80 protein-coding genes, 1 pseudogene and 1 riboswitch (2 of these 82 running past the window's edge) are annotated in these 115,343 nt (G+C 43.5%); of the genes and pseudogenes, 50 read left to right on the top strand and 31 right to left on the bottom strand.

Annotated elements, in window-relative coordinates:
• From RB622_RS02605 to RB622_RS02575, 7 genes are all read right to left on the bottom strand, one after another.
• On the bottom strand, positions 1-124 hold the 5' portion of the coding sequence (locus tag RB622_RS02605) for a glucosamine-6-phosphate deaminase (protein WP_308044937.1). The gene continues 653 nt to the left of window position 1, outside the view; only the first 124 of its 777 coding nucleotides appear in the window; its start codon is at positions 122-124; its stop codon lies off the left edge, out of view.
• A 147-nt stretch (positions 125-271) separates the two neighbouring features.
• Entirely contained in the window at positions 272-1,594 is a 1,323-nt protein-coding gene (locus RB622_RS02600) for a sugar MFS transporter (RefSeq protein WP_308044936.1), read from the bottom strand.
• Positions 1,595-1,649: 55 nt separating this feature from the next.
• Positions 1,650-3,038 carry a Gfo/Idh/MocA family oxidoreductase gene (locus RB622_RS02595; RefSeq protein ID WP_308044935.1) on the bottom strand — a complete coding sequence of 463 codons (1,389 nt, stop codon included), beginning with the start codon at positions 3,036-3,038 and terminating at the stop codon, positions 1,650-1,652.
• A gap of 29 nt (positions 3,039-3,067) precedes the next feature.
• The gene (locus tag RB622_RS02590; RefSeq protein ID WP_308044934.1) at positions 3,068-5,407 is read right to left on the bottom strand and encodes an alpha/beta fold hydrolase; all 2,340 of its coding nucleotides are present in this window, start codon (positions 5,405-5,407) and stop codon (positions 3,068-3,070) included.
• 39 nt (positions 5,408-5,446) lie between these two features.
• Complete coding sequence (locus tag RB622_RS02585; protein WP_308044933.1) at positions 5,447-6,967, bottom strand: RagB/SusD family nutrient uptake outer membrane protein; 1,521 nt, start codon at positions 6,965-6,967, stop codon at positions 5,447-5,449.
• Positions 6,968-6,991: 24 nt separating this feature from the next.
• A complete protein-coding gene (locus tag RB622_RS02580; protein ID WP_308044932.1) occupies positions 6,992-10,087 on the bottom strand; it encodes a TonB-dependent receptor in 3,096 nt (1,031 codons plus the stop codon).
• Positions 10,088-10,296: 209 nt separating this feature from the next.
• A complete protein-coding gene (locus tag RB622_RS02575) occupies positions 10,297-11,301 on the bottom strand; it encodes a Gfo/Idh/MocA family oxidoreductase (protein WP_308044931.1) in 1,005 nt (334 codons plus the stop codon).
• A 540-nt stretch (positions 11,302-11,841) separates the two neighbouring features.
• Between RB622_RS02575 and RB622_RS02570 the strand changes: the two genes are divergently transcribed.
• Genes RB622_RS02570 through RB622_RS02560 form a run of 3 tightly spaced genes read left to right on the top strand, consistent with a single transcriptional unit; the run spans position 11,842 to position 14,645 of the window.
• Positions 11,842-12,246: a nucleotide-binding domain containing protein gene (locus tag RB622_RS02570; protein ID WP_308044982.1), complete on the top strand. Its 405-nt coding sequence runs from the start codon at positions 11,842-11,844 to the stop codon at positions 12,244-12,246.
• A gap of 34 nt (positions 12,247-12,280) precedes the next feature.
• Positions 12,281-13,600, top strand: coding sequence for a Gfo/Idh/MocA family oxidoreductase (locus RB622_RS02565; protein WP_308044930.1), 1,320 nt, complete (start codon positions 12,281-12,283; stop codon positions 13,598-13,600).
• 37 nt (positions 13,601-13,637) lie between these two features.
• A complete protein-coding gene (locus RB622_RS02560; protein WP_308044929.1) occupies positions 13,638-14,645 on the top strand; it encodes a DUF6807 family protein in 1,008 nt (335 codons plus the stop codon).
• Between the two features lie 320 nt (positions 14,646-14,965).
• Here the strand turns inward: RB622_RS02560 and RB622_RS02555 are convergent, their stop codons facing one another.
• Complete coding sequence (locus tag RB622_RS02555; protein WP_308044928.1) at positions 14,966-16,018, bottom strand: DUF5694 domain-containing protein; 1,053 nt, start codon at positions 16,016-16,018, stop codon at positions 14,966-14,968.
• A gap of 453 nt (positions 16,019-16,471) precedes the next feature.
• Here RB622_RS02555 and RB622_RS02550 point away from each other — a divergent pair, with 453 nt between their 5' ends.
• The 6 genes from RB622_RS02550 (at position 16,472) to RB622_RS02525 (ending at position 27,259) form a co-directional block, all read left to right on the top strand.
• Positions 16,472-17,062 (top strand): sigma-70 family RNA polymerase sigma factor, encoded by a 591-nt coding sequence (locus tag RB622_RS02550; protein WP_308044927.1) that lies wholly within the window; start codon positions 16,472-16,474, stop codon positions 17,060-17,062.
• A gap of 36 nt (positions 17,063-17,098) precedes the next feature.
• On the top strand, positions 17,099-18,190 hold the full coding sequence (locus tag RB622_RS02545) for a FecR family protein (RefSeq protein WP_308044926.1): 1,092 nt from the start codon (positions 17,099-17,101) through the stop codon (positions 18,188-18,190).
• Positions 18,191-18,362: 172 nt separating this feature from the next.
• On the top strand, positions 18,363-21,782 hold the full coding sequence (locus RB622_RS02540) for a TonB-dependent receptor (RefSeq protein WP_308044925.1): 3,420 nt from the start codon (positions 18,363-18,365) through the stop codon (positions 21,780-21,782).
• Positions 21,783-21,797: 15 nt separating this feature from the next.
• Positions 21,798-23,339 carry a RagB/SusD family nutrient uptake outer membrane protein gene (locus RB622_RS02535; RefSeq protein ID WP_308044924.1) on the top strand — a complete coding sequence of 514 codons (1,542 nt, stop codon included), beginning with the start codon at positions 21,798-21,800 and terminating at the stop codon, positions 23,337-23,339.
• A 168-nt stretch (positions 23,340-23,507) separates the two neighbouring features.
• Complete coding sequence (locus tag RB622_RS02530; RefSeq protein WP_308044923.1) at positions 23,508-25,796, top strand: PSD1 and planctomycete cytochrome C domain-containing protein; 2,289 nt, start codon at positions 23,508-23,510, stop codon at positions 25,794-25,796.
• A 5-nt stretch (positions 25,797-25,801) separates the two neighbouring features.
• On the top strand, positions 25,802-27,259 hold the full coding sequence (locus tag RB622_RS02525) for a DUF1501 domain-containing protein (protein ID WP_308044922.1): 1,458 nt from the start codon (positions 25,802-25,804) through the stop codon (positions 27,257-27,259).
• A 270-nt stretch (positions 27,260-27,529) separates the two neighbouring features.
• On the opposite strand, the gene RB622_RS02520 is transcribed toward RB622_RS02525, so the two are convergent.
• From RB622_RS02520 to RB622_RS02505, 4 genes are read right to left on the bottom strand one after another with little or no spacing between them, the layout of a single operon-like run.
• Positions 27,530-29,071, bottom strand: a complete 1,542-nt coding sequence (locus RB622_RS02520) for an alkaline phosphatase family protein (RefSeq protein ID WP_308044921.1) — start codon at positions 29,069-29,071, stop codon at positions 27,530-27,532.
• 31 nt (positions 29,072-29,102) lie between these two features.
• Positions 29,103-29,966: a glycerophosphodiester phosphodiesterase family protein gene (locus tag RB622_RS02515; RefSeq protein ID WP_308044920.1), complete on the bottom strand. Its 864-nt coding sequence runs from the start codon at positions 29,964-29,966 to the stop codon at positions 29,103-29,105.
• 40 nt (positions 29,967-30,006) lie between these two features.
• Positions 30,007-31,485, bottom strand: coding sequence for a SusD/RagB family nutrient-binding outer membrane lipoprotein (locus tag RB622_RS02510; protein ID WP_308044919.1), 1,479 nt, complete (start codon positions 31,483-31,485; stop codon positions 30,007-30,009).
• An 11-nt stretch (positions 31,486-31,496) separates the two neighbouring features.
• The gene (locus RB622_RS02505; RefSeq protein ID WP_308044918.1) at positions 31,497-34,652 is read right to left on the bottom strand and encodes a SusC/RagA family TonB-linked outer membrane protein; all 3,156 of its coding nucleotides are present in this window, start codon (positions 34,650-34,652) and stop codon (positions 31,497-31,499) included.
• Between the two features lie 381 nt (positions 34,653-35,033).
• Here RB622_RS02505 and RB622_RS30290 point away from each other — a divergent pair, with 381 nt between their 5' ends.
• The 3 genes from RB622_RS30290 (at position 35,034) to RB622_RS02495 (ending at position 37,258) form a co-directional block, all read left to right on the top strand.
• Positions 35,034-35,198, top strand: a complete 165-nt coding sequence (locus RB622_RS30290) for an IS1096 element passenger TnpR family protein (protein WP_409021414.1) — start codon at positions 35,034-35,036, stop codon at positions 35,196-35,198.
• A 355-nt stretch (positions 35,199-35,553) separates the two neighbouring features.
• On the top strand, positions 35,554-36,408 hold the full coding sequence (locus RB622_RS02500; RefSeq protein WP_308044917.1) for a TraB/GumN family protein: 855 nt from the start codon (positions 35,554-35,556) through the stop codon (positions 36,406-36,408).
• 382 nt (positions 36,409-36,790) lie between these two features.
• On the top strand, positions 36,791-37,258 hold the full coding sequence (locus RB622_RS02495) for a hypothetical protein (protein WP_308044916.1): 468 nt from the start codon (positions 36,791-36,793) through the stop codon (positions 37,256-37,258).
• A gap of 151 nt (positions 37,259-37,409) precedes the next feature.
• Here the strand turns inward: RB622_RS02495 and RB622_RS02490 are convergent, their stop codons facing one another.
• The 5 genes from RB622_RS02490 to RB622_RS02470 form a co-directional block, all read right to left on the bottom strand.
• Entirely contained in the window at positions 37,410-38,810 is a 1,401-nt protein-coding gene (locus RB622_RS02490; protein WP_308044915.1) for a TolC family protein, read from the bottom strand.
• 1 nt (position 38,811) lies between these two features.
• On the bottom strand, positions 38,812-39,969 hold the full coding sequence (locus RB622_RS02485) for a biotin/lipoyl-binding protein (RefSeq protein ID WP_308044914.1): 1,158 nt from the start codon (positions 39,967-39,969) through the stop codon (positions 38,812-38,814).
• 6 nt (positions 39,970-39,975) lie between these two features.
• Positions 39,976-40,380, bottom strand: coding sequence for a DUF3302 domain-containing protein (locus RB622_RS02480; protein ID WP_308044913.1), 405 nt, complete (start codon positions 40,378-40,380; stop codon positions 39,976-39,978).
• A gap of 76 nt (positions 40,381-40,456) precedes the next feature.
• On the bottom strand, positions 40,457-41,101 hold the full coding sequence (locus RB622_RS02475) for a hypothetical protein (protein ID WP_308044912.1): 645 nt from the start codon (positions 41,099-41,101) through the stop codon (positions 40,457-40,459).
• Between the two features lie 105 nt (positions 41,102-41,206).
• Positions 41,207-41,815 (bottom strand): Crp/Fnr family transcriptional regulator, encoded by a 609-nt coding sequence (locus RB622_RS02470; protein ID WP_308044911.1) that lies wholly within the window; start codon positions 41,813-41,815, stop codon positions 41,207-41,209.
• Between the two features lie 394 nt (positions 41,816-42,209).
• Here RB622_RS02470 and RB622_RS02465 point away from each other — a divergent pair, with 394 nt between their 5' ends.
• The 4 genes from RB622_RS02465 (at position 42,210) to RB622_RS02450 (ending at position 50,906) form a co-directional block, all read left to right on the top strand.
• A complete protein-coding gene (locus RB622_RS02465; protein ID WP_308044910.1) occupies positions 42,210-46,247 on the top strand; it encodes an ATP-binding protein in 4,038 nt (1,345 codons plus the stop codon).
• A 178-nt stretch (positions 46,248-46,425) separates the two neighbouring features.
• On the top strand, positions 46,426-48,057 hold the full coding sequence (locus RB622_RS02460; RefSeq protein ID WP_308044909.1) for a T9SS type A sorting domain-containing protein: 1,632 nt from the start codon (positions 46,426-46,428) through the stop codon (positions 48,055-48,057).
• Positions 48,058-48,110: 53 nt separating this feature from the next.
• Positions 48,111-49,586, top strand: coding sequence for a T9SS type A sorting domain-containing protein (locus tag RB622_RS02455; protein ID WP_308044908.1), 1,476 nt, complete (start codon positions 48,111-48,113; stop codon positions 49,584-49,586).
• Between the two features lie 360 nt (positions 49,587-49,946).
• Complete coding sequence (locus RB622_RS02450) at positions 49,947-50,906, top strand: hypothetical protein (protein ID WP_308044907.1); 960 nt, start codon at positions 49,947-49,949, stop codon at positions 50,904-50,906.
• Positions 50,907-50,915: 9 nt separating this feature from the next.
• On the opposite strand, the gene RB622_RS02445 is transcribed toward RB622_RS02450, so the two are convergent.
• Positions 50,916-51,614: an aspartyl/asparaginyl beta-hydroxylase domain-containing protein gene (locus RB622_RS02445; protein WP_308044906.1), complete on the bottom strand. Its 699-nt coding sequence runs from the start codon at positions 51,612-51,614 to the stop codon at positions 50,916-50,918.
• A gap of 109 nt (positions 51,615-51,723) precedes the next feature.
• Here RB622_RS02445 and RB622_RS02440 point away from each other — a divergent pair, with 109 nt between their 5' ends.
• The 4 genes from RB622_RS02440 (at position 51,724) to RB622_RS02425 (ending at position 58,004) form a co-directional block, all read left to right on the top strand.
• On the top strand, positions 51,724-52,257 hold the full coding sequence (locus tag RB622_RS02440; RefSeq protein WP_308044905.1) for a hypothetical protein: 534 nt from the start codon (positions 51,724-51,726) through the stop codon (positions 52,255-52,257).
• 37 nt (positions 52,258-52,294) lie between these two features.
• The gene (locus RB622_RS02435; RefSeq protein ID WP_308044904.1) at positions 52,295-53,254 is read left to right on the top strand and encodes a formyltransferase family protein; all 960 of its coding nucleotides are present in this window, start codon (positions 52,295-52,297) and stop codon (positions 53,252-53,254) included.
• 64 nt (positions 53,255-53,318) lie between these two features.
• Complete coding sequence (locus tag RB622_RS02430) at positions 53,319-53,903, top strand: tail fiber protein (protein ID WP_308044903.1); 585 nt, start codon at positions 53,319-53,321, stop codon at positions 53,901-53,903.
• Positions 53,904-54,239: 336 nt separating this feature from the next.
• Entirely contained in the window at positions 54,240-58,004 is a 3,765-nt protein-coding gene (locus RB622_RS02425; RefSeq protein WP_308044902.1) for a DUF4347 domain-containing protein, read from the top strand.
• Positions 58,005-58,571: 567 nt separating this feature from the next.
• Here RB622_RS02425 and RB622_RS02420 read toward each other — a convergent pair.
• Positions 58,572-58,727, bottom strand: a complete 156-nt coding sequence (locus tag RB622_RS02420; RefSeq protein WP_308044901.1) for a hypothetical protein — start codon at positions 58,725-58,727, stop codon at positions 58,572-58,574.
• 221 nt (positions 58,728-58,948) lie between these two features.
• Between RB622_RS02420 and RB622_RS02415 the strand changes: the two genes are divergently transcribed.
• The 5 genes from RB622_RS02415 (at position 58,949) to RB622_RS02400 (ending at position 62,990) form a co-directional block, all read left to right on the top strand.
• A complete protein-coding gene (locus tag RB622_RS02415) occupies positions 58,949-59,245 on the top strand; it encodes a hypothetical protein (RefSeq protein WP_308044900.1) in 297 nt (98 codons plus the stop codon).
• A 213-nt stretch (positions 59,246-59,458) separates the two neighbouring features.
• Positions 59,459-59,605, top strand: coding sequence for a glycogen debranching N-terminal domain-containing protein (locus tag RB622_RS30285; protein ID WP_409021413.1), 147 nt, complete (start codon positions 59,459-59,461; stop codon positions 59,603-59,605).
• Between the two features lie 347 nt (positions 59,606-59,952).
• Positions 59,953-60,063: riboswitch (TPP riboswitch) on the bottom strand.
• Between the two features lie 307 nt (positions 60,064-60,370).
• A complete protein-coding gene (locus RB622_RS02410; protein WP_308044899.1) occupies positions 60,371-61,207 on the top strand; it encodes a universal stress protein in 837 nt (278 codons plus the stop codon).
• A 305-nt stretch (positions 61,208-61,512) separates the two neighbouring features.
• Positions 61,513-62,190 (top strand): phosphoribosyltransferase family protein, encoded by a 678-nt coding sequence (locus RB622_RS02405; protein WP_308044898.1) that lies wholly within the window; start codon positions 61,513-61,515, stop codon positions 62,188-62,190.
• Positions 62,191-62,576: 386 nt separating this feature from the next.
• Positions 62,577-62,990, top strand: a complete 414-nt coding sequence (locus RB622_RS02400; RefSeq protein ID WP_308044897.1) for a DoxX family protein — start codon at positions 62,577-62,579, stop codon at positions 62,988-62,990.
• A gap of 286 nt (positions 62,991-63,276) precedes the next feature.
• Here the strand turns inward: RB622_RS02400 and RB622_RS02395 are convergent, their stop codons facing one another.
• The 4 genes from RB622_RS02395 to RB622_RS02380 all read right to left on the bottom strand — a co-directional run bounded on the left by RB622_RS02395 (position 63,277) and on the right by RB622_RS02380 (position 66,029).
• The gene (locus RB622_RS02395; RefSeq protein WP_308044896.1) at positions 63,277-64,032 is read right to left on the bottom strand and encodes a LytTR family DNA-binding domain-containing protein; all 756 of its coding nucleotides are present in this window, start codon (positions 64,030-64,032) and stop codon (positions 63,277-63,279) included.
• The gene (locus tag RB622_RS02390) at positions 64,029-65,165 is read right to left on the bottom strand and encodes a histidine kinase (protein WP_308044894.1); all 1,137 of its coding nucleotides are present in this window, start codon (positions 65,163-65,165) and stop codon (positions 64,029-64,031) included. Before RB622_RS02390 ends, RB622_RS02395 begins: the two co-directional genes overlap by 4 nt.
• The gene (locus RB622_RS02385; protein WP_308044893.1) at positions 65,162-65,413 is read right to left on the bottom strand and encodes a hypothetical protein; all 252 of its coding nucleotides are present in this window, start codon (positions 65,411-65,413) and stop codon (positions 65,162-65,164) included. Before RB622_RS02385 ends, RB622_RS02390 begins: the two co-directional genes overlap by 4 nt.
• A gap of 70 nt (positions 65,414-65,483) precedes the next feature.
• A complete protein-coding gene (locus RB622_RS02380; RefSeq protein WP_308044892.1) occupies positions 65,484-66,029 on the bottom strand; it encodes a universal stress protein in 546 nt (181 codons plus the stop codon).
• A 414-nt stretch (positions 66,030-66,443) separates the two neighbouring features.
• On the opposite strand from RB622_RS02380, the gene RB622_RS02375 reads away from it, so the two are divergent.
• The 17 genes and pseudogenes from RB622_RS02375 to RB622_RS02300 all read left to right on the top strand — a co-directional run bounded on the left by RB622_RS02375 (position 66,444) and on the right by RB622_RS02300 (position 94,624).
• Positions 66,444-67,586, top strand: coding sequence for an efflux RND transporter periplasmic adaptor subunit (locus tag RB622_RS02375; protein ID WP_308044891.1), 1,143 nt, complete (start codon positions 66,444-66,446; stop codon positions 67,584-67,586).
• An 18-nt stretch (positions 67,587-67,604) separates the two neighbouring features.
• Positions 67,605-70,766, top strand: coding sequence for an efflux RND transporter permease subunit (locus RB622_RS02370; RefSeq protein ID WP_308044890.1), 3,162 nt, complete (start codon positions 67,605-67,607; stop codon positions 70,764-70,766).
• 5 nt (positions 70,767-70,771) lie between these two features.
• Positions 70,772-72,175, top strand: a complete 1,404-nt coding sequence (locus RB622_RS02365) for a TolC family protein (protein ID WP_308044889.1) — start codon at positions 70,772-70,774, stop codon at positions 72,173-72,175.
• 133 nt (positions 72,176-72,308) lie between these two features.
• Positions 72,309-72,566 (top strand): pentapeptide repeat-containing protein, encoded by a 258-nt coding sequence (locus RB622_RS30280; RefSeq protein WP_409021410.1) that lies wholly within the window; start codon positions 72,309-72,311, stop codon positions 72,564-72,566.
• Between the two features lie 17 nt (positions 72,567-72,583).
• Positions 72,584-73,113 (top strand): annotated as a pseudogene (locus RB622_RS02360) (DUF4833 domain-containing protein).
• A 27-nt stretch (positions 73,114-73,140) separates the two neighbouring features.
• Entirely contained in the window at positions 73,141-73,545 is a 405-nt protein-coding gene (locus tag RB622_RS02355) for a hypothetical protein (protein WP_308044887.1), read from the top strand.
• 739 nt (positions 73,546-74,284) lie between these two features.
• Positions 74,285-75,076, top strand: a complete 792-nt coding sequence (locus RB622_RS02350) for an alpha/beta hydrolase (protein WP_308044886.1) — start codon at positions 74,285-74,287, stop codon at positions 75,074-75,076.
• 282 nt (positions 75,077-75,358) lie between these two features.
• Positions 75,359-75,976 carry a sigma-70 family RNA polymerase sigma factor gene (locus tag RB622_RS02345; RefSeq protein WP_308044885.1) on the top strand — a complete coding sequence of 206 codons (618 nt, stop codon included), beginning with the start codon at positions 75,359-75,361 and terminating at the stop codon, positions 75,974-75,976.
• A gap of 86 nt (positions 75,977-76,062) precedes the next feature.
• On the top strand, positions 76,063-77,148 hold the full coding sequence (locus RB622_RS02340; RefSeq protein WP_308044884.1) for a FecR domain-containing protein: 1,086 nt from the start codon (positions 76,063-76,065) through the stop codon (positions 77,146-77,148).
• A 213-nt stretch (positions 77,149-77,361) separates the two neighbouring features.
• Positions 77,362-80,880: a TonB-dependent receptor gene (locus RB622_RS02335; RefSeq protein ID WP_308044883.1), complete on the top strand. Its 3,519-nt coding sequence runs from the start codon at positions 77,362-77,364 to the stop codon at positions 80,878-80,880.
• Between the two features lie 12 nt (positions 80,881-80,892).
• Entirely contained in the window at positions 80,893-82,791 is a 1,899-nt protein-coding gene (locus RB622_RS02330; RefSeq protein ID WP_308044882.1) for a RagB/SusD family nutrient uptake outer membrane protein, read from the top strand.
• Between the two features lie 78 nt (positions 82,792-82,869).
• Positions 82,870-85,944, top strand: a complete 3,075-nt coding sequence (locus tag RB622_RS02325; RefSeq protein ID WP_308044881.1) for a SusC/RagA family TonB-linked outer membrane protein — start codon at positions 82,870-82,872, stop codon at positions 85,942-85,944.
• A gap of 35 nt (positions 85,945-85,979) precedes the next feature.
• Positions 85,980-87,749, top strand: coding sequence for a RagB/SusD family nutrient uptake outer membrane protein (locus RB622_RS02320; protein WP_308044880.1), 1,770 nt, complete (start codon positions 85,980-85,982; stop codon positions 87,747-87,749).
• 120 nt (positions 87,750-87,869) lie between these two features.
• Positions 87,870-89,615: a hypothetical protein gene (locus RB622_RS02315; protein WP_308044879.1), complete on the top strand. Its 1,746-nt coding sequence runs from the start codon at positions 87,870-87,872 to the stop codon at positions 89,613-89,615.
• Between the two features lie 51 nt (positions 89,616-89,666).
• Positions 89,667-91,463 (top strand): hypothetical protein, encoded by a 1,797-nt coding sequence (locus RB622_RS02310; RefSeq protein WP_308044878.1) that lies wholly within the window; start codon positions 89,667-89,669, stop codon positions 91,461-91,463.
• Between the two features lie 416 nt (positions 91,464-91,879).
• Positions 91,880-92,335 (top strand): 2Fe-2S iron-sulfur cluster-binding protein, encoded by a 456-nt coding sequence (locus RB622_RS02305; RefSeq protein ID WP_308044877.1) that lies wholly within the window; start codon positions 91,880-91,882, stop codon positions 92,333-92,335.
• A gap of 33 nt (positions 92,336-92,368) precedes the next feature.
• Positions 92,369-94,624: a molybdopterin cofactor-binding domain-containing protein gene (locus RB622_RS02300; RefSeq protein ID WP_308044875.1), complete on the top strand. Its 2,256-nt coding sequence runs from the start codon at positions 92,369-92,371 to the stop codon at positions 94,622-94,624.
• 258 nt (positions 94,625-94,882) lie between these two features.
• Here the strand turns inward: RB622_RS02300 and RB622_RS02295 are convergent, their stop codons facing one another.
• The 6 genes from RB622_RS02295 to RB622_RS02270 form a co-directional block, all read right to left on the bottom strand.
• Entirely contained in the window at positions 94,883-96,370 is a 1,488-nt protein-coding gene (locus RB622_RS02295; RefSeq protein ID WP_308044874.1) for a tryptophan 7-halogenase, read from the bottom strand.
• A gap of 5 nt (positions 96,371-96,375) precedes the next feature.
• Positions 96,376-97,761 carry a radical SAM/SPASM domain-containing protein gene (locus tag RB622_RS02290; RefSeq protein WP_308044873.1) on the bottom strand — a complete coding sequence of 462 codons (1,386 nt, stop codon included), beginning with the start codon at positions 97,759-97,761 and terminating at the stop codon, positions 96,376-96,378.
• Positions 97,758-100,061, bottom strand: a complete 2,304-nt coding sequence (locus RB622_RS02285) for a hypothetical protein (RefSeq protein WP_308044872.1) — start codon at positions 100,059-100,061, stop codon at positions 97,758-97,760. The genes RB622_RS02290 and RB622_RS02285 overlap by 4 nt, the downstream gene beginning before the upstream one ends.
• A gap of 44 nt (positions 100,062-100,105) precedes the next feature.
• Entirely contained in the window at positions 100,106-101,599 is a 1,494-nt protein-coding gene (locus RB622_RS02280) for a ferritin-like protein (RefSeq protein ID WP_308044871.1), read from the bottom strand.
• A gap of 116 nt (positions 101,600-101,715) precedes the next feature.
• On the bottom strand, positions 101,716-103,269 hold the full coding sequence (locus RB622_RS02275) for a peroxidase, FMP-type (RefSeq protein WP_308044870.1): 1,554 nt from the start codon (positions 103,267-103,269) through the stop codon (positions 101,716-101,718).
• 456 nt (positions 103,270-103,725) lie between these two features.
• Complete coding sequence (locus RB622_RS02270; protein WP_308044869.1) at positions 103,726-103,851, bottom strand: hypothetical protein; 126 nt, start codon at positions 103,849-103,851, stop codon at positions 103,726-103,728.
• Positions 103,852-104,270: 419 nt separating this feature from the next.
• On the opposite strand from RB622_RS02270, the gene RB622_RS02265 reads away from it, so the two are divergent.
• The 4 genes from RB622_RS02265 to RB622_RS02250 all read left to right on the top strand — a co-directional run bounded on the left by RB622_RS02265 (position 104,271) and on the right by RB622_RS02250 (position 107,896).
• On the top strand, positions 104,271-105,959 hold the full coding sequence (locus RB622_RS02265; protein WP_308044868.1) for a sensor histidine kinase: 1,689 nt from the start codon (positions 104,271-104,273) through the stop codon (positions 105,957-105,959).
• An 8-nt stretch (positions 105,960-105,967) separates the two neighbouring features.
• Positions 105,968-106,660: a response regulator transcription factor gene (locus RB622_RS02260; RefSeq protein ID WP_308044867.1), complete on the top strand. Its 693-nt coding sequence runs from the start codon at positions 105,968-105,970 to the stop codon at positions 106,658-106,660.
• A gap of 165 nt (positions 106,661-106,825) precedes the next feature.
• Positions 106,826-107,404 carry a hypothetical protein gene (locus RB622_RS02255; protein ID WP_308044866.1) on the top strand — a complete coding sequence of 193 codons (579 nt, stop codon included), beginning with the start codon at positions 106,826-106,828 and terminating at the stop codon, positions 107,402-107,404.
• A 90-nt stretch (positions 107,405-107,494) separates the two neighbouring features.
• Complete coding sequence (locus RB622_RS02250; protein ID WP_308044865.1) at positions 107,495-107,896, top strand: hypothetical protein; 402 nt, start codon at positions 107,495-107,497, stop codon at positions 107,894-107,896.
• 141 nt (positions 107,897-108,037) lie between these two features.
• Here RB622_RS02250 and RB622_RS30275 read toward each other — a convergent pair whose 3' ends face one another.
• Positions 108,038-108,304, bottom strand: coding sequence for a T9SS type A sorting domain-containing protein (locus RB622_RS30275; RefSeq protein WP_409021409.1), 267 nt, complete (start codon positions 108,302-108,304; stop codon positions 108,038-108,040).
• Positions 108,282-108,437 carry a hypothetical protein gene (locus tag RB622_RS02245; protein ID WP_308044864.1) on the bottom strand — a complete coding sequence of 52 codons (156 nt, stop codon included), beginning with the start codon at positions 108,435-108,437 and terminating at the stop codon, positions 108,282-108,284. Before RB622_RS02245 ends, RB622_RS30275 begins: the two co-directional genes overlap by 23 nt.
• A 709-nt stretch (positions 108,438-109,146) precedes the next feature.
• Here RB622_RS02245 and RB622_RS02240 point away from each other — a divergent pair.
• From RB622_RS02240 to RB622_RS02225, 4 genes are all read left to right on the top strand, one after another.
• Positions 109,147-109,812: an RNA polymerase sigma-70 factor gene (locus tag RB622_RS02240; RefSeq protein ID WP_308044863.1), complete on the top strand. Its 666-nt coding sequence runs from the start codon at positions 109,147-109,149 to the stop codon at positions 109,810-109,812.
• A 71-nt stretch (positions 109,813-109,883) separates the two neighbouring features.
• The gene (locus tag RB622_RS02235) at positions 109,884-110,903 is read left to right on the top strand and encodes a FecR domain-containing protein (RefSeq protein WP_308044862.1); all 1,020 of its coding nucleotides are present in this window, start codon (positions 109,884-109,886) and stop codon (positions 110,901-110,903) included.
• Positions 110,904-110,955: 52 nt separating this feature from the next.
• The gene (locus RB622_RS02230) at positions 110,956-114,489 is read left to right on the top strand and encodes a TonB-dependent receptor (protein WP_308044860.1); all 3,534 of its coding nucleotides are present in this window, start codon (positions 110,956-110,958) and stop codon (positions 114,487-114,489) included.
• A gap of 27 nt (positions 114,490-114,516) precedes the next feature.
• Positions 114,517-115,343, top strand: the 5' portion of a protein-coding gene (locus RB622_RS02225; protein ID WP_308044859.1) for a RagB/SusD family nutrient uptake outer membrane protein. The gene runs 796 nt beyond the window's last position; the window shows 827 of its 1,623 coding nt (coding positions 1-827); it begins with the start codon at positions 114,517-114,519; its stop codon lies beyond the right edge, outside the window.

Raw genomic sequence — 115,343 nt, 5'->3', positions numbered from 1 at the left:
TGATATTGATGTATTCTTTTGTTTCCTGCATTTCACGGATTTTGTCAGCTACCATTTTCGCTGCGTTTTCACCCATTTCCTTTCTTGTTTCAAAAATTTCTATTTTCAAATTATCGACTTTCATTTTTTGTGTTGTTTTTGAATTTGTATTTAAATGATAACGTTGGTTTTTTTAGATTGAGATCTACGGTCTGAGGTTAACAAAACCTGGTGCTATATATCTCCCGATGCTTTGACAGTCGCACCGGGGAAATCCAGATTTCTTGCCGCATTAAAATCCCCATTTTCGTAGTTTATGTCCTTTTACAGCATAGAAGACTAGATATAGGTAACAGGGAAGTAATACCCAGTAGGCCTGGCGCAAATCGTAAACATCGGCGAAGTGACCATAAAAGAGCGGCATGATCGCGTTTCCGCAAAGCCCCATGATCATGATCGACGCACCCAGTTTGGTGAAGCGCCCGAGGTCGTCCAGTGCCAGTGGCCATATACCCGCCCAAACCAACGAATTGGCAAGACCAAGTAACACGACAAACCAGATTGAAACATCAGTTTCGTGTCCGATGAAGTTAAAATCCCCTTTTGCGAAAATAATAAGCAGAGTGAAAATGGTTCCGAGAACCGTGCAGATCCGGAGTGCATTAACCTGACTGATAAATTTTGGAATTAGGGTAATCCCAATCAGGTAACCACAAATGGTGCAGAACAGGGTGTAAGATGGAAATACTTTGGCTTCAAGTAAATCGATCCCCATTGAACCTGCATAACCAATAATGGTGTCAATCGCGATCACCTGTGTTCCTACGTGCAGGAAAATAGCGAGCGCGCCAAGTATCAGATGAGGAAATTGGAAAATACTGGTTTTGCCCGCATTGACCGTTGCCAGATTGTCATCTTCATGTTCTGTATCGATTTCAGGCAGGGGAGAGCGGTAAACGAGAATTCCGAGGATAAACAGGAAACACCCTAATCCAATATAGGGATTGATAACGCGGCGAATTAATTCATCCAGCGCAGCATTTCGCTGCATATCCGTCATGGAGCTGAGCTGGGTAAAAAGGTCCGTGTCCGTTGGTCTGAGAATTACCGCAGCAAAAACGATCGGAGATAAAATACCCGCCGCTTTGTTACAGATTCCCATGATACTGATCCGCTGGGCAGCACGGTTTTTAGGGCCTAGAATCGTGATGTATGGGTTGGCAGCCGTTTGCAGAATAGCAAGACCGATCCCTATCGTAAAAAGACCAAGTAAAAAGAGCTCATAGGTCCGTGACATCGCCGCCGGTACGAAGATAAATGCGCCCAGCGCCATTGCCCAGAAACCAAGCATCATTCCTTTTTTAAATCCGACGGCCCGGAGCAGATAGGAGGAAGGTACGGACATGACAAAGTAGGCAATGTAAAATGCGAAGGCTACCAGATAGGCCTGAAAACTGGTTAGTTCGCAGGCAATTTTAAAGTAGGGGATCAGAATGGAATTTACCCAGGAGACAAAGCCGAATATGAAAAACATTAATCCGATCAGGGAAATGGATAGCATCGTCTGGTGCTTTGTAAGGTTTTCAACCCTGACCGCTGTGGTTGCAATTTTCATTTAAAATGGGGGTTAAGATTTGGAAAATCCCGGACTGAGTCCGGGAGCAGTATTGTCAGACAGTTGGTTCCCAGCCTTTCTGATAATCACGTTTCCAAAGTTTTGCTGCTGCCTTGTTATTTTTGATATGACCATTTTTAGGGTCAATTTCAAGCATTCCGCCTGTGCGTACAGCGATGTTCCCAAGCTGACAGAGCAATGTACTTTGGTGACCGCCAACGATTTCCGCGTTGACTGCTGACCCGTTTTTAATACCGTCAAAAAAGTTCCGGATATGGATAGCATCCAGACCCTGCGAAGGATTCATTTTGTTTCTTGGGTCAATGACAAAATCATTTTTCACATGTTTTACCAACTTGTTATCCAGATCGTAAACCTTGTATTCATTTCCGCCATCGATCTGAAGAGAACCTTTTTCTCCATAAAACATCAGTCCGACACTGCTGCCTTCGATGGTGCGTCCATTGCAACTTCTGCCTTCCCAGGTCATGCCTGTGTTATTGGCGAAATTCCAGTTAATAACCTGTGTATCCGGCGTTTCCCAGTCGTCCTGAAAGCGGAACCGGCCTCCTGATGAGGTAACATGCGTCGGATATTCAACGCCCAGTCCCCAGCGCATCAGATCCACCATGTGCGTACCATTGTTCAATGCTTCTCCTGTTCCCCAGTTCCACATCCAGTGCCAGTTGTAATGCAGCAGATTGTCTTTGTACGCGGTGCGTGGTGCCGGACCCTGCCATAAATCGTAGTCCAGCCAGGCAGGAACGGCCGTTTCTTTTCCTACACCAATGGAAGCGCGGTTGTTGGTATACCATCCTTTTGCAAAATAGGTACGACCGATAATGCCATTCTGAATTTCCTTGATTGCAGCAGCAACATTTGGCCATGAACGGCGCTGGTTGCCCATTTGGATTACATTTTTGTATTTTTTTGCTGCTTCAATCAGTAATTCCCCTTCGTTAGGATTGTGACTGCATGGTTTTTCAAGATATACATGTTTTCCGGCCTTTGAAGCCAGAATGGCAGCCGGTGCGTGCCAGTGATCCGGTGCAGCGATAACGAGTGCATCCATATCCTTGTTTTCAAGTGCTTTCCTGAAATCCGGGGTGTTGACAGGTTTACTTTTCTGAATACCTTCAACCGTAGCTATACATTTTTGTGCAGCCCGGGAGTCCACATCGGAAATGGATACAACCTGACAATTCGGTTGCAAAGCGTAATTACTGGCCAATGCCAGCCCCCGGCTGTTAACACCCATTACGCCAACACGAACTTTTTCATTAGCTCCAACGATGTTTGCGTAGCTCTTGGGGCTAAAACCGGGAAGTATTCCTCCAAAGGACAGGAGTGCCGTGCCCGCGAGGGTTTTTTTGATAAAATCCCTGCGGGAATCGCTATTGTCGGTGGAGTCGCTTGTCGAAAGATTTTTATCGCTTGTCATCATGAGCATTTCGTTAAAGGTTGGATAAATGTCTATTTTGTTTTTGTTAAAATACTGGAAAAGAAACCGGATATCCGGGCGTACATAGGTTCGGTAATCCGGTTAATTTCTTTTGGATAATAAGCCTGTAAATTATTTGATTCTCCATGCAACCGGTAAATCTTACCTGCGTCAGAAAGTCCTTTTTTTATTGCTTCGGCATTGCTGTATCGATCCAGTTCGGGCGCAATGATTAATACGGGTCTGGGTGCGATGCAGGAGATCATTTCAGGATAGTCGACAGGGGTTTTCTCTGGCTTGTCAGCATACCATCCCAGCCTGGGGATGAGGCCATGCCAATGGGATAAGGTGCGGATGCTTTCGACTGTACTGTCAGCAGAACGTAAAGGCGAAAAGGCAGCAACGGTGGCTACACCTGCCACGCGTGTATCGGTGGTGGCGGTAAAAAGTGCAACCTGACCTCCAAGGGTATTTCCTAATAGAAATATTTTAGAGGAATCGATATCCTCAAAAGTTTGAAGCGCATCGATACAAGCTTTTGTATCACCTACCATTTTACCCATTTTAGACCAATCGGGAAAGCAGTCATAAAAGGATTGCGCTTCTTCCAGACGTGTTCCGAATCCAAACAGATCGAAGGCCAAAACAGCGAAACCCTGGTCAGTCAGCGACTGAAAAAGCCGTGCATTACCCTGTCTTTCTGCGCTGTATCCGTGTGCGAAACCATGTGCGTACGCATACTCATGAAGATATATGATGACAGGTATCTTTCCGTTGGCTTGTGTCCTTTTTTTGCCGGAAGCATCAACCGGGTAATAAATGGTCGCGCCCAAGTGATCACCAATGGCAGTGTATGGCCCAATATGTTCAGCTTTTGCTCCTTTGACAACGGGGCGTCCGGTAATTTTATCTATCCAGTCTACCCGGGAAGGGTCCGTAACAGCTACGGTATCCGGCTTTGCTCCTGAAGGTTGTTTTCCCAAAAGCCAGTTTACATTTTGCAGGATCTCTTTTTTTTGTCCCTGCCATTGTTCCTTTGTTTGGTCTGACTGAAGAAACACCGGTTTTCTGTCCGCAGCGCTGGCTTTTTCCGATTGATGATCTGATGCCCATTTGTCAAAATTGTAATCAAAATACAGCGTGGTTTGCCAGTTCAGATTTTTGAGGCCGAAACGAATGTCCAGAAAATCGATACACTTTTGTACATCCCGTGCAGCAACGGCGTGTTCGCCCATCCGTGGTGCCAGCGCAATGTTATCCGGTACTCCTAAAAATGAGAATACCTTTTTTGCCGAGTGATACGATTGTTCGCTGGCCCAGGGATTAAGCTGCTGTTCAACGGTAGAATATTGAAAGAGTATATTTCTCGGAGCAACAAGTGAGATAAGCAGATTTTGATCGACGGGCAATTTGTCTTCCCGCCCAAAGAAAAAGCGGAGCCGGGGATGAAACCAGTGTGCAGCGTTGGAGGTTATGTCATCCAGCGTCTGATTTACATACTGCGGATCGCTCATCCGCCAGGGGGTGATCCCCCCCGTGCCGCAGCTACTTGAAACAACGGCTGAAATACGATCATCGAAAGCACCCGCCCATAGCGCCTGTTTGCCATTACGGGAATGACCGGAAATAGCAATTTGCTTTGTATTAACCTCTTTTCTCGTGACCAGATAATCAATTACCCGCGAAGCTCCCCATGCGCGGCGCATCAGCGCTGTAAAATCATATTCAGGATAAATTGCCTGATAGGCCTGGGTATCATCTTTTGAATCGGCACCGGCATACACGCAGGCAATGTAACCGCGGCGAAGTGCGAGTTGCGCCCAGTTGCGGTGCGTCCATGGCGTCATGTAAACGGGAAATGGCCCGCTTCCCTCGGGAATCAGCAATTCAAAAGTCATTTTTGCCTGATAACCCGGGCCAAATGACAATGCTATGCGCTGGATTTTAGTCCCGTCCTCAACTTTATCAGAGAGGATTTTTACTTTGAAATCTTTTGGGGCAGGAGGCACGGTTCCCGAGACCCAGTGCTGAAATTGTTCTTTGATATATTCCCGCCGACTATTCCATTCCGCTTGTGTTTTAACCGGATATGATTTTCCTTTTTTTTGCATGATCAGCGGTTCAGGCAAAAAGGGGATGGATGGCATCTGATCAAAATCCGGAGGAAGTTCTCCGGTTCGCTGCTGCCATTCCATCCAGGTACTGTCCAATACCGTCACCCGGCGGCTAATCGGATGACGGTGGTCTTTTGACTGGTTAATTTTTAAAATTTCATCCAGATATTGCTTTCGCCGTTCCATGCCGGATTGTGCAGATGCAGCAAGGCAGCATAGCGTCAGCGGAAGCAATAAAAAATGGTTTAATTTAATCATGATAAGGGTTTAGCAAATCCTTCGATCAATTGATAATAATTAAAAGGTATAGTGCGGGTTTTGAACCAGCGCCTTATTCTTGTCCCAGGCTTCGCGTGGTATCGGGAACAAAATAGGGACTGTTGCAAGCCAGGGTTTTTTATCGATTTCAAGCGTAGCAGCATTCGGACGGTTTTCTTTTACAAAGGAAATAAATCGTCCGCGGCGGTTCAGATCCGAAAATGAGCCTGCCGGTTCCCAGATAAATTCCATACGTCTCTCATAAAAAATAGCATCCAGCACTGCATCTTTTGCCAGGCCTGATGGTTTGGGAGTTAGGCCTGCCCGGGTTCTGATTCTGTTGACCTGTTTCATGGCTTCTTCTGGTTTGCCGGTTTCGTTAAGCGCCTCGGCATAGTTTAAAAGTACTTCTGCAAACCGAAGCACGGGCGTGTTCACACCCGCATTGGTAAGCGCCGGTGCTTCCCAGTATTTGGTTACGATAAAACCTGTTTTGGACCAACCCGCAGGTACACTCGCCGGCATTACAAATGCTTTAATATCCTGGTGTGCTTCTCCCGGACCGATAATGACATCCCAATAACGGCTGTCCTTAATTTTCCCAGCGGCGTCTTTTTCAAAAGAATCAACCCAGTGTTTTTGGGGAACGAAATTACTCCACGCAGCACTTCCGGTATAAACAGACGGAGCCCCCCGAGGTGCAGTCCTTTTTACAAGGTTGTTGCCTTCTGCATCAACAGATGTCCGGAATTGGGTGGAGAACAGGATCTCTTTGTTATTCTCGTTTGTTTCCCTGAAAACGTCCCGGAATTTTGGCAAAAGATCGTGTACGTTTGCAGCAATAATTTCTTCACTGTATTTTACTGCATCAGTATATTTTGCCTGCCATAATGCCGCTTTCACCAGATAACCCAATGCCGCTGTTTTTGTAACACGTCCGATATTTGCACCTGTCCATGTTGCCGGTAAAACTGCAGCCGCTTCTTTCATATCGGCTTCGATGAGCGCCCAAACCTCAGACGCGGGAGCCCGTGAAATTTCCAGATTGGAGGAGGCATTCAGTTCTTCAGTAATCAACGGGACGCCGCCCCAATAATTTACCAGACGGAAATAAAATAAACTTCTCAGAAATTTGGCTTGTGCAATAATACTGGCTTTTGCAGTCGCACCGATTTTTTCCATCTTGGAAACTCTGCCAATCACCGTATTGGCCCGTCCGATTCCCTGATATGCACCCTGATAGACATCCCTTAAGATGGTGTTGTTGGCGGGAAGACTCAGGGAGTGCAGTTCAATACGGTTTGCACTCCCGTCCATTTCATACATATCTCCTGCCATAGCCCACTCAATATCAGCCGCATCGCGCACGTTGCTGAAAGTTTCCTCACGCTGTAAAATAGCGTATATGCCTGTTAGTGATGCCTGGGCATCGGATTCTGTTACAAAGAAATTAGCATCAGTGAGTATATCCTGAGGTTTCAGAGTCAGGAAACTGTCGCCGCAGGAGACCATTGCCAGTGAGGCAACGAATATGCCGATATGTTTTATGTATTTTTTCATCTTGATATACGAATGAAAGGTGATTTAAAAACCAAAATTAATACCTGCCATAAATGTCCTTGGCTGAGGATAAACGCCATTGTCGACACCGGACTGCAATGGATTGGTGCTGCCGACCTCCGGATCGAAACCTGAGTATTTTGTAAAGGTGAACAGGTTTTGAGCGCTCACATAAAAGCGTGCACTTTGGAACATACGTGTTTTAGTGATAAGCGTCTGAGGTATTCTGTATCCCAGTGTAATGTTACGGATACGCATATAGTCACCGTCTTCAACATAGAATGAGGAACTGTTGGCATAGTTACCGTTCGCATCCACATAGGCAAGGCGCGGGATTTCGTTGCGTCCGCTACCTGGTGTCCATCTGTTCAAAACGTCCTTTGAACCATTGACAACTCCTGAACCTCCAAAATATTTGAGCGGCGTAGTGGCAAATTTATTCGAGTGGAAGATCTGATTTCCTGCAACACCCTGCAACATGACATTCAGATCGAACCCTTTATAACCAAGATCCAGATTCATTCCATAAGTCATGGTTGGCCAAGGACTTCCCAGTTTTACCCGGTCAGCATCGGTAAGCCGGTTATCACCATTTACATCACGATATCTGAAATCTCCTGCTACTGCGTTAGGCTGTAAAGTCTTGTTTACTTCTGAATTTTCTTGATAGATACCATCGACGATGTAGCCGCGGAAATATCCGATCGACTGCCCCACTTCGGTATAGGAAGGACTGATACTTGTAAAACCCAGTGTAGGCCCGTTAATTGGTTGCCCTACACCAAGGCTCAATACTTCGTTCCGGAGTGTTGCTGCGTTTCCGCTTACATCATACGTAAATGCGCCGATCTCTCCGCGATAACCCAAAAGTAATTCTATACCGCTGTTTCTTACCTTGCCACCATTTACAGAAGGGGCTGCCTGAAAACCAGCTTCAAATGATACGGGCAAGCTTACCAGCATGTCCTTTGTTGTTTTGATGTAATAATCCGCAGTTAGGTACAAACGGTTATTCAACAAGCTGGCATCAATACCGAAGTTGGTTTGTTCGCTGGTTTCCCATTTCAGATTGGGGTTGCCCGGGCGAGACATGGAAGCTCCGATTTCAAGTGCCTGATTGGGCCCCAGAACGTAGTTGTCGTTTACCGTTCCAAGCCGAATGCTACTCAGGTATCCAAAAGAACCGATTGCATCGTTTCCAAGTTGCCCCCAGCTTGCACGAAGTTTTAGCGAATTAACAGGTGTAACATTTTTCATAAATGTTTCCTGTGCAATGTTCCAGCCGGCAGACACGGAAGGGAAATTTCCCCATTTATGACTTGGTCCAAAGTTGGAGGAACCGTCACGTCTGATGCTGGCAGAAAGCATGTATCGGTCTTTAAAAGCGTAATTTACCCTTGCCAGATACGAAGCTAGAGTATACTGTGATCCTGTACCGGAGGCTCTGCGCTCGGTATCCTTGCTTCCGTTAACAACGTGAAGTTGTTCATTCTGGAAGTCTCTGGCGGTAACGCCAATCCAGTTGTTTTTATTTTTTTGTGCGGTTTGCCCTACAACGGCAGATAAGCTGTGCCCTCCGAAAGTAGTGGAATAAGCCAAAGTGTTTTCAACAAGCCAATTCAGTCCCTGAGAGTAGGTTTCTCCCAAGGTCGCCTGCAGGTTTCTGTAGTGTCCTCTTTCTGCCTTAGGTTCCCAGGTGGAATTGCGGTTGTTATCGGTATCGATACCTACATTGGTTTTCCATTTCAAACCCCGAATGATTTCAAGTTCACCAAAAATATTTCCGAATACACGCATATTTTTCAACTGATTGTCAATCGATTTTGCACGTAGTAAGGGGTTATCCCCCTGTGTCGTGTAATAAGCAGAAGAGCCGTTAACAACATCATCCGGCCCAAGTGTAGGATAAAACTGCTGGGCGAGATTGAAAATACCGATGCGCATTTCCTGATTTTGCTGCCCCTTGGCTCTTGATAGTGCGAACGCAAGTGAGCTTCCAAAACGTAGTTTATCGCTTACCTTTAGATCACTGGTGATACGCCCTGTAAAGCGTTTGTACCAGGTTTCAATCAGTGTTCCCTGCTGATCGCGATAACCCAGGGATAGTGCACCGGTCATTTTTTTGCTTCCGCCTGAAATCCTCAAATCGTAGTTCTGAACAGGCGCATTGCCGAATACCTGATTGATCCAGTTCGTTCCTTTTCCAAAGGAAGCAGGATTGGCCCATTCGGGATTTGGTGTCATACCAGAATTGGTATATAATTCGTTGGCGAGCGTAGTAAATTCCGTAGCATTCAGGAATTCTGGTTTTCTCCATAACTGCTGTATTCCTGTGTAGGCGTCCAGATTAACCCTTGTCGTACCGTCTTTTCCACGTTTGGTTGTAATCAGGATTACACCGTTAGCAGCACGCGCTCCATAAATAGAAGCAGCTGCGGCATCTTTTAGTACCTCGATTGATTCAATGTCATTGGGATTGATGATTGACATGCCGTCGATGCGGTCTGAACTTCCTGAGATATCCATTCCTCCACCACCCAGAGGAAATCCGTCAACAACGTAAAGCGGTTGGTTGCCTCCCGTTGTACCCACACCCCTGATTCGGACAGAAGAAGCGCCACCTGGCGCACCGCTTGTCTGGTTGATAAAAACACCTGGGATTTTTCCCTGTAAAGCACTGGTAAAGCTATTGGACGCTACCTTTTGTATGTCATCAGCTTTAATGGAAGTGACAGCACCCGTAAGCTCACTTCTTTTCTGAGTACCGTAACCAATAACGACGAGCTCATCCAGGACGGTCATACTTGGATGTAGCAATACGTTGATCTGGGACTTTGTACCAACAGAAATTTCCTGTTTTTCATAGCCTATGAAAGACAGGACCAATGTTTCATTGCTGGAAGCATTGATACTGAATTTGCCATCAACATCAGTTGCGCCTCCACGCGTGGTGCCTTTTACCGAAATATTAACACCGGGTAAAGAGGTTCGGGAAGCACTGTCGAGAACGGTGACCTTGATTTCCCTGCTGTCCTGAGCAACTGACACCGTAGTGCCGGTCAAATAGAAAGTGAAGGCCAGTAGGGTTACCAACCTGAGATAAAGGTATTTGAAATTCATAGATATGGGGTTTTAGAGTTATTATTAGGAATATAGTTTTCTCCGATTTGATCTTCGGTTACGCACCCGTAAATTCTGTAAAATGTGAATGAACAGATTTGTAAAACAGTTGCTAGTTGTTTATGCCTTACGGGTACGTACCCGTAAGGCATAAACAAAATAATATCACTTAAATCGTATGTTTAAATGCGTTAATACAGAATATAATTTCATTTATTTTTGACTTTCGATAGCACACTTTCCAGTGTAATCTGCTTTCCGCCCTGGCGTTTACTTTCGTCGGCAGCTTCCATAAATGTGAATATTTCGATTGTCTCCTCAGGTGTTACAGGAACTTGTCCGGTTTGGAAGTATTTAATAATATCCGCCAAAAGGGGCTCATACCCACCATAAGGCCCGAGTGTTTTGTTGCCGTTTTGTGTGAAAACGGTTCCACCGTAGTCATGTTTTCCGGTTCGTGTTCCACGGAAAGTGCCCGTGCGTCCATCTGCCCAAATGCCGACAACGATATCGGTATCAGGCGTGTTGATGCGGGTCACGGTTTTACATCCCATACCCATCACGGTGTAAAGCGTTTCTACGCCATGAATCCCGTACCAGAATAAATCCGGATGCGTTTTTTCCAGTGCGGCAGGGCTAAATGTATCGGCCCCAACAACCTTTCCTTTATCTATTGCTTCAATGCCTTTGATGTAACGCAGGGAAGAAGCGGAAAAAATCGGTGTGTTATATTTTTTCGCCAGATCGTAAATAGCAATTGCGTCGGATAAGGAAGCCGAAACGGGCTTATCAATAAACATTTTTTTTCCTGACTTAAGCACTTCCGTTGCCTGTTCCAGGTGAAGGCGGCCATCATTGGTTTCCAGCATGATCACATCTACTTTTGTAAGCAGTTCCTTAATGGAGCCCGCTATTTCGACACCCAGTTTTTTTACCTGGTCGATGTAATCCGGAATCCGCTTAACGCTGGTCTCAATGTCTTTGCTGCCATAAGGGTAGGCTGCTACGACCCGATAGCCGTCATAGGCGGGATTAGGTTCTGCGGCATTCAAAACCTTGGTGAATGCGATACTGTGGGAAGTGTCCAGGCCAATGATTCCAATTCTTTTACCATCGGCTTTGCCTGCATGAGACGGGAGTATGTCCATCAAACTCAAAGCTGCACCGCTGGCCACGGCTGAACCTATAAATTTTCTTCTGCTAAGGTTATTCATTCAAAATGAAAGGAAAAGAGGTTAGGAATAGTTAAGATCAAATGAGCTTCGGGTACGTACCCGTAAAATTACAATTATTATGCATATATCATCGATTTATGGAAAAAAATTTGCATTTTATTTTGTGAAGCAGTGATTTCGAAGTTTTATTTTAACTCAATTTGTCAGAATAACCAATTTTTAATTGTTATATATAAATCGAGTAAACCGACCTGTTTTTGATATGATCACTGCAAATTGATCTTCTGATTTACATCAAATGGGTCTAAAAAGACAGCATATTAATTTTGATAAAATGCCTGGTTTTCCTGGGTGATGATATCGATTGGTATAAAATGTACTTTTTCAACGGAGGCTCCGATCACCATCAGTCATTTCCAGGAATGAGGAGTTGCGGGAAAGATTCGGGAAAGAGAACTTTAACCAGGTGCATTTGGGAGGAAAAATCTTGTATGTGTGCGGGAGCGCGTTCGTGAACAGCAGATCGCTGGTGAAGGCCTCTAAGGAAGCAGGACAGGAGGTTCTTTACATGTCAGAAAAATTATTTTGTTCAATCGAGCAGGGCAAAAGCTCATTGCCGGATGGACAGCAGAAATTATTGATAGCCTGGAAAGGAAAAACAAAGTAATTATAGCGACAAACCATCTGGATTGCCATGATGTTTTAGGTCTTCCGGCCAGGATCAGGGAGTCCATTGCGGAAGTGGTTGAAAATGTGATGAGCCCGGCAAAAGTCGAAGAATTGATCATTGAAGGTGGTTCAACGTCTTTCTCGATCATTCAAAGGTTGAATTACACGCGTTTTTATCCAACCCACGAATTTGGTCCGGGATTGATCAGAGTGCGGATCGAGGAGCAGAAAGGCATTTTTCTGACTTTGAAACCGGGGAGTTATGTCTGGGCAGAGTCAATTTGGGACTATCCGACGGACCATCAGATGAAATGAATATCTAGTATTAATACGTGCTAAATCCGATAAAATGAAAAACAATGCAGACAAGACAACGCTCCGGGAGTTAACCCGGCGCAATTTTATCAAATCAGCGGGAATCGGCGTGATCGCAGCGCCGTATATAGCGAAGAGTGCATGGTCGCAAACACCACCAAGTGACCAGATCAGGCATGCGGTCATCGGAACGGGCAGCATGGGCCGAAACCATGTCAAAACTTTTGCCAACACCAAAGGCTGCGACCTCGTGGCGCTTTGCGATGTGGATCCTCAGCAACTTGGAAAAGCGGTAAAAGATTTGCCTAATGCGGATAAGATCAGGAAATATGGCGATTTTAGGGAACTACTAAAAGACAAATCTATTGATTCTGTGTCGATTGCTTCACCGGACCACTGGCACACCCCGATTGCATTATGGGCATTGATGGCCGGAAAGCATGTCTATGTTGAAAAACCCTGCAGTCATAACATTAAGGAGACCAATTTGCTGGTTAAAGCTTCAAAACATTTCAATAAATGCGTTCAGCACGGTACCCAACGCCGGAGTAATGGTGCGCATATGGAAGGTATGAAGCAGCTTCAAAACGGCATTATTGGTAAAGTACACACGATCAAGGCCATTGACCATCAGTATCGTGAGGCGATCGGGCGGGCGCAGGCTGAGCCGGTTCCGGAAGGAGTGAATTATGATCTTTGGCTCGGAGCGGCCCCGAAAGTGTCATTTACCAAAAACCGCTGGCATTACAACTGGAGATGGTTTTGGGAATATGGCAATGGCGACGCCGCTAATGACGGAGTTCACCAGATCGACGTGGCTGTGTGGGCTTTGGGAGACCGCTATCCCAAACGGGTCGTGTCCTCCGGAGGCCAGTATTTTTACGATGACGACCACCAGACGCCTGACACGCAAACCACGATTTTCGAATACGATGACACGCAGATTATCTGGGAGATGCGCCTTTGGACACCTTATAATCTCGAAGGCCACGACAATGGCAACGTGGCTTATGGCACGGATGGTAAAATGGAGTTTGGTCGTGCAGGTGTAGTGGTGACAAAAGGGAAAGAGCAGATCAAAATCGAGTCGCCGGATGTTGTAGAGCCAATCATGCCTAATTTCCTGACTGCGGTGAGGGAAAATAATCCTTCAAAACTACATTCTCCGATAGAAAAGGGTGCTATTGCGACTAACATGGCACTTTTGGCCAACATTGCGACGCGCATCGGGGCTTCGTCACTGGAATATGACCCTTTAAAAGTTACAATAAAATCACCGGGATTCGACGCCAAGGCCAATGCATTGTTGGGCCGTGAATATAGAAAAGGCTACGAACTTCCCTGGAAAGGTTAAACCAAACTTTTGCTATAACTAAATTTAAACCTTTTGAATGATGAATGAAAATCCAACCTTAACCGCTTTTTTAAAACAGTTTACAAGCATATTGTGTGTAATGATTTGTACAACGTTGCTTGTTCATGACAAAGCCATAGCACAAAAAGCAAAGAAAACTTCCAGCCAGCCAGTGGTTGCTTTTCAGCAAAAACCTGGGGAATTGACGATCACAATCGGCGGGAAGCCTTTTGCCAGCTATGTATACGAAGATCCCAAGATCAGCCGCCCGTATTTTGCGCATGTGAAATCCTCTTGTGGCGTTCAGGTTACCCGTAATTATCCGCCCCAGGAAGGTGATCCGAAAGATCACGCCACATTTCACCCTGGAATATGGCTCAGTTTTGGCGACATTAACGGCAACGATTATTGGCGCCTAAAATCAAAAGTGGAGCACGAAATGTTTGTTGAACAGCCCAAAGGTGGCGCGGGATCCGGTTCATTTACCGTTAGAAATTACTATATGAGTGCGGATGGGAAAGACAGGGTTTTAGCCGAGCTGGTGAAATATACCATTTTGATCAGGCCTTCGGGCACATTGTTGCTGACCAACAGCAATTTTTCGTCTGAGTCAACAGATCTGGCCTTTGGGGATCAGGAAGAAATGGGGCTTGGTGTGCGCGTCAATACGAAGTTTACCGTGCAATACGGAAAAGGGCATTTGACCAATGCAGAAGGCTTGAAAGAAGGCGAGGGAACTTGGGGGAAAGCTTCCAAATGGGTGGATTACAGCGGCATTGTTGATGATAAAACGGTGGGCGTGACCATTATGCCGGATCCGGGAAATTTCCGTCCGAGCTGGTTTCATACGCGTGATTATGGTTTGATGGTGGCCAATGCTTTCGGCAGGGAGGCCATGAAACAGGGCGAGAAAAGCTCCATTGCTGTAAAAAAAGGCGAGAAATTTGAGCTTGGTTATGGCGTTTTGATCTATTGTAAACCAAAAGGTGCAAAAGCCGACATCGAGGGCGCATATCAGGACTATTTACAAGTTCTGAAAGACTAGGATTTTCTACATTAAGCTTCTTTACCGGACATTTTGCTTTGCCCTGCGTACACTTTTATCCGTCTGGAAGAAAAGTGTACGCAGGGATTTTTACTGACAAATATCCAGCCGAAACGGCCTGTTTTTAATTTTCGCAGTGGCTCCGAATTCTCCAACATGGGTTCGTCGGATGGATACAACCATACATTTAGTGCAAATGCAGCAGGAAATGCTGGAAAAATCGAAGGTTGTAATATTAGTAGAATGCGCGCGGCAGAGTATTGTTGGGCTATGAATTTAGGCCATCTGTTCTAAATAGGTCTGCTTAAACCGGGTTCAAGTTATTTAAATTCACTGATATTTCTTACCCTTACATTGGGCATAGTTTTGAAAATATCTTGCATGTATTGTTTATGATTGGCCCCGACAATAACGACCACTTTTTTCGCTTCTGCTACTCTCGCTCTATTGACAACATTGTCACACATTCCCTTATTCCTCATGATCCACCAATGTATTTTTGAAAGCATTTCTTCTTTTGGAAAGTTCTTCATCTCATACATCTCTGGCAAATAAAAATCTCCTGTGGCAGAAATGGCAGATGCCTCGTCCGTGTTTAACCATTCGGTTATGGTTTTTGAAGATTTTTCGATACTTTGATATTTTTCAAAACCATTATTGATAGTAGCCAAATTTGATTTCAGTTCTTTCGTAAAGGACGTAGTGGTATCTTTTTTTACCAAATTGAATTTTGAATCGAATGCTGCCCAGGATGCTCCCCAATTCAAATCATAATCCTGGCAATCCATAGGCAGCAATTCCTGGATTCCCATTTCCTGCATCATTGGAAATGCTATCAGTGCATATTCGGAAGTTTTCAATCTTCTCATGCTTCGCCCTGTTGTATCCAATTGAGGACTAAGTAATTTATTGACGTAGTTTTCCAGTTCAGCATCGGGTCTTTTCTGAAGTTTATTGAAAACTTGCCAGAATTGATAGTGGCCATTTGCGACATCCTGATCAAGATAATAAGCATGGGCTAAATCAGTTTTTACCTGATAGTCTTCCGGTTTTGATAAGGATATTTTTTTTAAACTGTCAATGGTTTTAGATAGCGATGCTATTGCTATACTTCGATTGTTGGTCAGTATGTTTAGCCGTTTGATATTGTCCTGCTTACACCAATAATCCATCACAAGCCGCTCATCTTCCTTACTGAGGAACTCGCCAAAAAAAGCATCAGGTTCGAATTTTTTGATCTTATTATAAATGCCGGAAAAATCCTGTTTAGGGTACTTACTATAGTTATGGGAAACGCCTATCAGCATAATGTCTACTGATTGCGCAAAGGTGTTAACCGATATGAAAAAAATAAGAAAGATGAAGTGCCTCATATTTCTGTCGTCTGTTTAAGGTTTTTGCCAGCGCTATTCATTGCGACCAATGACGACAGTTTGGCGATGGGGCTTCATCGTCATCTGTCTGTTGCTAAATTAATAAATAAAAATTCATTGTTTGCCCAAAGGGGATATTTCGGTGCCTGTGACCAGTTAAAAAGTGAATAAAGATCACAAAATCGGACATTTTAATTGAAGACAAATGATTGATTTGCTGTCCTCCCTGGTTGGGACTAACAAACCTGCCAGGAAATTGGATGGACAAGGCGCTTGAATTCTCCAAGTATGCCTCAATGGGTGAGGGACGCCCTCTTTTTTTACAAGCAATTCATACTAATAAAATTTAGTAAACAGGTTTATATTTAATTATTTTATTATTTTTTATAAATAAATCACCAAACAATGGGTTAGGTTTTGCCTGAAGAGCACTCTTTAAATAAAGAGCCCATTATGAGGAAACGTCTTACCGTAATTGAAGGAAAGCAACTTTGGGAAGAATATCAGCGCGGCAATATCCAGTCGCTCGGTAAACTTATGCAGGGTTATTATCCGGATCTTTTTCACTGGGGCATGCGACTTCATAACGAACGGGAACTGGTAAAAGATTGTATCCAGGAGGTGTTTCTAAACTTGTGGAGGCTGCATGAGTCCATTCCGGCTGTCGAAAATGTACGGGCATATTTGCTGATGGTTTTGAAAAGCCACATGCTGCGCGATCTCACCAACAAGCACGTGATGCTGCAATCCAGCATCCAGGAGGATTATTCGTTTTCTGTGGAGTTTTCGGCAGACATGCGGATGATCGAAGAAGAGCATGAGATTTATCAGATAAGGAAGCTTGAAGCTGCGATGAATCATTTGCCAAAGCGGCAGAAAGAACTTATTTATCTTCGTTTTCACCAGAATCTCAGCTTTGAAGAGATCGCAGATGTCATGAATTTGGGCAGGCAATCGGCATATAACCTGTTTCAAAAATCGCTTAATAATTTGAGAAAGCACTGGCCTGTTTTGACGCTTTTCACTGCTATATGGATTTTCTAAATGTAACACCTTAATGAAAAGAAACATCAGATGGCCATGAAAAATTATACCGCTTATACAATGGAGGACTTCGTCGGTGACGAAGATTTCAGGAACTGGGTCCAGGGGAGGGGCGATAGCGAAGAATTCTGGAAGGCCTTTATGGAGACGCATCCTGACAAGAAGGAGATGTTAAAAAATGCCCAACAGATCATCCTGGTCACAAATGTTGACGACGAGCACATTATTGAGGCCGAAATTGAAGAAGAAGTTGACAAATTTCTAAGAGCTGCTGGAAAGATTAATGGATTTTCATCACGATCTTATCCGGGGGACAAAATTTTGAAAATATGGCCTGTATGGCTGAAATTTTCGGGCATCGCGGCGTTGCTGATTTTAGGAATTTTCCTGGGAGCGTACTTTTTTTACGCAGATAAATCTCCACTTTTATCTGCGCTGGTAATCAACCAGATGGCGGAAACGACAAACGATTCCGACAACCCTTTACGGTTGATTTTGAGTGATCATTCGGTTGTTATTTTGAGTCCCAATAGCAGACTCCGGTATCCTTCGCAGTTTACCGGGAATTCGCGAAAGGTCTACCTGACCGGAGAGGCCAATTTTTCCGTCACCCATACTTCTCAGCCTTTTATGGTGTATGCCGGTGAAATGGTTACCAAGGTGCTGGGTACAAGGTTTGTGGTCCGTGCCTTTGAAAAAGACAAAAAGATCAGTGTTCAGGTTTTATCAGGAAAAGTATCAGTATACTCCGAAAAACCCTCAGGAACCGTCAATAGCAGAGAATTGAATGGCCTAATACTGACGGTAAACCAGGCGGCAATATTTGAAAAAGGAGTTCGACAACTTTCCAAAACACTGGTATCCAATCCGATCGTGATAGCGAAGGAAAATAAGGTTGTCAACTACTTCTATGATGAAGTTCCTTTGCCTGTGATTTTTAAAGAGCTGGAAAAAGGCTATGGGATTCCGATACAGTTTGATGAACAAAACTTTGAAAAATGCCATATTACGGCAACACTCGCCAACGAAACGCTTTACGAAAAGCTCGATCTGCTTTGCAAAACAGTATCGGCAAGTTATGAGATCGTCGACGGCCAGATCGCCATTTCTGGTAGTGGGTGTGATTGAAATTCTTAGACAAAAATCTCTAATTCCTAACCCTTAATCTTATGACCTGAAAGCAAAAAAATCGGCAATGGCCAGCCATTGCCGAAAGGTTAAAACACTGAATCTCCGCTCGCCAAAGTATCAATTCAGTGAAAAAAGTCCCGTAAGAGAACCTGAAACCTTTAACAAAACTATGAAAAAATATGCTATCCGACAATTCGGAATTAAACTGATGAAATTCTCTTTGACGCAAGGGTTGGCCATGGTGATGATGATGGGCGTATCTTACGCGCATAACTCCAATGCACAGCAGTATCTGGACAGGCGGCTGACGCTTGACGCCCAAAACAAACAGATAAAAAAGGTGTTTGAAGATATCGAGAAGGCCACAGAAGTGCGATTTATATACAGTTCGCAGGTGATCGGTTCGACTCAGCGTGTTTCAATTCACGAGAACAATACGACACTTTCACAAGTCCTAAACCAGCTTCTTACTCCGTTGAAAGTTAAGTACGAGCTTGTTGGGAGCAAGGTGGTGTTATCAACGGAGCTGATCACTGGAAAACTGAATAAGAAAGATGTGGGTTTAACCGAAAACAACGAGGTAGTTTTTGTAGAAAAAATAATGACCGGAAAGATTACGGACGAAAAAGGTGTCGCGCTGCCCGGTGTTAATGTTATTTTGAAAGGAACACAAAAAGGAAGCACGACCGATGCAGAAGGCAAATACGCAATTGAAGTACCTGATGACAATGCCGCGTTGATTTTCAGTTTTGTAGGCTATAAAAGTAAAGAAATTGTTGTCGGCGTGCGAAGTGAAATCTCTGCCTCACTTGTGCCGGAGGACAAAGCCCTGGAAGAAATTATTGTAGTCGGTTACGGAACGCAAAAGCAACGGGAAGTAACGGGCTCGATCGCAACCATTCAGGCCGCGCAGCTTGAAGATCAGCCTGTCGGGCAGTTCGCTCAAAAATTACAGGGCAGGGTTGCCGGTGTTCAGATCAATCAGTCGACAGGCGTACCGGGCGGCGGTATTTCGATCCGGATCCGTGGTGCGGCGTCTATCAATGCGGGTAATAACCCGCTTTATGTTGTCGACGGTTTCCCAATTGTTGGTGGTATTAACAACATCAATCCGAATGAAATTGAAAGTTTTTCAATCCTGAAAGGTGCTTCCGCTGCGGCTTTGTACGGCTCGCGGGCGGCCAACGGCGTAGTTTTGATCACAACAAAACAGGCCAAACCAGGCAAAACTTCAATACAGTTCAGTGCAACTTATGGCGTGGCCAAAGTGCCGCAAAGAGGTCGTGCAAAGCTGATGAACGCAAAGGAGTTTTTACAGGATAGAAAATCGATTTTTGAAGACAAGATCAAATACGAAGGTTACACAGGCAACATTCCTGAACTCTATCAAAATCCTGATGCGTATACGGGTAAAAGTACAGATTGGTATGAGGAGCTTTTACGTCCTGCGGGCCAGAATAGTTACAATCTTTCCCTGCTTTCCAATAAGGATAATTTCAGCACGGCGACCACGCTTGGCTATTATAAAGAAAAAGGCTCGATCATCAATTCGGATTTTCAGCGTTTTTCTTTACGATCAAATAATGAATACAAAATTAACAAAGCCTTGAAAGTCGGAGTGAATATTGCGCCAACATATCAGACAGGCAATAATCCGACTTCTCAGGCGCTGGATAATCCCACGGGCGACGGATTTTACAGTCTGATTTACTCTGCCATCATTACACCGCCGATCTTTTCTCCTGATGACACCAATCCGGATGGCACAAGGAAAGTGAGTTTTACCGGTCCCGGTTTATTTACATTTCCAAACTGGAAGCGATCCTTGGAAGAAGCTACAAACCGGACAAGCTCCACCAGGCTCTTGAGCAGTGCTTACGTACAGGCGGACTTTTTAACTGACTTCCGGTTTAAAAGTTCTGTTTCCATCGATCTGGAAAATAAAAAACAGCGGATTTTCAGTCCTTCAACGGTGGGGACGATCTTCGCCAATGCACCCAAACTGGCCACAGGTGCCTATGCCACGACCCAATACACATCCTGGCTGACGGAAAATACGCTGAATTACAACAAAACGATTGCCCGGGATCATTTCGTAGAAGTGCTTCTCGGTTATTCTGCCCAGTTGTTCAGGCAGGAGTATAATGCACTGACCGGAACGAGTTTTCCCGATGACGCCGTAAGCTGGATCGATGCAGCGGCGCTTAAAAGTGGAAGTAATAACTCGACAGAATGGTCGTTGCTTTCCATGTACAGTAGATTAAACTATAATTTCAAGGGCAAATATTTATTGGCCGCTTCCATTCGTCGCGACGGTTCCTCACGTTTTGGGTCTGACAACCGGTGGGGTACTTTTCCATCCATTTCCGCCGGCTGGATCATCTCTGACGAGGCGTTCGCACAACGCTGGCAAAAGCTGAGTTACCTGAAACTGAGGACGGAATTTGGTGACGCCGGTAACTTCAACATCGGAAATTACAGCCAGTTCGGAAACATCGCTTCGACAAACTATGTTTTGGGTGGTGGGCTGGTACAGGGGCGCAGTCCTTCCTCGATCGGCAACACAAAACTAACCTGGGAAACGACCCGTGGTATGGATGTCGGCCTGGATATCGGGTTGTTTAACGATCGCATCTCACTAACGCTCGATTATTATAACAAGAGTACTAAAAACATGCTTTATCAGGTTGATATTCCAAATGGAGCCGGTTTTTCCAACATACAGGACAACATCGGAGAATTCCATTTCTGGGGATATGAATTCGGCGCTACAACCAAGAATTTCGTGGGCGACCTGAAATGGAGCACCGACTTTAATGTGTCAGTCAACAGAAACAAAGTGATGAAGCTAGGCACCAATAACACGCCGATCGGTGGTATCGGTGAATATTCATCGGATATCTGGAAAACGGAAGTTGGACATCCCATGGGTCAGTTTTTTGGTTATGTTTTTGATGGCATTTATAGAAATCAGTCCGAATTTGATTCACAGCCCAAACACAGTACTTCCCAGGTTGGGACAATGCGTATGAAGGATCTGAATGGTGACGGCGTCATCAATACGCTGGATAGAACATACATCGGAAACCCAAGTCCCAAATTTTTGTTTGGGATCAACAACAGCCTGACTTATAAAAATTTTGATCTGAACCTCGTTTTCTCTGGCGCCTATGGCAACAAAATGTACTACTCGCTTGCAGAATGGTCTGAAACACTGGAAGGTATTTTCAATGTCGAAAAGTACATGAAAGACCGGTGGCGTTCACCTGAAAACCCGGGCGCCGGAATTGTCGGCCGTTCCTTGTCAGGTACTACCTCATTTCCGCGAAGCAATCAGGATCGGCTGGTGCTGGACGCCTCTTACGTGACGCTGAAAAACGTCACGCTAGGTTACACACTGCCCAAAATCAGGAGCGTTGCGAAAGCGCGCGTTTTCATAAGCATGCAACAGGCCTTTATTTTAACGAAATACAAGGGAGCCAATCCTGAAGCAAGTCTGAATGGTTTGAGTGGGTTGAAAGAAGGTGTCGACGTGAGTCCTTATCCGATTCCAAGGACGGTGGCGCTGGGTCTTAATTTCAATTTTTAATCTCAAAAATCTGACATGATGCAAAAGACAATATACATTCTCGCCTTTACCGCATTTTTTCTTGGGTCCTGTTCGGATGAATTCTTGAACCGCGTACCTGAAAGTTCGGTCACATCAGGTAATTTTTACGAAACCGAAGCTCAGTTCGATCAGGCGCTGGTGGGTGCATATGCGGCTGTTCGGGCGGCAAAAGGCTCAATAGCCTCATGGACAATGGGTGAGATGCGTTCGGATAACACCCATTTGGAATTCAATAACACAAACCGTGGCGGTCAGTATATTGAACGGGAGGATGCTGATTTTTTCATCGACCGCAGTGTAAGCGGCCTCGTTGCAGACAAATATAACAGCGCTTACGTGGGCATTGCGCGGGCAAACAACATCCTGGATTACGTGGTTCCGGCAGGTTTGAGCCAGCAGGCGGCCAACAGGTTAACGGGGCAGGCGAAGTTTTTACGTGCGCTTTTTTACTTTGATCTGGTCAGATATTTTGGCGGTGTGCCCTTGTATCTGAAAGCCGTTCAGGGTTCTGCTGACGCTTATGTACAACGTTCTTCTGTCGATGAGGTTTACAAGGTAATCGTTGATGACCTGAAAGATGCGATCAGCAAGTTGCCTGCGCCCACTTTTCCACAAACCGGAAGAGCGACGCAAGGGGCGGCCAGGATGCTGCTGGCTGATGTTTATTTAACTCAAAAGAATTTTGCCGGTGCAGAAACGGAGCTCAAAAGTGTCCTACAGATGGGTTATGCTTTACTGCCGGATTATGCTTCTGTTTTTGCTTTGGGAAATAAAAACAGCGCTGAATCGATTTTTGAAATACAATATCAGCAAGGGAACCAGGGCCAGAACAGTGATTTTCTTTACCCTTTTCTGCCACTTTCGTCAGATGTGAAGATCATTACCGGTATCACTTCGCAGAACCGTCAAGGCGGAGGATGGAATACACCTACGTTCGAGATGATCGGAACCTATGAACCAGGCGACAAGCGTCTGGAAGCTTCCATCGCTGTCGCAGAAGGAACCGGCGTTGTTGGTGACATGGTGATCGAGGTGGTAAAAAGCCCGATCGGCTATAAAGTGCCTGCCGGAAAACGTGCTTATCCGTTTATAAAAAAATATCTGCATCCGCACGCATTGGAACAAAACACGGACGATAATTTTCCAATCTATCGTTATGCAGACGCTTTGCTTGCCATGGCCGAAGCGTTGAATGAACAGAATAAATCCTCGGAGGCCCTTCCTTATTTGAATCAAATTCGTTCAAGAGCAGGTTTACCAGCAGCTACGACTTCCAATCAGGCTTCTTTGCGCGATATCATTTTGCATGAGCGACGCGTTGAACTTGCATTTGAGAATAAGAGATGGCTTGATCTTGTCAGGACCGGAAAGGCGATTGAAGTAATGACGAAAAATGGTGAATATATAAAATCGGCTCATGCTGGTGAGTCATATATCCCGGCCACCAGCTATGTGGTAAGCGAACAGAAATTGAATTTTCCGATCCCAAACCGTGAAATACTCATCGGTAACCTTCAACAGAATCCAGGTTATTGAGTTGATATTCAGACAGGAGAAATCAGCGCGTGCAGGAAATCTGCACGCATTTGACGAGTAAAAAAATGTGTTATTATGCTTTACTTTAATACTGAAAGGGTTTGTAGGATAAATACTATGGGGCTGATATTGAGCAAAGTTTTTTGGTTTCTTGCCATATTGCTTTGTATGACCTTGTTTTTCGGTTGTGGAAGCAATTCCGGCGATTCTGCGACAGGGCATATTCCGGACAAAGTCAGCTACAATTTCGACATCCGCCCAATCCTCTCGGACAAATGTATGACCTGTCATGGTCCCGATGCTAATAAAAGGGAAGCTGGTTTACGGCTGGACATTGCAGAAAATGCCTACAAAGCGCTGGCCGAGCATCCTTCTGCGCATGCGCTTGTCCCGGGAAAACCACAATTATCCGAAGTTTTTCTCCGCATTGCTACACAGGATACAAACAAGATAATGCCACCGAAATCCTCGAATTTGCGTCTTACGGAACGGGAGATCAGTTTGATTGAAAAATGGATAAAACAAGGTGCGAAATACGAGAAACACTGGGCTTTTGTCACACCGGAAAAGCAGACCGTGCCAGACGTGAAAGAAAAGGAATGGCCAAAAAACGAAATCGATCATTTTATCCTGGCTAAACAGGAGCAGCTCGGATTGAAGCCAAATGTAGAGGCAGACAAGGAAAGACTTTTGAAGAGAGTTAGTCTTGATTTAACTGGCCTGCCGCCAACCTTGGAAATGATGGATTCTTTTCTGGCAGATAAAAGTCCGGATGCTTATGAAAAATTAGTGGATCGGTTGCTGAAGATGCCCCAATATGGTGAACGGATGGCGTTGCCATGGCTTGATGTGGCCCGCTATTCTGATTCGTATGGTTATCAGATGGATAACTTTCGCACGCAGTGGCCGTGGCGCGATTGGGTGATTAATGCTTTCAATAAAAATATCTCTTACAAAGATTTTATCACCTGGCAGCTCGCTGGCGATTTGATTCCGAATGCGACCAAGGAACAACTGCTTGCGACTGGCTTCAACCGAAATCACAAAATAACCGAAGAAGGAGCCGTCGATGAGGAAGAATACCGCATCACTTACGTAACAGACCGCAGCGATACATTTGGCAAAGCCATGCTCGGTGTTACGATGGAATGTGCGCATTGCCATGACCATAAATACGATCCGTTTTCGCAGAAGGAATACTATCAGTTGTTTTCGTTTTTCAATAATGTGAATGAAATGCGACCGACTTATACCGCCATTGATCCGTCGGTCGGCAAGCCTGAGGCTTACGCCAAAAAACCGATGATGGAAATCAGCAATGAAGATGTGAAGAGCATTCTTAGTTTTGTTAACAAGCAGGATACCAGTAGATTGATTGTCTCGGTGATGGGTGACCTTGATTCGGTCAGGAAAACTTATATTCTGCAACGGGGTATTTTCAACTCCTATGGAGCCGAAGTACAGGCCGGAACGCCGAAATCTATTTTACCATTCAGCGCGAAATTTCCCAAAAATAGGCTTGGTCTTGCGCAATGGCTTTTTGATAAACAAAATCCGCTGACCGCACGTGTTTTTGTGAACAGGATCTGGCAGGAATTTTTTGGTCGAGGCATTGTAAAAACGGCCGGGGATTTTGGCATGCAGGGCGAGCTTCCCACACATCCGGAACTGCTGGACTGGCTTTCAGTTGACTTTATGGAACACAGTTGGGACATAAAGCGACTTGTCAGACAAATCGTTACATCGGCAACTTACCGGCAATCAGTCGTGGTGAGCAAAGAAAAACGGAATGCGGATCCTGAAAATATTTATTTGGCCCGGGCCCCGCGTTACCGCATCCAGGCCGAATTTGTGAAAGATATGGTCTTATCGAGCAGTGGACTACTCATTAAAACCATTGGCGGTCCAAGCGTAAAGCCATACCAGCCCGAGGGCTTATGGGAAGGCGCAACGGCTGGCGGCGATGGGCTTTTGTCAGTTTACCAGCAGGACCACGGCCAAAGTCTTTATCGCAGAGGAATGTATACTTTCGTAAAACGAACGGTGCCTCCGCCCTCGATGAGTATTTTTGATGCAAGCAACCGTGATCTTTGTGAAGTAAACCGGTTAAAGACCAACACACCATTGCAAGCGCTTGTGATGCTGAACGATCCAACTGTTTTGGAGGCATCCAGAGTATTAAGTGACAGACTTTTACATGAAAAAACGGAGGCAAAGGAAAAACTAATCAAAGCCTTTCGGCTGATCGTTTGCCGCAAACCGACAGACAAAGAGATTGCGGTGCTTACAACTTATTATATGGAAGAACTTAAAACAATGACCGGCCAAAATGCGAACCGACTGCTTTCGGTGGGGGAATATCCTGTATCCTCGAAAGTGGACCGTAAAATGCTGGCGGTAATGATGCGGGTTGTATCTACGATTTATAATTTGGAAGAAGCCATTACAAAATCCTGAGCGTTATGGAAAAAGAGATACTTGAACATTATCTGAGCTTCAACAGAAGAAGATTTTTGTCGAAACTAAGCCTGGGAATCGGAAGTGTGGCTTTGGGCTCGTTGCTTATTCCGGATCTCTTCAAAGATGGGGGAACGACGGATGAAACTGGTTTTACGCCTGGAATTCCCAGCTTTGCACCGAAAGCAAAAAGGGTTATTTATCTATTTCAAAACGGTGCACCCTCGCAACTCGAATCATTTGATTATAAACCCAAACTCCGAGAAATGGCAGGGCAGAATTTGCCGCCTTCCGTTCGCGGCGGGCAGCGTCTGACTGGTTTTACTGCGCTGCAGGCCAATTTACCGCTGGTCGGGTCCTTCACCAATTTTCAACAATATGGCGAATCGCGTGCTTGGATAAGCGACCTGTTTCCGCACACGGCCAAAATTGTGGATGATCTTTGCATCATCCGATCAATGCATACGGAAGCGATCAATCATGATCCGGCGATCACTTTTTTTCAAACCGGGTCGCAACAAGGAAACCGACCGAGTATGGGAGCGTGGCTGAGTTATGGCCTGGGTAGTGAAAACAAAAATCTGCCTGCATTCACCGTGCTGATTTCCAGAGGGAGAGGCAACGCGCAAGGGGTTTACTCAAAACTCTGGTCCAATGGTTTTCTGGATTCCATTCACCAGGGTGTTCAATTCAGTAAAGGCGAGGATCCGGTTTTGTATCTCAAAGATCCTGACGGAATGAACAAAGCGGACCGTCGTAAAATGCTTGATAAACTTTCGACACTCAACGAGCTGGCGTACGAAGAACTCGGCGATCCTGAGATCAACAGCAAAATCAGACAGTATGAAATGGCTTACCGCATGCAGACTGCCGTTCCTGAAACGCTGAATATTTCGGAAGAGCCAGATGATATCATCAAGCTCTATGGTACGGAATGTATGGTTCCCGGTACTTTTGCCGCTAATTGTTTACTTGCCCGAAAATTGTCTGAGAACGGTGTGCGTTTTGTACAGTTGTATCATCAGGGCTGGGATCAGCATGCCGACTTGCCGCGGGATATTTCCTGGCAGGCAAAAGACGTGGATCAAGCTTCCGCTGCACTGGTCACAGATTTGAAACAGAGAGGTTTGCTGGATGAAACGCTGGTGATCTGGGGTGGTGAATTTGGCCGTACCAATTTTAGCCAGGGACCAGTCACAAAAGATAATTACGGAAGAGATCATCATCCGCGTTGTTTTAGTATATGGATGGCTGGCGGCGGTATCAAGCCAGGGATTGTTTATGGAGAAACCGATGAGTTCGGATATAATATCATCAGGAATCCTGTTCACGTTCATGACTTTCATGCCACAGTTTTGAACCAATTGGGTCTGGACCATGAGAAATTAATTTTTAAACATTTGGGCAGAAGATTCCGGCTTACAGACGTTGCCGGAAAAGTGGTAAGAGATATTATCAGCTGAACCGCCGGAAAATAAATGGAGTGCTTTAATTATTGAAGTTGTTTAGGATTTATTTTTCATTTGAATTTTAAGCAAAAGCCGAACTGAAAAGGCTAGTTGAATCAAAGTGATCGTTTCAACCGCTGGTGTTTTGATGCTAACTTGAAATTCATTAGAATATTTCAAGTTAGCATGTCCATGAAAAGGTAAATTTGAATTAATCCGGTTTTATCCAGCGAGAAGAAAGAGTTTCCTGACCGGCTTAGCGGACAGGAAACTAAAAACTAACCACTATTGGATCCTTTCCACCTTACTGAAATTGAAATACCGGTATTGATCCAAAATTGACATATCCAATGAAAGTTTATACGTGCCCCATGGATATTTTACTTCTGTCACAATCGTTTCCTTCCTGGATTTCCTTGCCGGCTCTGATGTCTTTTTTAAGAATTCAGACATAATTCTGCCATCCATTTGCGTGGGAACAGGTAAGCCATAGATCCCAAGAAGGGTAGGCGTGATATCAACATTCGAGGTTGGCAAGGTATCATGGTAACCGCTTTTGAAATCAGGGCCTGAGACCATTAAAGCAATGTTGATCTCGTAAGGACTGGATCCGCCGTGCCCCGCTACCCCTCTTGAAAAATCCGTTCCTGGGTATTCTTTGTCGTTGATCTCATCGTTCCAGTTTGGCGCTACAAGAATGTCTCCCGACCGCCTGGGATGATTATAATGAATGGCCTCAAATGAAAGCGTTCCATACACCCAACCCTGCATACTACCTTTTTTCTTGGGTTTGGTAAAGACTGCGCCGACCCAGTTTTCTTTATGCAATGCAGAAACAATTTTTTTAATATTTTCTGCATTGTGGTCTTTGACATACACAGCACCCTCAGCAATGACCACATCATCAGAATCTTTGTCTTTTTTCAGGCCTTGGCTGATCAAAAAATCGGTCAGGTTTTGTTTGCCTGTATGGGTAACAAAACCATGGTCGGTTGAGATGATAATATTAAAAACAGTGGTTAGTCCCCTGGTCTGCAAAGAATCCAGCACCCGACCAAACTGCTGATCCACAAATGCTAAAGCTGAAATCGCTTGTTTTGATCCGATGCCATACCGGTGAGCAGAACCGTCGGGATCGGAAAGCCAGACTGCACTTACCAGCGGACCATCATTTTTTAAACCATATTTTAGCAGCGCATCAATAACCCATTTGTGTTTGCCATAGCCATTCTCCCCTTTTTGAGGAACATCACCAATTTCCGTTAGCACCTGCGACTTGAAAGATTCCGGAAGTATAAGTTCGGGGTTGACAATAGCTCCGTTTCCTACTTTATGGTTTTGTAAAAATGCCTGTCCAGTAGTTCCCGAACTAAAAACCATCATTTTTTCACCTGCTGATTGTAAAACTTCTCCCAATGAGACAGCAGTAAGCAGCTGGTTGGATTCCGATTCCTGCACTTTCATCAAATCCTCATAAGTTGTTCCGATCGCCTTGGATTTATTCACAGCCGGAAAATAAATCGCGTTGCCTAGCAGTCCGTGTGTGCCAGGGTAAGAACCCGTTGCATACGATGCTGAATTGACCCTTGTTACCGTAGGGAAAACACTGTGATGATGCATGCCAACCGAAGCTTTTTGTTTAAAAGCATACAAGTTTGGCATCAGTTCGGCCGTGATGTAGTCTGGTCTCAGGCCGTCAAAAAAGAATATCAGCGTTTTATTTTTAGCTGACTTATTTGTCTGCCCGTACGCGTCAGGGTATACCAATGCTAAGGCGACAAGAATTGAGCAAAAGTTTGCCAGTGATTTAAAAAAGTATTTTTTCATTTCAATATTTCGTCTAAATGTGAACCTTCTATCACCTATTTCTATAAGTAGGTTTCCAGGTTTTTATACCAAGTTTTTCAGTTTCCGGAAGAAGTGCACCCACATTGTTAACCAATACAAAATCCACACCCTGATCGAATAATCCCGCAAGTTCCTCAGCTGTTTCGGCAAAGAAAAAATTGATTTTGATCTTATTGTCCTTCAATGACGCTATTAACGGTTTACGGTCTTCCACAGATTCCGGGCGTAGCAGCTGGATAAATTCCGCCTTCATCTTGATCGTTTCTGCCACATATTTAACTGTATTTCGGCGGTAACTGTTTTCACCATTGCAGATCAGAATTTCCGGCACTTGTTTTTTTGCAGCTACGGCAGCTTTTTCGGAACAAGTCAGAAAAGCCTGGTGTAATCGCCCCGACTTTTTAAGCATAAGCGCAGCAGCTTTACCAACCGCTTCGTCGCCTTTTAGATGACAGTTAAGCCAGACATTCTGAGGCATTACCTCCAGCACCTCTTCAAAGGTCGGGATTAGCGTACCCTTGAATTTTTCAGACTTTTTAATACCGGCATCCAATGAACGTACATATTCATATGTAAGATCGGAAACATTTCCTTTTCCATTGGTTGTACGATCAACATGATCGTCGTGCATGACGATCATCACACTATTTTTGGTGAGTTGAATGTCAAACTCGATCATTTGCGCTCCCAGTGTTACGGCTTCCTGCAAAGCCGGCAATGTGTTTTCCGGATGCGTTTCCATCGCGCCACGATGTGCACATAAACCACGCTGTGGCATGATGATTTTGGACTTTTGTGCATACGCGTTACTTACCATGGATACACACAGAAATAAAATTCCTAAGTACCAATGCGCTACTATATTATTTTTCATTTCCCATTTTTAAATTTTCCTTCAATCAATTTCCAAATATTTACTTCTCCCACCAAACTTTAATGTTACTATTATCGCCTCCCATGGAGGCAATAGCAGTTTTCAATGCCTCAGGATTAAGTGATTGAAGATAAGTAGGATATGGAACGCGTGACGGAAAAATATTCTCTACCGGAATTCCTGATCCACGCGGCAAAACGGGAAAGCCAGTTCGTCTCTTTTCAAACCAGGACTGGTAATCGACAAAGAAATAGGCGTAGTACTTTTGAAGCATAATTTGTTCCAATTGTTTTTCTTCCGTTGCATTTGCGTCAAACAGTAGGCCTGGTTGCTTTGCAAAACCAGCTGGTACGTTTGCTCCCCATTGCGTCATCGATGCCGCAATGCCCGATTCGTAATGCTGCCCCGGTGTCGAGCCGGTGTTGAATCCTTTCAAAGCCAGCTCTGCCTTGATAAATTCAACCTCTGCCAAAGTCATCATTACGCCAAGCTGAGGCAATGTTTTCAGTCCGTCAGCATAACTTGAATTGGCGCCCACTGCATATTCAAGTGTTGTTGGATAACCACTTTCAATGCCTCTGTATATAGCTTCGGTGTCAGATTTGACCTGCGTACTCCAGACTGCTCTTCTTGGATCATTGGTCAGATTCATCTTATCCATAAAGAATTTGGTAAAATAATTTCCATCGCGCCAGTCTACTTGTCTTGCATTGTAAAATGGATTAAAAAACGGAAAGGTACCCGGATATCTGAAAATGGCTTCGTCGCTGTTTATCGTAAAAACCGGATTGTTGGTTGGGTCTGCTAAAATGGAAGTGATTTGTTCCTTCACATTTATTTCACCTTCTTTTTTTGATAAGCGGAGCAATAACCTTAAACGCAAAGAATTACAAAACTTTTTCCACTTCAAAATGCCATGGTTTTTCGCGCCTGAAAGTGCATTGGCATGATACAACATGTCTCCACCGTAAGTCAATGCTTTGGTATCATCCAGCAGGTTATTTGCCGTTTGAAGATCTTTCAGGATTTGAATGTAAATATCCTTTTGCTTGTCAAAAGTTGGTTTAAAGTTTCCTTCCAATGCTTTTGTTGCCTGAGAATAAGGTACATCGCCGTAAAGATCTGTAAGAATTGAGTAACTCCAGCTTTTATAGATCAATGAAATAGCCTTGTAATTATTTTCATTCAGCTTGTCTGCAATGACATAAATATCTTGAATGTCACTTAGATAAGTATAAAAATTAGTCCAGACACCTGTACCTGGATTGACAAGGTAACGGTGTAATCCACCACCACCGGCACTGGCCCTGGGTGCATCTACCTGCATGAGCTCATGCGTAAAATTGCGGCTGGCGTTAACGGTGCTGTTAATGATTTTATATTGTAATTGCCCCAGCATAACACCCGGGGTAATTTCTTTCGGACGGTTTGGATCCGTATTGAGTTCTTCAAAACCATCGTTGCATGAAATTAGCAGACCTGCTAAAAACAAAAGAGGAAAATATATTTTTCTTAACATGTTTCTGATCGTTAAAATTTAAGGGTAAGATTCATACCCATTGTTCTCGTGGATGGAAACTGCGCAAGTTCAACGCCTGGCGTCAGTGTTCCGTTGTTCAGGTTTCCGCCTTCGGGATCAAAACCTGGGAATTTGGTGAAGTTGAAAAGGTCCCTTCCGAAAAGAGCAAGGCTGGTTTGACGTACGCCAATCCTGTTTAACAATGCAGCTGGCAGATTAAACTCAACGCGCGCTTCTCTGATTTTTAAAAATGAAGCGTCGAAAATGTTAGTTTCCGCATTGGAAATCTGGTAGTAATTGTCGTAGTATGAACTGGCAGCTACTTTCACTGTATTCGGAGTAAAACTTCCATCAGCCTGTTTTACGACACCCTGACCGATAATCCCACCATCGCGGCCAGGCAAAGTAACCTTTGTTTTTCCCAGCGTGTTATTTTTGTGGTTGGTTTGTGAAAACATATTTCCACCTTTCTGCCCATCAAGAAGAATACTTACACGTACATTTTTGATCGTAAATTCATTGGATATACTTGCCTTCCAATCGGCAAAAGCATTCCCCCATTTTTTGGCGGTCGGATCTATTGCTGCCGGTAATCCCACAGAAGAATAAATGATTTGTCCATCTGGGGCGCGCTGAAAGCCACGACCATACATATCACCCATCAGTCCTCCAACTCTGGCTTCCACCGAAACGTTGGCATCATGCGCATAAATTACCTGGTTGGTAATACCTGATGCAAGCTCCCGCACGTAACTTCTGTTTCTGGACCAGAGCAGTGTAGTGTTCCAGCTAAAATTCTTTTTGGTTACAGGTTTAGCAGTAAGTTTTACTTCCACGCCACGGCTGTTGATCAAACCTGCATTGATCAGTGCATTCGCATATCCGGAAACAGGATCCAATGGAATGGCAAGAATCTGGTTACGGCTGTTGTTGTTATAATATGCAACATCCAACCCGACTAAATTTTTCAAAAGACGTACGTCAAGACCGAATTCATAACTTGCCGTTATTTCAGGTTTTAAGTCTGCATTGAACAGGGTTGAGGAATTGGTGAAGCTGTTACCATAAACCCGGTCATAATATCTGGCTGTTTGGTAAGGTCGGGTATCATTTCCAACCTGCGCCCATGAAGCTCTTACTTTTGCAAACGAGATGGCACGTGGAAGCTTAAAGATTTCATTCAATAAAAAACTCGAACTTACTGATGGATAAAAAAAAGAATTGTTTCCATAGGGCAGCGTGCTCGACCAGTCATTGCGGCCTGTTACATCCAAAAATATCTTTTCATCATAAGAAAACTGAGTGGCCGCGTACATACTGTTGATTGCCTTCTTCGTTTTCAGCGGATCTGCAACCGCCTGATCCAGACTATTGGATATTTGGTAAATACCCGGCTGAGCCAGCTGATCTGCATAAAGTCCTGCAAAATCATAAGACAGGCGCATGGCATTGGCACCAACCGAAGCGGTCACGTCAATCGTGTTGGCAATCTTGTCTTTATAATTGATAAGAAAGTCAGTATTGGATTCATAATTAAAAACATTTTGCTCCCGGTACATGCCTCTTGGGTAACGCGTCATGCTGAAAGGCCGCTGCTGAGAACGAAATTCATAAGCCATATCCAAACCTGTACGTACCAGGAAATCCAGTTTGTCTGAAATTTGGTAGGCCGCCGAAATATTACCGATCACGCCATGTTTATTCATTTTGTTAAGCATTTCATACATCCCCAGATATGGGTTATCCGGCGTTGGATTGAAAGGGCTTCTTTGCTGAATATTCTCTTTGCCCGGCACCCAGTATGGTTTGAACCATTCAGGTTTTAAGTTTGGCGCAGTTCCTAAAATAAGGAAATACATCAACGATTGATTGTTGTAACCGGCCATGGGAAGGTTGTCACTTTTCTTGTTGGTGTAATTAACTTTCCCATTGATTTTCAGGCGGTCCGATACTTTTTGGCTAACAGAAAGTGCCACATTCAGTCGCTCAAAACCGGTATTGGGAATGATCCATTTATTTTTCATATGAGTTAGAGACAGCCGTGCTGAGCCTTTATCCGTACCACCCTCCAATGAAATACTGTTTGAGAAAGTAGTACCTGTTTGGAAAAAACCTGAGATATAATCTTTACTGGCAACCCAGGGCGTGCGTACTATCGGTTTTCCGTCAGCTGCATCAGGATTGTACTGGAAATAAGACTGCCCGTCAAATTTAGGTCCCCAGGCCCTTCCGGCGCCTACCGTTGTTGCTGTGTTGGGGCCGTCCGCATTGTCGAGATAGGAGTAATAAGCGCTTGTCCGGCCTTCTCCGTATTGAAACTGATAATCAGGATATCGGTTGATTTGCTCGACACTAAAATTGGAATTGACTGTCACGCCAATGCCTTTGTCTTTACGAATGCCCGATTTTGTTGTAATAATAATGGCGCCGCCTGCGGCACGGCTTCCGTAAAGCGCCGTCGCACCCGGTCCTTTTAAAACGGTAACCTTCTCAATATCATCCGGATTAATGTCCGATAAACTGGATCCGTAATCAACCGGACTGTCCGCAGAAAGGTGGGAATTGAATCCCGTTCCTGTAATTTTACTGCTTACCGGTACGCCGTCGACCACGATCAAAGCCTGATTATTGTCCAGGTTAAGTGAAGATTCCCCCCGCAAAGTGATACGGGCTGATCCCATTGGCCCGGCACCAGCCCCCTGTATGTTTAGCCCTGCTACCTTTCCCGAAAGCGTATTGACCCAGTTATTGGATTTTGCATCTTTCACCGCGTTTTCATTGATTGTCTGTGCGGCAAACCCTAATGATTTTTCTTCTCTTTTGATGCCTAAGGCGGTAACAACAACCTCGTTAAGGATCTTTGTATCCTCAGCGAGAACGATGTCGATTACGCTTTGTGTTCCGATTATTTTTTCCTGTGGAATGAATCCAATTGCAGAAAATATTAATACTGATCCGGAGGAGGAAGTTTTCAAAACATACTCACCCAAAGCGTTTGTGGTGGTTCCGGAGCTGGTTCCTTTTAACAAAACATTTACACCCGGAAGTGGGTCTCCCGTGTGAGCGGTTACCTTACCGGTGATGTTAATAAGCTGCGCTTTTGACGGAAAAGGCAAACAGAAGCCCAACAGCAAGGCAAAAATTGCCAGCAGTAATAGTTTTTTCATATGATTGTTAGTGGTTATTTACATTTAACAGGAAAGACCGGACTGTTAAATCACATTTGTAATAAGTGACCAAAGGTACTGTGTCAATGAAAAGGCTTTGTCACCCTAGTGTTAAGGAATTATTATGTAAATGGGCGTGCATCAAAGTGTGTGAGCAATTGACTCTTTGATAATTTGAGAGGGATTTGAAAGCGTTGATGGCCCCACTTTGTCATGAAAATAAAAAATATTGTTCAGTCCGCGATTACTGGCCCTCGAACCGCGGTTTATCATTTGAAGGTACACATCCTGAATATTTCTCCAATGATTTACGGACACGTTATCATTGACGGCCTGGGAGAGCCAGCATTTTTATCGGGGATTTAGATCTGAGAGCTAGCGATATATGTTAAATATGTTTATGATTTTGGCGACTACTGGAAACACGAAATCCGTGTAGAGAAGGTTGAAAATACCAGGCCCGGATACCAGCATCCAATTTCAAGAGACAGACCGGTATTTATAAATTTAGTTGTTTCCACAAATTTATACCATATAGAACTTTGACCTCAATCCGGTTTTTCCTGTATTCTTTAAATGCTGTTGGGTCTTCAAGACTTAGCTTCATACCATTACAATAATGCTGATGTATGTTTGTGGAACTGAAAAGTGAATTTTGGACCTCCATAACATACTGCTCGTTATATTTGTACAAAACAATCCCATCGAGTTCCGGCCCCCCAATAAAATTTTTGAATTCGTCATTGAGCCATTTTAAATCGTTCACGGGATCTGCAACGCCACATGCACCATTCTTTTCTACCTCTTCAACCGGATGCCGCTGCCGTACTAACTTTTAATTTAACCCAGAGTTGGTTTTCATTCTCAATATCACTTACTTGACATAGATAAAAGCTAAAAAATGAACAAACTTTTTATAGCAGGCTATTTTGCTATTTTACTTCTTCCAATAGTCGTTTTTGGTCAAAAAAATGAGTCCGTAGTATGGGAAGTCTCAGGCAATGGATTATCTAAAAGTTCTTATTTATTCGGTACTGTCCATATTGCTTCGTCACAATTGCTACAACGCTTTCCAACGGTTATGAATATTGCTAAATCGTCCGATTTTGGATTGTTCGAAAAAGGTGGAAACGCGATCGGCAATGTTCAGGATACGGATATTTATTCGCCGCCGCTGGATTCCATTTTTACAAAAAGTGAGTATGCCCTTGTCGACAGTTTTTTCACAGCTTCGTCGTATGGAAGTATCAAACTGCACAACAATAGTGCATCCTTACAAGGTATGGCACAGGCGGTAATGATGATCAAAAAAGGAGAGACGAAGGATCAGGATATGACATTCGATGACTTTCTGCACTTTGAAATGCAGCGTTTAAATAAACCAACTTTTCAACTTGATGAAACGGGGCAAATGGCGCGCCATGAAGCAAAAGCAGATCATCGAAAAGTAGCCCAAGTGATTGTCATTTTGATCAAAAATAATCTCACAGAGGAAGAAATCACCACTCCTGATCTATATGATCCGAAAAGTTATCACGATTCGTTGCGAAATGATATGATGCTCGATCTGGAAGCGAGCGCGTACATCAAAGATAATACCATTGAAAGGCATGCATTGTGGCTACCTGAAATTTTGGCGAAAATGAGTGAAGGTTCATGTTTAGTCACAGTCGGACTGGCACATTTAAAATTTAAAACCGGATTAATTCAGTTACTTCGGGAAAAAGGGTTTATGGTCAGGGAGGTTAAGTTGTAGTATATTAAAAAAGTCTAATACAGGGCTTCTTTTATCTGACCAGTGCATGCATAACAAAACCCATATTTTGTTCATGTTGTTTTTATAGCCATTTTTATGTTAAGTGATTAAACACAGAACAAGGGGATGAGAGGTCTTTTGTGAAAGTTCTTGGTTTTGTACAAGGAGAGCGCACTTTTCCCACTTTGTTCTGGAGCCGCCGCCGCATCAAGTAAGGCCGGTCAATTCGTGCATGCATAAAAACGGCTTCTATGCGGCATTTGATTAATAAATTTTTATTGATATATTTATAAGGCATAGTAATTTTATTTGATGCCACTCTTCAGGTAGTGTATATCAAATCAAAAGATCAAAACTCTGTATTTAACCATATTACCTTCTTATGAACAAATTTATTATAAAGACAAATCACTTCCATAAGCCTCATATATGGATTTTACGATCAATACAGGCTATTCTAGCTTTGCTCATTTTATATGTTATAGACTTGCAAAATTTAGGAAACGATTTTCTTTGGATTGGTTATTCTCTTGCTATTCTGCTGGTACTTGCATTTTTCACACTTCCTATCGATGAACTTACTCTAGATACGGACCATCTTTACTTTGAAAAAAAATCGATAGTACCCTTTTTTAACAAGACAGTAAAATACCAAGTTTCTGAAATACAACAGGTTGGAGTTGGTGGGAATTTTGAAAGAATTGGAACATATGCACTTCTTGATCCCAGAATTCGTAGAAGCAGAATGGAAATAACTTTTAAAGATAATTCCTCAAAAATTTACGATTTATCTCTTTCAAAAAAAGAGTCAAAAGAAATAGCAAGTATGATAAGACAATTACTAAGCTAATTATCTACATCCCAAATAACCTCGGTTTTCTGGGACCAGCGCTGGCCGAGGTTTGACTGCCTAAAACAGCTCGAAAAGTGTATCAATTTCTTATCTCAGAGACTGTAAACCAAACTGTGTCACCTAACCTGATTATCCAAACTGATTTCCCTCAAAATTGATCCAAACCATTTGCGCCCAAGGCCATATAAAGATTAATTCTCTCAATTCGTTGTTGCAGGTCGAGATCAATGTTGTTCATTTCTTTTTTGATGAGGTCTCTTTGTTTTTGAAGTAATGCAAAACTATTGTTGCTTCCCACTTGAATTTGCTTTTTCGTGAGATCTATATTCTTTTGGAGCGCTGATATTGCATCTTTTTGAAAACCATTTTGCTTCTCTATTGAGCTTAGATTAGCTAAGGCCGATTCTACCTCGCTAAAAGCTACAAGAACGGATTTTGCATATTCTTCTATCACCTGTCTTTGTTCGGAGGTTTCTATTTCCACATTTTTTTTGAGTTTTCCGCCGTTTAAAATAGGTGTTGTCAGCCCACCGCCTATTTTTATCAAAGGGTTAGAGAAAAGATTGCTAATGCCTGCCACGTTGGTTCCCGCAACACCAAAACCTCTGGTAATATTGAGAGCGGGCAATCTTGCCGTTTTGGTTTCCTTCACTTCATAAAAGCTACTTTCTATCTGAAATTGCTGCGCCATAATATCAGATCTTTTTTCTAAAAGACGTAATGGAAATTGTGAAGGTAGCTCCTGTTTTAAAGCTGAAAACGCTGCATTTATCTTTAACAAACCTTCTGGGTACCGTCCGCAAAGCATCTCTAAACTTCTGCGAGATTGAGAATTGCCATTTTTGATTTTTTCTAAGTAAGCATTTAGTAATATAATTTCACTTTCTATATTGGATATATCCAGCGCATTACCCGTTCCTACTTTATTTTGTACCGAATATATTTTTTTAAGATTCTCTGTGGCGGTAATGTATTGGTTAACCTTTTGTTCTTGATATTGTCCGGCGATATTCAGAAAGTAAGTCTTGGCAATCATGGCTGCTATGGATTGCTTCAACATCTTTTGCCGAAATGCCGCTGAATAATATTGGTTTGCCATCGACATTTGTGATGATTTATTTTTACCCCAAAGATCCACTTCCCAATTAGCCTTCAGTTGTAAATTTCCAATATGACTGCCACTTACAAGATTATTGCTTGTATTTGCCAACGCGTTCACGCTTGGATAAAGGTTGCTTGCGGCAATATCCATTGACAATTCTATTTGATTAAGTTTCTCCTTGGAAACGATTATATCTGCATTGTGCGCAAGCCCTTCGTTTATTAAAGCTTCTAATTCTGAATTCAATAGCTCGTTCATCCATTGGTAAGAAAAGCCAAGGGTGTCTTGTCCTTTGTCTTGAATCCATTTGTCAGGAATTTCGGTATTTGCTTTTATCTCGCTCGTATTTTTTAAAACAGCTATGTTATCAGGTGTAGCATTTTTATAACCAATACAAGAGGTCATACTCAAAATAATAGCGCCGGTGATACCTATTTTCTTTAACATTTTAATGAAGTTTTAGAATTAAGTAGTTGAGTTTGCTATTTACGCGGACCATCACTTTCCGGATAAGGTGCAGCGGTTTTAGGTTATCAGAATAAATGACTGCGGTACCTCGTGCACCGACCGTTAAAGTCTGTTCTGTTTCGTCCAAAACAAATTTTGCGATCAGTTTTCCGTCAGTTTCTGGTAATTCTCGTGCCGTATTTGGAATTCCGGCAGTCGACCCGTTGCCCCCAATCATTCCTCCTGCATTGTTCATGATTCCCTGACTGGTGGCGTCTACGACATATTCTAATTTAGCTTTCACGACCTTTCCCGGGGTAGTTTTTAGCGCCAACTCAACTTCGTTACCACGCTTGACGGCTTCCAATTCATTTTGAGAATAGAATGCGATAATCGATTGTTGTTTTTGGATTAAAACAAAGGCCGACTTAAAGGGAGCCATCATAGCACCTTCATTCAATTGTACATTGGGAATGAATCCATCGGTGGGTGCCAAAACAACGGTTTGCAAGAGATTCCATTGGGCCTGTTCCAATTTTGCTTTTAGCACTGCAATCGATGCATTTTCTCCGTTATGTGTTGCATAGTATTTGGTTTCCAAAGACGATTGTTGCGCACGCGCCGCACTAATTCTCGAATCCAAATCTTGTGAAGTGGCCATTGCCTGTTCCAAATCAAACCGGTTGGCCGCTCCCGAATCTACCAACTCTTGATATTGTTTTATTCTTTTGTTACTTAAATCAAGCTGAGTTTGTAGGCCGGAAATATTTTTTCGCGATGCATCTATGTCCGAATTGTAGGACGAAACCATCGATTTCATATTGCTAATCTGTGCTTCAATGGATTTTACTTCTTGCTGAAAAGGCACTGGATCGAGTGTGAATAGTGTATCTCCTTTCTTAACTTCCTGATTAGTCTTTACATATACTTTTTTTACTTTTCCCAATGTTTGCGTGGTAATGTCTACACTTCGATTACCCACTTTTACATCGGAAGTGATGGGACAAAAGTAGTTAAGGCTTAATATGAGTGCTATGGACCCAAAAATTGGCAGGGAAAATACAACGACCTGTGTGTTGAAATTCCAGGGAATTAATTTCAGTTTTTTAATTAGAAGCCAACAAATGCCGGCATATATTCCGATTAGTAATTCTAACATGATTTCTTATACTTGGGGATTTTGTGATTTTTCTAATGATACTTGGTTTTCTTCAACTTCCTCTCCGGTTACGGAAGTAGAAGCATCATCTCCTTGATTGGAGGCGGAAGGACTTTCCTTTTTGTAATCGTAGTTAGCCCAAATCAAAGCAACAGGCCAAAGGAGGCCTCCAAAAATCAATGAAAGCAGGCACATAATTTTGATGGCATTCAATTGTGGATGGTTTTTCTGCTCCGCAATTTTTTCCGGATAAATATGAGCTTTCCAAAAAAGAATTATGCCGACAAAAGGTAGAATGAGCAAGATAATCCAAGACGCTCCGTCCGCAATTTTATCCTCAATTGCTCCTGTTGAAGCATGCGAAGTGCTGAAACATAAGAATACGAACAGTGATGTGAGTAACCTTTTCATAGTGAATAAGTTTTGATGATCGTATCGACATTGTCAAGAATGGCAATACCGCGAATCATGATTACGTGATGAATAATTAGTCGTTGATCCCATATTCCTCACGCAAAGATCTACGCAAAACTTCGACATTTTCATGGTAGATTTTACGCTGTTTTGGGCTGAGAATTTGGTCGAAATCTTTGTCAGTTTTCTTGAAAGCCTTTTGTAGTTTGCGTTCTGCACTCTTTTTTTTATTTTTATTAGAGGCAAAAAAATAGGCATCCAGATCTTTCCTTACATTTTCAACCACATTTTGATTGATATAGAAAACTGGCATTCGTTGATCTTCCGTTAAATCAAGCATATGTGCCATAACAAACGTTCTAAAAGCTGCCGCTCTCAATATTTTATTTTCTTGAAAATTTTGGAACTGTGCAGGCGTAAGAATTCCCTTTAAAGCAAGGCTTCTCTCTTTTAGAATTTTAGCAAAATCGTTAATGTTTTCTGATTGTGTGGAATTCAGAGAAATGCTTTTCTCCTCTAATTTTCCCACCGCATTAACTGCTTGTAGATTAATTTGATAGACTTGTTCTGCTTGTAAAGGTGTCATGTTCAGAAATGACATTTCCTGAGTCAAGTAGACGCCCATTTTTTCCGCATCCGGAGATTGGGCCTCTACCTTGTTACCTGCGAACATCAAGAATAAGCTCAGTAGGCCTATTCCTAAAAAATTTTTGGTCATTGTTTTTTCGTTTTATATCTTACGTACCCGAACTCAAATTGCTGTTTTACAGCTCATTGTAGGTGCAAAATTAGAGCGAAGAAACTCCGAAAAAGTATTCCTAAGTTATTTTTTTTGGTGCGTTTTCTTGTGTAGGCGTGCAGTCAATCGGGAAAGTGAATTGGGTGTGATACCTAAAAAATTGGCGATATGTTTGCGGCTTGCATTTCTTGTAATGAAAGAGCGATTTTTTAAAAAGGTTTCGTAGCGGGTGTTGGGCGATTGGCTGCAAAGCTGTTCTGTTCGATTACGCAGCGCATCGATTGTGATTTTTAGAGATTTAATATAAAACTGATAAATTCCTCGATACTGAAAAGCTAATTCCTCGAAGGCGTCTTTTTGAAACAATAGTAACTGTGTATCCATCACCGCTTCTATGTTGTACTTTGTCTTCCGCTGTTCATCATAAAATTCAGGAATACCAATGATGATCGCGTGTTCTTTTTCGGATGTTAGAAAAATATTGTTTTCGGTACCTTCATCTGAATCAAAATACCACCGAAGCAAACCTGAGGTCATCACAAAAACATGATCGAACATCTCCCCGGATTCTACAAGCCTGGACTTTTTGGGTAGAAACAATAGTCTGCATATTGCAGATAACGCCACATGCTCCTCATCACTAAGGTGGCGAAAAAGTTCTAAATCTTTTAATAATTCTGGCTGTGCTGCCATTTTTTTGGAATCTCTATTCAAAGTGAAAATCTATTTTAATTGGTTGAATTTGGAATGACATCAAATTTAAATTAATGACAAATCAATTTAGTAAAAAGTGATGAAGAATTAATTGCCTAGATACATAGGTAGAATATGCACCCGTTGTGCGGTTGGGGAGCAGTCATATTGCTTGCGGAATACTCAATACTAGAAAAACAGCATACCATTTCCAGGTCCTTTCATCTGATGTATGCAGGAGTAGGAAAATTCTGACTTTTGATTTACTTTGGTTTTTGCACTCCGCTACTCGGAGTAGCTATATTGTACATTTTCCAGTTGGTGACCAAAGTTCGGTATATTGCCAGCAATATCTTCTTATAGGGGTAGTTAATTGTTATTGTTTTGAACGTTTATGCCTTTTATTGCCCGACTTGTCATTAGTTTATCGTGCTTTATTTGTTTTTCGTTTCAATGCGTTGGACAGTCGAATGCATGGCAATCGCTTACCATTTCCGATGGATTGTCCCAAGGAATGGTCAACGACATGATACAGGATCGGCAAGGTTTTATGTGGTTTGCTACCAAAGACGGCTTAAACCGATACGACGGCTATAATTTTAAAATATTTACACGCGACGCCGATAACCCTTACAGCATTTCGGGAAACTTTTGTACGGCACTTTTAGAAGACACGAAGGGACGTATCTGGATTGGCACGGAAAAGGATGGATTGAATCTTTATGATCCAAAAACACACCGATTTACTCATATCGCGGTTTTCGATACGCAAAAAAAAAGAGAAGGGAATTATGGAATTGATTACTTAAAAGAAGATGCAAAGGGCAGGGTTTGGATTATTACCAGACAGCCGGGAACCTACTTTGTTATTTCTCAGGCTGGGGCGCGTGCGATTGAGGAGGGGAAAGGGAGTGAAATGGAGCGTGTAACGATTACTGGGATTGGCGAAATGCCTGATTTTGTTTCCGATCGGCATGCGCTGGAAGTGGGACATGCCCGTAGTATGTATCGTTTTGACGCGGCGTTTTATGCCCAGGAAAAGATGCTATCCGAATTGACCTTTGTGATGAAGGATCGGGAAGGATACTATTGGGGGACAGGTTTGGGTGAGATTTTGTGTTGGAGAGGAAATACTTTCAAAAAAGTAGCTGTTCCCCGGCAGTTCGTTCCTAGGTTAGGCATTCTGCGCGATGGGAGTGTGTGGGTTTGTTACGGAGGGAATGTATGGCTGTTCAAAAATATGTCGGAATTAACTTCATCTGCATTGCTTCCAGGTAAGGCTGTAAATGGATTTTTGGCTTCTGATAATCCAGCGAGTGTGTACGGTCCCGTGAATAATTTGTATTTGGATCGGGAACGAAATATTTGGGCAAGTAATCAGGGATATGGCTTGATTAAGGCAAATCGTTATACACGTTTTTTCCGTTCTTACTTACCCTTGGTTTCTCCCGGTTTACTCTACCAAAGCCGGGAAGGGAAGGTGTTTTTTCATGGTAATTACAGACCTACCTACCATTTCTTTGCGCTCAATAAAAGTGAAAATATGCTGGAACGTTTACCTAATTTGCTTTATGGGAAAAACCGTCAGCATGAAGCACTCGTCCAAGATAAGAATCGAGATTTTTGGCTTATCATTTGGAACGGACAGCAGCTGGTATTGGAAAGATATTCGCCCGAATGGCAATTGATTCAAAAAATTCCACTGCCTGATTTGGGTATGCGGCATCAACGCAATGCCAGATTGATGGAGGACAGCAGGGGAAATTTATGGATTGGACTCGTGAACGGTACGCTTCTTAAATTGAATCGTCAAACGGGGCAGTTTGTTGCTTTTGATTTTAACTCCCTTTTACCCCAGACTGGAGGGCGGGTGGAGACCCTGGCACTTTACGAGGATACTGCAAACAGCCTTTGGGTTGGGACACAGGCCGGTTTGATCAAAGCGAAGGATTTAGACAGCATTCCTTCATTTTCGCGGTACTGTAACGTAAACAAGGATCAGGAAAGTTTAAGCGAAAACGTCGTTTCCGGGATGGTGGATGACCCATTGCAGCCTCATCGATATCTTTGGGTGAGTACAAAAGGGGGTGGACTGGAAAGGCTGGATAAGCAGTCTGGCAGTTTTGAGCACTTTAATGAAAGTCGTGGTTTACCCAATCGGGTTGTTTATGGGGTTTTGGCAGGGCAGGATGGCAATCTTTGGATGAGTACCAACAGGGGTATTGCCCGACTGAATCCGAAATCGTTGGCATTTACCAATTTTGATAAATCGGATGGTTTGCAGGACGATGAGTTTAATACGGCCTCGTATTTTAACGCAGATACGGGGGAACTCCTTTTCGGGGGAGTCAAAGGGATTACCGTTTTTTACCCTTCCGATATGAAAGAAGAACAAAAAGAGCCGGTTGTAAAAATAATGGGATTGAAAATTAACAATCATACCATTACACCGGGTAAAGAAAGCAAGGTATTAAAAGAATCAATAGAATATGTATCGGAACTTGACCTGGAATTTGATCAGAATCAGGTTTCCATCGAATTTGCCCTGATGGACTTTACCAATCCTGCCAAAAATCGTTTTCGATATCAAATGCAAGGGATAGATCGGGAGTGGGTGGAGGTAGGTACCGACCATCTGGCCAATTTTGCACAAATACCCTACGGTCAATATACCTTTCGGGTACAAGGTACAGCTAATGGAGAAGTGTGGAGTAAGCCAGTGATCCTAAAGATCCGGATCCATCCCCCACTTTATCTTCGCTGGTGGGCATATCTGTTTTATATCCTATTGGGTGGGTATGGATTCTACCGCTTTTATCGGAATCAAATGAAAAGGGCTCTTCTTGAAAAACAAATACGGTTTAAAGAAAGGGAAACAGCCCGATTGGCTGAACTGGACGAACTGAAAACGAATTTTTTTACCAGTATATCCCATGAGTTTAGAACTCCTTTGACCCTCATTGCAGGTCCTGTGGATGATCTTCGTAAGAAATATCCCCAGGAATCAGTCCTGCCGGTTATTCAGCGGAACACGACTCGCTTGCTCACCTTGATCAATCAATTATTGGATTTGGGTAAGCTGGAAGCGAGGGAGATGCAACTTGATCCGCAGCCTGGTGATCTCGCGACATTCCTTCGGTATTTAGGTGGTTCGTTTCAATCTTATGCGGAAAGTTTGTCTATTTATTTTTCTTTCGATCAAAACCGGCAACATTACCCGACCGTATTTGATGCGGATAAAATAGAAAAAATCTTCACGAACCTGCTTTCAAATGCTTTTAAATTTACAGGAAGCCAGGGCCGTGTTGATTTGCGGGTTTCTTATAGCACCTCAGGCGTAGATGTAGTTTTGAGCGATACTGGTGTGGGCATAGCACCGGAAAAGCTTTCCAAAATCTTTGAGCGTTTTTATCAGGTAGATAACTCTGTCAAACGAAGTTATGAGGGTACTGGCATTGGGTTGGCGTTAGTCAAGGAATTAGTGGATTTGTTACAAGGTACCATTCGGGTGGAGAGTCAAGAGGGTGTTGGAACTGTATTTTGCTTATACTTACCCCTTCGTGAACAGGAGGGACTGGGTTTAGAGAGCGAGTCTGGTGGCGAATATGCGTTGGAACCGTGGCTGCCTGGGGAAGGGGAGGCGCCAACAGGGGTTGAAGAAAGAAAAAGTTATGCAGATCAAAATGACAACATTCTTTTGGTTGTGGATGATAACCGCGATTTACGAACTTATCTGCGGAGTATTTTTGAAAAGACTTATCAAGTTTTGGAAGCTTCCAACGGCCAGGAAGGGTTAGATCTGGCTTTGAAAGTGATACCGGATGTGGTTATTAGTGATTTAATGATGCCGATCATGGATGGTTTCGAATTTTGTCACGCGCTTAAAACAAATCAGAGAACCAGTCACATACCGATGGTATTGCTAACCGCAAAGGCTACATTGGAGGATCGTATGGAAGGGTTGGAGACAGGTGCGGATGATTACCTTGTGAAACCTTTCAATGCGATGGAGGTTACCACCAGGGTCCGGAACTTAATTGCAAGCCGGGAGCAGTTGAAAAAGTTCTATACCCAGTCGATGCTGACCAGTCAACCGATATCCTCAGAATTATCTACTTTGGAGGCGCCGTTTATAAAAAATGTAAAACAAATCGTGGAGAGAGCCTATAACAATAGCCGTTTTGATGTGGAACAGTTAGCCAAAGAAATGAATATGAGCTCCTCTCAGTTATTACGAAAACTCAAAGCATTGACCAATCTGACCACCGTGGAGTTTATTCGGGAATACCGTCTTCAAAAGGCCGCTGAGCTGCTTACACAAAAATCAATGAGCGTTTCCGAGGTGGCGTATCAAACCGGATTTGAAAGCCTTTCCTATTTCACCAAAGTATTTCAGCAGAAGTATGATCGTTTACCTTCTGATTACCCATAAGGACAGATTGAATGGTAAAAAATGCTCCAATAGCCGAATTTGGGGCATTTTTTTTACGCAATGCTGGAAATGAGCAAGAGGATGCCGGATATGTGTTAACGCCATTTTGGGAGAAAAGTCGAATTTTGTAGATATCATTCTATTCTCGACGATGAAATATTTCTGTCTCTTTCTTTTCATGCTGCTGTTAGATTTCCAAGCATCGGCTGTGTCTAAAAACTGGACGGGGGCTACCAGTTTAGATTGGAACACGGCCTCCAATTGGTCTCCATCCGGCGTTCCCGGCCCTGGTGACGATGTTACTCTTTTTAATGTGACGAATGCACCTCGGATCATCAATGGGACCACGGTTACCATCAATGATTTGGAAATGAAGAATGGATCCACATTAACCGTAGATCAGGGAGCCTCGTTGAATGTGATCAGGACTTCGGCGAATACGAAGCGTTATTCTTTATTGGAAATGGCTACCATTTATAATCATGGGACCATCGTGATGCGAAAAACCAAAATAGGTTCGGAAATTAGGCCTGGAGGCTTTTCCTTTTTTGGGCAGGTCCAGATTCATAATCATGCCTCTATGGATATCCAGGTGCCCGGAGAGGCCATTGTTTACTTCATGCCCAGTACGGGAATTTTTACCAACTATGGAACCGGAAGGGTCACCTTGGATTCGGAAATTGATATACAGTATTACGATCAGGGTCAGTTTATTAACCGGGGGATGCTTATTTCGAAAGGGAGATATGGGGCTTATATAACAACCTCTTCCGGTAGTTTTACGAATTATGGGGTTGTGCAAATGTCGGGCGAATTTATGAGTGGCGGAACTGTACTCAATCAACCCTGTGGGATCATGGTGGTTGGTTCTGTTTCCGCCACGCTCGGTTCGTTTACGAATTCAGGGTTTGTCTATATGGCGGGACCATTGAATGCCCAGTCTACCCGATTTACCAACAATGGGTTGGCAAAATATGGATCTTTAAATGGCGCGTATACCAACAATCATGTAGGTATAACCGATCATGCGGACCCCATTTTTTCCTTGGGCCCTCAGGTGAACGAAATCATTGAAGGTATTTACCTCGATCAGGATGTAACCGAACGCGCAGGGACCTATACCCAGTCTACCAATACCTTTGCCCCCAATCCAGATTTACCCCCTGGCCCGATAACCCTTTATGTGCAGGTGGAACCCACCGTTGGGGGGTGCTCCCATACAATTCCATTCGGGTATACGGTTAAGCCACTGCCGGTCAGACTGATTTCCTTCTCCGGAAAAAAAGGATTGGAGGATCAAAATCAATTGAAATGGGTGACCTCCGATGAAAAGGACTTCGACCGCTTTGACGTGGAGCGATCCGTAGATGCGAAGTTTTTTGAAACTATTGGATCTGTTCGGGGTGCCGTCAAGGGTGGTGCCCTTCAAACCTATTCGTTTGACGATACCTACGCCAAAGGGGACGCTTATTACCGATTAAAAATGATGGATACGGACAGAACCTTCACCTATTCCAGCATCATTTATGTGGGTAGCGGCATGCATGACGCGGATCAATCGGCTATCCTGGGGCCATTCTACCCTAATCCAGCGCTTGGGGGGGCTACTGCGGTGGATCTGTTTACTACGGAGGCTGGGCGTTGGACCGTTTCCGTTCTAGACCCTTCGGGTAAAGTCATGCGAAGAGAAAGTAAGGTGATGCAAAAAGGAATGAATAAAATAGGAGTGGATCAATTGCCAGAGGGGCTCCATCTGGTCCGTTTTGAAAATGAAAAGAAGACCATGATACGGAAACTTGTTTCACAGTGAAAGTGACTGTGCAACAGCATCATTCTTATTGTTTACAATTTATTTCTATTCTTATGAAAAAGCTTCAGTTGCTACTCGTCTTATGGCTTGTCTCTTTATATGGATGGGCGCAATGCCCCACAGGCAATGTTACCCTGGTGTCACAGCAAGACGTGACCAACTTTGTAACGGCTTATCCAAGTTGTACTACAATTACGGGTAATTTGACGATTGGAGACCCTTCTACACCTGCTTTGTCAAATATTACCAGTTTGCAAGGTCTTTCAGGTATCACTTCCATTCAAGGAGAGCTCACCGTTTCAGGTAATAGGCTTTTAACCACCTTAGCCGGTTTGGGGACTTTGGCTACGCTGGGTTCTTTGGATATCAGTTACAATACGTTGTTAAATTCGATAACCGCCCTTTCTAATATGCATCCATTGAATAGCAGTACGTTTGATGTGAACATTACACACAATGATGTACTTGCCTCCATTAAGGGGTTAGAAGGGATTTCACAAGCCCGAATGATCGTAATTCACAATTCCACTACGCTGCAAAATTTAGAAGGTCTCAACAACCTTGCGTCGGCCTCCATGGGTTTATCGTTGTTTGGGAACGGATTGAACAGTTTGCAAGGACTTGAAAGCCTGACAAGCCTGGGAGGTTTGGTTTTAAGTACGAATCCGAATTTGGTTAGTTTGCAGGGGCTTCACAATTTAACGCGTATGGACCAGGGAATGTTTCAGGGGAATAATGCTTTATCGAATTTCAAGGGGTTAGAAAATTTAAGTACTGTGCAGAGTCTTAGCATCGGTTTGCATACTTCATTAACTTCATTGGAAGGTTTAGGTAATTTTCCAGCTTTGAATCAATTCGTGTTGATTCAAAATCCTTTACTGACTTCCTGTGCAGTAAAACCAATTTGTCAGACCCTGGGAAACACAGCCGCAATGACTCAGGTGCAGAATAATGGATTGGGCTGCAATAGCATTGCCCAAATCGAAGCAGCTTGTTTAGTCCTGCCCGTCACCTTGGCCGATTTCAAAGTGAAGGCGGAGGGGAATACCGCTCAGTTGACCTGGACGACCACAGCGGAAGCGAATTCCGATTATTTTGAAATTCAGGTTAGCAACGATGCGCGTAAGTGGCTTACGCTGGGGAATTTATCGTCTCATGGAGACAGTGGGCAAACAAACCATTATTCGTTTACCCATCAGAAACCTCTCCAATCGATTCAATACTACCGCCTTCGTATGGTAGATCGGGATGGTTCCGCCGCTTTTTCACAAATTCGTAGTCTTACTTTTACTTCCTTACCCATGGTTCTGTATCCCAATCCGACCACTGACCGGGTACAATTGGTAAACGAAGATTGGCAGGACATAGAACGATTGCAGGTGGTGGATGTGCACGGCAAAGTGGTATTGGAACAAAAAGGAGATTTTGAAAAAGGTATTTCTTTAAATCAACAACCTGCCGGACTGTACGTGCTTAACCTATATAGTCTTCAGGGGGTGAAATCTACGTTTAAGGTGTTAAAAAAGTGAGGATGCGGAAACTTGGTTTTTCCGTTTAGAAAATAACCGAAACAATAGGGGCGCAATTTTCTTAGTATATTTCATTGTTAATAAGTTATTTGATTTTGATTGCACGATTCTCTATGATCTCGATTTTTGTATTTTAAAGATAAGTAGTAGTGAAAAATTAGTTTATATTATTGATTTTTATAATAAGCTATTAATCATTCGGTTACTGTGCTAATCGCATATTGCTAATTGCCAGCAGCTACTTAACAAAATTTCCATGTAGATAACTAATGAATAATAGAGCTGAAAACGGCTCGCCTGATATTGGTGATTGTCAAAGTATATTTTTAGAAATTAAGCTTTATTAAAATTTACACAACCTTGATTTTGATTAACGCTTCGCTTCGTAATCATATTCCTTACCGGCTGATCTCCAAGGGTGATGAAACAGAAGTATTGTGGCTTCATACCTTGGGTGTGGCTTATGACGCCCCATTTTTTGATGAAACGGTCCTTCAGTGCCTGACTGTAAATCCCGGTATGGCAAGTTTCAAATGCGTTTCTTCGGTTGAAACGATGATTGAGGCTGCAAATGATGTAGATTTTGTACCGGTTACTGCATTTATATTCCATGTCTCGCGATGTGGTTCAACGCTGCTTTCGCAAACACTGGTTCTTTCCGATGAACATATTGTTTTATCGGAGGTGCCCTTTTTTGATGCACTGTTACGGCATGATTTTCAGGATTTAAATCTAAAAAAACAAGCGTTGGAAGCTGCTGTGAGGTTGTACGGGCAAAAAAGGAAGGATTCCAGTAATCAGTTATATATTAAACTGGACAGTTGGTCTGTGTACTACTGGAAATTTCTGCGGGAGCTTTGGCCGGATACTCCGTTTCTTCTTTTGTACCGAAATCCGCTGGACGTCTGGCAGTCTCATCAAAAGCTGGCTGGCATGCACGCCGTTCCTGGTTTGCTTGAACCCTGGTTGTTTGAATTAGCCTCTGAAAATGTTAATGAAATGCATCGGGATACATATCTGGCAAAGGTATTGGCGTATTATGCCCGGCAATTTGAAAACATAGTTTTGACCGATAAAAACAGCTGTCTGATGAATTATCACGATGGTATCGAAAATATGATTCGGGTCTTGTTTGGACAAACCGGCATGTTGTTGAACAGCAGCTTTTTAACCAAATCAGCCGAACGTTCAAAATTTCATTCAAAAGACCGGACTAAGATTTTTTCAGAGTTATTACCGGACCGCCCCATCCCCGATATACTGAGGGATGCTTATCTGGGGTTTGAGAAGCTCGAAAAGCTAAAAAAGCGGAATTTTTAATTCTGTTTTTTAACGGGCGATGTTCCGCGCATTTAATTGATCTTCCATTTCTTTGGCCAGTCGCAATGACGTTTCGGATCCCAGAAGATATAGTGATTCGATAATCGAACGTGCAAGTGCTGGATCTGTTTCTTCGTCTTTTGAACTGATCTTTACGGGATCAGCGAATAGCTCGGTTAACCATGGATTGACTTCACAGTCGATAACCAAATGGATCCGGTCGGTTTCTCCACTGTTTTGAACGGAATGATACAGATTGGCATTAATGTACCAGCATTCGCCGATCTGCATCGGAAGTCTTTCATCGTCCAGTATGAACTTTACGTCACTATTGGTTTGCAGTGGTATATGGAGGCGCGCCTCTCCGTGTTCAAAGGAAAGCTCTACGTCGCGGTGCCTAAGAATGCTGGCTCCTGCGTGCAGTTTCATCAGCCTTACCGAATGTAGTGGGCACTTGAAATGACTTAAAATTTTACCGATCTCGGGAGTCTGGTCCAGTAGGGGCGTCGGCAGAAACTTTTCCTTGTTCAGTGCGTCCGGGTATGGAATATTCTTACCTCCGGGTGCGATCAGCGACAAAATATTCCAATCACCCTGATAGTGAGCGGTGTTCATGTGAAGATTCCAGTCCACACTGTTCAGGTTATGCAGGTCGGCTGACAGGTTGTTAAGGTTGGCTGGGAAATTAAGTTGGCAATAACGAATCATTTTTGTAGAAGAAGTTTTACCGTTGCCTAAAAATAATATTGTTTTTTAAATATTAAATAATATTTTTAGTTTTTGTAAAACGACTATACCCTCACAACGATTTATCGAAATGAGCATCATTAGTAACCCCCTTGCTTTTAAGTTGTATGAGATTGGAAAGTCAATCGGCGATTTTCGTATCGTGCGCTGCGGCCTAAACCACGAGAAGTTAGTTTCGGACAAAACAAGTGGTTTGCCTGTATTTTATGATCTTGATGGGCAGAAAGTATTTTCAACAATTGGCTTTTGTCAAAGGGAGGACCGCAGCGAATTTTTGCAGTGTGCTCATTCCACGGCCTGGTATCGCTTCGTCCACTGCCTGAACGAATTGAAATCAACGGATTATGGAAATGACCTGTATTTGCCCATAGAAGAGGTGAAGGAAACAATGCTTCGTATTTTCGAATTGGATCATGTTAAAAGTGCTCTTGAAAAAAGAAAGGCAGTTTTACTTTATGAGCAAGGTGACGAAACAATTGACGAGATGGATCAGAAATTGGCGCAGTGTTTGGAACACCATTCCCGGTATGTCGGTACACTTGAAATACAAAAAGAAATGATTTTGGAAAGTATTAATTCTGTGATACAATGTATTCAGGAATAACTACTGTTTAATACCAGAAAGATATCTCCACGTTGCGATGAAAATTATACTTTTTGCCAATTCTTTTTACCCGGTTACGCTTATTGACAGTCTGTTAAAAAGAGACATGGTTGCTGGCGTGATTGCTGCCCAGGAGCTTAATCCTTATAACGTACGGCTGGAAGAGTCGGTAAAGATGATGGGAATTCCATTCCGGAGATTTAGCAGGTCAGAACTTTCATCAACGGCTATGCAGTGGATTGAAAACATAAGGCCTGATATGATTCTGGTTTTTACTTTCGGCTATAAGATTCCCGGAGTAGTGCTCGGGATTCCGCGTTTAGGTTCCTATAATGTCCATTTTAGTCTGCTCCCAAAGTACCGTGGCATCGCACCATTATTCTGGCAGATCAGAAATGGCGACTTAAAAGGAGGCATTACCATTCATTGCATGGATGGCAGATTTGATACGGGCCCGATCGTTAGTCAGGTTTCTGTTGATATTTATCCTGGAGAAAACCAGGGGATATACGCCGCGCGCTTATCTTATGCAGCTGTGGAAGCGGTTTTGGCTGCCATTGAAATAATTACAAATCAGGAACCATCGTCATACCTGAAAGCCCAGGATGAAAGTGAGAGGAGTTGTCACAAAGCCCCGAGTATTCATGACTTAACCATAGACTGGTCTGCCCAGTCGGCGGCAGAAATAGTAAATCTTGTTAACGCAGCCAATCCGGCTTGCCAGGGAGCGATTACAATGTTCAGAGGCCAAATGATTCGTGTTCTCGAAGTTTCTTTGGCGATGCTGGGTGAAGGAGCACCAAAGTATACGCCCGGAACGATCGTTTTCGCAGATGTAAGCCAGGGAATATTTGTGCAATGTATTGAAGGGGAATTTTTGAGATTAAATGTAATCGAAATGGTTGAGGGGGTGATTTCAGGATTCAGAATGGCGGCATTGGGTGTAAGAGCAGGTGAAGTCTTTGAATCTTTTAACACTGAAGTTATAAATTTTTAAGTATCCACGATATCAACTTTTTTACATTTCAAACTTTCTTTTATCAATTAAATCTTATTCAACTATGGAAGCTTACATGGGAACAGTTATGGCTTGGGCACCAAATTTTGCCCCAAGAGGTTGGGCATTCTGTCAGGGACAAACTTTGTCTATCACGCAAAACTCGGCTTTATTTTCATTACTGGGTACTACTTACGGCGGTGACGGACAAACTACATTCAGATTACCTGATTTACGTGGCAGAACACCGCTTGGTGCCGGCAATGGGCCAGGATTATCTCCTTATGAATTAGGTCAGTCATCTGGAGCAGAGAGTGTTACGATTACACTGAATGAGATGCCTGCGCATAATCACGCGGCCCAGACGGGTAACGCCCCCATACAGGTAAGCGCATCGAATGCTGATACATCGACTCCTGCAAATGGTTTAAGTATTGCCGTACCTGGCACCGTATCGGGCCGGGATTTTAGCCCTACACTTGGATTTAACTCGGCTGCACCCAATGTTACGCTTAATCAGGCAACATCCGGACCTGCCGCTGTCAATGTTGGTGTTTCCGGAGGAAGTCACCCACATAATAATATGCAGCCGTATCTGGCTCTGAATTTTATCATTTGTATGCAAGGAATATTTCCTCCAAGAAATTAAATTAAAAGAGAGAAGCTCATCAGGAGCTTCTCTCTTTTAATTTAAACTTCGGCCTTCAAAACAATCACATTTTAAACGGTGTACACTTCCCGGATTTCTTTGCCGGAACCAGCGTTATCCTTATTAAGGAGTCAAAATAGCCCTATTCTGGCGATGATTCCATTTGTGCCTTATGTTGACATAACCGTTAAATAAATTCTATAATTTATTATCGTATAAATTCTATACATTAGTACTATTTAAAGTTAATGTATGTTTAAATTTATGTAGTATTTGAAAAAAGGTAAAATCTCCTCTATCCCAGTTTAAACTTTGTGAATCCTTCGGTATAGCGTTATGAAAAAAATCTCTATTTATCTTCTGGTTGTGGCCTCTATCATGGCCGGGACCTATTTGTTTTGCTCTTCTTTGGATCTGTCCGGCACAGAAGCCAATATTAAGGATGTTGTGATCATTGACAAATCGCTCGAAAATTATCAGGAACTTGTTGCATCATCCGAAGGGAAATCCCAGGTTATTCTTGTAGAAAATACAGACACAGGATTCCCGGCCCTGGAACGTGAAATCAGCTCCTTACATAACGTGGAACGCCTGCATATTCTGACGCATGGTACTTCCGGCAATTTTGTTTTGGGAAAACAGCAGCTCAACGAGCACAATCTCGAAAAGTTTAAAGGATTCTGGAAATCCATCAGCAATAGCCTGGCCTCTGAAAAATCTGAACTGTTGATTTACAGCTGTCAGCTTGCAAACGGGCGTGCCGGGAAAAGTTTTGTAAATCGCCTGCACAATATGTTAGGCATATCAGTGGCTGGTTCCGAGGATAATACGGGTTCGGATCGAAAGGGTGGAAATTGGGATTTAGAGTATGTTGCCGGTCGTATTATCAAAGAGCATGTATTAAAATATATCCATTTCAAAGGACTTCTTATCCCGTATTTTTCAGAATTAAGCGGAGCCAGCAGTCCATTTGATGCCATGACGATATTTACAGATAATCAGCTCATTTACGGTGATTTTGATTCCGATGGGGATGTTGACATTCACTTGTATCCATTTTCGGGCGCACTGGTAAATCAATTTTGGCGGAATAATGGGAGCGGAAGCTTTGCGCAAGTGACCGGCGCCAGCAACCCTTTTGACGGCATTACGGAAAAAGCAGCGTTTTATGGAGCCCAGTTTGCGTTCGTGGCAGACTGGGATAATGATGGAGATGATGATATTTTTGTTACAAGAAGATCAGCTCCGGGTCAAAATATTTTCTACAAAAACAACAATGGAGTTTATCAGGAAATCACAGGAGCCGCCAGTCCCTTTGATTTGATTACGATATCCGGTGATGATCAGCTGATTTACGGCGATTTTGATTCGGATGGCGATATAGACATTCACTCTTACGCGGGAGGAGGAGCTGCTGACAATGAATTCTGGAGAAATAATGGCAGCGGACAATTTGCAAAGGTTGTCGGCACAGGAAATCCGTTTAACGGTTTGAGTAGTAAAGCCGCGTTTTACTCAAGTGCAACCTTTGCACGCGTGGCAGACTGGGATAATGATGGTGATGTAGATGTCTTTGTTACCAAGGACATTAATAGCGGGGACAACGTTTTTTATCGGAATGACAGCGGAATTTTTGTGAAAATTTCCGGGGTAGCCAGCCCTTTTAAAAATATTACCATTGCATTTGACAACCAATACATTTTCGGTGATTTTGACGCTGACGGCGACATTGATATCCAGGCTTCAAGTTCGAATGCGGTCACAATATTAAAATTCTGGCAGAATAACGGGAGCGGGGTATTTACGGACGTGGTCGGTACCAATAACCCTTTTAACAACATTCCGAATAACGGTGCATTTTATAATGATGCAGCGAAAGCATTCGTAGCGGACTGGGACAATGATAACGATGCGGATGTTTTTGTTCCGTACAGAACTGCGACTGATCAGAATATTTTATTCAAACAGAATGGTACACCGCCAGTTTTAAGCAGCTCCGTTCCTGCGAATGCGGCAACGGGAGTGGCCGTGGACGCAAATATTGTCCTGACTTTTAGCAAGGCTGTGACGGCGGTTTCCGGTAAAAACATCGTCATCAAACGGACCTCGAATAATTCGACCGTGGCGACGATTCCTGTTACAAGCGCGCAGGTTACGGGGAGTTCAACGACAACGATCACCGTCAATCCAAGCGCTGATTTTGAAGGGACAACCGGACTCTACGTATTAATTGATGAAGGCGCTTTCGCAGATACCGACGGCAGAATCTATGCGGGTATAAGCAGCAGTACGGCGCTGGCGTTTACAACGGGGGCTACACCTGTTGCTCCCACACTTACCACGGCCGCTGTGACCGTATTTAGTACAACGTCTGCTACTTTGGGGGGGAACGTGACCAGTGACGGGGGAAAAGCGGTAACGGAGCGGGGCATTGTCTGGAATACGGTAACAGGCCCTACGGTTGGTAATAATAAAACTTCCATCGGGGCCGGAACAGGTAATTTTAGCCAGTCAATCGGCTCCCTTCCGGCGGGCACCAGGATATTTGTAAGAGCCTATGCGATAAATTCAGTAGGGACATCCTACGGTAATGAGGTGGATTTTTACACAAAAACAACGGTGACTTCGATCACAAGGGCGAATTCTTCTCCGACAAATGCCTCATCCGTGTCATATACTGTAACCTTCGCCCAGGGTGTGACCGGCCTAAATAACGCAGATTTTACGCTTACCACCACAGGTGTAGCCGGTGCGTCTTTATCGGGTCTCTCCGGATCTGGAACCACGTATACAGTAAACGTTAACACCGGGACAGGAAATGGTACGATCCGTCTTGATTTCACTGCAACCACCGGGACACAGCCTAACGTCGCTTCTGCTTTTACCTCTGGGGAGGTATACGATATTTACAAAGTGTCTGCCGCGTCCAATTATTTCAGAACGAAAAACAGTGATGCGGACTGGAACCAGGCGGCAAGCTGGGAATCATCACCAGACAATGTGTTCTGGATAACAGCCTCGATTTTCCCTAATTCTTCTGCTGCATCCGTTAACGTCAGCGCCGGTCAGACGATTAATCTTCCCAATGGATTTAATGCTGCAACCGGCAATCTTAACAACATGGGCATCGTCAACGTAAATTCAAGTACGCTGACTGTTTCGGGTACATTAGCAAACACAGGGACTATAAAAGGAAGCGGAACGATCGTCAACAGTAGCTTTACCAATGCGGGTACCATAGCACCGGGGAATTCTCCTGGCATCCTTTCCCATACAGGCAACCTGATCAATAACGGGACCGTTAATGTTGAGATTGGGGGAACAATTGCCGGTACGGGTTATGATAAAATTTTGGTGTCCGGCGCCATGACAATATCCGGAACGCTTAATGTATCCTTGATCAATGGTTATGTACCAGTTTTGGGTGATGAATTTACAATTATTGATGCGGCCAGTATCACGGGTACATTTTCGACGGAAAATCTTCCGTCTGTTTCGCCGAGAATCTGGCAAACAGCCTACAACAATGCGGACGGCACTGTTGTTTTAAAGGTCATCAATGACCCCTTGCCGGTGACTTTGGTAAGTTTTGGAATTGTAAAAAGAGAAGCTGCGGCTGTGCTGTCCTGGACTACTTCACTGGAAACCAATAGCAGTCATTTTGAAGTGGAAAGGAGCGCAAAAGGCTTGACATGGCGGGCAATCGGATCTGTAAAGGCGCTGACTGAAAGTAGCTCCCTGAAAAAATACGAATACCTGGATATGAATCCGTTGTCAGGCGAGAATCTTTACCGCCTTAAAATGATAGATCTTGACGGTACGTTCGCGTACAGCAAGATCCGGAGCGTGGTTTTTGATGAGGAGATGATTAGCATCGGCACATATCCTAATCCAACAGCAGACCGGTTGTTTTTAAATGTAAAAGATGCCAAAGCGATCAGCCAGTTAGGTATTTATAATCTTTCAGGCACGTTGATGTACACGTCGGAGTCGTATCCAACGGGCGGAGTTCAGGTCCGGGATTTGCCCGCCGGGTTGTATATTTTGAAACTAGTCACCTCCCGCAACGAGACCAGGCATTTTAAGTTTTTGAAAAACTAGAACTTTTAGCGGATTACAGGAGGTCGACGCCTGACAAAATATAAATTTGACAATATGCGTACCAATGCCCCGAATCAAATAAAGACAGGTCAATTTTTTTGTTCAATCCCTTTTGTATTTCTAATATCATTGCGACACTGAAAAAGGCCCTCTCTCTACATTGTAGACAGGGGGCTTAATCTTTGAGTCAAACCGCCGTACGCTTGATTAAGCATAAATAGAAACAAAACTTCACGACAGATTCAACAACAATATGAAATTAAACAATTGTATTTTATGGATGTTGCTAGAAATCGTTCTGTCAATTTTAGTGGAGAATTCGGAAGCATTGACCACCTGATTCCGTGGCGGATTGGGTCATCCCTACTTTTGGCGGTAAATTCGTTAATGGGTTTTGTTAGGTCGTGAAAGCTTTGATGACCACCAAAAACTTATTTTTTCCACCTCTGAAAAATTTGGAATTATAGCATTTGATAAGAAAGATTCCATACTTAGCATTTTGATAGTATCCTCCCTGTTACATAGGTCCTTTTCTAGGATTGTTTGGATTGTATGAGATCCGTTTCTCTATTTTACCGTCCCTTTTCCACGGTTGGTTTCCCAGTCTTTGACACAGCTAATCGCCGTTGCGATTGCAATGCCTTCATCCATATGTCGATCTTCCAGGACCGTGTTGGCGATCTCTATCGCTTTTTCTCTCACATCTGCCGACAGATTCTTCATCGAGTCCGGATACCGGCGTTTTGTCTACGGCATAATTTTATGCGAATTTTGTTATAACTGTTTGGAAGATAAAAATTATACCACATTGTGTATGCGTATTTTATTTTTAAAAAACATCAGACCGTCACCACCGGAATCTACCTTAGGAAGGGGCATGGAATGCAGATAGTTACGCAGATAAAATCGTAACTAACAAACGCAGCGCTCTCAGAAAGTTGCGTTTGTTAGTTACTGCGTTTGCTTTTGTAGGAATCTTTGCCAGTTCGGGACTTCTTCGCTTTTACGGAATTATGCCGTTGTTACATGTAATGGACCATCATCCGGCGGCATTCCTCCGCGCATCGGCTACATTCAATTGCACAACGCCGGCAATGATCCATTTCGGAATTTCTTTCGCATTCTGCGGCACAAAAGTCACAGATTTCAGAGCAGGCCTGGCAAAGATGGGCGGCGTTTGTACTACCCATACTCAGCAGTCTCGCCGTAGCGCTGCAAACGATAGCGCATTCACGATTTAGCGCGATGCATAATGAGAGCATTTTAATGTCGTCCTCTTTGAGGCACTCGGTCACACAGTTTTCGCATTCAGCAGCGCATAGAAAACAGGCTTCTATGCAGCTGCGATAGATTTTCGTGTCCATAAGCGGCATGTTTTAAGTCCAACATGATTACATTGAGACCTTGCAAATAGTTGTGCCAGTCGATAATTTGGATGAAGAAATTTTCGGAATATCTTCGAAGTACGTGGTCAAAAAAGACAGAGCAGAGCAGCATTATTTCCACCTGCATTTCCCGGTGACAGAACTGTAATTTTACAGTATAGAGGGCTGGACCAGGTAACCAGGACTACGCAGATATCGTTTTCTTTCACCATATAAAATAGATAATAAAAGCAATCTGTTGTTATTTCCGCTGACAGCGATGGAGACGCGCTGGATGGCACCCGATCTGTCACGGCATGTCCTTTTATTTCGGGTGACTCACCAACCAGGGGTGGAAGGACTGTTTTGATTCGATATCGTATCAAAGCGACGAATTATGCCAGGCGCCGGTTGCACTTTGCGAAGCTCAGGCTTACACCTATGCGGCCAAAATTCATGGTGCCAAACTAGCATTTCTTCTTTCAAACAGCACAATCAAGAGCGCAAAGGCGAAAAATATAGTTTTAAAGAGTTGAACTATCCGTCTTTATAAAAAAGGAGGTTGCCCTCTTTTACAAAGGAAACCTCCCTGTTAACCTATGTCCTTTCGCTGGCGTTGTCCAGATCAAGTTATGAGGATCTCATTCTCAGGTCTGGTAAACGGTTTCGTTTTCAGGCCACTCCTTAAGATTAACGATTAAAATAATCAAAAAACTATGCCAGTGACGAAAAGGTTATCATGGGACAGCCGGTGTATTTATCAGATATTTTATGGCGTGGGAGAAAGGTTTGGATCAGGATTTTTATAAGAGTATTTAGTTCGACTGCACTGAATAACAGGTTGTCAGGACAAAATGAAAAAGAGGGATGATGGTTATAATTTTGTGTTTGTTTCAGCCCCCCAAATCGACAGATGTCGATAGAATATTGGTTGTCGAGATCGTTGTTAAGGTAAAAATTGTACGCATAACCATTGTATTTTTATCAGTAAATGATTCTTATATGAAAGCGATACTTATTTTGACGGACTTTTCGGAAAACGCCTTTCGTGCAGCCGAATATGTCTGCGCATTGGCAGGCCCCTTGAGAGTAGACCGCGTTGTTTTATACCACGTTTATCAGACTGTGATTGTCGGCACAGATATGCCTGCAACGCTGGACGGCAATCAGATTTATACGGACAGTATGCAACAATTGAGGCTGATACGTGACCGGCTCAAACCCATGCTGGGGAGCCAGGTAAGAATTGATTTGATTGCCGAAGATGCCCATTTATCAGACCGGATCAACCCTTTTTGCAGGGAGCAGGCAATCGACATCGTAGTCATGGGTATATCCGGGAAATCGGCTATTGAAAAATTATTGCTGGGCAGTACCACCACGAGCATACAGCGGACAAGCGAATTTCCCGTATTGATGGTGCCCGGAGACGCAGGGGTCGGAAAACCGCTGGGCTCGATTATGTTCTCAGCAGATCTTCATGGCGATTTGCCTACCGAGACGGCCAATCAGCTTTTAGAGCTATTGGGTGCATTTAATGCAGATTTACATGTGGCGCATGTTGAGTCAGATGAAGAGGAAAAACTTTCAGATCAAAAGCGCGGCCTGCTCTCAAATTTACGCAGCAAGCTGGCGGGTTACAATCCCAATTTTCATTTTGTTCAGGGGGAGGATATCCCTGATCGTATTTTGGCTTTGTCGCATGAGTTTCATGCGTCTATGATCGTAACAATTCACAGACAACATGGATTTTTCTCTTCGTTGTTTCGTCAGCGTATTTCAAAAAAACTCATTTACGATTCACCAATTCCTTTGCTGTCGCTGCCAGACTTGTCGTAGGTTTTAATGGTAGGTGCGTTGCGGAATTTGAAAGCTGGTTACAGAGATGACTCTCGGGTCTTTTGCTAAGGCACGGGGTTCTTGAAACATTGATTTACCGTGTCTGTCGAGCTTTTTTTACGTTGTTCGAGGGGATAGGAAAATCGGATTTGGTACCAAAATTCGTGCCAGAAGCCAGTCGAGTATTTTGTTCCACGATTCAAGGAATAATCTCACGCTTTGTTTTTATTTGTCTTGAATTATGGCATGGATGCGAGGTGTTTTTTTAGTGACATATTAGTTAAGATGTTGAAAACTATTGAGATATGATCGGGTATCAGGCAATTTTTACAGACAGAACTGACGCAGGAAAACGGTTGGGTGTCCTTTTGAAAACAAAGATACACGACACCCGCCCACTGGTTCTGGGTATCCCCACAGGGGGTGTACAGGTTGCTTATGAAGTAGCCAAAATTTTGAAGGGCGACTTGTCTGTTGTCATTGCAAAGAAACTGCCAGATCCTAGTAGTGAAGAGGTCGCTATGGGGGCCATAGCCGAAGGCGACTTTGTTTGTTTTAGCAGACAATGGGAAAATTTAGACGAGGAGTTAAAAAGGAGCATCATCGACAGGCAGTCCAGAGAAGTTAAGCGGCGTATTGCGCGCTTTCGTGGCGGAAGACCCTTACCTGAAATGAAGGGGCGGACTGTGCTCCTTGTTGACGACGGAATTGCTACCGGCGCGACCATTGCTTCGGCAATTCTGTTATGTAAAACAAGAAATCCCAAGCGAATCATTGTTGCCGTTCCGGTTGCGGCAAACCATGATTTTTACAATATTTTTAAACATGCCGATCAGGTCGTTATCTTGGAGCAGCCTTCGGTATTTCACGCTGTGGGGGAGTTTTATCGGGATTTTCGTAATCTGCCCGATGAGGATCTCCTGGTGTTGTTGCAAGAGGCCGGACAGCCACCGGGGGGCAATAGTGGAGGGTGGAGCATTTGATCTTACTAAGCCGATGAACGATTTAAAGAAGGTTTCCTTTGCCTATGAAAGTGAAGCTAACAAGGCGCATGTTGAATTATATGGACTGAATGAATAAGCGGAGTTACTCTTTATTTTAACAGTGTAAAATTCTCTGTGTTTGTTAGGAAATCATTGCATCGTTAGAAAATGCTGTTCTTGGAGACGCGAACAAAGACCGGGGTAAAACGGATGTGACGGAAATGATGCCGCTTCTTACTTCTTTTGTGGTAACCCTAGGTTAATGGCATAGATCCATACGTGCGCTTTACGGTCAATGACAAACACAACACCTAAATGATTAAAATGGAAGGATGATTACCGATATTTGCAAAAAACACTGCGATATTTAGACAGACTTTAACATCATGAAAGCATTTTTATCAGCAACGGGTTTGTTTCAGGAAATCGGTCTGACATTTGTCAGGATCATCGTGGGGCTGTTTTTAGTGTATCATGGCTGGGAAATATTCGATGCAACAAAAATCGAGGAGTATGCCAAATGGGATGCTTTTAAGAAATTCTCCTCTCCATTGACAATGGTCTATTTTGGAAAAGGCTCAGAATTGGTTGCAGGGATATTGCTCACACTCGGCTTAATCACACGATTCGCATGTTTAATCACAGCAGGCACAATGCTGTACATCACCTTTTTTATTGGGAACGGCAGAATCTGGTACGAAGAACAACACCCGTTTCTTTTCGTGTTACTGGCTTTGGTATTCATTTTTACGGGTGGCGGGAAATATAGCTTGGACGCGAAGCTGTTCAGCAATAGATGATATCGATCTGCTTGCATCACCCATAGTAGCCGGTTGGATTTCCGATCAATCTTTAGTTAAGGCTGATTTGTTAGGTGCGCGATTGCTCCGTGGCAAGTTGAACCAAATGGATGTGTTTGAAATTAAAAGAAAGTAGGGAATTTAACCTTCCGGCTATTTTCACCAGGTTCTCTAAATTATTCCAACCCAATGCCTGTTTGATGGATTGGTATACCGGGAAGTACTAATCATTTTAGATGATCTCGCTGGAAGGAGCTGGCAGAATTAAAGACACCATATCTAAAAACTAAAAATCCATCCAGGTCTTGAACGACAAAGCTTTTTCCCTGCTCACTATAATTTCGATTTCTGGGTTTTTTGCCAGTTCGATTTTGAGTTTTCCGTTGAAGTAATTATGTACCTGTTTAATCGCATCAATGTGTACAATGTATTGTCGGTTAGCCCGGAAGAAGTATTTGGGATCTAACTGCTGATCGAGCTCTTCCAGGGTTTGGGTCAGTGTTTCTTCTGTCCCATTTATTAACCTGGCCTTTGTAATTCTAAGCTCGGAATAAATGTGTTCAATGTCGCTGACGAGTACGGTTTTAAACCCGTCGCGGTAGGGCAGCAGAAACCGGCTTCGATACTCCTTTTTATTCATTTGGCTCAGCAGGCCCTCAATGGATTTAGTCGTATCATTCTGCTGTTTTTCTTCAACCATTTGGAAGGAATTTTGGAGCTCTTCCTGCTCAATAGGTTTGAGAAGATAGTCGATGCTGTTAAATTTAAACGCACGGACTGCATATTCGTCATACGCCGTGGTGAAAATGATGGGACACTTTGGATGCACCTTCTCAAAAATTTCAAAACTAAGTCCATCGGCGAGCCTGACGTCCATCATAATTAAATCAGGACACTGGTTTTTCAAAAGCCAATCAACACTTTCAGAAACGCTTTCCAGAACGTCCAGAATATGCGCTTCAGGTTTCACGACCGAGATCAGCCTTTTTAGCCTGGCTGCATTGGGTTTTTCGTCTTCGATAATCAATATATGCTTAATCATGGTTTCAATAATGGAATGGATACGGTAAACAAATTGTCATTTGTATTTATTTCGGGAGTCCGATCTGAAAGAAGTAGATAGCGCTGTATGATGTTATGTAGCCCGATTCCGGAAGAAACCCCTTTTTTTTCCAGAGGGATGATGGAATTAGAAACGATCAGATCCATATTTTGACTGCTGTGAACCTTTATTTTTAAGGGGTTGGTTTTTACAAACTTGTTATGTTTCATGGCATTTTCAATTAACAATTGCAGCGTCATGGGCGGCAGACACAAACTTAAATGGGCATTATCAACCTGGATCTCGAATTCTAACCGACTACCGGCCCGGTGTTCAAGAAGGAAGATGTAGGCGTTGAGAAACTTTAATTCTTCTTCAAGTGTGATCAGGTTTCTTTTTGAATTCAGCAGCAGGTAGCGGTAGACTTTTGAGAAGTTTTCCGAGTAGTTGTACCCAAGTTGTTGATCTTCTAAAATGAGCTCTGAAAGTACACTGAGGTTATTGAAAACAAAATGAGGATCCAGTTGTAGTTTCAGCGCTTGCAGTTCGGCTTCTGCTGCTGCCTGCTTGTGCTCCGCAGATTTTAGCTTATGTTCTGTTGCTTCAAGATCCGCATTTTTCCAGTTCATGATCAGGTAATCTCCTGTATGAATGGCACTAATGATGAGGGCTATGAAGATGCTGACTGTTGACCATTGCCAATAAGCAATGGTCATTTCATGTTCACTATACCCCCCGTGACCATCTGCGATTAGGTACGACATGGAGATCAAAAGTGTGAAAATCAGCAAAACGACGCTTGCAATATTCAGGCAGGTTTCTATTCCCAGGCGCACCAATGGCTTTTCGATCCAGGGAATGGACTTGTTCAATTTTTCATGAATGGAAATACTCGACATAGATATCAGGACGCAAAACAACATCGATACAAACCACTCAATTAGCAGTTCCGTAACTGGTCTCGTAAAATAATTCTTCCAAAATCTGTCATAGGGGTCTAACATATATTGAAAAATATAAAACATCACAAAGGAAATTGAAGCCAGGATTATTGTCTTGCTTCTGTTTGTGATCAGTTTAGTGCGTGGGTTGTTCATACCGACCAGATCTGAATTATGAATTTTGCGAGTCATGCGTTAATCACGGTAATCGGGGACGACGTAAAGACAACACGTACATCCTTATTAACATAGGCTATTAAATCACGAATTTGATTATGATCCGAGACGATATCACTTTCTATGATCATCATATCTACCTTACAATAGATCAAATCGCTTATCGCATCTAAAACATCGTTAAACAAATTTACTGCTTCCGGCCTGATACTATTGCCTGGTATCATTACCGAATTTGGTTTGCAAACTATAAAAATTTTCATGTCTGTTTGCTAAAAGAGAGATGGAACGCTATCAATAGGCCCAGGTATCCACATTTTTTTAAGTGCTTGCTCAGATTTGAAAATGACCAACGGTGGCCCCCAGTTCTCTGGCGAAATTTTTAATTTTAACAGAGAGGTTATACTGTATTTCATGAAGGATTTCCGGGGAGAAATAAATACGGTTGACACCAAAACAATTTTTAGCGGAAAGCGCTTCAATGGAAAGTTTTGAAGATTGCTCAGTAGTTGGTACATGCGCTAGCAAATCCTTTTCGAGTGCGTTTGTTGCCATGCCGATAACCAGCGTGTTGGCACTGTATAGATCAACGTATTGCCTAACATCCCGTATGAAATCTCCGGAGATCAGGTGGAATTCCACAGGAAGGGCGTAGGTGTTGGCAATGATCTCTTTGGCCGCCGCTAATCTCTTGATTTGCATAGCAAGCCGGACATCTGCAGATGCAGCGGAAACACTGGCATTGAAGGCAAACAGTGATGGGTTGTATAGCGTAAGAAGGACTAACCTGGCTCCTGAGCGGTAGGCTGTATTTACGGCATAACGTATCGCATTGTCTCCGCTTTTTGAAAAATCTGTTGCTACGATGATGCTTTTCATTTAAACTGGTTTAGATCGTTGGTTGTGAAGTAAAATCATGGAAGCAATAAGTACTGTTTTCATCATTATAAATTTAACGGCGTAAACGATTCATTTTACTGATGCAAAACTAAATGCAGCAACTTGTGGTCTGTCTCAAAATTTAACTGAACCGGAGAAATTCGCGACTGAGCCGGAGACGGTTGCCTACCAAAGCGTAATACTCAATGTCTGCAACTATTTTACTGCGTTTTGATTGGCTAGATGAACGTACTTTCCGTAGTAGAATGTAGGATTACTTGGCATAAAGCCTGTTTTTGGTTCAGTTTAGCACGTCCCTCGTTTCAGTCGCGAAAAAATACGCTTCAGTCAAAAAAGCTTAATGACGCAGCGCGCCGCAGGGTTTCTTTGCATTCGAATTAAATATCACTTACAATGTCTTATCGTACTTTTAAAACAAACATGCTTCTTAAAGGCCTCTGGATATTGGCTATGGCTACCGTGTTAACCTCCTGCGGTTCGGGTACTGCGCAGACCGAAATGGGAGAGGCACCGCCACAGGAAACCGATTTTGTTGAATTGAGCAGCACCAGTGCACCCGTTCAAACATCGTATCCTGGCTCAATTGAAGGTAGTGTCAACGTTGATATCAAAGCGCAGGTATCGGGTTATCTGGATGCCATTTATGTAAAAGAAGGAGATTATGTCAAAAAGGGGCAGTCACTATTTAAGATAAAAAGTGATGCTTTTAACGAGCAGGTAAACAACAGCAGTGCAGGCCTTAAATCTGCTTTGGCTGCACAGGCAAGTGCCAGCCTGGAACTGGAAAAGATCCGTCCGTTGGTTGAAGGGAAAGTAGTTTCGGATATACAGTTGAAAGCGGCACAGGTCAGCTATGACGCAGCAGCAGCACAGGTGGCCCAGGCAAAAGCTGCTTTGGGTTCTTCCCAGATCAATGCCGGATTTGCGCATATAAAAGCGCCGGTAAGCGGATACATTGGACGTATACCTAACAGGGTTGGTAATCTGGTAACTCCTTCTGACCAGATTCCACTTACATCGTTGTCGGACATTGATCAGGTATTTGTTTATTTTTCGATGAGTGAAGCCGATTTTATTACATTCAAAAAAACAGGGATGGAAAAGAACCCAAAGGTGGAACTAATCACCGCTGACGGAGCAATTTATGACCATCAAGGAAAGCTTGAAAGCGCCAGCGGAAACCTTGATCCGACAACAGGAAGCATGAGTATGAAAGTTGTTTTTCCGAATCCCGACAAACTGCTGCGTTCCGGTGGAGCTGGCCGGATTGTTATTCACCAAACACTGAAAGGAGTACTTAACTTGCCTATGGAGAGTGTGAAGGATATTCAGGAAAAATACTTTGTCTTCAAACTCGCAGATAGTAACAAGGTCGCGATGACACCTATTCAGATCGCTGGAAAATCCGGCAATACATACCTGATAAAATCAGGTGTGCAAAACGGGGATAAAATTGCGCTCAACCGTATCGATGTGCTTAATGAAGGTATGAAGGTAACGCCCAAGGTAGTTTCTGCCGATTCTCTTTCCAAGTAATTCAAAGACAACTTATTTATGTTAAAAAAGATAATTGACAGGCCCGTAATGGCTACGGTGATTTCTGTCGTATTGCTAATCCTTGGTATTATCGGATTGACCCGGTTGCCAGTAACAAGATTTCCGGACATTTCTCCACCCACAGTTATGGTGTCGGGAACTTATCCAGGTGGTAACAGTGAGGCGGTGATCCGCTCGGTAGTAACTCCGCTGGAAGAACAGATCAATGGTGTTGAAAATATGCAATACATCAAATCGACAGCCAGTAACGACGGGTCGTTTTCAATCAGCGTTATTTTCAAACAGGGTGTGAATCCCGACCAGGCTGCTGTAAATGTCCAGAACCGTGTGCAGCAGGCTACGCCGATTCTTCCTCAGGAGGTGATCCAGATGGGTTTAACAACCTCAAAGCAGCAGAATAGTATGATCATGATTTTCAATGTCTACACAACAGACAATGAAAAATATGACGAATTGTTTCTTCAAAACTATGTCAATATCAACCTTGTTCCCCAGATTAAACGCGTACCCGGTGTAGGGCAGGCGCAGGCGTTTGGAGCAAAGGATTATTCAATGCGTGTATGGTTGAACCCTCAGAAGATGGCTAGCTACGGTCTTATTCCAGCCGATGTTAACCAGGCAATTGCTGATCAGAGTATAGAATCCGCGCCGGGGAAACTTGGGCAGGAATCAGACGCCTCACTCGAATATGTGATGCGTTACAAAGGCAAGATGAACCAGACCAGCGAGTATGAAAATATTGTCGTGAAAAGAAACGGAACTGAGATGGTCAGACTAAAAGATGTAGCCCGGATCGAATTTGGTTCTTTGAATTACAGTGGAAACTCAACATCTAACGGAAAAAGTGCTGTAACGGTCGCTATTTTGCAAACAACGGGTTCTAATGCCAATGAAATTGAGATCGGCGTTCAGAAGGAGCTTTTGAAAGCATCGAAATCTTTTCCTCCGGGAATCGAATATACGAGCCTGATGAGTACAAAAGAACGTTTGGATGAGGCCACCAGCCAGGTTAAGTCTACACTTATCGAGGCATTTATCCTGGTGTTTATTGTTGTGTTCCTTTTTCTTCAGGACTTTCGTTCAACCATCATTCCGGCCATTGCGGTGCCGGTGGCTATTGTGGGGACATTCTTTTTCCTGATGGCTTTTGGTTTTACAATCAACGTACTGACACTGTTTGCTTTGGTACTGGCCATTGGTATCGTGGTCGATGATGCCATTGTGGTCGTCGAGGCCGTACATAGTAAAATGGAAGGATCCCCTATGTCCGGGAAAGAAGCTACGCATAGCGCCATGGGCGAAATCACGGGTGCCGTAATTTCGATTACGCTTGTGATGTCGGCCGTGTTCATTCCTATCGGTTTTATGACCGGATCATCGGGTATTTTCTATAAACAATTCGCCTATACGCTGGCCATCGCGATCATCATTTCAGCTGTAAATGCCTTGACACTGACCCCGGCATTGTGCGCCCTGCTTTTGAAAAATACGCATGCCGAAGGCCATGATCATAAGCAAGTAAAACAGGGATTTAAAAAGCGCTTTTTTACGGCATTTAATGCCGGTTTTGACAATCTGACTGGAAAATATGTCAAAGGACTGAAGTTTCTGGTTAAGAGAAAATGGATTGGCGCGGGGCTGATTCTGCTGATTACACTTACCGCTGGCTGGCTAATGATGAGCACACCAAAAAGTTTTGTGCCGATGGAAGACGACGGTTTTATTATTTACAGTCTGAGTATGCCTCCGGGAACGGCTCTTGACCGTACAACGGTTGTTGCCGCTAAAATCGATAAGATACTGGCAGCAACGGAATCAGTCAAAAACAGTTCGACGATCACAGGTTTCAATATTTTATCCAACAGTGCCAGTCCGGCATACGCCATGGGTTTTATCAAATTGAAAGATAAAAAGGACCGGGGACAAATTCAGGATATAGATCAGATTATGGCGACGTTATCCGGACAGTTCGCAGGGATAAAAGAAGGTACTGTGATGGCATTCCGTAGTCCTCCTGTTGAAGGTTACGGTGTGACTGGTGGTGCGGAGATCGTCCTTCAGGACAAAACAGGTAAAGATGCCGCTGCTTTGAAGAAAATGTCAGACAAGGTCATTGGGGAGATTATGCAGCAGCCCGGCGTTCAGTATGCTTATACGACCTTCCGTACCGATTATCCGCAATTGGAAATGGAAGTGGACAAAGATAAAGCACAGCAGATGGGCGTAAGCATAAGTGGTATGATGGGTGCGATCCAGACTTATTTTTCTGGTGACCAGAGCCTGAACTTTACCAAGTTTGGCAAGTTTTACCGCGTGAGTGTGAAAGCGGATGGCGTATTCAGGGCTGATGAGCAGGCTTTCAATGAAATTTTTGTCCGCAATGACCAGAACCAGATGGTACCGGTTAAGTCGCTCATCAAGCTGCACAAAGTATACGGGCCGGAATCGGTGAACCGATATAATCTTTTCAATGCGCTGACAATTAGTGTTATACCACTACCCGGAGCAAGTAGCGGCGATATCATGGAAAACCTTGAAAAGAACGTGCTTGAAAAACTTCCTTCGGATTATGGCTACGAGTGGACCGGGCTTAGTCTGGAAGAAAAATCGGCGGGTAATCAAACCGTGTTTATTTTCGCCCTGTGTCTGCTGTTTGTGTACTTCCTTTTGGCGGCTCAATTTGAAAGTTATTTGCTGCCACTATCGGTACTCCTTTCTATTCCGACCGGTATCATCGGTGCTTTCGCAGCAATCAAAGCCATCGGACTTGACAATAACATTTATGTGCAGGTAGGGCTTATCATGCTCGTTGGGCTTCTAGCCAAAAACGCTATTCTAATCGTTGAGTTTGCCGTTCAGCGCAGAGCTTTGGGTAGCAGTATAAAAGAGTCTGCGATTGAGGGAGCCAAGTCCAGACTGCGTCCTATCCTCATGACTTCGCTGGCCTTTATTGTTGGGATGATTCCTTTGATGGTAGCCCAGGGAGGCTCCGCGGTGGGGAACAGGTCTATTAGTACGGGTGCTACGATCGGTATGCTGAGTGGGGTTGTCCTGGGGATTTTTGTGATACCGCTTTTGTACATGCTGTTCCAATACCTACAGGAAAAAATCTCCGGATCAAAACAAACAGTTCTCCAACCTGTTAACGAACTACAATGAAAGCAATGAACAGAAATATAATGGTGGGGTTGATTTTGGCAACAAGTTTGGGGTCCTGTGTGGTGGGTAAAAAATATGCCCGCCCGGATCTTCAAACCCCTGCCCAGTTCCGCAGCGAAATCGCTGTGACAGCTGATTCAGTGCAGCTGCCGTGGAGAACCTTCTTTAACGAACCGCAGTTGGTTGAGTTGATTGAAAAAGCGCTGGAAAAAAACAATGATATTGCCATAGCGCTGAAAAATATGGAGCAGCTTGACCTGGCAGTTCGTCAGGCAAAGTTAGGGCTATTGCCCAACCTGGATTTAAATGTAGGAGCAAGCCGCGCCTTTTTATCCAAGAATTCCCTTAATGGCTCTTTGAGCGAGCAGTTTGTAGGAACTTCTTACATGGACGATTACAACGCGTCGCTTCAACTTACCTGGGAAGCCGACATTTGGGGAAAGGTAAAAATGCAAAAGGAGGCCGCTGTTGCCAATTATTTTGGGCAGAAAGAAAATCTTTCCGCATTGAAGACACGTATCATCAGTCAGGTCGCTCAGGCTTATTACAATCTGATCAGTCTGGATGAGCAGTTGAAAATAGCGAGGCGAAACATAGCACTCAGTGACAGAACGCTGGATATGATGAGGCTGCAATACATTGCAGGCCAGATCAATTCTCTTGCCCTTGGCCAGGCCCAGGCGCAGAAAAAAACGGCTGAGCTGCTTGTGCCGCTGGCGATGCAGAATGTAGCCGTTCAGGAAAACGCGTTGAGTATTTTATGTGGCAGCTATCCGGACAGCATCAAAAGAGAAGGGGATCTTGCCCATGTAAAAGCCAATACCCAGTTTGCATCGGCTGTTCCTGCACAATTGCTAAGCCGAAGGCCGGATGTGAAAGCAGCGGAGTTTGCTGTGGTGAATGCCAATGCAAAAACGGGTCTTTCAAAAGCCGCGATGTATCCGACTTTCAGTCTTTCTCCGCAAATTGGGGCCAATTCGTTCAAATTTAACAGTTGGTTCGATTTGCCGGGATCGATGGCAAAGACCATTGCGATCAACCTGACTCAACCGATTTTTCAAAAGCATGCACTGAAAACGGCTTATGAAACGGCAGCCCTGGAACAGCAGAAAGCTGTGATACAATTTAAACAAACCGTGTTGACAGCCGTAAGCGAAGTATCGGATGCAATGGCAAAGTCCAAGGGTGCTTCGGAAAGAAAAGTGTTGGTGGAAGAGAAAACGGCGCTGTTAAATAAAGCGACAGATGACGCGATGAAACTTTATAAAAGTGGCATGACTACTTACCTGGAAGTTATAACGGCTCAAAATAACAGACTGCAAAACGATCTGGAAGCGATAACGATCCAATTGGAGCAGCTAAATGCTGTAACGGATCTGTACCGTGCGTTGGGCGGCGGAGTAAATTAAAATAATAGCATGCTTAAAGGGATTCTGCTTTAAGCATGCTGTTAAACCTGAATCGATGTAAACCGTCAATACTTTACTAATGCCCCGACGTATATCGTTGCAGGATAACCGAACCCAATTTTAATCCAGAGACATGAACCAATCATCAGAACACTTTATATACCAAAACGAAAGATTCGAGAGCGCCGACTATGCCGACAAAGATTTTAGTAACAGGGGTTTTGTAAAGTGTACATTTTCAAATTGCAACTTTCAAAGCATTGATTTGAGCAGTGTTAATTTCATTGACTGTCAATTCATCGACTGTCGTTTTTTGCATACCAAAGTTAAGGATTTCGGCTTTCGTAATGCCGTTTTTAATACCTGTGAAATCAGTACGACGGATTTATAATAAAAAGGCTCTTACTTATGCCTCTGTTTATGATTGCGATTTGGTCCACTTACGCAAAAGCCCAAAATAGTCTTGGTTCTATTAAATGGCCAATTCCAAAAAATGTGCCGGGCCTGTTACTCTATATTCAAAGAGATCCGAATATCAATACGGTTTGCTATGCGCTAAACATGCAAAAGGACGGGCACTGGATCAAAAGGACCCGATCGACATATTCTGGATGAAATATGCCGATGATGGAAAAAAACAGAAACTGAATGCATTTCAACGTGAATTTGGTTATGGACTTTCTGCTACGGCTATGGGTGTCGACAGTTTTATGATAAAGGCGGTAGCTTTTCCTAACAGACTTATGCAGCTAAATAAAAATGAGCAGAGCAAATATGTTGTTCAAATTAAAATAAATGGGCAAATCTGTGAGCTGAAAAGAGTTTACATCCGTATCGTTGGAGGCACAGCGCTCTCCCCGGAAATTGAATACATTGAATTTTATGGTTTAAACCTGAAAACCCATCGGCCAGTCAGAGAACGGGTTGACATAAGATGAGTAATTTTTACCTATAAAACTGAAAAAATGATTAATCCTGAGATTCAAAAAACAAATCAGCTTGGGCATTTTTCTAATCCGGATATTGAATGTGTATTAGAATACATCAAAAGAGTCTGGAACGAGAAAAGATTTTCAGAAATAGCTGTTTATCTGGACGATCATTACATTGACCACTCGATGCCTTATGCTGTGGTTCAGAATCAACAAGGCCTGATAATCTACCTAAATGAGCTGGCAGAAGTGGTCTCTCATCAGACAGAAATCGTAGCGTTGACTATCTTGGGAGAGCTTGTCGTTTGTCATGTGAGAATTAGTGTGAGCGAACTTCTGTGCGTAGATGACAGCTGCAAGGTTACAGAAGTTTTTTATGGATACCGAATGTTCCGGATGAATGGGAACAAGATTGCCGAGCATTGGGAAATTTTGTAATGTCCGCTCTTCCATTGTGAAATGACAGTCCGGGTCATGGTCCGTGATGTCAAAGCATACTTTATAGCCAAATCCTCTATTAACGAAAGCTGCCAGGCAGATAAAGGAACTTAGAAATGAAAACGGTAAACCATTGAGGCTGTTGATTCAGGCTGGGGGTATAGGTGAGCTTATGGAGAGCCTAAAGACAAATCAGGATTTCCAATTCGTGGAGACAAAGTCTTTCTCCATATCAAACGTCGCAGATGGCTCAAGACGAATTCTGGTAAGGTCGTTTACAGGGACTGGACGGAAGTAGGAAAAGGAACGCGGAGAATTTTAAAAAATGAGGCACGATATAACGCAAGTTGTTATATTTTAGTAATTTAGTGCGGAGGCGAAAGGGATAGACATCTCTGCTCGTAAATTTTGAAACAGACGGCATCGAACTTGACCGCACATTTCCCGCCAGGCAAAGAGGATTATTGAATAAGTCACATTACTGTTAACGTAATGCAGGCAGCTCTTTTTTGGGAGAAAATTTTTTAGAACCAGTTATTTTAACTGAAAGTAGTGAATGAGCTTAAGAATAAAGGCATATGGTTGGCTGATAATTAAGAGTTATCTATAATTTTTTCAATTTTGGTTTTGTGCAAGGGAGGGTGAAGTTTCTTGATTCACAACAAAAAGCGCTGTTCATTGTTTGCTGTTGAACACCGGGAAAACAAAAATAGGTTATTAACTTTAAACATATTAGAACATGGCAAGATCAAAAACCATCGTACTCATTCATGGAAATTTTGTGAATAACACCAGTTGGGCAGAATGGAAACGCTACTATGAACAAAAAGGTTATAAAGTTTATACACCTGCAAATCCCGGGCATGAAGGCAACCCTGCGGAGCTGAGAGCAAAAGTTCATCCCGACCTTGTTAAAACTGGGTTTATCGATGTTGTAAACAACATCGCTCAATTAATAGATGGCTTACCGGAAAAACCGCTAATCATTGGGCATTCTATGGCGGGAATGGCAACATTGAAATTGGTAGAAATGGGAAAGGCAGTAGCAGGAGTAAGTATTGATGGAGCCCCACCGAAAAATGTTTTTCCACCGTTTCAAACGCTCAAGACTGTGTTGCCGGCCTTTGGATTTTTTTCTGCCAATAAATATTTCATGGGTAGCCGTAAATGGTACGATTATTCATTCTTCAACACCATACCCGATACCGAGAAAGAAAAAGCCTTTGAGAAATTTGCAGTGCCTGAAAGTTACAAAGTCAGTCGCCAATTGGTTTTGAATTCTTTTTCAAACATAGATTTTAAGAAGCCACACGCTCCAATTTTGTTCGTTGGCGGCGGTAATGACCATATCTTTCCGCTGGATCTTACCCAAACGATAGCAGGCAGGTATCAGGATGCAAATAGCCTGGTTAAGGTAAAAATATTTGAAGGCAAAAGCCATTTTATTTGTGGGGAACCAGGTTGGGAAAGGGTTGCAGATTATATTATCGATTGGTATGAAAATAAAAGCGGCCTTCAAGATCTTTCATGAGCATAGCGGGCGCATATACCTGCGAACTGCCATCAGGCATAACACTCTAGGCATTTTGGGGTGTCAGCTGGTCAAGAGAGTTGCCGGTTTGGGTGATTTCAAATACGCTGGAAAGATTTATCGGCCAAATAGATTGAATTAAAGAAAATTTTAAACAAAAGCATGATAGCGCAGGACAGTTGGCTGTGATTGTTCATAGATATTTACAAGAATATCATAAGCATTGCCCCGACGTATTGAAGTGTTAAGATTAATGTCACGTATGTTTTGTCCTGAATAATCGTGGAGCAAACAGCAGATCAACAGGAATTATACCTGTCCACCCGGTGGCAGCAATTTACTGCCGGCGATAAAAATGCATTTGGTGAGATTGCGGAGTGTCACTACGCAGCGTTGCACCATTACGGGACCCGGTTTACACAAGATCGGGAGCTGATAAAGGATTGCATACAGGATCTGTTTTTACAGATATGGGAAAGGCGGGATAGTTTGTCTGTTATTGACAGCATTAAACCTTATCTGTTTCAATCGTTGAGGAATAACCTTCTGCGGCGGATTAAAAAGCAAGCTGTTTTTTCGGATATCTCTAAAAATGAAAACGATCTGCTCGATGATCTTTCGCCCGAGTCGGACTGGATACTTCATGAAACCGATCAGTTAACGACAGACCGACTTGCACACGCAATCAACCTATTACCTAAACGTCAGCGAGAAGCACTGTATCTTAAATTTTATCAAAATCTTTCCTACGACGAAATTGCCGAAGTGATGGGACTCAATCGTCAGGCTGTGGCTAATTATCTTCAGTATGGTCTTCAAAAACTGCGTGAATACTGGCAGCATACAATTATATTTCTCACGCTGTTGCCAGGATTTTTATCAAATGTAAAAATACATTGAAAAAGTAGTAAAAATTTTCCATACTCATGGGTACTATTTGTTTCCGGGATACTCATCGTATCAGAAGGGAGTAATCAAATCGTTCCATGAACAATTATCAAAACTTTGAGGTAAAGGATTGGCTGGAAGACCGGAAGTTTCAGGACTGGGTTTACTTGCAGGAGTCTAATTCTTTTTGGCTGAATTTTCTGGAAAATACGCCGCATCAGATTTCCAATATGGAGCAAGCCCGGAGCATTTTACTGGCTGTTCGCGGAGAAGCGCATTCCATTTCGCCCGGTGAGGTAAAATTAAAGGTTGCTGAGATACTGAATAAAATACCGGAGGAGAAAGTCCGGGTTATTCCTCTCTGGAAAAGTAAGTGGTTTCTGGCCGCTTCGGTCATCTTGCTTATCGGACTCGGCTCGGTTAGCCTTTATCTGAAAAAGAGCTTCGGAGAACGGGAGCTTTATTATTCGATGGGCAAAAAGTCTGCCGGACCAGAGCTCATTGAAGTAAAAAATAAATCGCAGCTGGTGAAAATGGTTAACCTGCCCGACGGGAGCTCGGTAATACTAAAAAAAGGAGGCAGAATAGCTTATCCCAAAGAATTTGCAAAGGACAGACGGGACGTTTTTATTTTAGGGGAGGTTTTTTTTGAAGTTCGTAAAAATCCCCAACAACCATTTTATGTATTTGCGGGAGAGATGCTTACGAAAGTTACCGGGACGAGTTTCAGTATTCAGGCCAATGAAGATGATGATGAAATAACCCTGGTAGTGAAAAGTGGCGTAGTGGAAGTTTCAACTCTTGAAAAAGAAGAACAAGGGAAGAAGATTGGCGGGACAAAACAGATACTTAATCCGAATCAGCAGGTAACGTTTAATAAAAAGAGTCTGGCTTTGAACAAGAAAAACATCGAAAACGCAGTTTTGCTTAACCTTCCTGTGGAATCCCATGATTTTTCTTTCAACAGAACCAAACTTAAAGACGTATTCAGCCTGCTGGAAAAATCGTATGGTCTGCACATAGACTTTGATCAGGACCTGACGGCCAATTGCAGTATTACCGCCGAACTAGGCGACGAGCCGGTTTACGAAAAACTTGAAATGATATGCGCTGTGATCAATGCGAAATTTGAAGCAAAAGGTGGGAATATCAGAGTCATTTCGGCAGGATGCGACGGACCTTAACTTGATTTTATAAGAAATGAAAATTTTCACGCTATAACTTATATCGCCTATGCGTAAAAAATGACTCATAAAAAAAGCCGGTAATGCTGGTAACATTACCGACTCCAAATTTGCAAAATCTCCCTGAAACAGTCTGGTAAACTGTTTGTGCCTGGGTAGGCGTTGGGAGAGGTTCGGAATGATTTCTATTTAAACCTAAACCTGAACAAAACTATGAAAAAACGTCGACAACGGGACGAGATTCTATTGAAACTTATGAGGATCACTATACTCCAGGTTATACTTTCGGTGCTTTTTATCGGTATTTCCATAGCCGGAGACCTGAGGGCACAGGAGGTTTTGAATCAACGTATAAATATATCCGTTTCTGAAATGGGCATGGACAAAGTGCTCGAAAAAATTGAAAGCCAAAGCAAGGTGAAATTCATTTACAGTTTTGAAGTGATCCAGGCTAACCGAAAAGTGACGCTGAATTTCAAAAATGAAAAACTGGCTACGGTTTTTGACGCCTTGTTCAAACCGATGAAAATTGATTATTCGATTTCGGGGAACCGAAGGATACTTTTAAATAAGTCCAGAACAGTGGCGGATCATGCGCGTGAAACCGATGAATCCATGGCTTCAACGGCAGAATTTTCCAAGGAAGCCAATGCAGAAATCAGGCTGAAAGGAAAGGTTACAGATGATAAGGGAGATCTGTTGCCCGGGGTAAGTGTTGTTGTGAAAGGAACGGCCCAAGGTACTTCTACAGGCATGAATGGTGAATATCAGATTTCAGTTTCTGACCAGACGTCGATACTTATTTTCAGCTTTGTCGGGTATGTCAGTAAAGAAATCCAGGTTGGTAACCACTCGACAATTGATGTGGTTTTGACCGTCGACGAAAAAGCGCTTGAGGAAGTGGTAGTGGTGGGTTTTGGAGAACAAAAGAAAGTATCTGTCACTGGTGCCGTCTCGACGATCAATAGCGACGCCCTCCGGCAAAATTCATCGGCTAGTCTGGCTAATGCCTTGTCCGGCCGTTTGCCGGGGTTAACCTCCATTCAATCGGCAGGAGGGCAACCCGGACGTGATGACGCAACCATGTATTTGCGTGGTGCTGCTACTACCAACGGCCGCAGTCCATTGATTCTAATTGACGGAGTTCCCCGTGATAACATCCGGACACTGGATGCCAATGAGGTGGCTTCGGTTTCAATTCTTAAGGACGCTTCTGCCACGGCCGTTTTCGGGGTCCGTGGGGCCAATGGTGTAATTTTGATCACAACCAAGCGGGGTACTGCCGGTAAAACGGAGTTAAATATTAACGCCGAGCAAAGTTACGCTTCTTTTACCCGGGAGCCCGAACGTCTTCATTCGCTCGAATATATGAGGCTGAGAAACGAGGCATCCAAAAATGACGGGATCACCCCTCTTCCTTTCGATCAGGCGACGATGGATAAATATGCAAATCCGCTTGCCGGGCTGGATCCCAACGATCCGGATTATGCCAAGAAGGCGATGGTAAGAAAGTACATGTATCCTGATCATGACTACTACCGTGAATATATTTCCCGCTATGCACCTCAGACGCGCATTAACATGAACGTGACGGGAGGAACGGATAAGGTATCTTATTTTGTAAATGGTGCCTTTTTGCATCAGGGTGGAAACCTGAATACGGAGCCGAAATCAGTGCTGGGTTATGACCCTTCCGCCAAAATGGATCGTTTTAATTTCCGGGCCAATCTGGACTATAAGGTTACCAAAGCCCTGAAAGCATTTCTGAATATCGGCAGTTACATCGAACGTGTTAATATGCCTGCTGCCTGGCTTTACAACAATGATACAAACTGGATGATGCGTGATTTGCTTTATCAGGCGCAGACCATTCTTCCCATCACGCCGGGCCCTACAACCATTGATGGTTTCGGGGTGAAACCCGGACAAATCGTAGATCCGGGATACATGGATCGCTCCGCATTTGAAATCATGAACCGTTTTGGTTACAGAAATGAAGTGAGGTCTAATTTGAATGCATCCTTCGGTCTTGAACAGGATCTGGGCAAGTTCGTAAAGGGATTAAGCATCAAAGCAATGATCTCCTACGATTCCAAGTCTACAACGGCTATGCAGGGTGGGAAATCTGAACGGCTCTATCTGGCAGAGGTAAATCCAACCAATAATTTATTGACCTATGCAGTGAAACGCTCGGATGAAACTTTGTTGTCACTGGCAAAAGGTGCCGATTCCAGATATAACATCAACGCGCAGGGTTCTATCAATTATGCCCGCGTTTTTGGAAATAAACATGACGTTACCGGGATGATCCTTGCTCAGCGCGATACTTGGGAAACAACGGCCGGTGAGATCCCCTACAATGTATTGGGTGTAGCCGGTCGTCTGACCTATGGTTATGACTCCCGCTATCTGGCCGAAATCAACCTTGGTTATAACGGTTCCGAGCAGTTTGCACCTTCCCAACGTTTCGGCTTTTTTCCGGCGGTTTCTGTTGGCTGGATATTGAGCAATGAAAATTTCCTGAAAAATAATCGTATGCTCACCAACCTGAAATTAAGAGCGTCTTATGGTAAGGTTGGCAACGACAAAATGGGTAATGCCCGGTTTCTTTATCAAAGCAATATTACGCTGGGTGGCGGTCCGCTGGGTAGTTTAGGACTTGGACAAGGGATCAATCAAGGACTTTTGGGTAATCCGAATCTGACCTGGGAGATTGCAAAAAAACAAAATTATGGCGTTGATCTTCAATTATTTAATGATTTGAGTTTATCTGCTGATTATTTTATTGAGCACCGCAGTAATATCCTTATTTCAAGGGGGACCGTTCCTGAGTTTCAGGGAGTGCCACTGGGTAATATTCCCAGAGTAAATATGGGACTTGTAGATAATAAAGGTTATGAACTGGAACTTACCTATAACAAGGCGGTTACGAAGGGATTTAATATCATAATCCGCGGAAATTTCGGATACAATCAAAACAAGGTGAAGTTTCTGGATGAACCTGCCAGCGACGATACTTACGCGTATAGCTACCGTCAAACGGGATTTTCTTTAAACCAGTCATTTGGATATAAGATTGATTACAGCAATGGAAACGGCTTTTTTAATTCCAAAGAGGAGCTGGACGCATATCTGGCAAAGACAACTTATGGCTTTGGTGAGCCGCGGGTTGGAGATTTCAAATACATGGATTTGAATGCCGACGGAGTTATTAACGACAAAGACCGGGCACCGATCGGATACTCAAATATTCCCCGGATCAGTTATGGGTTGTCACTGACCTTCGATTACAAATCGTTCGATGTTACCACTTTTTTCCAGGGGATCGGTAAATATTCGAGCAATTATGCGCAGCAAGGCGTGTACGAAAATATTATTCGGGGGACTTATTTCGACTACCATAAAACTGCCTGGACACCGGAGCGTTTTGCCAATAACGAAAAGATAACCTATCCTGCTTTAAGCACGCACAGCACGACCAACCACACGGCCAATGATTTTTTCATCATGAATCGCTCTTTTATCAGGTTGAAAAATATTGTGCTGGGTTATACGCTGCCAACTGACGCATTGAAAAAAATTGGTGTGCAGAAGCTGAGGATCTACATAAGCGCCCAGAATTATTTTACATGGGACAAATTGAAAATGGGCCATCTTGATCCTGAAAACGATGATTCGATTGGCTACCCGGTAACTAAGATGGCAAATTTTGGTGTGAACATTACTTTCTAAACCGCAGAAATTATGAGGATGAAATTTATCATATTGACATTTGTATTTGCTCTGTTGTCCCTGGGTTCGTGCAAGAATGTGCTTGATATGGCGCCGGATGGTAAACTGACTATGGATGAGGTCTTCGCCGACAATGATAAGGTTGGTGCATTTTTAAACAGCTGTTATTCAAATATTCCAGTCAAAGGTACCCGTTATTTCTTCTGGAGCCGTGGCCCTGTAAACTGGAGTGATGAGTCCTGGGACACAGATGCCGAAGCAGAATCATGGATTATGTCTGGCAGGATGTACAATGGTGATGCTTCGGCGGCAAATCATCCGGTAACCAATATCAGCGCGGATGCAGGAAATGGCGAGTATTGGGCAAGATACTGGAATTCGATCAGGAACTGTACCATTTTTATCAGCAACATTGAGAAAGCGACCGTTAAAAGTGAACTGGACCGAAAACGTTGGAAGGCAGAAGCACATTTGCTTCGCGCATACTACTATGCAGAGCTATTAAAATGGTTCGGTGCCGTTTTGCCAATTGAGCGCGAGGCTTACAATTTTTCGGATGACTTTTCAAGCGTCAAGAAAGAAAGTTACTACGATATCGTGAAATTTATCATCGAAGATTGTGACGTTGCGCTGGCAACCAGTGAGCTTCCCTGGCGTATAACTACCGAGGGAGAAGCCGGACGCGTGAGTAAAGCATTGGCTGAGGCGATCAAATCTAAAATGATACTTTTTGCTGCCAGTCCGCAAAATAATACGGGACAGAATTTATGGCAGGAAGCTTATCAGATCAATAAAAAATCGCTGGAAAATTTGAAAGCCAATGGTTATGCACTTTACAATAAGGTGAATTTGCCCCAAACTTACCTGTCAGAAACGGCTTATTTAGGCCCCGATAAGAACGAAAAGACCGCTTTATATAACGAGTATTTTACTCAGACGATGCGTTATTCTTCCAATCCTGTCGACCGGGAGACCATTTGGCAAAACCGCGAAAATCAGGGTAATGTATGGAATATTGATGGAATAGGAGCACAGGATGGATATAAGTCGGGTACCTGCCCAACGCAAGAGCTGGTTGACGCCTATGAGACTAAAGACGGGAAGTCGATATTGAATCTTGAAAATCCATATTTGGATGATCAGCATCTTAAACCAAACTACAACGCCGCGAATACAATGTATAATCCCAACGACCCTTATGTAAACCGGGATCCGCGTTTTTACGCTTGCATTTATTACAACGGGTCCAAAAGAAAGGCGATGTGGAATTTTGCCGAAGCAGCAGAGTCACATGAAAATTATCCGGCTCCGATCGGTAACCGGACAAGGGTTATTGCAACTTACGCAGGCGAGCCGCAAACAGGTACTCATGCTACCACGCGAAGGGCGACAAGGACAGGTTATTTTGAAAGAAAATTTCTGCATCCAAATTCAGGAAATGATAACCCGATCGCAGGTGCAAACTGGAAAATGTTCCGCCTGGGAGAAATTATTCTAAACTATGCCGAAGCGGCAGCCGAAGCAGGGCAGCTCACTGACGCCGCGGCCGCTGTAAATGAGATCAGGACTAGGGCCGGGATGCCTGATCTGCCGACGGGACTGAGCAAAGATGAGCTGATCAGGCGGATCCGTAATGAAAGAAGGGTGGAGCTTGCGATGGAGGAAAACCGTTATTTCGATTTACGGCGCTGGACATTGCCAACAGGTGATCTTGCCAAAACAGACCGCTGGATTACGGCGGCTGACATTACCAGGAAGGCTGACGGGACTTACACATATGGACGAAAACTGGTACGGAATGTAGAGCGGAAAAATTATACCAATAAGTTTCTGTGGATTCCCATCCCGTTAAATGAAGCGAATCGTATGCGCTCAATCACTGGCGCTGACTGGCAGAATAAAGGATGGTAAAACACTGAGTTTTCAACTGACTGATTTAGGATAGATCATATGAAACAGCAATATAAAAATCGTTTAACGTTAGTGCTCGTGTTTTTTATCTTGGTTTTTAGCGGAACCAGGTTACGGGCGCAGGAAATATCCATTGCGGTTGATGGAAAAATAACCGACGAATATTACAAACCGTTACAAGGTGTTATCGTTACATCTGAAAATGGCAGAAACGGGAGCATTACGGATATTAATGGAGAATATGCGATCATAGTCAATGACAACAGCAAGTCTTTATTGTTTTCTTTTCCCGGTCACATATTGCAAAAACTGGCTATCGGCGAGCACAAACAATTGGACGTAAAACTTGTTTATGATGCGCATCATAAAGACGATTTCGTTCAGCTGGGTTATTCAGAACAACGAAGAGGGGACCTTACCGGGGCGGTTTCGACGGTTTCCGGTGCAGAACTGGAAAGGGCCCCGGTTGCCAATCTTACGCAAACGCTGGCCGGCCGGTTAAATGGTCTGTTTACGCAGGAAACATTTTCAGAATTGTCACGTGCCAATACGAACTTGTATATCCGGGGTATTTCTTCTGCCAGAAAAAACGGCCCGCTTGTGATCATCGACGGGATTATAAATTCCTATAACAGCAACCAGACGCTGGATTACATTTCGGCAAACGAAATTGAGTCGGTCACGATTCTTAAAGATGCCTCCACGCAGGCACTGTATGGGATACAAGGTGCAAACGGACTGATCGTTGTTAAAACTAAAAGAGGCGTCAAAGGAGGTTTGCAGATCAAAACACGATTTGACCAGTCGTTTCAAGAGGTCACTACAAAGCCCGCTTTTTACAACTCGGCTGATTATGCGCAGCTTCGTAATCAGGCAGCATTTAACGATGGTCTGGGGCAGAATTATCTTTTCAGTCCATCCCAGATTGCTGGTTACCGTTCTGGCGAGAATAAGGAATTGTACCCGAACAATAACTGGTACAGCCAGTTTATGAAAGATTTTGCCATGATGCAGCGGGTTGGTGTCAACGTGACGGGTGGAAATGATAAAGTACAGTTTTTCTCAAACATCAATTTCATGCATCAGGGAGGCCAGTTTAAAACGGACCAAACCAGATATGATCCTAACGCCAACAATGTTTGGGTAAATTATCGTACTAATATTGACATGAAATTGAACAATTACCTGAAAGCATTTGTCAGGTTGAGTGGCAACGTGAAACGGGAACGTACCCCCGGGGCTTCAAATGACGAAGTGTATAGAAGTTTGTTTATGATGCCGCCAACAACCTATGGTCCGGTTACACCGGCTGTGATCAATGGAGGTGAAATCGTTGATCCGGGTGGAAAGGTGATCACCACGGAGCGGGTAGAGTCACCGACTTATGGGATGTTGAACCGCACGGGTTACCGCAGACATACCGTTACCAATATCACTTCGCAGTTTGGATTGGACCTGGACATGAGCTTTTTGACAAAGGGACTTAATCTGACTGGTGTGATGGCTTATCAGACCAATTCTGTCGGCAGTTTAAGCACAACGCAGAATTATGAAAGATATGTAAGAAACAACGATTCGACCACGCTGGGATTTAATAAAAAGGGTTCGGCTAATAATACACCACTAGCGTACGGTAAGTCGCATTCCTATTATTACCATCTGACCTATAACATTGCCATGAATTACAAGCGTGATTTTGGCCGTCATAATGTTTCAGCACTGGCGTATATGTTTTATCAAAACCTGACAAAGGCTGATAACTCCTCGCCGAATCTGTTGCCTTATAATCGGGTAAGCTCTGGTTTTGAGGCTACTTACGGGTTTGAAAACAAGTATTTGCTAAAATTTGATCTGGGTTATTCCGGTTCAGAGCAATATGCACGCAGCAACCGTTTTATTGCAACACCGGCAATTTCAGGCGCCTGGGTTATTTCCAACGAAGCATTTCTCCGTGATCAGCATTTGCTGAGTTACTTGAAACTGAGAGCATCTTATGGTAAGACAGCGAATGACCAAAGCGGGCTGGCCCGGTACGCGTACCTTGATAATGTAACGGTTTCAAAGGGAGGAACGATCAATTATCTGCAATACATTGTACAGGAAAACCAGCGTGCGAATCCCAATATTCAGGCGGAGGTGGCCACCAAGCAGAATTTGGGGGTTGATCTTGGGCTCTTAAAGGCCTTCAATATTTCAGTGGATGTTTTTAAAGAAAGGATGAATAACATGGTGGTAAGCGCGCTCGCTACTATACCGCTTTATCAGGGCATTCCTTTAAGCAACTATCCCACGACCAACTCAGGAACTTTTGAAAATAAAGGAGTAGAAATATCGGTGAATTATAACAAAAGCGTCAACAGAAATCTATCGGTTTTTGTGGGAGGAATGATCGGTTACGCTAAAAATACCATCGTCAATTGGAATGAAGCACGAAAAACGGAGGATTACGCTTTCAGGAAATGGCAGGAGGGTTATTCCTTCGGTCAGGAATTTGGATATCTGGTAGATTACAGCAACGGCAATGGTTTTTTTAATACACAAGCAGAGCTTATGCAAAGTAACCTGACTTATGGATTTGGCGTACCACGTTTGGGAGATTTGAAATTCCGCGATTTAAACGGTGATCATAAAATTGATGATCGTGATAAAGCACCTATCGGCAACGGGTCAATTCCCCGCACAACCTATGCAGTCTCGGGAGGACTGAAATTTAAAGGATTTGACCTGAACCTTCTTTTTCAGGGGGTAGGTAAATATGCTTCGATCATTGGAGGACAGGGGGTTTGGGAAACGACGTATGACGGCGTTTTTGGTTCGTTGCACAAAGAGGCGTGGACACAGGAGCGCTACGAAAAAGGTGAGAAAATTGCATCTCCCGCACTTTCGCTGGCCAAAACGGTCAATCATGAAGCCAGTGATTATTACAATTACAACCGCTCTTATGTCCGTCTGAAAAACCTTGAACTGGGGTATACCTTGCCTTTGCATGTTTCCAAAGTTATTTCCGCCGAAAAACTGAGGGTTTTGGTAAGCGGACAAAACCTGATTACGTGGGATAAAATGAAATCAAAGGATTTTGGACCTGAAAACAGCGATTACGCTACTTTTCCAGTGTATCGGGTTTTTAACATTGGAGTAAATGTAATATTCTAAACAGAGCTGATTATTAATCTGAAATATTATTAGGTATGACAAAACATCATATTATTCTTCTGATCACGGCTGTTTCGGCGTTGCTGTTTTCATGCAACGACCAGCTGGACCTGCCTACCGACGGGCGCATTACGATGGACCAGGTTTTCAGTGATTATAACCGTACCCGCGGATATCTTAATTCCTGCTATGGGTATGTTCCGGCACCCTACATGGATCGCTCTTCTTTTACAGACGAGGCACAGGACGCGGATGATATCACACCTGGCTCCCGGTATATTATCTGGTATGGCGGAAATATTACTTCGGTAACCTATCCGGTTTATTCTGTTGATAATAGCCCATGGGGGAATCTTTTCATCGGGATCGGTAAGTGTAATACGTTCATTGAAAGCATGAAGACGGCCACCGTTTATGCTCCGGAAGGTGAGAAGGCCTCCTGGATTGCGCAGGCACATGTGCTCCGGGCACTTTATTATCTGCAACTGATCAAGCGTTACGGTGGGGTACCTATTTTCGATAAACCGCTCGATCTTAGTCATGATTTTTCAAAGGACAAGCGGGCAGGATTTGGCGAGGTAGTGAAATTTATACTCGCCGATTGCGATAAGGCGCTGTCCTATCCTGCTTCACGCGATGGGCTGGCCTGGGATATTTTTGACAATCAATATGGTATTATGAGCCGGGCCGTGGCTTATGCTATTAAATCCGAGGCGGTGACTTATGCTGCCAGTCCGTTGTGGTCGGATGGTACTTTTAGCTGGTCAGATGCAGCCGCGATCAATGCGGAAGCACTTTCGCAATGTCTTGCGAACGGCTATAAATTATTTGATGAAAAACCTGCGGTCGATATAGCCCAGAACGCCTATGCGTTGTATTTTTTCACCGGTTCCAACGACCAGCGCGCGATTGATAAAGAGACCATTTACCATGCGGGATCAAAAATGCAGATATGGAAATTTGCCGGAATGCCAACAAATCCAGGCATGGACCGCACAGGGCCATGTCCGACGCAGGAGCTTGTAGACAGTTTCGAAATGGCTAACGGAGAGGCACCGGTTACCGGCTATTCGGACGCGGCTCATTTGGTGCCTGTAATCAATGAGGCATCAGGTTATAAAGAGAATGATCCCTATGCCGGTCGTGACCCAAGATTTTATGCCTCGATTTATTACAATGGCTCGGTTCGGAATCTGGATCAACCTGCCGGTAAAAAAGTAGAAACATTTGTGGGTGGGACAGAGGAGATCTCTGATATTAACAGGAAAAATACACGCACAGGATATTATCTCCGCAAATTTAATAATTACAAATCAGGTCAGAATAATGATGCTGACGGAGCGATCCGTCTGTTCCGTCTGGCAGAATTGTATTTAAATTTTGCAGAATCTGCCTATCAGTCCGTTGGTCCGGATGTGGCGGTTAGTGCAGGGAAAATATCGATGTCGGCCCGAGAAGCCATTAATGTGGTTCGCGCCAGAGCCGGGATGCCGGCTTTTCCGATTGGTATGACAAAAGAAGCCTTTGAAAAAAAATACAGAAATGAGCGCCGCATAGAATTTGTTTTTGAAGAACACCGCTTTTTTGATGTTCGGCGCTGGAAGATTCTGGATCAGACCGATAAATTTGTTACGGGTATGCGGATCACTAAAAACGGTACGGCTTTTAACTATAAGCGGTTCAAATTTACAGACCGGAATGCATGGTCGGCGAAATATCTGATGTATCCGATCGATCAGTCCGAAGTCAATAAGGTTATTGGGCTGTCAGGTGAAAACTGGCAGAATCCCGGATGGCTTGATTAGCACTATAACCATAACAACTCATCTATCGGCTGGGCGCAGTCACGGTCCTTACGCTGATGGCTCAGGTAGTCTTTGACTGCGCTTTTAAAGTTTCATTGATGTAAAAATTAATTTCTGATAATGATGAATAAAACAAGCCGACCAACTATTATTTTCCTTGCTGCATTTATGTTTACTGCAACATTGTGCCAAAGTCAGCCTCTGGCCGGAACGGATGATTTGGGCAGGACACTTCCTCAGAACAATACTGTTGGCAACCCGAAAACAAACCGGCAGATCGCTATGTTTTACTTTTTGTGGCATGACGTTGCTCCTGCAACGTATTGGGATCTGAGTGAAATCATTCCCAATCACCCCGAAGTATTGGAGGATTTTGACAATGTTTACTGGGGCGGAGGAAAAGATAAAGGTGTCGGAATGTATTATTGGGGAAAACCAATTTACGGGTATTATAAGGCAGATGATTACTGGGTTCATCTCAGAAGTATTCAGTTGCTGACGGATGCAGGTGTGGATATGCTTGTGATTGACGCAACCAACCGGCTTACTTACCCTAAGCAGGCCGATGTTCTGATGAAAGCCATGGATGCTGTCAGGGCGCAGGGCAAAAATCCTCCTAAAATTGTGTTTTATACCAATACATCTTCCGGTGAAACGATGCAGGAAGCTTATGATAATTTCTACAAGCCGGGAGCGCCTTACCGACATCCGGAATGCTGGTATAATCTGGATGGAAAGCCGCTTATTTTGGGTTTGTCGGAAGAGGCAAAAGGGAAAAATTTTCAGCCGTTTTTTACTTACAGAGAATCGCAATGGCCTACTGAAAAGCAGAAAACCAACGGTTGGCCGTGGATTGAGTTTGAAAGACCCCAGAAAGTGTATTTCAATTCAAAAGGAGAAAAGGAAATTATCAATGTTTCTGTTGCTCAGCACCCGAACCCAACGGCTGGAATGGGCGGTTCGGCATTTTATAAAAACATGGACAACTGGGGGAGGAGTTATCGGAATGGCGCTCATGGAAATCCGGAAAAAGATATTGTGTATGGCTATAATGTGCAGGAACAGTGGGATTTTGCGATTAAACAAAACACACCATTTATTTATGTTACAGGCTGGAACGAGTGGATTGCGGGAAAATTCCCAAGCCACGATAAGAACCCTGAACACTCCTGGTTTTGTGATCAGGCGAGTCCGGAATACAGCCGGGATATCGAACCTTCCTTAACAGCTGGTCTCAGAGATCATTACTATATGCAGCTTGTCGACAATATCAGAAGGTATAAGGGAGTGGAAGAAAACCCACGGTTGAGTGCTGTAACGTCGATTGTTAATTTTAGTAATTGGGATGACGTTTTGCCGGTTTATAAAGATTACACCGGCGATACACAGGAGCGTAATCATCCAGGTGCACAATCAGAACCGGCTACAATTTATACCAATAAAACTGGGCGAAATGACTTGGATGAAATGAAGGTAGCGAGAGATAACAACTTCGTTTACTTCTATGCAAAAACAGTTACGGATATTACAGAAAATGCCGGTAAAAACTGGATGACTTTACTGATTGATACCGACCGGAATTTCAAAACAGGATGGAATGGGTATGATTATCGCGTTGTTGGTGGAAAAGTATTGCAGCGCTATGCCAATGGAAACTGGAAAGACCAAAAAACAGTGAAATACAGAGTTTCAGGCAATCAGATGACGATCAGCATCCCGAAAAACAGTATTCCGGAGGTTTTGAAAAACCTGAATATTGAGTTTAAATGGTCTGACAATATGCAGGATGAAAAAGAGCCGCTGGACTGGTATATCAATGGAGACACCGCCCCGGGAGGGCGTTTTAATTTTATCGCAAATCAATAGTCGGCAAGCGATTGCTGACAACCGAAGGCCACCTGATCAAACCTTTTCATTATGAATTTAAGAATAACCATTACTTCGCTGTTAGCCTTGATTTTTTTGGATCTTTCTGCGCAGACGTTGCCTGGCAATTATGGATATGGTCTGCCTGCAACGGATGCGTTGGGAAGAAAGTTGCCGGAACACCATGAAACCGGGAGCGTGAAGAAGGACAAATTTGTGGGGCTGTTTTATTGGACATGGCATACGCAGCCCGGCATTAAAAGTCCTCCGTTTAATGTTACCGAATATCTGGCGAGAGAGCCAAAGGCAAAAGAAGATTTTAACAATCCGATCTGGCCAAAGGGGAATAGTCCGTGGTTCTGGGCTGAACCTTTATTTGGGTATTATCTGGATACCGATGAATGGATATTGCGTAAACATGCCGAAATGCTCGCCGATGCTGCCGTGGATGTCATTGTTTTTGACTGCACCAATGGCAACATTACCTGGAAGGAGTCTTATATGAAACTGTGCGAAGTTTTCACCAAGGCACGTAAGGATGGCGTAAAAACTCCGCAAATCGCCTTTATGCTCCCGTTTTGGGTGGGGGACGGAGGTAAGGAAATTCTTCGTGAAATATACCAGGATCTCTACAAGCCCGGCAAATATCAGGACCTATGGTTTATCTGGAAAGGCAAGCCTTTGGTGATGGGTTCTTCCGAATTTGCGGATGATATCAAGGGAAAATCCAATGACCCGGGTTTGAAAAAGGAAATGCAGGAATTTTTTACTTTCCGTACCGGACAGCCTGTTTACAATAAAGGCCCTGAAAAGCCGGACCATTGGGGACGGCTTGAAATAACCCCGCAGCATGGTTTTTACAAGAATTCAAAAGGCGGTTTTGAGCAGGCCACAGTTGGTGTTGCTCAGAATTGGAGTAAGGAAGGGGGACTAACCGCAATGAATGCACCGGGAGCTTTTGGCAGAAGTTATACGCATGAAAAAGGCCAAATCACCGAGCTCGGTGCCGTTAATTATGGCTACAATTTTCAGGAACAGTGGAACAGGGCATTGGAAATCGATCCGGAATTTATTTTCATTACAGGCTGGAATGAATGGATTGCGGGCCGTTACGAAACCTGGCAGCAGCAAACCAACGCCTTTCCTGATGAATTCAACCAGGAGGGAAGCCGTGATATTGAACCCATGAAAGGAGGGCATAGCGATAATTATTACTATCAGATGATTTCGAATATCCGTCGTTTCAAGGGGATGCCAGCTCCGGAACTTTATTCTTCGCCGACTACGATCAGCTTTGACGGAAAATTTACGGAATGGAGTAAAGTAAACCCTTCTTTTTTAGCTTACAGGGGTAATACGTTACATCGGAATAGTCCAGGCTGGGGGAGCCTGATCTATACAAATAATACAGGAAGGAATGATATTGTGCTCTCCAAGGTAACCCGTGACAAAAGTTTCATTTACTTCTATGTTGAAACCGCCGCACCGTTAACGCTCAAAAGCGATCCTGGCTGGATGCGGCTTTTTATTAACATTGACCGCGATAAAAACACCGGTTGGGAAGGCTATGATTTTGTGGTCAACCGTATCAATCCCTCGGCAAAGGCCGTTTTGGAAAAGACAGATGGAGCCTGGAACTGGCAGAAGACTGGTGAGGTGGATTATGCGGTGAGCGGTAACAAACTTGAAATTAAAATACCCAAGTCGCTGCTAAAAATCTACGACAAAGTTGACTTTGAATTTAAATGGAGTGACAACATGCAACAGCAGGGAGATATTATGGATTTTTGGATCAACGGTGATGTAGCACCTGCCGGAAGATTCAATTACAGATATTCGGAACCCTGAGCGATAGGGGTTCTTTTAGGCTAAATCTGCAACGCTGGACTTAAATCGGTACACATAAGGTGCTCTGTTGGAGGCACCCTTGAATTTCTTGTATAGTTTTCCCAACTGGAATATAGGCGAACTAGGACGGTTGGAACTTGCCTCGTGCCACAAGGCCGTCCCCGTTGCTTGCACATTCAACGGACCCAAATGCATACGGAATCAGGAATATTGGTAGAAGAATCAGGAATTTGTATACGCACAATCACCAGGAAAAGCCAGAACTTCGCAGGCGCCGAATATCTCTTGCTATCGGTATAAGCGTGCTGTTCGTCGAAAAATTTGGTTGTTGGACGAATGTTTGATATCCGCCTTTTGTGTTGCTGGTAGAATGATTATCTTAGCTTTTATCTATTAATTATAAAAATATTAATACCGTGGCAGCATTTAGTTTAAAGATCAATGGAAAGATCAAAAAGGTAGATGTTGATCCATCTACGCCCGTTCTTTGGGTTTTGCGTGACCACCTCGATATGCAGGGAACAAAATATGGTTGCGGAATTGCACAGTGCGGCGCATGCACCGTTCATTTGGACGGGAATGCGGTACGTTCCTGCCAGCTACCTGTTTCCGCAGTGGGTAAGGCATCTATCACAACGATAGAAGGATTATCTGAAAAAGGAGATCATCCCGTTCAAAAGGCCTGGATTGAGCATGATGTGGCACAATGTGGTTATTGCCAGTCGGGGCAGATTATGAGTGCGGCTGCATTGCTGAAATCTAATCCAAATCCATCCGACCAGGATATTGAAGTCCATATGAGCGGAAACATTTGTCGGTGTGGTACCTACCTACGGATCAAAGAAGCTGTCAAATCAGCGGCGAAGAAATAATGTTATTTTCACCTGGAAATTAAGAATTTCACCATGAATAATAATAACAAAACGACCTTGGACAGGCGCTCGTTTCTTAAAGCCTCCCTTATGTCCGGTGGCGGGATGATGCTAACTGTTAGCTGGTTATCCAGCTTTAAGTCTGCTGACGAAGCTCAGGGATTGACCCTGCCGGAGCAAGGGCCACAGCTCAATGGCTACATTCAGATTATGGCAGATAACCGCATAAAGCTCATTTGTCCTAATCCTGAATTCGGACAAAATGTAATGACTTCGTTGCCGATGATTCTGGCAGAGGAACTGGATGTAGAATGGAAAAACGTCACGGTCGAAATGGGGCCGCATGATAGTGTGAAATTGGGACCACAGTTTACTGGCGGAAGCAATTCAGTCAGAATGTATTGGAAACCACTTCGGGAAGCCGGGGCAGCCGCAAGACAAATGCTACGGGAGGCTGCGGCCCAAACCTGGAATGTTCCGGTCGGTGAGGTGACGACCAAAGCAGGAACCCTGTATCATTCCAGTGGAAAGTCGGCAAAATATGGAGATATGGCTAGCAAAGCGGCTACCCTGCCAGTCCCAAAAGATTTCCAGCTGAAAGCTCCCAGGGATTTTACGATTGTCAGAAAACCCAAGAAGAATGTAGAAGGAAAGAAGATCGTAACGGGTAAACCGCTTTTCGGGTTAGATTACCGGGTAGACGGTATGCTCATCGCCATGATTCAGCATCCGCCAGCTTTTGGAATGAAACTAAAATCCTTCGATGCCGCTGAATCCCTGAAAATGCCCGGTATCAAAGATGTTTTCAGCCTGAAATTATATGAGGATGGTTTTGAACAAGGTGGTTTCGACACCCGTACCTTCAATGAATTGCTGGTGGTAGTGGGTAATACCACCTGGGAAGTGATGAATGCCCGTAAAAAGCTGGTCGCGCATTGGGAAGCTGCCGGTGAGGTAAAGGACACGATGTCGGGCCGGAGCGGTAAAAGAGAGGTTATCATTCCAGGGGCGCTTGAAAGTACAAACACGCAACTGGAGAAAATGCAGGAGTACGCAAAAAAGCCTGCCCAGCAGTTGAGGAAAGACGGCGATCCCGAAACAGCTTTTAAGAATGCAGCACAGGTGATCGAGCGGACGTATAATGCGCCGTTTTTGGCCCACAACTGCATGGAGCCAATGAATTTTTTTGCCCATGTAACAGACGAAAAGGCGCTGTTGGCAGGGCCGTTGCAGGCACCTGGTTGGACAGAACCTACGCTCGTAAAATTATTGAATCTTCCTGCCGACAAAATTGAAATACAAATGACCCGTATGGGTGGTGGCTTTGGTCGCAGGGCGTACGGGCATTATCTCTCAGAAGCTGCACTGATTTCTAAGAAAGTTAAAGCACCTGTTAAATTGATGTACACACGCGAGGATGACATGACTTATGGAATTTATCGTCCGATGTATACGGCGACTTACCGCGCGGCACTGGATGCGGATAAAAATCTGATTGCTTTCCATGTAAAGGGGGGCGGAATACCTGAACATGCGATTCATGCGAACCGTTTTCCGGCCGGAGCCGTAGATAACTATCTGGCGGAAGGATGGCAGATCGCTTCCAATATCACAATAGGCGCTTTCAGAGCTCCGCGTTCCAATTTTAATGCAGCAGCCGAACAATCATTTCTGGATGAAGTCGCGGAGGCCGCAGGCAAAGACCCCATCGAATTTAGGTTGGCGCTTTTAAAAAGGGCAAAGGAGAATCCGGTTGGCAAGAATAACGAATACGACGCGGGCCGGTATGCCGGTGTTCTGGAACTGCTGCGCGACAAATCGGGCTGGAATAAGCCTGGAAATGAGAAGTATAGCCGTGGTGTGGCCGCTTATTTCTGTCACAATTCTTATGCGGCGCATGTCGTGGATATGGTAACCCGGGAGGGGCAGCCTTATGTGGAGCGGGTGTTCAGTGCGATGGACTGCGGTATTGTTGTGAATCCCGATGCTGCCACCAATATGGTGCAGGGAGCGGTTGTGGATGGGATTGGCAATGCGTTTTACGGCGCCTTAACACATAAAGACGGAGTCCCACAGCAGACCAATTTTAACAATTACCGGATGATACGCCATAATGAAGCACCCAAACGGATCGAAGTTTATTTCGTCGAAAACGATTTAGACCCGACGGGTTTAGGAGAACCTCCATTTCCACCGGTGTTTGGTGCAGTGGCTAACGCACTTTACAAAAATAAGGGCAGACGATTCTATAATCAGCCTTTTCAGCCGGATTTTGAAAAAGCAATTTGAGCAGGTGTGCTTTTAGTGCATGCCTGAGGGGGATTATTTGTTAACACCGATTTTTAAATTGATACAATGCTCAGAAATTGAAACTCTGACCAAGACATTTGTAAAGAAAATTAAAGGATACAAATCTATTCTTGAACTGAGAAATGGTTGAGATGGAGCGTGTTTGCCTCTAATCCATCTTGTCTGGAGTGTAATGCCGGCGGAATTTGCCAAGGCTGAGCATTTTAAAAATTGCGCTTTTACAAAATCAACAGAAGGTCAAAAAGCAGACAGCCTTGTTGGAATAAGCAGCTGATTTGACAAAAGAAATACAAGAATTTTTTTGGACTTTTCTATGGTAATAGATTTATTCAAGTTACCCATAATGTCTGAAATTGCAGAACCATTAATATTTTTGAAAAACGAAAATAATTCTAGTTGATCCAAATAAACTAAAGGTCGCTCCAGGTTAGGATGAATCAGTGCTTGTTTTATTACGATGCAATCATTATCGATGGCATAGACAGATTTAAAAGTAACCTTGGCAGAAACAACGATTTCCTCATTCCAAAGCCTAAGCAAAATATAATCAACAGGAATTGGTTCTATTGCTTTATGTTCAAATATGGGCCTGTCATTATTAAATTCCTTTTCCAATTTAAGTGTAAAACCGGTTTTATTTTTCGAAATATCAAGTTGAAAGCTGGCTCTTTTTATCCAGAATGCTGTTTTTTTGCAGTAAGCCCATGCTTGGCGATAATAATCAGCTGTCCAATGTGTATGATTTACAACCGATTCCAACATTTTTTCTTCATAGAAATTCTTTGGATGTTGTGAATGCGGGTCTTTCAAATACGTATTTACTGCAATAGCAACCTGCAGGGAAAAGCGCATTGCCTTTTCTACACCGGTGGAAGAGAGTGGGTCTAACGTAAAAGCGGCTTCTCCTAGCTTGACAAACTGCTCGTTCCATGGAGTCTGACTGACAAATGAAGTAACCAAACATGTTGCTATGGAACTACTCCCAATTTTGCGTACAAATGGAGAAAATAATTTTGTTTTGCTCATTAAAGCTGAAAGATGCAATGCACCATTTTTTTTCAATGCGCCTGGATCTGTAAAAGCCATAATGCGGTAGCGGTTTCCGGAAACAGGAGATCCCCATAGCCAGCCATCATCCGTAACCTCAACAAATGATTCATCAAAAGAGGAATTATCTATATGTGTCCATGCCGCAACTACTGAGGGTGCAATTGAGACTCTTTCATCCAAAAGTGTTCCTTTACGGCCCCGTGCATCTAAGATTATTTTCGAATTAATTCTAATTTCGATCGAATCATTTACTATTTCTAATATCCAACCGTTTCCGGATTTTATGGATTGTTTTAATTTAGCGGGCTGCATTAAACATAATCCCTTAGAGACAGCGAATTTGAGTAATTCCTGATCGAGTTTACTTCTATCAACAATTATCCCTTGAGTGTTTTGGCCGAGCCGATCGTATGTGTGCGTTTCATTTTCCCAGATAACCTTTGCTGAAATATTTTTTATGTAGGTTGAATCTTCAAGTAAACGACCTGCATTTAAATATTCGAAAATATTGTAAATTCCCGGAGAAAGGGATTCGCCTATTTGCGATCTGGGAAATTGTTCTTGTTCGAGCATGCCAACAACATGTCCCATATCCAATAAACGTATGGCTGCGCATAAGCCAGCCGGGCCTGCTCCAAGAATAAACACATCAAAATTTTCAGGCAACGTATTCATTACAATCAGTTATTCCAATTGGGTTTTAATCGTGATAATCTTTCATTGGCTTGTATCGTATAAAACAACCATGATCTTATATAATTACAGGCTGGTCTTCCCTTTTCAATGACTTCATGATGACATCCGCCACCGCAGAGATAACGGGCCCAGCATTGCGAGCATGGCTCCTGTGTATTTACATGGCGGGAGGCAAGCCAGTTGTTTTGCAGATCGGGCTGTACGCCTTTGTTCAGGTCGCCCATTTTACCGACATCTTCGTTAACAAAACGGTGGCAGGCGAATAAATCTTCATCAGCAGATACACCCATATAACCCGCACCGGCACCACATGGATAAGGCCTGTGGGTTCCTTTCGAAATTTCTTTTAATGCATTTACCATATTCAGGAACGGATAACGTTTTCCTGCTAAAACATTCTTTTCAAAATTAAGGCCGCAAGCAATCATATTTTCCAACATGACGGATAGTTGTTCCTGATTCATTTCGTTTTGCCCGTTACTGGATCTTAACAACGGTGAAAAACCCACGCCATGAAAACCCATATGGATGAATTCATCCAAAACATCCGGAAGGTTGGTGTTTTCGGGAGTAACCGTTACTCTTGCAGACACCTGCATTTTTTTTTGTAAAGACAATAACGGCCGGATGTTTTGTATGATCCTGTCATAGCTGCCTTTACCGCCCTTCATAGGGCGATTAAGATCGTGGTCTTTACCAATTCCATCCAGGCTAATGGTTACCGAAAAGCCATATTCTTCAAAAAAAACAGCATCACTTTCTGTAACCAAAGTGCCATTTGTGGTTATAGAATAATTGACCCGTATGTTTCTCTGTTTTGCAATTGTTTCGGCATAAACAACAGCCTCTCTGATCGCCTGTCTATTGATGAGGGGTTCTCCGCCTAAAAAAGTAAGTTGCGCTTTACCTCCTTCGGGACAATCTTTTAATAGCAGATCTATGGCTTTAAAAGCAGTTTCCAGAGACATGTTTTTTGTAGGTCCCCCGAAATCACCTTGATCTGCATAGCAATAGGTACAACCCATATTACATTTTTGCGCGATTGCTAATGACAAAGCGTGCAATGGGGGGCTTTGCAATGGCTCATTTGTAATGTATTCAGGAGCATCCAGTCCCAAAATGATCAGCTCATCTTGCAGGCCTTTCTCATCCTTTTTATTCATTAAAGAAGTTATCCTTTGCTCTACATCCTGAGAGACGGTATAAAGCCGACTTCCGTTTGGGATAAAAATCTGGGTTGATGGCCCGCCTTTTATCAAATGTACATGAGCAGAGCGAGGTTTTGATTGCGGAACAATCATTTGCGCCAACCTGATTGCAATCGGCACATTCTGTATCTTTTCGACTAAACTTCCAGCAGTCCCTATCATTTCTTTTTTGTTGATTTGGGTTTTACGGTGCTGCTTTCTACGGCATCTTTCCCTTCTATGATAAAATTGAGTTCCCCTTGCCAGTTATCAAAGAGATCCTGATAGGAAAGCAATCTTGAATTCTTCCAATCATCCGGTATATAGGATCCCGTCCGCTTTTTTGACATCCATAAATCGCCGGTGCTCAGGCCATTTTCATCCGGAACAATATTTACAAAATCAGGCCTGCTGGCTGCCCAATAGTAACAAGAACATTCGCGATAGTCATTTTGCCAGGGTGCACAAAGGCCTTGAGTCAATTCTCCTGGTTTTAAAATCGTATCTGAAAATGCCGCACTGTTGCCATCGAATATCTTATTGACTACTAATGTTACCGGAATATACTTTTCCGTATCATTCAAATTACTTAAATCAACCACTACTTCCTCCGGCGAAGGCGCAGCCGTAAAATGACATATTACTTCCTGGCCTTGTTTTTGCAAAACTTGAACCATAGAATTTGACCATTCCATAAATGAAACACCGTTTGGATTTGCGTCGGTCTTTAAAGGCACATTGGCTCCGTCCGGAAACACAGGGCCAAAAGTCTGTACCATTGTCGGCTGTCCGTCTATGGCAACCAACCGGTGTCCCGTTAAATTTTCAAACTTTGCGTCAGAAGCCTCCAGTACGTAATTATTATTCTCCGTAAGGATGATTCCGTTAAATGCTCTTCTCCAAAGATTCCTGAAATCAAATTCCAGTCCCGGAAAACAATTGGAAATTGCTGTTCTTGGCAAAACCGCAATAGGGTTTCCAGTCCCCCTGTAATGCAATTGTGCCGTTAAATTTGCGGCTTTCAGCGGCGAGCCATATGAAACAGGCAACGTATCAGGATTAACGTCCTTGAACATCGAAGTAGCGGCGGCCTTTATAATCATATTGATTTGACGGTAGGTAAAGGTAAGCGACCTACCGTCGGCGCCACGCATTAATGCAGGCATTTTTCGAAGTGCTTTACTGGATAGATCTCCTATTTCGGTTGGCTTTCGTAATAAGTCACCGAACCAGGGAGAAGCGCCTGAACTTAGCCCATTGAATACCCGTTCATGTAACATTTGGAGGGCAAGATTATCAACCAGGGAGGTGGCCATAATCGGTTCAAAAAGACGCCCGAAATCATTTGTGTTTTGGCGCACCATCGTACTGGCTACATTTTGCTTGCCTTCGTAACTATTGCCGTTCATGATCGCTGTATTCATCAAACGAATGGTTTCAAAAGCCCTGCGGATAATTTCTTCGGCTTCTACGATACTTACCTCGCCTTCAATATCTGTACTTAATATAATTTGCTCTAACTCATCAGACACCACGCGAATTGGCAAAGTATCCGGAGCAAAAGAAGGAGGTCCTGCACTGATATGTGCTTTGGCGGTTAGCGTCTTTTTATCGGATATTTTTAGTTTAACCGTCACGAAACCATCACATTCATCATCAATATATCCCCAGCTTACCTGCCAGGTTTCTCCTTGCTTATCAGTATAAGAATAGCCGGCAAAAATTTGTGCGGGAACGGTGTAGAGTATATTAGGATTGCTGCCTTCCTTGTATTTATCACACCATTTGCCTTTTTCCGCATCATAGAGTATGCGGTCTGCTTTATTGACAAAAGTCGGGTCGGTTTCTGTATCGTTATCATTTGGCCCCGTCTTTCTGAATAGTCTGGAACCATAAACGATTCCTCCGGCAGGGGTATATCGCAATCTTAATTCCGGAAACTCTTCTGTTGGTTTTATAAACTGCACAGCGCCCAGCGGTAATTTTTTGTCCGGTAAAAAGTTGTTGCAATCAGCCAATAATGGTTTTAATTCGTGTGAATTGATATTGTTGATTTTTGCTGTCATTTTATCATTTTCATCCCCGGTCCTCCTGAATATTTTTATGTTGGCCACATCTACATCCCAACTAATATCTTGTAGGCTTAATCCGGATTGAACAAGGATCTCTTCTGTAAGGGGAACTAATTCATCCGGCTTTTGATCTGTTATGGCAAACACTTCCAGGAAAGGAGAAACAGGATGTATTTTCCCTTTTCTGTTCGCCAGGCTTGAAACATCCTTGAATTTTATATTTACAGGGTTATGTGCCTTAATCTTCCCTGTCACCGGATCTACAGATAACGTTGTTTGGGGGATGATTTTTCTATAATCAAGTGGCTTCTCCTCCGACAATTCAAGATCATATGCTTCCATTGGTACATCTGATTCACCTAGCCGACCGATTGCAATAGGAGGGAGAATGCGTAATTCTATAATTTTCATATCATGATATTTAAAGACCTGAACTGACTTGAATTAGTTTGAAATTATACCAGATTATCTTCTGTCAGGCTCACAATGGCTTGTAACAGTTTCTGATCGGCTTCTTGTAATCCATTTAAATATTGAATATGCGGTTGATTTTTAAGATTCTTTAACTGCTTTATAATGTTACTTGATCCCTCCAGAAGGTCTCTATGCAATCTCCATCGGTTGTGTTCCCCGAAAGGCAAATCAAATGTATACGGGAGTGTAAACGGAGGCCCGGCCATTTTTTCGCTGTTTTTAGCTATTGGAGTCTGAACCAGGATGGTAGCCAAACTTCTTAAATTATACATTTCTCCAAAAGCAGAATTGATGATCATGCCACGGGGAGAAGAATTCCCCGAATGATTAAAGCCGTTATCGAGTAAAAAACTATGGTTCAGGAAATTAAGCAATAATCGATAGCGAATATCACACAAGTTGGCCCAAAGTATAGCCTGCGGGTCTGTAATTTCATCAGTTTCTTGTTCGCTGGAATCAGACACTGAGTCCGCTGTTAGATCAGATTTTGAGCCCACATAGGGATTGGTAGCTACATTTCGGGAAGGATCAAAAGCACCACCGGTTTCTTCCAGTATCGCTTTGTATTCTTTGTAAATGTGCAAAAACCGTTCAAAATGAGATGGTACAACATCCTCCTTCGTATCTAAACCTTCTCCCTGTTCCGCTATTTCCGCTAATGCATTGTAAGCATCGTCACGGGATAATAATGGCGCGACCAATACATCGGGGCTTCTTGTGTAAATGCCTTTACCGTCACTTCCTCTGTTGCCCCCGGTATATCCCCGGCCCCACTCATCAAATTTAGCCTGATAGTTATAAGTTCCTGCTTGAAAAGTTTCATCCGATATTACGTCAGGATTATTAATTAATTGAAGCAGCACGATAAACAAAGCGCCGACAGTGTGCGGATCAGATACGGTTGCATCTACTGAATCCCGAATTTCTACGGCTAAGGGATCGTCGCCTTCCAGCCAATCACAAGGCGCTTCTGCATATACATATTTAGCAAGCGAACCAAGAGAGAATTTTTCTAAAGTGAAAGGGAAAGGATAAAAAGCACTATCCCAGGGATAACTTTCCCTGCCAAAATTTAATGGGGCCCCAATCACTTTCAACACGTTTTGAACAGAGATGAAATGTCCCATTTCTTCTTTTGCAATACCCAAAATGATGTTTTGCCAGGTATGAACTCTCTCCCGATGCTTTCCTGATATGTGCGGCCCGCCAATACTATAGGCTGCGTAAAGATACTGTAACATGAGTCCCTGCTCAATTTCGGCATCTACCTGAAGCAGCAGCGTAATGTAATCCTTCCCATTAAATTGAGAAGGTACCTTAAAAGGTTTGGCGTTTTTTAAATTATCACAGTGGCTTAGAGGCTTGCCACCGGCCATAAGCATACTTTTTGCTGCACTCGCCTTTGGCTTAGTATTGGTTTGGGCCCACTCTAATATTGGTGAAATGAAATGATCCCTTTTCTGGTTGAAATTCATAATATCACTATTTAGTCAAGTTTCTATTTAATACTATGCTTGCTGCCAGCCCAGTTATCAGGTGCCGGGGAGCACCACAGCACCCAATAGCGGCGTGCCGTGGTGCCCTTTTGCATTTACTCTTTATGGTGAGGGCATCCTGATGTCCGTGCAGAAGATAAAATTGTATTAGCATCCGGGAATTGCTCTTCAATTAAACGTCTCTGCTCAGGAGAAACATCTTCTATTTTACGAAGCGTATTGATCTGTATGTGCGGCCAGCTCGTAGTACCACCGTCATCTCCAAAAGCGAATTCGAAAAATATTACTTGTTCGTATTGCAGCTGAAGGATTTCTATGCCGTCTTCTACAACCGTTTCAACCCACATCCGCATGTTCATTTCGACTGTGGGAACAAAACGGTTTACGAATGGAACATTTAATATACCCCCTTGAGCCCCCGTTTTATTTTTGGATGACATCTGGATAAGTACATGGTTTTTAATATTTTCTCCTTTGATGGAATCCCGAAGCCGTAAATCAGGCCTTACAGAATAAGGATATAAATCATGAGCCAGTATTCGCTGTGTATAGATTTTATTTTCTCCGGGGTCATTCTGATCGTCAAGCTTTTCGAATACCCAGGCAGGTGCAGGTTTGTCAAGATTTATCGGGTTGGTTTCGCTTGCACCAGCTCCTCCCATGGTTCTTGAAAGTGAAAGATGGTCATATTTCCAGGCAGCATCACCTTCTGGAAATTGCGGTGCACCGGCCATTAGAAAACCTGAACTATTTTGAACCAGATCTCCTAACAACGTGACAGTACTGCCATGCGGGATTACACCGCTCCGGGAAATAGCGTAATCGGGTATAAAATAGGGTCCTGTCTGGCCTGCACCGGGTTTAAGTTCCTTGGCTGCAATAATTTCATAGTATGGACGTCCATTTAAATTTTCGAGCGTCACATATTCTTTTACCCCCTTCTCATTGACAATCAGGAAAAGTGTTTCATCCTGGTATCCGCTTTTATATAAATCTTTGTTCGGGTTATCGGGTGACACAGCGTGTATACCGCGGTCTTCTGCAATGGTTTTTTCAGTTGCAGCATAGTTAAATATATCACTAAGCCATAGGTACATGCCGGTCTCCTCGTGAATCGGGGTATATTTCAGGGATGTCTCACCTGTTACACTGTTTACGCTTTTAATACTTTGCTCGTATTTAACAGCCCCGCAAAATTGTTCATTTCCTCCGCCCCGGTTACGAACTCCACCCGGAACCAAATTAAATACCAGCTTTTCAATATACTGTTCACAATCGAAACTATATTTTCCGGGAATACCGCCTGAATTTGTACCTGGCGACGGCATAATCGTAGTATGTACGCCACTTCCGATCAAAGGACTTTTGCTTTGGTTATTAGCACCGTTGTTATAGCTGACCCAGGTACCTTCTAATACTCTTAAGACGCCATAGTCTACATTGTCTACTATAGCCTGCAGCTGATTCTCATCAAAGGGCCTAATTGGGTCTTCAATCAGGACTTTTGAATATCCTGACATCAGATTCTCTAATATACCTTTGCTGTCTTCCTGAGCAACTTTCAATGATACTTTATTTTCCTCTTCACCCGAATTTGCGGGTCTTTGAAGTAAATTTATCCCTTCTGCAAGATTTTTACGTTTAAGCATAATATCATTTTTTAAATTAATAATTTATGTATTCAAGGTCGGACCTTCATTGTTGAGAAAAATGGTAGTGCCGGTAAGCCAACCGCATGTTCTTGCAAAACATACATTACATGATAGATTTTCTTACATCCATTATCGCACTTTTAAATAGGTACAATAATCGCCTACTTGTAGGAGTGTATATATTACATGTAAGTTTTCGCTAGTTTAGTTAGAAATAGGTCTACGATTACCACTGAAATTATTCTACATGGAAATGTACTGAATTATATTTAAATTGTTTTAAATTGAATATTAAATATGAATAAATTTATTATTCGGTAATTTCTGAGTAAAACATTCAATACAATGCCCTGTATTTTGCAGTTAGCTATCAATTGGTAGTTAGGCCAGAGATTTGCCAAACGTGCTAACTTTAAGGAGGCCAACCTTGGGAATTTGATTAGCGGAGACATTTTAACAGGCAGCCTTTGTCTCCGTGTGCAGGTCCATGTCGCTCAAAATAACCCGCGCGCCGTCACGTGCAAATGCTTCTCCAAGGGCATAACCGATGCCGCTGGTAGCGCCTGTAATAGAAATCACTTTTTGGAAGGATATAATCAGGGGACTAAGGGCATAAAGCGAATATTACTTTTCATTGATTTTGAGACGAAATCGTAAATTTTTGTTAGATATTCAGAGTTTACGGTAATCGTTCGGTGTCCTACTTTTTAACTTTCTGCGAAGGTCACACGAAACTGTTGTTTGAAAAAATTACAAAACGCAGTAGCCCGCCTTCTTCCAACCGGTGTATACGTTATAAATTAGCGCTTCAGTATTTCTTTGCATAATGTTTGATCAGTTCTAAAAAGCGGGACCGCTTGCGGTTTCGTCTTTTAGAAAATTTACGATTTTCATATTCGCTCAAATCCTAAGTATGCTATTCGTTTCAAGGTTTTTTACAATCCAATTTTACATTATTCTCTCTTGTGCGTCGAAAGTTTATACTTCTGCTATTTTTGATGATGCTCGGTCGATTTACCCAGGCCCAAAAACTTCGGCTGGAAGAAAGGGTTGAAAGGATTGATAGTTTGGCCATGTACTACAGCAACTATAGGCTGGCAGATAGCGAAGCGAATGAATTGTACGATTTACTAACAAAAAAATATACGGGAAAAGAATACAGGAAAATTAAGATTCGTGTGATGCTGCTGAAAGCGATTATTTATTCTTTAAACGGAGATCATCACAAAAGTCTCCGGATATCTCTTCAAGCATTGGACGAAGCTGAAACCTATAAAATACCAGACAACATTTACAACAGCTGTTGGGTAATAGCCATCATGTACGAGCTAGCCGGCGACCTGGACTCTTGCAAAAAATATCTCGATAAATGCTATGAAATATACAGAGAGCACAAGCTTGACCATGTTTATGCTATTTATTGTATTCGTATGTCGTCTTATTACGCCCGCTTGAATCAGAAGGACTCCGCTGTTTATTATGCATACAGAGGATTGGACTATGCGAAAAAATACCATAATGTCAGAGAGGAGCGGGATGCCTATTTATTGCTGGGGTCAGCTTTGCCTGAAAATCGGTATTGGGAATCGGTTAAATACAGATCGCTTGCCGCGCGGGAATTTGTAGAAATAAAGGATTTTACGTCGGCTGCCAGTCAGCTTACAAATGCTGCGGATCTTTTGATTAAGCACAACCATATGGCAGAAGCTTTTGTATACAGTGATTCTGCCTTTTCAGTACTCAAAAACACCCATGCGTATGTTAATCCGCATGTTTATGAAACAAGGGGCAAGCTGTTGGAAACTATCGGAAATATAGATTCTGCTTATTATTACTTTAAAAAATTCCATGACACCTATGTGGGTGAACTTAGGAAAATGGAAACTGCCGAAATAAAAAAGATTGACGAGCAATATCAAAATGACAAAAAAGAAGCGGTCATAAAAAGTAAAAACCAGCAAGTGATTTTTGTAACCAGTTTGCTGGCCGTGATTGGTTTGGCCGTGATTTTACTAGCAAGAAAAAACAGGAAGATTAACCTGCAAAATGCGGTCATCAGCAAACAGGTGGAAGAGTTAATGAGGGTTTTGGAGCAGAAACAGGTGCTTTTGTCGGAATTGCAGCACCGGGTAAAAAACAACCTTCAGCATGTTATCAGCATACTGGAAATGCAGAAAGAATCCGTTAATTTCAACAATATTGACGAGCTCATCCGGGGGAATCAAAACCGTATTCACTCTATTGCATTGCTTCATAAAAAGCTGAATATGTCGGAGCGTGTCAATGAGGTGGATTTAAAAAAATACGTTCTTGATCTTTCGGAATTGGTTAAAGAATCTTATGACAATAATCGAAAAAAAATAAGTCTCCATGTCACTTGTGAAATCGAAAAGGTCTCCATTGAAAAAGCACTGCCTTTGGGTCTTATCCTGGTAGAGCTCGTTAGCAACAGTATGAAACATGCTTTCAGGAAGCCGGTTGGCATTATTGATATTGTTCTTACCAATGAAAACGATGTACGGAAAAATAAGCTGTACTACGCAGACAACGGTGTTGGTTTCGATTTTAATATGGTAAGTGAAAAAGGACTGGGCATGGAAATCATCAAAGGGTTGATCGGGCAGTTGGATGCCACCTTGGAAAGCAGCCAGAGCAACGGGTTTGAACTTACACTTTGTTTCAAATAAATTAGTTTATGCAAACCAAAACAATCTTGCTGGTAGAAGACGATTTTCTTAACCGAAGGCTGTCCAAAAAAACGCTGTCGGAAAACGGATATCAAATTCTGGAAGCAAAAAATACCCGCGAAGCATTTGAGATATTAAAAAAAGAAAAGGTAGACCTGGCCATCCTGGATATTAACCTGGGTGAAGATGAGCAGGATGGAATAAGTCTGGGACAGGAGCTTCAAACCAGATATACCATTCCATTTTTGTATCTGACGGCCTACGACAATACTGAAATTGCTACAAAGGCCGTAGCCACCGCTCCATGTGCATACATTACCAAGCCATTTAAAAATATTGATTTGCTAACGGCAACTATGCTTGCTATTCGCCAATTTGCCGATCAGCAACCGCGCAAGCCCTGGGTTTTGGTGAAAGATGAAAAATACAATGTGGAACTGCCCATAGAAGAAATAGACTACATCGAATCTGAGGGGAATTATATTTTATTCTATACCAGCGACAGCGTGTATAAAAGCCGTTCTACCGTCAAGCAAATATTGGAATTACTGCCGGCAACGATGTTCATTCAAACGCACAGGGCCTTTGTTGTAAATAAAACTAAAATAGATAAATACAACTTTAAGGAATTGATTATCAGAGGTAAAATGATCCCTGTCTCCAAAAACTATCTGAACGACATGAGTGCGATTTACAAGTAAAGTTTCTGGGTGGTATAAGCATACCGTTAGCTCCGCCAGGTCCAAAACTGCGTGGAGCTAACGGTATGCATTTTTATCCCTAAAAAAGCCAATCTATCCCGGGAATTTTCAAAATAAAACGCAGCCGGTTAGTTTGCAACTTCTTAAAACAGACCCAAATCTATCATGAAAACAAAACTATTTATTTTTTGCGCATGCCTGCTCTCGGCAGGATTAATGTTTGTGAGTTGCAAAGGTGACGAGGGCGCCGTAGGGCCTGCCGGTGCAAAAGGAGATGCCGGGATCAAAGGAGATGCCGGTTCAGCCAATGTGATTTATAGCGACTGGTTACCCATGCCTGCCTCTGCCACTGCCAGTAATGCGAACCGGAAAAACTTCAGTTTTGCCGCTCCTAAAATTACGCAGGATGTGTTCGATAAAGGTCATGTATATGGTTATGTAAAGTATAGCCCTACTGGGTTAGTCCCTTTGCCCTATGCAGATAAGTATACAGAAGCTAACGGAGAAGTTGGCGGGAGCTTCTTAAGCACTATCCTGGTAGGTATTGGATCGATTTCCTTCAACCAGGACTGGCTTACCCCGGGCACTATTCCCAGTTCTTTTGCAGATTCAAAAAAAGTGGTAGGGTCCTACACACATCTTCGTTATGTAATTGTTCCCGGTGGTACGCCTGCCGGCAGACAAGCTGCCGTAGATTATAGTGACTATGCCGCGGTGAAGAAATATTATAATCTGCCGGACTGAATTTTACCCATCCTTTGGGCAAAACATAAATGGAGGACGCTGAAAATCCTGAAAAGAGTAAGCAATCGTGAACCTAAATCATTTATCAGTATGAAAAAATTATTTTTAGTACTTTCCATGGCCTTGTTCATTGGCCATTATGCAGCTGCACAAAATCACGGAACGCTATGGTGTGACAAGAATCCTGCAAAGAAGGGGTCAAATAATATCGTGACACAACGCAGTGAGAAGGGCGTGTTGAAAGTACTGGTCAATTGGGAAGGGAAAAGTGGGGGTTCAACTTTTGCACCACAGAACTTAGCAATTACCAATGGCACTTGTGAAACATGTAAGCCACTCGGTGGGATCGGCACGAACCGTCCGCAAGAACTCTGGACGATTAAAGTAACTGACGTAACCAAACCAGTCATATTAGCCTGGAATACTGAAGGTACCAAGAATTATTGTGGAAACGGGTCTCTTTTGATACCATCGCCTGTTTTTAACCGCTAATGTGGTAAAAGGTAATTCTTTTATGTACAGAATGTCCCGTTACCAGGGACATTCTATACATAAAAGGCTGGCTGATATCCCCTAATTTTATAGCGTTTTTTTTCCGAAGCTTTAACAAAGATGCTGCTCAAGGGAACATTCTTAATGAATACCCAACTTTTTGTTGATGCTACCTTGGTCTGTTTCTAACTGAATTATATACATACCGGCTGAAAGACTGCTCACATTCAACTGCGCCTTTCCATTAACCATTTGTGTAACGGATACTGGTACTTCGGTACCGGATGCATTCCAAATGGTAATTTTTCCAGACGGGGAGTTTGCTTCCAATGTAACAGGGAAAGTTTTCTCTGCCGGATTTGGGTATACGTTCACAAGCAATCGGCTATCTCTCGAAGTGCAATGCATTGGCTTCGCTCGTTGTCTTCCATTGCAGCAAAGCTTCTTTTTCCACTTCGCGGGCCGTAAAACTGGCCAGCGTAACGGGTAAGGCACTTTCAGGAATAGCACCCAAGGTAAACGGACTCCATGACGATACCACTTGATTGGTAACATTTCCTTTAACGACCAGACTGCCGTCATTTTTAAGATTGCCGCTCAGGTTGCTGAGATTACCGTTAACATGGACTGCCGCGCCGCTTTTTATTTCAATCGCAGCGCCATTATTTTATAACGCCTGGCCATGTACCCAAAAAGATTGCAAGGCTAAAAGCAATGCAGAATAGATATATTTTTTCATTTGTAAAAGAGTTTTCAGGTATAATTAAAGTACAAGTATGCCTATCTAAATGGTAGTCACAATCTTGTCACTGCACCTGGAGACTATAATACAGGTATTTTGTTGCCCGGCAGCGTTGATGTTCGCGGTTCCTACTATTTTTACGGCGATTGTTTCCCCGGCAGCAAGCGTCAGGCCGGTCAGATTGATCGTTTGCAAATTCGCATTCGACACGCCAATGGTTGTGGCGGACAGATCGGTATAGGAATAATTACCACCACTTGGTGTGCCGCGTCTTAATGAAAGCGTATAGAGGCTCGTAATGGTCCCTGCTAAGGAAGCTATCGCATCACTGATCAGTACATTTTTCTAATTCCCGAACAGTAATCAGAAGGCAGTACAATTTTATTTCCTGAATGAAATAAAATAATTTCTAAAAAAAATAGGTGTTTTTTTAGATGTGAAACGTCTATAAGTAAAGGATCACGAACAGGTATTCTCCTTGATACACCAAAGGGCCTAATTACGAAATATGGACAGAACAGGCAATTTTAACCATGATGACGAGGAGGCACTTTTTCCTTCCCTGTATCAGGAAGATGCACATGAATCCAGGAAGACAGGTTTTAACCTGGATTACGAAATCATGATCAGAAAGGCATTTGAAACCGATACCAATCAGGGAATAGAACTGCTTTTCAGGTATTATTACCGACCGCTCTGTAGCCATGCCGTCAGGTACGTTTCGTCCAAGGAAGTGGCGGAAGACATTGTCTCGGATATTTTTTACAAGTTCCACGCTGAGCAGATATTCGTGCAGGTGCAGGGCTCTTACCGTGCTTATCTTTTTACTTCGGTCCGTTACCGGGCCTTCGATTATGTGAAGGCCGATCTAAAGCGTAACGCCTCCATACAGTATGCCGAATATGTGCCCATTCAGACCGATCAGCAACCGGACTATATCACGCAATACGAAGACTTGTATAACGACGTAGAAAATGCCGTAAACAGTCTTCCCCCCAAACGGCGCCGTATTTACGTCATGCACCGTTTCGAAGGGAAAAAATTCAAAGAAATAGCGCTGGAATTGGACCTGTCACTGCGCACGGTCGAGGCACAGATGTACCAGGCCCTTCATCAGGTAAGAAATCTTCTGAGGGAAAAATGGTTTTTTATTTTCCTGGTTTTTATAGCGTAGAAACAGCACACAAATTATCAACAGACAGATCTACGGGCTCGTTCGATCCCTGTGATCCTAAAGACGTCAATATGAATACTGAAATAAATAAAGAGCTTATTTTCAATCACTTTGCCGGTCGGGCAACCGCTATCCAGAAACAGATGATTGAAGAATGGGTCACAGAACCGGCTAACCGTGAGCAATACTTTCTCTGGTTACAGGAATGGGAACAGCACAATTGGCAGTATGTGCCGGATGTGGAGAAGGGGATGGAACGTCACTGGAACAGGATCAATAACCCGGAGTACGACGGGCGGGAGCCCGGGATTGATTATTGCTCCGAAGAAGGGGAAATAGCCCGGCCAAACCTTTTCAAAAAGATATACTGGCTCGTAGCTGCATCTTTTCTGATAACCCTATGGGCCGGTGGCTGGGTTTTCAGAGACCGGATCCGATATGAGACTTTCACCACAGGCTACGGTGAGACCCGGCGGATTGACCTTGCGGATGGCAGCAAGGTCGTGCTTAATTCCAATTCTTCCCTGAGTGTTCCCCGCTTTGGCTTCGGCCGCCAAACCAGAGAGGTGCTGCTAAATGGCGAAGCGGATTTTGACATCCGCCATACAGCCGATCATCAGCGATTCATTGTAAAAACATACAAAAGCCTGGAGGTGGAAGTACTGGGGACGGAGTTTAACGTATATGCCAGACCGCGCGGAACGAAAGTAGTCCTCAATAAGGGTAAGGTACAGCTGCACTACCAGGAAGGGGAATCGCTTCGGCAGTTGACCATGAAACCCGGAGATCTGGTGACCATGGATAGTCAGGGAAGGGCTAACCTTCAGAAAACAGAAAATCCGAGGAAATTCTCGGCCTGGAAAGCACACCGCTTTGTGTTTGAAAAAACAAGTCTTCGTGAAGTTTGTTATCTGTTTGAAGACAATTTCGGGGTTCGCGTGCAAATACCGGACACCAGTCTGGCGGAATTAACGATCTCGGGATCGTTCACGGCTTTGAATGCAGAAGAGCTGTTGGGAATACTAACGGAAGACTCGGGCCTTAATTATGAGAAGTCCGAAGACGGCAAAACAATCGTCTTATCCTATTAATACGCGTACCGATTATTTCTAAACCATTTTTCAAATCATTTTTCCCACAATTATGAAAAAAACGATACGTTTACTTGTATTGGTTGCGCTGCTGTGCAGCAGTGTGGAGCCTGCCTTCTCGCAGCTCATTGCGCATTTACATAGGCAGAATCATCCAGTGGTGATAACGAAGCCTTCGTTCAAGACGTTGAAGGATATTCTTCAGGAGTTCAAGTCGCACTACAAAGTGGATATCCTTTATTTTGATCATCTCGTTGAAGGATACAAAATCTCTGCTGACGCTGTGGTGCTGGACCCGAATGTAGAGCAAAGTCTGGGAAATCTACTTAAACCACTGGGGCTTCGGTATAAAAGGACTGGCAATGGCGGGTATGTGATCATCAAAAAGACGAGTCAGGAAAAGGTCGAAAAAAAATCGGCATCTCTTGACGAATCCACGTCGCTGATCAGTGAACCCCAGCTGGTTGATTACAGGAACGGTTTATCCCTTGCAAAAATCAACCGCGTTATTGAAAAACCATTGGTTGTCGAAAAAGTGGTAAGCGGAAGAATCACGGAATCCGCTAAGGGTGAGGGGCTTCCCGGTGTAAACATTCTGATCAAAGGAAGTACGACCGGCGTAGTGACCGATGTAGAGGGAAACTATAAGATCAATATCCCGGACGGTCCTGTAAGCCTGGTTTTTTCCTTTGTCGGCTACATAAGCCAGGAGATAAAGATTGGCTCTGAAAGTGTGCTGGATGTCGTTTTACTTACGGATACAAGAGCGCTGGAAGAACTCGTTGTCGTGGGTTATGGTACGCAGAAAAAGATCAACCTTACGGGTGCAGTTGCCAACGTGGGGGCAGAAGTCATTGAAAGCAGACCTGTCGCCAATCTGGGCCAGGCACTGCAGGGGACTGTTTCAAATCTGAACATTACGCAAAGTTCCGGTGCACTGGGCACCGGCGCGACATTCAACATCCGCGGAAATACTTCCATCAACGGCGGAGGGCCGCTGATCCTTGTCAACAATATTCCCATGGATGTAAACCTGATCAGTCCCAATGATATTGAAACGGTGACTGTCCTTAAGGATGCTGCTTCGGCCGCGATTTATGGCGCACGCGCAGCTTATGGGGTTGTTTTAATCACGACCAAAAGTGGCAAGAAATCCATGAAACCAGTTGTAAATGTGTCGATGAACTACTCAACCAACAGGCCAGTAGTGAAATTTGAGACCATGGATGCAATGGAACGGATGACCTACATGAACACAGCAAACATCAAGGCGAACGGAAGACCGTATTATCAGTTTGACGAGTTTTATGAAAAGGCCATTACTGCGCATTACAACGACCCAAGTCAGCCTGAAACCTTTCAGCACCCGAACGAATCCCCCAGTGTTTACGCATTTTCTGCGAATACCGACTGGCCAAGATTACTTTTGCGGGACAGCTATCCTATGCAGCAGTATAACGCATCGGTTTCAGGGGGTAATGACAAATTCGATTATTATACATCTCTTGCCTATTTCAAGGCCAAAGGAATTCCCAAAAATTTTGACGAAAAATATACCAGATATAACATCATGGCCAATCTGAACTACAGCATCACCAAATGGATGAAGGTTGGTACCAAGATCTCGGTCAACACGAGTAAGAAAATGTATCCGCCGAACGACCGGACCAATAACTTTGATGAAAACAGAAACATGTTTCAGGTACATTCCTGGGCGAACTGGCCTGCTTATCTGCCTGACGGTAATTACGCGTCAATCGGATCTGTACCAAACGTGCTTCAGATGCATAAGGAAGGCGGTTACCGCTCGAGGGATATCCTGGATTCCTGGCTGACCGGACTTGTGAAGCTGACGCCGATCAAAAACATGACCATTAATCTGGACTATTCGGTCAATATGAATGATACGAAGGAACTCGATTATAGAAAGCAGCTTCCCATGTACGACCGCCAGGGCCAAAGCGGATTTTACCCTTACACCAATCCAAGCTCGGTAACCCGCAGCGCTTATAGCAACCGCTACCATGTCCTGAATGCTTATGCTGATTATGAGAACACTTTCAAAAGCAAGCATTATGTGAAAATGATGGTAGGTTTCAACCAGGAAAATGCCAACTACGGTTATTTTGCCGCGTCCAAAGAAAAACTGATTGTAAATTCCATGCCTTACATGAATCTGGCCTATGGCGAACGGTATGCTTATGACTCTGAATCGGAATACTCCATACGCGGCGCTTTCTCCCGCCTGAATTATAGCTATGACGACCGCTATCTGATCGAATTTAACGGCCGCTATGACGGTAGTTCGAAATTTCCAAAAAAAGATCGCTTCGCATTTTTTCCATCGGTATCGGTAGGATGGCGGATGGATAATGAAGGATTCTTTGAATCGCTGAGAAATACCGTAAATATGCTGAAAATCAGGGCTTCGTATGGTAGCCTCGGCAACCAGAACCTCGATCCGGCACGTTACGGTTATTACCCCTACATTGCCAATTACACGGCCGGGTTGAGCGGTTATCTGCTGAATGGAGAGAATCCGATGTCGGTTTATGCGCCCGGACTGGTAAGCTCTTCACTGACCTGGGAAACAGTAACGCAGCAGGATCTGGGGCTTGACTTTTCTATTTTGGGCAATAAACTGAGCGGGTCTTTTGATATGTACAGAAGGGATACCAAAAACATGCTCACCAAGTCTCAGACGTTGCCTGCCTTGCTGGCCGTCAACGAACCACAGGCAAACGCGGCAAACATGAAAACCACCGGGTTTGATTTCACCATAGGCTGGAATCACAATGTGAATAAGGTGAAATATGGCATTACGCTGTTGCTGTCCGATTATTCGGCGAAGATCACCAAGTTCAGCAATCCTTCGGGGATTATTTCTGACAAATATGTGGGGCGTAAAGAAGGGGAAATCTGGGGACTTGAAACGGGTGGCATTTTTCAGACAGACGAAGAAGCACTGAAACTGGATCAGACGCAGATTAGTGGCCGTAAACGTGAAGCGGGCGATTTATTCTTCGTTGACCAGAATGGTGACGGCAAGATAACGAGAGGCAAGCAGACGCTGTCCGATCATGGTGACATGAAAATCATTGGAAATAACACGCCCCGTTTCAGCTATGGTTTCAGATCCAACCTGTCCTGGAAAGGTTTCGATGTGGATCTTTTCTTCCAGGGTGTTGCCAAACGTGATATGGTTATTTCCGCAAACTACTTTGTTGGTCAGTACAACGACGAATGGGGGGTGCAGGGTAAAGTGGGCACCGACTGGTGGTCACCCGAAAACCGGGATGCTTATTTCCCAAGACCGCTTATTACCGGCGGATCGGATGTAACGACCACACAGACACGCTACCTGCAAAATGCCGCATACCTGAGATTGAAGCAACTAACGGTGAGTTACACAATTCCAACGGTGATTACCGAAAAAATAGGATCGAGAAGAATACAGGTTTATTTCTCAGGAAACAACATGTGGGAAACGACCAAAATGATCCGCATATCGGATCCTGAGCAGGCCAGTGCAATGGCCTATCCACTGAACAGGGCGTTTTCTATAGGTGCAAATTTGGGTTTCTGATACTAAAAAATCAATTGCTGAATAATTATGAAAAATTACCGGTTCACTTTAATACTGTTGCTTGCCACACTTGTGACGGCTTGTAACGACAGTTTCCTGGAAAAGTATCCACTGGACAAGATCAACGATGCCAGCTTTTGGAAAACTGCATCGGATGTAGAGATGTATGCCAACCAGTTTTATATAAACTTAAAAGATCCGAATTATATCTGGACCAAGGACAATGTCACCGACAACCAGGGGCCGGGTGCACGGGAGGTCTACGTCTGGAACGAGTACACGGTACCCGCTACGGACGGAGGCTGGGGCAAGGCTGATTGGCTTGGCATCAGGAGCTGTAACTATGCGCTCGACCATATTCCCAATATGCCCAAGAGCGCAGCACTGTCGACGGCCGAAGGGGAAATACGGTTTTTTAAAGCATTTCTTTACTTTATCAAAGTAAAGCGCTACGGCGATGTTCCTTGGCTTGAAACCGCCCTGACGACCGAATCGGCAGAGTTGTTCGCAGCAAGGGACAGCCGGAAAACGGTAATTGCCAATATGCTTAAAGATCTTGATTTCGCTATTGCCAACCTGCCTGAAAAATCGGCCACAGACCGCCTTACAAAATTTGCAGCCCTCGCGTTCAAGGCCGATGTATGCCTGTATGAAGGAACATTCCGGAAATATCATAAGCTGGGTGACCACGAATCACTGCTGAAGGAAGCGGTAACTGCGGCAGAATTGATCATGAATTCCAAGCAATTTTCGCTGTATTCGACAGGGAAGCCCAATGATGATTATTTCGATCTTTTTGTCCAGTATGAGCTGAAAGGAAATCCTGAGGGCATCATGGTTCAACGCTTTTTGCC

The sequence above is a fragment of the Dyadobacter sp. LHD-138 genome (assembly GCF_030929615.1).
In the GTDB taxonomy this organism is placed as follows: Bacteria; Bacteroidota; Bacteroidia; order Cytophagales; family Spirosomataceae; genus Dyadobacter.
This window is presented reverse-complemented; position numbering and strand designations above follow the sequence as displayed.

Bases quoted from the DNA above. Each gene is read 5' to 3' on its own strand.
- RB622_RS02600 (WP_308044936.1), bottom strand. From the start codon at position 1,594: ATGAAAATTGCAACCACAGCGGTCAGGGTTGAAAACCTTACAAAGCAC.
- RB622_RS02595 (WP_308044935.1), bottom strand. From the start codon at position 3,038: ATGATGACAAGCGATAAAAATCTTTCGACAAGCGACTCCACCGACAAT.
- RB622_RS02590 (WP_308044934.1), bottom strand. From the start codon at position 5,407: ATGATTAAATTAAACCATTTTTTATTGCTTCCGCTGACGCTATGCTGC.
- RB622_RS02585 (WP_308044933.1), bottom strand. From the start codon at position 6,967: ATGAAAAAATACATAAAACATATCGGCATATTCGTTGCCTCACTGGCA.
- RB622_RS02580 (WP_308044932.1), bottom strand. From the start codon at position 10,087: ATGAATTTCAAATACCTTTATCTCAGGTTGGTAACCCTACTGGCCTTC.
- RB622_RS02575 (WP_308044931.1), bottom strand. From the start codon at position 11,301: ATGAATAACCTTAGCAGAAGAAAATTTATAGGTTCAGCCGTGGCCAGC.
- RB622_RS02565 (WP_308044930.1), top strand. From the start codon at position 12,281: ATGAAAAACAATGCAGACAAGACAACGCTCCGGGAGTTAACCCGGCGC.
- RB622_RS02560 (WP_308044929.1), top strand. From the start codon at position 13,638: ATGATGAATGAAAATCCAACCTTAACCGCTTTTTTAAAACAGTTTACA.
- RB622_RS02555 (WP_308044928.1), bottom strand. From the start codon at position 16,018: ATGAGGCACTTCATCTTTCTTATTTTTTTCATATCGGTTAACACCTTT.
- RB622_RS02550 (WP_308044927.1), top strand. From the start codon at position 16,472: ATGAGGAAACGTCTTACCGTAATTGAAGGAAAGCAACTTTGGGAAGAA.
- RB622_RS02545 (WP_308044926.1), top strand. From the start codon at position 17,099: ATGAAAAATTATACCGCTTATACAATGGAGGACTTCGTCGGTGACGAA.
- RB622_RS02540 (WP_308044925.1), top strand. From the start codon at position 18,363: ATGAAAAAATATGCTATCCGACAATTCGGAATTAAACTGATGAAATTC.
- RB622_RS02535 (WP_308044924.1), top strand. From the start codon at position 21,798: ATGATGCAAAAGACAATATACATTCTCGCCTTTACCGCATTTTTTCTT.
- RB622_RS02530 (WP_308044923.1), top strand. From the start codon at position 23,508: ATGACCTTGTTTTTCGGTTGTGGAAGCAATTCCGGCGATTCTGCGACA.
- RB622_RS02525 (WP_308044922.1), top strand. From the start codon at position 25,802: ATGGAAAAAGAGATACTTGAACATTATCTGAGCTTCAACAGAAGAAGA.
- RB622_RS02520 (WP_308044921.1), bottom strand. From the start codon at position 29,071: ATGAAAAAATACTTTTTTAAATCACTGGCAAACTTTTGCTCAATTCTT.
- RB622_RS02515 (WP_308044920.1), bottom strand. From the start codon at position 29,966: ATGAAAAATAATATAGTAGCGCATTGGTACTTAGGAATTTTATTTCTG.
- RB622_RS02510 (WP_308044919.1), bottom strand. From the start codon at position 31,485: ATGTTAAGAAAAATATATTTTCCTCTTTTGTTTTTAGCAGGTCTGCTA.
- RB622_RS02505 (WP_308044918.1), bottom strand. From the start codon at position 34,652: ATGAAAAAACTATTACTGCTGGCAATTTTTGCCTTGCTGTTGGGCTTC.
- RB622_RS02500 (WP_308044917.1), top strand. From the start codon at position 35,554: ATGAACAAACTTTTTATAGCAGGCTATTTTGCTATTTTACTTCTTCCA.
- RB622_RS02495 (WP_308044916.1), top strand. From the start codon at position 36,791: ATGAACAAATTTATTATAAAGACAAATCACTTCCATAAGCCTCATATA.
- RB622_RS02490 (WP_308044915.1), bottom strand. From the start codon at position 38,810: ATGTTAAAGAAAATAGGTATCACCGGCGCTATTATTTTGAGTATGACC.
- RB622_RS02485 (WP_308044914.1), bottom strand. From the start codon at position 39,969: ATGTTAGAATTACTAATCGGAATATATGCCGGCATTTGTTGGCTTCTA.
- RB622_RS02480 (WP_308044913.1), bottom strand. From the start codon at position 40,380: ATGAAAAGGTTACTCACATCACTGTTCGTATTCTTATGTTTCAGCACT.
- RB622_RS02475 (WP_308044912.1), bottom strand. From the start codon at position 41,101: ATGACCAAAAATTTTTTAGGAATAGGCCTACTGAGCTTATTCTTGATG.
- RB622_RS02470 (WP_308044911.1), bottom strand. From the start codon at position 41,815: ATGGCAGCACAGCCAGAATTATTAAAAGATTTAGAACTTTTTCGCCAC.
- RB622_RS02465 (WP_308044910.1), top strand. From the start codon at position 42,210: ATGCCTTTTATTGCCCGACTTGTCATTAGTTTATCGTGCTTTATTTGT.
- RB622_RS02460 (WP_308044909.1), top strand. From the start codon at position 46,426: ATGCTGCTGTTAGATTTCCAAGCATCGGCTGTGTCTAAAAACTGGACG.
- RB622_RS02455 (WP_308044908.1), top strand. From the start codon at position 48,111: ATGAAAAAGCTTCAGTTGCTACTCGTCTTATGGCTTGTCTCTTTATAT.
- RB622_RS02445 (WP_308044906.1), bottom strand. From the start codon at position 51,614: ATGATTCGTTATTGCCAACTTAATTTCCCAGCCAACCTTAACAACCTG.
- RB622_RS02440 (WP_308044905.1), top strand. From the start codon at position 51,724: ATGAGCATCATTAGTAACCCCCTTGCTTTTAAGTTGTATGAGATTGGA.
- RB622_RS02435 (WP_308044904.1), top strand. From the start codon at position 52,295: ATGAAAATTATACTTTTTGCCAATTCTTTTTACCCGGTTACGCTTATT.
- RB622_RS02430 (WP_308044903.1), top strand. From the start codon at position 53,319: ATGGAAGCTTACATGGGAACAGTTATGGCTTGGGCACCAAATTTTGCC.
- RB622_RS02425 (WP_308044902.1), top strand. From the start codon at position 54,240: ATGAAAAAAATCTCTATTTATCTTCTGGTTGTGGCCTCTATCATGGCC.
- RB622_RS02420 (WP_308044901.1), bottom strand. From the start codon at position 58,727: ATGAAGAATCTGTCGGCAGATGTGAGAGAAAAAGCGATAGAGATCGCC.
- RB622_RS02410 (WP_308044899.1), top strand. From the start codon at position 60,371: ATGAAAGCGATACTTATTTTGACGGACTTTTCGGAAAACGCCTTTCGT.
- RB622_RS02405 (WP_308044898.1), top strand. From the start codon at position 61,513: ATGATCGGGTATCAGGCAATTTTTACAGACAGAACTGACGCAGGAAAA.
- RB622_RS02400 (WP_308044897.1), top strand. From the start codon at position 62,577: ATGAAAGCATTTTTATCAGCAACGGGTTTGTTTCAGGAAATCGGTCTG.
- RB622_RS02395 (WP_308044896.1), bottom strand. From the start codon at position 64,032: ATGATTAAGCATATATTGATTATCGAAGACGAAAAACCCAATGCAGCC.
- RB622_RS02390 (WP_308044894.1), bottom strand. From the start codon at position 65,165: ATGACTCGCAAAATTCATAATTCAGATCTGGTCGGTATGAACAACCCA.
- RB622_RS02385 (WP_308044893.1), bottom strand. From the start codon at position 65,413: ATGAAAATTTTTATAGTTTGCAAACCAAATTCGGTAATGATACCAGGC.
- RB622_RS02380 (WP_308044892.1), bottom strand. From the start codon at position 66,029: ATGAAAAGCATCATCGTAGCAACAGATTTTTCAAAAAGCGGAGACAAT.
- RB622_RS02375 (WP_308044891.1), top strand. From the start codon at position 66,444: ATGTCTTATCGTACTTTTAAAACAAACATGCTTCTTAAAGGCCTCTGG.
- RB622_RS02370 (WP_308044890.1), top strand. From the start codon at position 67,605: ATGTTAAAAAAGATAATTGACAGGCCCGTAATGGCTACGGTGATTTCT.
- RB622_RS02365 (WP_308044889.1), top strand. From the start codon at position 70,772: ATGAACAGAAATATAATGGTGGGGTTGATTTTGGCAACAAGTTTGGGG.
- RB622_RS30280 (WP_409021410.1), top strand. From the start codon at position 72,309: ATGAACCAATCATCAGAACACTTTATATACCAAAACGAAAGATTCGAG.
- RB622_RS02355 (WP_308044887.1), top strand. From the start codon at position 73,141: ATGATTAATCCTGAGATTCAAAAAACAAATCAGCTTGGGCATTTTTCT.
- RB622_RS02350 (WP_308044886.1), top strand. From the start codon at position 74,285: ATGGCAAGATCAAAAACCATCGTACTCATTCATGGAAATTTTGTGAAT.
- RB622_RS02340 (WP_308044884.1), top strand. From the start codon at position 76,063: ATGAACAATTATCAAAACTTTGAGGTAAAGGATTGGCTGGAAGACCGG.
- RB622_RS02335 (WP_308044883.1), top strand. From the start codon at position 77,362: ATGAAAAAACGTCGACAACGGGACGAGATTCTATTGAAACTTATGAGG.
- RB622_RS02330 (WP_308044882.1), top strand. From the start codon at position 80,893: ATGAGGATGAAATTTATCATATTGACATTTGTATTTGCTCTGTTGTCC.
- RB622_RS02320 (WP_308044880.1), top strand. From the start codon at position 85,980: ATGACAAAACATCATATTATTCTTCTGATCACGGCTGTTTCGGCGTTG.
- RB622_RS02315 (WP_308044879.1), top strand. From the start codon at position 87,870: ATGATGAATAAAACAAGCCGACCAACTATTATTTTCCTTGCTGCATTT.
- RB622_RS02310 (WP_308044878.1), top strand. From the start codon at position 89,667: ATGAATTTAAGAATAACCATTACTTCGCTGTTAGCCTTGATTTTTTTG.
- RB622_RS02300 (WP_308044875.1), top strand. From the start codon at position 92,369: ATGAATAATAATAACAAAACGACCTTGGACAGGCGCTCGTTTCTTAAA.
- RB622_RS02295 (WP_308044874.1), bottom strand. From the start codon at position 96,370: ATGAATACGTTGCCTGAAAATTTTGATGTGTTTATTCTTGGAGCAGGC.
- RB622_RS02290 (WP_308044873.1), bottom strand. From the start codon at position 97,761: ATGATAGGGACTGCTGGAAGTTTAGTCGAAAAGATACAGAATGTGCCG.
- RB622_RS02285 (WP_308044872.1), bottom strand. From the start codon at position 100,061: ATGAAAATTATAGAATTACGCATTCTCCCTCCTATTGCAATCGGTCGG.
- RB622_RS02280 (WP_308044871.1), bottom strand. From the start codon at position 101,599: ATGAATTTCAACCAGAAAAGGGATCATTTCATTTCACCAATATTAGAG.
- RB622_RS02275 (WP_308044870.1), bottom strand. From the start codon at position 103,269: ATGCTTAAACGTAAAAATCTTGCAGAAGGGATAAATTTACTTCAAAGA.
- RB622_RS02265 (WP_308044868.1), top strand. From the start codon at position 104,271: ATGATGCTCGGTCGATTTACCCAGGCCCAAAAACTTCGGCTGGAAGAA.
- RB622_RS02260 (WP_308044867.1), top strand. From the start codon at position 105,968: ATGCAAACCAAAACAATCTTGCTGGTAGAAGACGATTTTCTTAACCGA.
- RB622_RS02255 (WP_308044866.1), top strand. From the start codon at position 106,826: ATGAAAACAAAACTATTTATTTTTTGCGCATGCCTGCTCTCGGCAGGA.
- RB622_RS02250 (WP_308044865.1), top strand. From the start codon at position 107,495: ATGAAAAAATTATTTTTAGTACTTTCCATGGCCTTGTTCATTGGCCAT.
- RB622_RS30275 (WP_409021409.1), bottom strand. From the start codon at position 108,304: ATGCATTGCACTTCGAGAGATAGCCGATTGCTTGTGAACGTATACCCA.
- RB622_RS02240 (WP_308044863.1), top strand. From the start codon at position 109,147: ATGGACAGAACAGGCAATTTTAACCATGATGACGAGGAGGCACTTTTT.
- RB622_RS02235 (WP_308044862.1), top strand. From the start codon at position 109,884: ATGAATACTGAAATAAATAAAGAGCTTATTTTCAATCACTTTGCCGGT.
- RB622_RS02230 (WP_308044860.1), top strand. From the start codon at position 110,956: ATGAAAAAAACGATACGTTTACTTGTATTGGTTGCGCTGCTGTGCAGC.